Annotated in this window: 109 protein-coding genes, 6 tRNA genes and 1 other annotated feature (1 of these 116 running past the window's edge); of the genes, 78 read left to right on the top strand and 37 right to left on the bottom strand. The window is 42.7% G+C overall.

From position 1 onward, the window contains the following. The 3 genes from ACYQ0H_RS07365 to ACYQ0H_RS07355 all read left to right on the top strand — a co-directional run. On the top strand, positions 1–348 hold the end of the coding sequence (locus ACYQ0H_RS07365; RefSeq protein ID WP_124099954.1) for a response regulator transcription factor. It extends 357 nt beyond the left edge of the window; 348 of the gene's 705 nt are visible here — the last part of the coding sequence; its start codon lies beyond the left edge, outside the window; its stop codon occupies positions 346–348. Beyond that, positions 341–1,762: a HAMP domain-containing sensor histidine kinase gene (locus ACYQ0H_RS07360; protein WP_459812195.1), complete on the top strand. Its 1,422-nt coding sequence runs from the start codon at positions 341–343 to the stop codon at positions 1,760–1,762. The genes ACYQ0H_RS07365 and ACYQ0H_RS07360 overlap by 8 nt, the downstream gene beginning before the upstream one ends. 153 nt (positions 1,763–1,915) lie before the next feature. Next, the gene (locus tag ACYQ0H_RS07355; RefSeq protein ID WP_459812194.1) at positions 1,916–3,244 is read left to right on the top strand and encodes a S1C family serine protease; all 1,329 of its coding nucleotides are present in this window, start codon (positions 1,916–1,918) and stop codon (positions 3,242–3,244) included. A gap of 219 nt (positions 3,245–3,463) precedes the next feature. Here the strand turns inward: ACYQ0H_RS07355 and ACYQ0H_RS07350 are convergent, their stop codons facing one another. The 3 genes from ACYQ0H_RS07350 to ACYQ0H_RS07340 all read right to left on the bottom strand — a co-directional run bounded on the left by ACYQ0H_RS07350 (position 3,464) and on the right by ACYQ0H_RS07340 (position 5,828). Beyond that, positions 3,464–4,297: an RluA family pseudouridine synthase gene (locus ACYQ0H_RS07350; protein ID WP_459812193.1), complete on the bottom strand. Its 834-nt coding sequence runs from the start codon at positions 4,295–4,297 to the stop codon at positions 3,464–3,466. Between the two features lie 21 nt (positions 4,298–4,318). Continuing rightward, positions 4,319–4,993 carry a hypothetical protein gene (locus ACYQ0H_RS07345; protein ID WP_459812192.1) on the bottom strand — a complete coding sequence of 225 codons (675 nt, stop codon included), beginning with the start codon at positions 4,991–4,993 and terminating at the stop codon, positions 4,319–4,321. 205 nt (positions 4,994–5,198) lie between these two features. Beyond that, positions 5,199–5,828: a histidine phosphatase family protein gene (locus ACYQ0H_RS07340; protein ID WP_459812191.1), complete on the bottom strand. Its 630-nt coding sequence runs from the start codon at positions 5,826–5,828 to the stop codon at positions 5,199–5,201. Positions 5,829–5,956: 128 nt separating this feature from the next. Between ACYQ0H_RS07340 and ACYQ0H_RS07335 the strand changes: the two genes are divergently transcribed. From ACYQ0H_RS07335 to ACYQ0H_RS07290, 10 genes are all read left to right on the top strand, one after another. Continuing rightward, entirely contained in the window at positions 5,957–6,610 is a 654-nt protein-coding gene (locus ACYQ0H_RS07335; RefSeq protein WP_459812190.1) for a helix-turn-helix domain-containing protein, read from the top strand. Between the two features lie 89 nt (positions 6,611–6,699). Continuing rightward, complete coding sequence (locus ACYQ0H_RS07330; protein ID WP_459812189.1) at positions 6,700–7,728, top strand: FAD:protein FMN transferase; 1,029 nt, start codon at positions 6,700–6,702, stop codon at positions 7,726–7,728. Beyond that, entirely contained in the window at positions 7,725–9,029 is a 1,305-nt protein-coding gene (rsxC, locus tag ACYQ0H_RS07325; RefSeq protein WP_459812188.1) for an electron transport complex subunit RsxC, read from the top strand. The genes ACYQ0H_RS07330 and rsxC overlap by 4 nt, the downstream gene beginning before the upstream one ends. A 15-nt stretch (positions 9,030–9,044) precedes the next feature. Beyond that, positions 9,045–9,983, top strand: a complete 939-nt coding sequence (locus tag ACYQ0H_RS07320; RefSeq protein ID WP_459812187.1) for an RnfABCDGE type electron transport complex subunit D — start codon at positions 9,045–9,047, stop codon at positions 9,981–9,983. Beyond that, positions 9,980–10,537, top strand: coding sequence for an FMN-binding protein (locus ACYQ0H_RS07315; protein WP_459812186.1), 558 nt, complete (start codon positions 9,980–9,982; stop codon positions 10,535–10,537). Before ACYQ0H_RS07320 ends, ACYQ0H_RS07315 begins: the two co-directional genes overlap by 4 nt. Beyond that, complete coding sequence (gene rsxE / locus ACYQ0H_RS07310) at positions 10,530–11,228, top strand: electron transport complex subunit RsxE (RefSeq protein ID WP_459812185.1); 699 nt, start codon at positions 10,530–10,532, stop codon at positions 11,226–11,228. The genes ACYQ0H_RS07315 and rsxE overlap by 8 nt, the downstream gene beginning before the upstream one ends. Continuing rightward, the gene (locus ACYQ0H_RS07305) at positions 11,225–11,800 is read left to right on the top strand and encodes an electron transport complex protein RnfA (RefSeq protein ID WP_459812184.1); all 576 of its coding nucleotides are present in this window, start codon (positions 11,225–11,227) and stop codon (positions 11,798–11,800) included. Before rsxE ends, ACYQ0H_RS07305 begins: the two co-directional genes overlap by 4 nt. A 1-nt stretch (position 11,801) precedes the next feature. After that, positions 11,802–13,037 (top strand): 2-hydroxyglutaryl-CoA dehydratase, encoded by a 1,236-nt coding sequence (locus ACYQ0H_RS07300; RefSeq protein WP_459812183.1) that lies wholly within the window; start codon positions 11,802–11,804, stop codon positions 13,035–13,037. A 38-nt stretch (positions 13,038–13,075) separates the two neighbouring features. Beyond that, positions 13,076–13,861: an RnfABCDGE type electron transport complex subunit B gene (locus tag ACYQ0H_RS07295; RefSeq protein ID WP_459812182.1), complete on the top strand. Its 786-nt coding sequence runs from the start codon at positions 13,076–13,078 to the stop codon at positions 13,859–13,861. A gap of 190 nt (positions 13,862–14,051) precedes the next feature. Continuing rightward, positions 14,052–14,144: transfer RNA gene (locus ACYQ0H_RS07290), tRNA-Ser, on the top strand. A 496-nt stretch (positions 14,145–14,640) separates the two neighbouring features. Here the strand turns inward: ACYQ0H_RS07290 and ACYQ0H_RS07285 are convergent. After that, positions 14,641–15,561 carry a SufB/SufD family protein gene (locus ACYQ0H_RS07285; RefSeq protein WP_459812181.1) on the bottom strand — a complete coding sequence of 307 codons (921 nt, stop codon included), beginning with the start codon at positions 15,559–15,561 and terminating at the stop codon, positions 14,641–14,643. After that, the gene (locus tag ACYQ0H_RS07280) at positions 15,562–16,296 is read right to left on the bottom strand and encodes an ABC transporter ATP-binding protein (protein WP_459812180.1); all 735 of its coding nucleotides are present in this window, start codon (positions 16,294–16,296) and stop codon (positions 15,562–15,564) included. It lies immediately after the preceding gene. Positions 16,297–16,827: 531 nt separating this feature from the next. Between ACYQ0H_RS07280 and ACYQ0H_RS07275 the strand changes: the two genes are divergently transcribed. After that, positions 16,828–17,835, top strand: a complete 1,008-nt coding sequence (locus ACYQ0H_RS07275; RefSeq protein WP_459812179.1) for a glycoside hydrolase family 130 protein — start codon at positions 16,828–16,830, stop codon at positions 17,833–17,835. Between the two features lie 229 nt (positions 17,836–18,064). On the opposite strand, the gene ACYQ0H_RS07270 is transcribed toward ACYQ0H_RS07275, so the two are convergent. Continuing rightward, a complete protein-coding gene (locus tag ACYQ0H_RS07270) occupies positions 18,065–19,561 on the bottom strand; it encodes an O-antigen ligase family protein (RefSeq protein WP_459812178.1) in 1,497 nt (498 codons plus the stop codon). A 91-nt stretch (positions 19,562–19,652) separates the two neighbouring features. Beyond that, entirely contained in the window at positions 19,653–21,218 is a 1,566-nt protein-coding gene (gene rny / locus ACYQ0H_RS07265) for a ribonuclease Y (RefSeq protein WP_459812177.1), read from the bottom strand. 680 nt (positions 21,219–21,898) lie between these two features. Between rny and ACYQ0H_RS07260 the strand changes: the two genes are divergently transcribed. The 6 genes from ACYQ0H_RS07260 to ACYQ0H_RS07235 all read left to right on the top strand — a co-directional run bounded on the left by ACYQ0H_RS07260 (position 21,899) and on the right by ACYQ0H_RS07235 (position 27,567). After that, on the top strand, positions 21,899–22,219 hold the full coding sequence (locus ACYQ0H_RS07260) for a hypothetical protein (RefSeq protein WP_459812176.1): 321 nt from the start codon (positions 21,899–21,901) through the stop codon (positions 22,217–22,219). A gap of 21 nt (positions 22,220–22,240) precedes the next feature. After that, positions 22,241–23,572, top strand: coding sequence for an esterase/lipase family protein (locus ACYQ0H_RS07255; protein ID WP_459812175.1), 1,332 nt, complete (start codon positions 22,241–22,243; stop codon positions 23,570–23,572). Positions 23,573–23,575: 3 nt separating this feature from the next. Next, complete coding sequence (locus ACYQ0H_RS07250) at positions 23,576–24,364, top strand: class I SAM-dependent methyltransferase (protein ID WP_459812174.1); 789 nt, start codon at positions 23,576–23,578, stop codon at positions 24,362–24,364. A gap of 51 nt (positions 24,365–24,415) precedes the next feature. Continuing rightward, positions 24,416–26,362: a threonine--tRNA ligase gene (thrS, locus tag ACYQ0H_RS07245; RefSeq protein WP_459812173.1), complete on the top strand. Its 1,947-nt coding sequence runs from the start codon at positions 24,416–24,418 to the stop codon at positions 26,360–26,362. Between the two features lie 55 nt (positions 26,363–26,417). Next, positions 26,418–27,029, top strand: coding sequence for a zinc dependent phospholipase C family protein (locus tag ACYQ0H_RS07240; RefSeq protein ID WP_459812172.1), 612 nt, complete (start codon positions 26,418–26,420; stop codon positions 27,027–27,029). Positions 27,030–27,210: 181 nt separating this feature from the next. Further along, positions 27,211–27,567, top strand: a complete 357-nt coding sequence (locus ACYQ0H_RS07235; protein ID WP_459812171.1) for a type II toxin-antitoxin system PemK/MazF family toxin — start codon at positions 27,211–27,213, stop codon at positions 27,565–27,567. A 67-nt stretch (positions 27,568–27,634) separates the two neighbouring features. On the opposite strand, the gene ACYQ0H_RS07230 is transcribed toward ACYQ0H_RS07235, so the two are convergent. From ACYQ0H_RS07230 to gpr, 3 genes are all read right to left on the bottom strand, one after another. Further along, entirely contained in the window at positions 27,635–30,226 is a 2,592-nt protein-coding gene (locus ACYQ0H_RS07230; RefSeq protein ID WP_459812170.1) for a cation-translocating P-type ATPase, read from the bottom strand. Positions 30,227–30,595: 369 nt separating this feature from the next. After that, the gene (locus tag ACYQ0H_RS07225) at positions 30,596–32,032 is read right to left on the bottom strand and encodes an ABC transporter substrate-binding protein (RefSeq protein ID WP_459812169.1); all 1,437 of its coding nucleotides are present in this window, start codon (positions 32,030–32,032) and stop codon (positions 30,596–30,598) included. A gap of 347 nt (positions 32,033–32,379) precedes the next feature. Next, on the bottom strand, positions 32,380–33,249 hold the full coding sequence (gene gpr, locus ACYQ0H_RS07220) for a GPR endopeptidase (protein WP_459812168.1): 870 nt from the start codon (positions 33,247–33,249) through the stop codon (positions 32,380–32,382). 269 nt (positions 33,250–33,518) lie between these two features. Between gpr and rpsT the strand changes: the two genes are divergently transcribed. The 5 genes from rpsT (at position 33,519) to rplL (ending at position 36,833) form a co-directional block, all read left to right on the top strand. Beyond that, positions 33,519–33,773 (top strand): 30S ribosomal protein S20, encoded by a 255-nt coding sequence (rpsT, locus tag ACYQ0H_RS07215; protein ID WP_459812167.1) that lies wholly within the window; start codon positions 33,519–33,521, stop codon positions 33,771–33,773. A 241-nt stretch (positions 33,774–34,014) separates the two neighbouring features. Beyond that, complete coding sequence (locus ACYQ0H_RS07210) at positions 34,015–34,749, top strand: hypothetical protein (protein ID WP_459812166.1); 735 nt, start codon at positions 34,015–34,017, stop codon at positions 34,747–34,749. 123 nt (positions 34,750–34,872) lie between these two features. Further along, on the top strand, positions 34,873–35,640 hold the full coding sequence (locus tag ACYQ0H_RS07205; RefSeq protein ID WP_459812165.1) for a P-loop nucleotide/nucleoside kinase family protein: 768 nt from the start codon (positions 34,873–34,875) through the stop codon (positions 35,638–35,640). Between the two features lie 65 nt (positions 35,641–35,705). After that, positions 35,706–35,837, top strand: a sequence feature (ribosomal protein L10 leader region). Positions 35,838–35,888: 51 nt separating this feature from the next. Further along, the gene (gene rplJ, locus ACYQ0H_RS07200; RefSeq protein ID WP_459812164.1) at positions 35,889–36,398 is read left to right on the top strand and encodes a 50S ribosomal protein L10; all 510 of its coding nucleotides are present in this window, start codon (positions 35,889–35,891) and stop codon (positions 36,396–36,398) included. Between the two features lie 63 nt (positions 36,399–36,461). Continuing rightward, positions 36,462–36,833, top strand: a complete 372-nt coding sequence (rplL, locus tag ACYQ0H_RS07195; RefSeq protein WP_459812163.1) for a 50S ribosomal protein L7/L12 — start codon at positions 36,462–36,464, stop codon at positions 36,831–36,833. A gap of 146 nt (positions 36,834–36,979) precedes the next feature. Here the strand turns inward: rplL and spo0A are convergent, their stop codons facing one another. Continuing rightward, the gene (gene spo0A / locus ACYQ0H_RS07190; protein WP_459812162.1) at positions 36,980–37,762 is read right to left on the bottom strand and encodes a sporulation transcription factor Spo0A; all 783 of its coding nucleotides are present in this window, start codon (positions 37,760–37,762) and stop codon (positions 36,980–36,982) included. 372 nt (positions 37,763–38,134) lie between these two features. Continuing rightward, on the bottom strand, positions 38,135–39,388 hold the full coding sequence (gene spoIVB, locus ACYQ0H_RS07185; RefSeq protein WP_459812161.1) for a SpoIVB peptidase: 1,254 nt from the start codon (positions 39,386–39,388) through the stop codon (positions 38,135–38,137). Positions 39,389–39,663: 275 nt separating this feature from the next. Here spoIVB and ACYQ0H_RS07180 point away from each other — a divergent pair, with 275 nt between their 5' ends. The 3 genes from ACYQ0H_RS07180 (at position 39,664) to ACYQ0H_RS07170 (ending at position 44,109) form a co-directional block, all read left to right on the top strand. Next, positions 39,664–40,290, top strand: a complete 627-nt coding sequence (locus tag ACYQ0H_RS07180; RefSeq protein ID WP_459812160.1) for a hypothetical protein — start codon at positions 39,664–39,666, stop codon at positions 40,288–40,290. Between the two features lie 368 nt (positions 40,291–40,658). Beyond that, positions 40,659–42,080: an MBOAT family O-acyltransferase gene (locus tag ACYQ0H_RS07175; protein ID WP_459812159.1), complete on the top strand. Its 1,422-nt coding sequence runs from the start codon at positions 40,659–40,661 to the stop codon at positions 42,078–42,080. A 16-nt stretch (positions 42,081–42,096) separates the two neighbouring features. Continuing rightward, positions 42,097–44,109, top strand: coding sequence for a DHHW family protein (locus ACYQ0H_RS07170; RefSeq protein WP_459812158.1), 2,013 nt, complete (start codon positions 42,097–42,099; stop codon positions 44,107–44,109). Positions 44,110–44,615: 506 nt separating this feature from the next. On the opposite strand, the gene ACYQ0H_RS07165 is transcribed toward ACYQ0H_RS07170, so the two are convergent. Then, positions 44,616–45,548 (bottom strand): S66 peptidase family protein, encoded by a 933-nt coding sequence (locus ACYQ0H_RS07165; protein ID WP_459812157.1) that lies wholly within the window; start codon positions 45,546–45,548, stop codon positions 44,616–44,618. Between the two features lie 116 nt (positions 45,549–45,664). Then, entirely contained in the window at positions 45,665–46,075 is a 411-nt protein-coding gene (locus ACYQ0H_RS07160; RefSeq protein WP_459812156.1) for a cytidine/deoxycytidylate deaminase family protein, read from the bottom strand. Between the two features lie 356 nt (positions 46,076–46,431). Here ACYQ0H_RS07160 and rbr point away from each other — a divergent pair, with 356 nt between their 5' ends. The 11 genes from rbr to ACYQ0H_RS07105 all read left to right on the top strand — a co-directional run bounded on the left by rbr (position 46,432) and on the right by ACYQ0H_RS07105 (position 58,875). Next, positions 46,432–46,971: a rubrerythrin gene (rbr, locus tag ACYQ0H_RS07155; RefSeq protein WP_459812155.1), complete on the top strand. Its 540-nt coding sequence runs from the start codon at positions 46,432–46,434 to the stop codon at positions 46,969–46,971. Positions 46,972–47,363: 392 nt separating this feature from the next. After that, positions 47,364–47,516, top strand: a complete 153-nt coding sequence (locus ACYQ0H_RS07150) for a hypothetical protein (protein ID WP_459812154.1) — start codon at positions 47,364–47,366, stop codon at positions 47,514–47,516. Between the two features lie 295 nt (positions 47,517–47,811). Further along, entirely contained in the window at positions 47,812–49,845 is a 2,034-nt protein-coding gene (gene recG, locus ACYQ0H_RS07145) for an ATP-dependent DNA helicase RecG (protein WP_459812153.1), read from the top strand. Between the two features lie 34 nt (positions 49,846–49,879). Next, positions 49,880–50,548: a lactate utilization protein gene (locus tag ACYQ0H_RS07140; protein WP_459812213.1), complete on the top strand. Its 669-nt coding sequence runs from the start codon at positions 49,880–49,882 to the stop codon at positions 50,546–50,548. A 186-nt stretch (positions 50,549–50,734) separates the two neighbouring features. Then, positions 50,735–51,298, top strand: a complete 564-nt coding sequence (locus tag ACYQ0H_RS07135) for a hypothetical protein (RefSeq protein ID WP_459812152.1) — start codon at positions 50,735–50,737, stop codon at positions 51,296–51,298. Between the two features lie 235 nt (positions 51,299–51,533). After that, a complete protein-coding gene (locus ACYQ0H_RS07130; protein ID WP_459812151.1) occupies positions 51,534–52,730 on the top strand; it encodes a type II secretion system F family protein in 1,197 nt (398 codons plus the stop codon). A 36-nt stretch (positions 52,731–52,766) separates the two neighbouring features. Continuing rightward, complete coding sequence (pilM, locus tag ACYQ0H_RS07125; RefSeq protein WP_459812150.1) at positions 52,767–54,245, top strand: pilus assembly protein PilM; 1,479 nt, start codon at positions 52,767–52,769, stop codon at positions 54,243–54,245. Next, on the top strand, positions 54,245–54,961 hold the full coding sequence (locus ACYQ0H_RS07120; protein ID WP_459812149.1) for a hypothetical protein: 717 nt from the start codon (positions 54,245–54,247) through the stop codon (positions 54,959–54,961). Before pilM ends, ACYQ0H_RS07120 begins: the two co-directional genes overlap by 1 nt. 128 nt (positions 54,962–55,089) lie before the next feature. After that, positions 55,090–57,498: a hypothetical protein gene (locus ACYQ0H_RS07115; protein WP_459812148.1), complete on the top strand. Its 2,409-nt coding sequence runs from the start codon at positions 55,090–55,092 to the stop codon at positions 57,496–57,498. 12 nt (positions 57,499–57,510) lie between these two features. Next, positions 57,511–58,218, top strand: a complete 708-nt coding sequence (locus ACYQ0H_RS07110; protein ID WP_459812147.1) for a PulJ/GspJ family protein — start codon at positions 57,511–57,513, stop codon at positions 58,216–58,218. A 12-nt stretch (positions 58,219–58,230) separates the two neighbouring features. Beyond that, positions 58,231–58,875, top strand: a complete 645-nt coding sequence (locus ACYQ0H_RS07105) for a pilus assembly FimT family protein (protein WP_459812146.1) — start codon at positions 58,231–58,233, stop codon at positions 58,873–58,875. Positions 58,876–59,020: 145 nt separating this feature from the next. Here ACYQ0H_RS07105 and ACYQ0H_RS07100 read toward each other — a convergent pair whose 3' ends face one another. Beyond that, positions 59,021–59,827 (bottom strand): prepilin peptidase, encoded by an 807-nt coding sequence (locus ACYQ0H_RS07100; RefSeq protein ID WP_459812145.1) that lies wholly within the window; start codon positions 59,825–59,827, stop codon positions 59,021–59,023. A gap of 182 nt (positions 59,828–60,009) precedes the next feature. Between ACYQ0H_RS07100 and ACYQ0H_RS07095 the strand changes: the two genes are divergently transcribed. Further along, on the top strand, positions 60,010–61,689 hold the full coding sequence (locus ACYQ0H_RS07095; protein ID WP_459812144.1) for a GspE/PulE family protein: 1,680 nt from the start codon (positions 60,010–60,012) through the stop codon (positions 61,687–61,689). 161 nt (positions 61,690–61,850) lie between these two features. Then, complete coding sequence (locus tag ACYQ0H_RS07090; RefSeq protein WP_459812143.1) at positions 61,851–62,921, top strand: type IV pilus twitching motility protein PilT; 1,071 nt, start codon at positions 61,851–61,853, stop codon at positions 62,919–62,921. A gap of 151 nt (positions 62,922–63,072) precedes the next feature. Here the strand turns inward: ACYQ0H_RS07090 and ACYQ0H_RS07085 are convergent, their stop codons facing one another. Together ACYQ0H_RS07085 and ACYQ0H_RS07080 are read right to left on the bottom strand one after the other, a co-directional pair. After that, entirely contained in the window at positions 63,073–63,951 is an 879-nt protein-coding gene (locus ACYQ0H_RS07085) for a DMT family transporter (RefSeq protein WP_459812142.1), read from the bottom strand. After that, entirely contained in the window at positions 63,948–64,346 is a 399-nt protein-coding gene (locus tag ACYQ0H_RS07080) for a DUF3783 domain-containing protein (RefSeq protein ID WP_459812141.1), read from the bottom strand. The genes ACYQ0H_RS07085 and ACYQ0H_RS07080 overlap by 4 nt, the downstream gene beginning before the upstream one ends. Positions 64,347–64,666: 320 nt before the next feature. On the opposite strand from ACYQ0H_RS07080, the gene ACYQ0H_RS07075 reads away from it, so the two are divergent. The 14 genes from ACYQ0H_RS07075 to ACYQ0H_RS07010 all read left to right on the top strand — a co-directional run bounded on the left by ACYQ0H_RS07075 (position 64,667) and on the right by ACYQ0H_RS07010 (position 72,562). Beyond that, positions 64,667–65,221, top strand: a complete 555-nt coding sequence (locus tag ACYQ0H_RS07075; RefSeq protein WP_459812140.1) for a VanZ family protein — start codon at positions 64,667–64,669, stop codon at positions 65,219–65,221. A gap of 222 nt (positions 65,222–65,443) precedes the next feature. Beyond that, entirely contained in the window at positions 65,444–65,593 is a 150-nt protein-coding gene (gene rpmG, locus ACYQ0H_RS07070; protein ID WP_002848320.1) for a 50S ribosomal protein L33, read from the top strand. Positions 65,594–65,610: 17 nt separating this feature from the next. Next, positions 65,611–65,871, top strand: coding sequence for a preprotein translocase subunit SecE (gene secE, locus ACYQ0H_RS07065; RefSeq protein ID WP_459812139.1), 261 nt, complete (start codon positions 65,611–65,613; stop codon positions 65,869–65,871). 62 nt (positions 65,872–65,933) lie between these two features. Next, on the top strand, positions 65,934–66,464 hold the full coding sequence (nusG, locus tag ACYQ0H_RS07060; protein ID WP_459812138.1) for a transcription termination/antitermination protein NusG: 531 nt from the start codon (positions 65,934–65,936) through the stop codon (positions 66,462–66,464). A gap of 171 nt (positions 66,465–66,635) precedes the next feature. Next, positions 66,636–67,061, top strand: a complete 426-nt coding sequence (gene rplK, locus ACYQ0H_RS07055) for a 50S ribosomal protein L11 (protein WP_459812137.1) — start codon at positions 66,636–66,638, stop codon at positions 67,059–67,061. A 124-nt stretch (positions 67,062–67,185) separates the two neighbouring features. Beyond that, positions 67,186–67,881 carry a 50S ribosomal protein L1 gene (gene rplA / locus ACYQ0H_RS07050; RefSeq protein WP_459812136.1) on the top strand — a complete coding sequence of 232 codons (696 nt, stop codon included), beginning with the start codon at positions 67,186–67,188 and terminating at the stop codon, positions 67,879–67,881. A gap of 282 nt (positions 67,882–68,163) precedes the next feature. Further along, positions 68,164–69,789 (top strand): biosynthetic-type acetolactate synthase large subunit, encoded by a 1,626-nt coding sequence (gene ilvB / locus ACYQ0H_RS07045; protein ID WP_459812135.1) that lies wholly within the window; start codon positions 68,164–68,166, stop codon positions 69,787–69,789. Between the two features lie 113 nt (positions 69,790–69,902). Then, positions 69,903–70,400, top strand: coding sequence for an acetolactate synthase small subunit (gene ilvN / locus ACYQ0H_RS07040; RefSeq protein WP_459812134.1), 498 nt, complete (start codon positions 69,903–69,905; stop codon positions 70,398–70,400). A gap of 73 nt (positions 70,401–70,473) precedes the next feature. Then, positions 70,474–71,490 carry a ketol-acid reductoisomerase gene (gene ilvC, locus ACYQ0H_RS07035; RefSeq protein WP_459812133.1) on the top strand — a complete coding sequence of 339 codons (1,017 nt, stop codon included), beginning with the start codon at positions 70,474–70,476 and terminating at the stop codon, positions 71,488–71,490. 244 nt (positions 71,491–71,734) lie between these two features. Further along, positions 71,735–71,810 (top strand) — tRNA-Val (locus ACYQ0H_RS07030). A 53-nt stretch (positions 71,811–71,863) separates the two neighbouring features. After that, a tRNA-Asp gene (locus tag ACYQ0H_RS07025) sits at positions 71,864–71,940 on the top strand. Positions 71,941–71,944: 4 nt separating this feature from the next. Beyond that, a tRNA-Phe gene (locus ACYQ0H_RS07020) sits at positions 71,945–72,020 on the top strand. A 39-nt stretch (positions 72,021–72,059) separates the two neighbouring features. Further along, a tRNA-Gly gene (locus tag ACYQ0H_RS07015) sits at positions 72,060–72,135 on the top strand. A gap of 148 nt (positions 72,136–72,283) precedes the next feature. Further along, on the top strand, positions 72,284–72,562 hold the full coding sequence (locus tag ACYQ0H_RS07010) for a hypothetical protein (protein ID WP_459812132.1): 279 nt from the start codon (positions 72,284–72,286) through the stop codon (positions 72,560–72,562). 2 nt (positions 72,563–72,564) lie between these two features. Here the strand turns inward: ACYQ0H_RS07010 and ACYQ0H_RS07005 are convergent, their stop codons facing one another. Then, positions 72,565–75,279, bottom strand: coding sequence for a glycosyl hydrolase family 59 (locus tag ACYQ0H_RS07005; protein WP_459812131.1), 2,715 nt, complete (start codon positions 75,277–75,279; stop codon positions 72,565–72,567). A gap of 295 nt (positions 75,280–75,574) precedes the next feature. Between ACYQ0H_RS07005 and ACYQ0H_RS07000 the strand changes: the two genes are divergently transcribed. From ACYQ0H_RS07000 to ACYQ0H_RS06990, 3 genes are all read left to right on the top strand, one after another. Further along, the gene (locus ACYQ0H_RS07000) at positions 75,575–76,387 is read left to right on the top strand and encodes an AraC family transcriptional regulator (protein WP_459812130.1); all 813 of its coding nucleotides are present in this window, start codon (positions 75,575–75,577) and stop codon (positions 76,385–76,387) included. Between the two features lie 127 nt (positions 76,388–76,514). Further along, positions 76,515–76,591: transfer RNA gene (locus ACYQ0H_RS06995), tRNA-Pro, on the top strand. Positions 76,592–76,959: 368 nt separating this feature from the next. Next, positions 76,960–79,149: an N-acetylmuramoyl-L-alanine amidase family protein gene (locus ACYQ0H_RS06990; RefSeq protein WP_459812129.1), complete on the top strand. Its 2,190-nt coding sequence runs from the start codon at positions 76,960–76,962 to the stop codon at positions 79,147–79,149. Positions 79,150–79,211: 62 nt separating this feature from the next. Here the strand turns inward: ACYQ0H_RS06990 and ACYQ0H_RS06985 are convergent, their stop codons facing one another. Next, positions 79,212–80,525 carry an MATE family efflux transporter gene (locus ACYQ0H_RS06985; protein WP_459812212.1) on the bottom strand — a complete coding sequence of 438 codons (1,314 nt, stop codon included), beginning with the start codon at positions 80,523–80,525 and terminating at the stop codon, positions 79,212–79,214. A gap of 329 nt (positions 80,526–80,854) precedes the next feature. Between ACYQ0H_RS06985 and ACYQ0H_RS06980 the strand changes: the two genes are divergently transcribed. After that, positions 80,855–81,742 carry a tRNA 2-thiocytidine biosynthesis TtcA family protein gene (locus ACYQ0H_RS06980; protein WP_459812128.1) on the top strand — a complete coding sequence of 296 codons (888 nt, stop codon included), beginning with the start codon at positions 80,855–80,857 and terminating at the stop codon, positions 81,740–81,742. Next, on the top strand, positions 81,742–82,440 hold the full coding sequence (locus tag ACYQ0H_RS06975; protein WP_459812127.1) for a tRNA threonylcarbamoyladenosine dehydratase: 699 nt from the start codon (positions 81,742–81,744) through the stop codon (positions 82,438–82,440). Before ACYQ0H_RS06980 ends, ACYQ0H_RS06975 begins: the two co-directional genes overlap by 1 nt. Positions 82,441–82,508: 68 nt before the next feature. Here ACYQ0H_RS06975 and ACYQ0H_RS06970 read toward each other — a convergent pair whose 3' ends face one another. Both ACYQ0H_RS06970 and ACYQ0H_RS06965 read right to left on the bottom strand, forming a co-directional pair. Beyond that, on the bottom strand, positions 82,509–83,030 hold the full coding sequence (locus ACYQ0H_RS06970) for a GNAT family N-acetyltransferase (protein ID WP_459812126.1): 522 nt from the start codon (positions 83,028–83,030) through the stop codon (positions 82,509–82,511). Positions 83,031–83,130: 100 nt separating this feature from the next. Continuing rightward, entirely contained in the window at positions 83,131–84,432 is a 1,302-nt protein-coding gene (locus tag ACYQ0H_RS06965) for a phenylacetate--CoA ligase family protein (RefSeq protein ID WP_459812125.1), read from the bottom strand. A gap of 203 nt (positions 84,433–84,635) precedes the next feature. On the opposite strand from ACYQ0H_RS06965, the gene ACYQ0H_RS06960 reads away from it, so the two are divergent. The 3 genes from ACYQ0H_RS06960 to cysK all read left to right on the top strand — a co-directional run bounded on the left by ACYQ0H_RS06960 (position 84,636) and on the right by cysK (position 87,347). Further along, positions 84,636–85,358 (top strand): hypothetical protein, encoded by a 723-nt coding sequence (locus ACYQ0H_RS06960; protein WP_459812124.1) that lies wholly within the window; start codon positions 84,636–84,638, stop codon positions 85,356–85,358. Positions 85,359–85,429: 71 nt separating this feature from the next. Next, positions 85,430–86,140: an acyl-[acyl-carrier-protein] thioesterase gene (locus ACYQ0H_RS06955; protein WP_459812123.1), complete on the top strand. Its 711-nt coding sequence runs from the start codon at positions 85,430–85,432 to the stop codon at positions 86,138–86,140. A gap of 274 nt (positions 86,141–86,414) precedes the next feature. After that, positions 86,415–87,347: a cysteine synthase A gene (cysK, locus tag ACYQ0H_RS06950; RefSeq protein WP_459812122.1), complete on the top strand. Its 933-nt coding sequence runs from the start codon at positions 86,415–86,417 to the stop codon at positions 87,345–87,347. Between the two features lie 84 nt (positions 87,348–87,431). Here cysK and ACYQ0H_RS06945 read toward each other — a convergent pair whose 3' ends face one another. Then, positions 87,432–88,970: an LTA synthase family protein gene (locus ACYQ0H_RS06945; protein ID WP_459812121.1), complete on the bottom strand. Its 1,539-nt coding sequence runs from the start codon at positions 88,968–88,970 to the stop codon at positions 87,432–87,434. Positions 88,971–89,494: 524 nt separating this feature from the next. Then, positions 89,495–89,974: a type II secretion system protein gene (locus tag ACYQ0H_RS06940; protein WP_459812120.1), complete on the bottom strand. Its 480-nt coding sequence runs from the start codon at positions 89,972–89,974 to the stop codon at positions 89,495–89,497. Positions 89,975–90,629: 655 nt separating this feature from the next. Here ACYQ0H_RS06940 and ACYQ0H_RS06935 point away from each other — a divergent pair. Together ACYQ0H_RS06935 and nrdD are read left to right on the top strand one after the other, a co-directional pair. Next, the gene (locus tag ACYQ0H_RS06935) at positions 90,630–91,994 is read left to right on the top strand and encodes an MATE family efflux transporter (RefSeq protein WP_459812119.1); all 1,365 of its coding nucleotides are present in this window, start codon (positions 90,630–90,632) and stop codon (positions 91,992–91,994) included. A 227-nt stretch (positions 91,995–92,221) separates the two neighbouring features. Next, positions 92,222–92,494, top strand: a complete 273-nt coding sequence (gene nrdD / locus ACYQ0H_RS06930) for an anaerobic ribonucleoside-triphosphate reductase (protein WP_459812118.1) — start codon at positions 92,222–92,224, stop codon at positions 92,492–92,494. 34 nt (positions 92,495–92,528) lie between these two features. Here the strand turns inward: nrdD and rlmH are convergent, their stop codons facing one another. The 4 genes from rlmH to ACYQ0H_RS06910 form a co-directional block, all read right to left on the bottom strand. After that, entirely contained in the window at positions 92,529–93,014 is a 486-nt protein-coding gene (rlmH, locus tag ACYQ0H_RS06925) for a 23S rRNA (pseudouridine(1915)-N(3))-methyltransferase RlmH (RefSeq protein ID WP_459812117.1), read from the bottom strand. Next, a complete protein-coding gene (locus ACYQ0H_RS06920) occupies positions 93,011–93,796 on the bottom strand; it encodes an MBL fold metallo-hydrolase (protein ID WP_459812116.1) in 786 nt (261 codons plus the stop codon). Before ACYQ0H_RS06920 ends, rlmH begins: the two co-directional genes overlap by 4 nt. 48 nt (positions 93,797–93,844) lie before the next feature. Continuing rightward, entirely contained in the window at positions 93,845–94,696 is an 852-nt protein-coding gene (locus ACYQ0H_RS06915) for an HAD family hydrolase (protein ID WP_459812115.1), read from the bottom strand. Between the two features lie 143 nt (positions 94,697–94,839). After that, positions 94,840–96,126: a UDP-N-acetylglucosamine 1-carboxyvinyltransferase gene (locus tag ACYQ0H_RS06910; RefSeq protein WP_459812114.1), complete on the bottom strand. Its 1,287-nt coding sequence runs from the start codon at positions 96,124–96,126 to the stop codon at positions 94,840–94,842. A gap of 486 nt (positions 96,127–96,612) precedes the next feature. Here ACYQ0H_RS06910 and ACYQ0H_RS06905 point away from each other — a divergent pair, with 486 nt between their 5' ends. Beyond that, the gene (locus tag ACYQ0H_RS06905; RefSeq protein ID WP_459812113.1) at positions 96,613–96,963 is read left to right on the top strand and encodes a NusG domain II-containing protein; all 351 of its coding nucleotides are present in this window, start codon (positions 96,613–96,615) and stop codon (positions 96,961–96,963) included. 67 nt (positions 96,964–97,030) lie between these two features. Further along, positions 97,031–97,534 (top strand): Gx transporter family protein, encoded by a 504-nt coding sequence (locus tag ACYQ0H_RS06900; protein WP_459812112.1) that lies wholly within the window; start codon positions 97,031–97,033, stop codon positions 97,532–97,534. A 44-nt stretch (positions 97,535–97,578) separates the two neighbouring features. On the opposite strand, the gene ruvB is transcribed toward ACYQ0H_RS06900, so the two are convergent. The 5 genes from ruvB to rd form a co-directional block, all read right to left on the bottom strand. Continuing rightward, positions 97,579–98,619, bottom strand: a complete 1,041-nt coding sequence (gene ruvB / locus ACYQ0H_RS06895; protein ID WP_459812111.1) for a Holliday junction branch migration DNA helicase RuvB — start codon at positions 98,617–98,619, stop codon at positions 97,579–97,581. Positions 98,620–98,650: 31 nt separating this feature from the next. Continuing rightward, positions 98,651–99,334 carry a hypothetical protein gene (locus ACYQ0H_RS06890; protein ID WP_459812110.1) on the bottom strand — a complete coding sequence of 228 codons (684 nt, stop codon included), beginning with the start codon at positions 99,332–99,334 and terminating at the stop codon, positions 98,651–98,653. 49 nt (positions 99,335–99,383) lie between these two features. Then, positions 99,384–99,977, bottom strand: coding sequence for a Holliday junction branch migration protein RuvA (gene ruvA / locus ACYQ0H_RS06885; RefSeq protein ID WP_459812109.1), 594 nt, complete (start codon positions 99,975–99,977; stop codon positions 99,384–99,386). Between the two features lie 44 nt (positions 99,978–100,021). Then, positions 100,022–100,525 carry a crossover junction endodeoxyribonuclease RuvC gene (gene ruvC, locus ACYQ0H_RS06880; RefSeq protein ID WP_459812108.1) on the bottom strand — a complete coding sequence of 168 codons (504 nt, stop codon included), beginning with the start codon at positions 100,523–100,525 and terminating at the stop codon, positions 100,022–100,024. 127 nt (positions 100,526–100,652) lie between these two features. Further along, entirely contained in the window at positions 100,653–100,811 is a 159-nt protein-coding gene (gene rd, locus ACYQ0H_RS06875) for a rubredoxin (RefSeq protein WP_459812107.1), read from the bottom strand. A 306-nt stretch (positions 100,812–101,117) separates the two neighbouring features. Here rd and nrdR point away from each other — a divergent pair, with 306 nt between their 5' ends. Then, positions 101,118–101,576, top strand: a complete 459-nt coding sequence (gene nrdR / locus ACYQ0H_RS06870; protein WP_459812106.1) for a transcriptional regulator NrdR — start codon at positions 101,118–101,120, stop codon at positions 101,574–101,576. Between the two features lie 100 nt (positions 101,577–101,676). Here the strand turns inward: nrdR and ACYQ0H_RS06865 are convergent, their stop codons facing one another. Beyond that, positions 101,677–102,348, bottom strand: coding sequence for an epoxyqueuosine reductase QueH (locus ACYQ0H_RS06865; protein ID WP_459812105.1), 672 nt, complete (start codon positions 102,346–102,348; stop codon positions 101,677–101,679). A gap of 127 nt (positions 102,349–102,475) precedes the next feature. Between ACYQ0H_RS06865 and spoVAD the strand changes: the two genes are divergently transcribed. Next, a complete protein-coding gene (gene spoVAD / locus ACYQ0H_RS06860) occupies positions 102,476–103,489 on the top strand; it encodes a stage V sporulation protein AD (RefSeq protein WP_459812104.1) in 1,014 nt (337 codons plus the stop codon). An 18-nt stretch (positions 103,490–103,507) separates the two neighbouring features. Further along, positions 103,508–103,864, top strand: coding sequence for a stage V sporulation protein AE (gene spoVAE, locus ACYQ0H_RS06855; RefSeq protein ID WP_459812103.1), 357 nt, complete (start codon positions 103,508–103,510; stop codon positions 103,862–103,864). Between the two features lie 83 nt (positions 103,865–103,947). Here spoVAE and ACYQ0H_RS06850 read toward each other — a convergent pair whose 3' ends face one another. From ACYQ0H_RS06850 to trxA, 3 genes are all read right to left on the bottom strand, one after another. Then, positions 103,948–105,123: a cellulase (glycosyl hydrolase family 5) gene (locus tag ACYQ0H_RS06850; RefSeq protein ID WP_459812102.1), complete on the bottom strand. Its 1,176-nt coding sequence runs from the start codon at positions 105,121–105,123 to the stop codon at positions 103,948–103,950. Between the two features lie 111 nt (positions 105,124–105,234). After that, positions 105,235–106,143 (bottom strand): thioredoxin-disulfide reductase, encoded by a 909-nt coding sequence (trxB, locus tag ACYQ0H_RS06845; RefSeq protein WP_459812101.1) that lies wholly within the window; start codon positions 106,141–106,143, stop codon positions 105,235–105,237. Then, positions 106,140–106,460 (bottom strand): thioredoxin, encoded by a 321-nt coding sequence (gene trxA, locus ACYQ0H_RS06840; RefSeq protein ID WP_459812100.1) that lies wholly within the window; start codon positions 106,458–106,460, stop codon positions 106,140–106,142. Before trxA ends, trxB begins: the two co-directional genes overlap by 4 nt. Before the next feature lie 430 nt (positions 106,461–106,890). On the opposite strand from trxA, the gene ACYQ0H_RS06835 reads away from it, so the two are divergent. Both ACYQ0H_RS06835 and ACYQ0H_RS06830 read left to right on the top strand, forming a co-directional pair. Next, positions 106,891–107,721: a tyrosine-type recombinase/integrase gene (locus ACYQ0H_RS06835; protein WP_459812099.1), complete on the top strand. Its 831-nt coding sequence runs from the start codon at positions 106,891–106,893 to the stop codon at positions 107,719–107,721. A 277-nt stretch (positions 107,722–107,998) separates the two neighbouring features. Next, entirely contained in the window at positions 107,999–108,199 is a 201-nt protein-coding gene (locus tag ACYQ0H_RS06830; RefSeq protein WP_459812098.1) for a hypothetical protein, read from the top strand. 64 nt (positions 108,200–108,263) lie between these two features. Here the strand turns inward: ACYQ0H_RS06830 and ACYQ0H_RS06825 are convergent, their stop codons facing one another. Then, entirely contained in the window at positions 108,264–108,590 is a 327-nt protein-coding gene (locus ACYQ0H_RS06825; RefSeq protein WP_459812097.1) for a hypothetical protein, read from the bottom strand. A 254-nt stretch (positions 108,591–108,844) separates the two neighbouring features. On the opposite strand from ACYQ0H_RS06825, the gene ACYQ0H_RS06820 reads away from it, so the two are divergent. From ACYQ0H_RS06820 to ACYQ0H_RS06795, 6 genes are all read left to right on the top strand, one after another. Then, complete coding sequence (locus tag ACYQ0H_RS06820) at positions 108,845–109,687, top strand: prephenate dehydrogenase (protein WP_459812096.1); 843 nt, start codon at positions 108,845–108,847, stop codon at positions 109,685–109,687. A 226-nt stretch (positions 109,688–109,913) separates the two neighbouring features. Further along, positions 109,914–110,585: a response regulator transcription factor gene (locus ACYQ0H_RS06815; RefSeq protein ID WP_459812095.1), complete on the top strand. Its 672-nt coding sequence runs from the start codon at positions 109,914–109,916 to the stop codon at positions 110,583–110,585. A gap of 52 nt (positions 110,586–110,637) precedes the next feature. Continuing rightward, entirely contained in the window at positions 110,638–111,633 is a 996-nt protein-coding gene (locus tag ACYQ0H_RS06810) for a sensor histidine kinase (RefSeq protein WP_459812094.1), read from the top strand. A gap of 110 nt (positions 111,634–111,743) precedes the next feature. Continuing rightward, positions 111,744–112,511, top strand: a complete 768-nt coding sequence (locus ACYQ0H_RS06805) for an ABC transporter ATP-binding protein (protein WP_459812093.1) — start codon at positions 111,744–111,746, stop codon at positions 112,509–112,511. Then, entirely contained in the window at positions 112,504–114,504 is a 2,001-nt protein-coding gene (locus ACYQ0H_RS06800; protein ID WP_459812092.1) for an ABC transporter permease, read from the top strand. Before ACYQ0H_RS06805 ends, ACYQ0H_RS06800 begins: the two co-directional genes overlap by 8 nt. A 172-nt stretch (positions 114,505–114,676) precedes the next feature. Continuing rightward, on the top strand, positions 114,677–115,201 hold the full coding sequence (locus tag ACYQ0H_RS06795) for an RNA polymerase sigma factor (protein ID WP_459812091.1): 525 nt from the start codon (positions 114,677–114,679) through the stop codon (positions 115,199–115,201). Positions 115,202–115,343: the final 142 nt, after the last annotated feature.

Here is a 115,343-nt window from a genome sequence, read left to right as displayed (position 1 = left end):
AGAGTAGGACAGGCCTCAGGAGAAGCTGAGATCAAGGAAGTAAAGTATGACAAGCTTTCTGTAAATATGACGAGATACGAGCTGAGAGTAGACGGAAAGGTTATAGATACTCCGCCTAAGGAGCTTGAGCTGCTTTTCCATCTTGCTTCAAATCCCAACCGCGTATATACCCGCGATCAGTTACTTGACGAGGTCTGGGGCTTTGAGTATTACGGTGATTCAAGAACTATAGACGTTCATGTAAAAAGACTTCGTGAAAAGCTTGAGGGCGTTTCCGATAAGTGGGCGCTTAAAACCGTATGGGGCGTAGGCTATAAGTTTGAGGCTCTTGAAAACGCACATGAGTAATCGCCGGAGCATTTTTTCTAAATACTTTGTTATCTGTTCAGCAGTAATACTCATAAGCTTTATATGCTTAGGAGCAGTATTACTGCTTGTTTCTTCTCGGTATTTTCTTGAGGAAAAGAAGGATCTGCTGGAGAAAAACGTGCTTTCTCTTGCGGAGGATTCAAAAAGCGTTATGATAGCTTCTCCTTCGGACTGGAAGGAACGGGTAACGGATAAAATAAAGGAATATTCAATGGGCTGCAACGCCGATTTTATTCTTACCGACAAAAACGGCGGAGTGCTTATAAGCTCTAATTATGACGGAACATATGCCGACGTAGAAATACCACAGGCAATGCTTGACAGCTTCGGCTCGGAGGCTAGCTATGTCTACGGAGATTTTGACGGCTCATTTAAAGAGCAGTGTCATATTGTCGGAATATCCTTTGAGGCTAACGGTCCGTCCTATTATCTGCTTGCTGTAAGCACAAAGTCCAATCAGGATTATTATATCTGGAATATTATGGAGATATTCGGGATATCTACGGTTATTGTTATTATAATCGTACTTATAATCGTGTATTTTACTACTATGAAGCTTACAGAGCCGGTAAAGGAGATCGCTGCAGTTTCAAAGGAAATAGGAAAAGGAAACTTTTCGGTCGCACTTCCTACCTATAATGTTCAGGAGTTTGAAGAGCTGAGCAATGCGTTCAATGATATGGCGGCGTCGCTGAAAAACTACGATACAATGAGAAACAGCTTTGTGGCAAACGTTTCACATGAGCTTAGAACGCCTATGACCTCGATCGGGGGCTTTGTAGACGGACTGCTTGACGGAACTATCCCAAAGGAAGAGGAGCGGCATTATCTTAAAATTATTTCCTCAGAGGTTCACCGTCTTACAAGGCTTGTACGTTCAATGCTTAATCTTGCCAAGATAGAGGCAGGGGAGCTTAAGCCTGATATGCAGTATTTTTCGGCGCTTGAACCGATTGTTGATTCCCTCGTTACCTTTGAGAACCGTCTTGAGGAGAAGCATATCGAGATAAAAGGACTGGACGTTGACAGGGTAATGCTGTACGCCGACAGCGATCTTATTCATCAGGTCATGTATAATCTTATTGAAAACGCCATAAAATTTGTAAATGACGGAGGTTATATTGAATTCACGTTTACTCCCGTCGGATATATGACCGTAATTTCAATCAAGAACAGCGGTGAGGGGCTGAGCGAGGAAGAGCTGCCTTTGGTTTTCGACCGCTTTTATAAGACTGATAAATCAAGGGGACTTGACGCAGCAGGAGTAGGCCTGGGACTTAATATTGTCCGTTCAATAATAAAGCTTCACAACGGCAAGATTATGGTAAGAAGCGTTCAGGGCGAATATACGGAATTTGTTTTTACGATTCCCAATAAGCTGATCGACGACTGATACAGCACTTATAAAGTATAGCTTTGCAGGTATATATGCACTGAAAAGGTCTTTCGGCGGCTGTCATTGGAACATTATCCGAAGTAGATATAAAGAAATGGTGCATACAAGAAAAAAAGAACTAATGTATAGAATGTCCCGGGAGGAATTATTTTGAGCTTTTTTGATGATTTGGAAAGCAGTCCGCAGGAAAATATCCGTTCGGAAGCGGCAGAAGCGGAAACTGAGAACGCCGCTGAAGCGCCGAAAACGGAGAATACTGTAAAGCCTGATCAAACGGAGTTTACTTCCGCTGATTTCTGGGACTCAGTTGCGGCAGTACGAAAAAAGCGCAGCAAAAAGCTGTCAGCCGTTGTTATAGTTTTTATGCTGTTTATCGTTATAGTTACGTCTTTTATAATTACAGTAGCCGTAAAGGGCAGAGGCTGGCTTGCAAATATAATTGCAGGGGATCAGCGCATAGAATTTACGCTTCCTATAGCCAAGACCCCTCAGCTTGACGACAAATATTATGAAGAGGACGGAAGATATACTGCTCAGGGAATAGCCGAAGCGGTTTCTCCTTCGGTAGTTTCGATTGAGATATACAAGACAGGAACGTCCTTTGCGGCGGTAGGTCAGGGAAGCGGGATAGTTATGAGCGAGGACGGATATATCCTTACCAACGCTCATGTAGTAGACGGAGCTTCAAAGGGAATAAAGGTCGTGCTGTCGGATAAGACCGAGTATGAGGCAAAGATCATCGGAATGGATACAGCCAGCGATATCGCGGTTATAAAAATACCTGCAAAAGGACTTTCCCCGGCACAGTTCGGAGATTCGGAAAGCGTCAGCGTAGGAGAGGACGTAGTTACTATCGGCTCTCCCGCTGGCTTTTACGGTTCGGTCACAAAGGGTATCGTTTCAGGTTTGGATCGTCAGATAAAAGTAGAGAATTCCTCTATCTCTATGAGCTGTATTCAGATAGACGCTGCAATAAACCCCGGAAATTCGGGCGGCGCACTGCTTAATATGTGGGGGCAGGTTATAGGGATAACCTCTTCTAAGCTGGCTTCAAGCGATTATGACGGAATAGGATTTGCTATTTCTATCAATGCCGCAAAACCTATTATAGAGAATCTTATGGAGTACGGATATGTTCAGAACAGGGTAAGGGTAGGGATAACCTTTTATTCGATAAGCGAAACTACTGCTCAGATGTACGGAACAAAAGCCGGAATATATGTTGTTTCTGTTGACCAGGACTGTGATATAGCAAATACTCAGCTTCAGCCGGACGATATTATTACCGAGTTTGACGAGACCGAAGTTTCGGACAGTGAAACGGTTCAGGCTTTTCTAGCAAAGAAAAAACCCGGCGATACTGTAAAGGCAAAGGTTTACAGACCGTCGGTTTCAGGAAGCGGAGAAGAGTTTGAAATTGAATTCAGGCTTATGGAAGATAAGGGTTCTCTTATTGAAAATACAGACGGCAATGACTAAATCGTATGCTGCTTAAAAAAGCATATAAAAAACCGATGATAGCATCAAATGAACCAATCCACAAAGGTTAGAAAAAGTTTAGAAAAAAATTATGCAAACCGACTAAGTGAAAGCTTAGTCGGTTTTGTTATTCAGCATTGCACCTTTTTCAGCCTGCGATCAACAGGAGATAACCCCTGAAGCCATTTCAAAGTTTCTTTATATCCTTAAAAACTTCCGCTATAAACTAAAGTTATCTGGCAATTTCGATGAAACGGTTATTTTTTCTCCGCTTATTGGGTGTTCAAAGCTTACCGAAGCGCAGTGAAGCGCCTGACGAGTGTAATCCTCCATGCTGCCGCCGTACATATCGTCTCCTGCCAGAGGGCAGCCGATATAGGCAAAGTGAACTCTTATCTGATGAGTTCTCCCAGTTTCAAGACGGATCTCTGCAAGGGAATATTTATCGCTGCGGACGATAATGCGGTAATTGGTAACGGCCCTCTGACCGTCTGGGGATACCTGACGTTTTATTATTGACTCCCGTTCTCTGGCAATCGGTGCGTCTATCCTTCCCTCTTTGGGCGGAAATCCGCAGCATACGGCGTAATATGTCTTTTCAAAGCTTTTTTGCAGCTTTGCCGCACCGTATCGGCTTTTGGCGCAGATTACACAGCCGGAGGTATCGCGGTCAAGTCTGTTTACCGGACGAAAAGCGATACCGGGATAACGAGCGGCAAAAAAGTTTCCCAGTGTATCGCCCTGATGCTTTACGGACGGGTGGACGGGCATAAGCGGCGGTTTGTCAAAAACGACCAGATCACAGTCCTCATAAAGAACGGGAACGTTCAGAGCCGAATTAGGCTCAAGCGTTTTCAAGTCACGCTCGTTCAGTATGATCTCATCTCCGGCTTTTATCCTGTCTATAGTTCTTATCGTTTTGCCGTCACGGGTAATTCCGTTCTCGGTACGTTTAAGCGAAGTAATGAGCCGTCTTGAAATTCCTCGCTTTGAAAGCGCTTCGCCAAGAGTTCTGCCGTCCTCGCAGGAAGCTATAATAATTTTAACTGACATAATTCAATGCGTTCTCCTATTTTAGCGGGACTGACCTTTGCGGTACTTGTTCCAGCGCTGTATCATTGCCGGAAGCTTATCCTGCCAGTAATCTCCCATAAGATCCTCCATGAATACGATATACGAAACCATATAATAAGGAATTACTGCAAATACGGGATAAAATAAAAACAGCAGAGGAAGAAACTTAGCAAACGAGAATACAAAGCTTATATATCTTGAATGCTTCCCCTCCATAAGCTTTACCGACAGGTCGCAGGCGTCAAAAATATTTGCCCTTGGGTTCAGGGTCATTATATAATTTGTAAGGCATAGCGAAATGCAGTAATGAATAAAGACCCCAGCCCAGACAAAAGTAAATCCAAGCGAAAGCATAAAGCAGAACAGTCCCCAGGAGGTAAGCTCGTTGAGCTTGCATACCCAGCCCCAGTAATAGACCTCATATATACCTACGAAAAGTGGAGCTGCTCCGAAAATTTTGAGCATAGCCGTTACAAGAGCGGTAACAAGACCTCTCGGAACGATCTTTTTGAAATTATTCTGTATATACTGCCTTGATTCAACAAAGCTTTTTCCCTGAGTAATTTCGATAAAAAGCCGTCTGGCTATGTAAAGCTCCGGCATTATGAATATAAAGAAGATAGCCGCGCGCAGTCCTAAAAAGAAAAGTCCGAAGCCGTGCGTCATGAAACTCATAGAGTAGTATTCCCTCAGGTCAAAAAAGGAAAGTACAAGAAAAATAAGAATTTCACTGAGCGCGAGAAAGCATACGAAAGCAAGGATAAAAACCGTAAGTGCGATACAGTTGCCCCAGTTTCCCTTCAGACGCTTAAGAGCTTCTGATTTTATTTCCTTATTTGTTATAGCTGCTCACGTCCTTTCGCTAATGCTTTTGTATATTTTAAAATTCGTCGTCCTGAAGAGGAGGATAGCTTCCAAGCAGCTCGAATGCTCCTGAACGCTGCCACATTGAAGCCGTTATAAGGATCTCAAAGCCCTCGCCGAAGCCGCATTTGTATTCGGCAGGCTTTAGCTTCGGAACTCCGAAGCAGCTGAGCATATTCATTATTATTCCGCTGTGAGTAACGACGGCGCAGTTGGTAAGTCCCTCGTACATCATATCTGAAATTATAATATTAAGAGCTTCGTAGCATCGGTTTACCACATCTCTGGCAGATTCACCGTTGGGAGCAGGGTTGTCTAGTCCCCCCTCCAGAAATTTTTTGTATGCTTTATTATTCATAAGCTCTTCGGCGGTCTTGTTTTCAAAATCACCGAAGTTCATTTCCGCAAGAAGCCCCAGATCGGCCGTGTAACGGTTTGGGAAAAGTATATCGGCTGTCTGCCTGCATCTCTTTAAGGGGGAGGTATAAACCTTCTGTACCGACGGATAGAGATTTCTGTCCGCTTTGTCGTATAGATCCGCTATTCCTTCGCGGCTCAGGGGAAGATCGGTAATCCCGATATAACGTCCGTCGGTATTGGCGCTGGTCATTCCGTGGCGGACAAGTGCTAGTCTGTATCCTTTCATTATCCATAACTCCTTACAAAATATAACGATATATAATTTTATATGTATTTATTCGACAAAAAAGCTTTACAAATTTACGAAAATATTGTATACTAAATACCATAAGCAAATTCAAAGGGGGAAATTGTATGAGAACCGCTTATTCAGGTAAAAAGGAATTTATTCAGTCCAGCAGAGAGATAGGGCAGCGGCTTGCTGAAATAAGAAAATCGAAGCATATCAGCCAAACTGAAGCTGCAAAAGCTCTCGGAGTTACTCAAAGCAGCCTTTCTCAGCTTGAAAGCGGCTTCAGAATGTGGTCTGTTCCGGCAGTTATCAAGCTTATAAGATATTACAACGTTCCGTATGAAAACGTATTCGGTAGCTGGAAGGGCGCTGAATCCGAACTATCTCTTACGGCCGACGATGATTTCGAGGCGCCTGTATCTATGCTTGAGCTTCTTTCAAAAGCTTCCGGCTCTGAGGATATATCAATGTCGGTAAAAGCATATATTTATGTATGTATATACAGAATGCTTAGACAGCTGTATGAAGCCAACCCCAGAAATTCCTCGTCGATCTTCAGTGTTGATAATGAGGAGGCAGACAGGATAAGCGGAAAAATACTTACCGAGGAGCCTGCCCGTCTGAATACTTTTATAAAATACAGCAGCCGTATAAACCGTCAGGATATTGAACTGCCGGTCGAATATTCCCAGATGCTCAGGGAGCTGGTCGGAAAATGCGAAAAGCTTATAAAGGCATATATTCCAGAGATCGAGCTTCCTGAACTGAAGCCGTGAGCCGATTTAGATCCAATGTTCTGTATATTGTACTTAAGAATCATTATAGCACAGCTGTTGATTTTTTTCAAGCCTAAGGAGAAAAAGCCATGCATATAACTAAAAGTCACGCGGTATGTGCGGCTGCACTGGCAATGATAGCCGCCGGAGCGGTTTTTTCGGTTTTTGGGGCAGACAAAGCAAAAACGGTTCAGCTTTTTGCAATGGACTGCGTATGTACCGTTTCGGTATCTCCGCAGACTTTGATCTCTGAATGTTCGGAGCAGATAAGGGAGCTTGACGGCTTGCTGTCCGCGTATGATAAAGGCTCGGATATAAGCCGTATCAATAATTCCGATATGCCGGTAAAGGTTTCGGAAAGTACGGAGCGGCTTATAAAACGGGCGGTAAGCCTTAATAAAAGGTATCCTCAGACAGACTGCACTTCAGGCAGGCTTATAGACCTTTGGAACGTTACCGGAGATGATCCGAAAATTCCTGATACAGAGGAAATAGCAGCAGCACTTAAAACAATTGGAAGCGAAAATATGATCATATCGGACGGCGGTATAAAGCTTGAAAACGGTGCAAAGCTTAATTTCGGATCCTGTGCAAAGGGCTTTGCGCTTGATGAGGTAAGAATGCTGCTCGATAATAAAAACGCCGAATATGCTGTCGTTTCCTTCGGATCTTCAAGTCTTTTATACGGAAGAAAGCCGGACGGTACAAATTTCAGCACCGATATAGAAACACCTGACGGTTCAGGAGCAGCGGCGCTTTCGTTTGAAACCGGTCAGTGCTTTATTTCTACCTCGGGGGGCTATGAAAGATTTTTTACCAGGAACGGTAAAAATTATTCTCATATATTCGATCTTAAAACTGGATATCCCGCAGAAAGCGATATAGCGTCGGTTACGGTCATTACCGAAAATGACGGTATGCTTTCGGATTTTTTGTCCACCTGTATTTATATAGAGGGCATCAGCGGACTTGAAAAATATCTTGACAGCGCGGATTTTCAAGTTATAGCTTTAGATAATAAAAACAATATATACTGTTCGGAAGGAATAAGAAACAGTATTGAAATAAAGAATACGGCTTTTCATTTTGCAGATAAACCAGAGGAGGAAAATCAATGAGGTTAAACGGAATAGCTCTTGCCCACAGAAAGGGTACGGAAAACTCCGAAACTATTGCAGTTCCCTGTCCGGAAACCGTCAGGATCGCTATGTCACAGCATATGGGTGCGCCGTGCATGCCCTTAGTCAAGGCGGGCGACGAGGTCAGCGTAGGTCAGAAGATCGGCGACTGTGAGGCTTTTATGACCTGTCCGGTACATTCCAGCGTTTCAGGAAAGGTCACGGCGGTAAGCGATATGATACTTGCCAACGGAAAATCCTGCAAGGTCGTTGAGATCTGCTGTGACGGACTTCAGACCATTTCACAGGAGGTTTCGCCGCCTGAGGTCACCGACAAAAGCAGTCTGGTTCGGGCGGTAAGGGATTCGGGTTGCTGCGGACTTGGAGGAGCAGGCTTTCCTACTCATATTAAGCTGAATTATGACGAAAACAAGACAAGGATAGATTCCCTTGTAATAAACGCGGCGGAATGCGAGCCTTATATAACCAGCGACTACAGGGAGATGATAGAGAACTCCGACGGCGTTATAAGAGGTTTAAAGCGGATAAAGAAGCTGCTGGGGATTGATAACGTATACATAGGTATAGAGGACAACAAGCCTAAAGCCGCCGCACTGTTTGAGGAGAAGCTTGCAGGGGAGGACGGATTTAAGGTGCTCAGGCTCAGAGCCTGCTACCCTCAGGGAGCGGAAAAGGTCATAGCTTTTAATGCGACAGGCAGAATAATAACGGAAGGAACGCTTCCGTCGGATCACGGTATCCTTGTAATGAACGTTTCGACGGTCGGCTTTATAAACAGCTATCTTGAAACGGGAATGCCGCTTGTTGAAAGGCGGATCACCGTAGATGGCGACGCAGTAAAAACTCCATGCAATCTGAAAGCGCCTATAGGCATGAAAATCTCTGATATACTTAAATTTACCGAAACGAATATCGCAGGAATACACAAGCTTATTTCGGGCGGCCCGATGATGGGTATGTGCGTGTACGATCCCGATACTCCGTTGTGTAAGACAAACAATGCTATTCTTGCCTTTAAAAAGCCTACCTCGGTAAAGGGGAGGGAGGCCGATCCTCAGCAGACAAACTGTATACGCTGCGGAAGATGTATAGACGCCTGTCCTTTGGGACTTATGCCTGCGGAGCTTGAAAGGGCTTACGACCGCGGGGACAGGGCGGCGCTTAATAAGCTGAAGATAAATCTTTGCATGAACTGCGGAAGCTGTTCCTACGTCTGCCCCGCCAAAAGAGATCTTGCGGAAAAAAATCAGCTTGCAAAGGGCTTTGCGCTGAGCAAGTAAAGGAGGATATCAATTTTGGAAAAGCTTACAGTCAGTCCGTCACCTCATATACGCAGCTCTATGACTACTTCTAAGGTAATGACTCACGTTATTATCGCTCTTTGTCCCGCACTTATCGCCTCGGCTGTAATATTCGGGGGCAGAGCGCTGACTCTGACGGGATTCTGCATTCTTACCGCTATGGCGTGGGAGCGCCTTTGCAATCTTATAATGAAACGTCCCAACAGTACGGGGGACATTTCGGCTGCCGTTACTGGAATGCTGCTTGCGTTCAATCTGCCGGTCACGCTTCCGTATTGGATGGCGGCAATAGGCACATTTGTTGCTATAGTTATTACAAAGCAGCTTTTCGGAGGACTGGGTCACAATTTTGCAAATCCGGCGATCGTCGGAAGAATAGTGCTTATGCTGTCCTTTCCTGCGGCAATGAGCCAATGGGCGGTTCCGTTTTATAATCCAAGCGACTTGGTTACTCAGCCTACTCCTCTTGTTTCGGGAACTGCGGAATATTCTGATATGTTTCTCGGAACTGTAGGCGGCTGTCTGGGCGAGGTATCGGCATTTGCTCTGCTGCTTGGCGGGTGCTATCTGGCCGCTGTCAAAATAATTACTCCTCATGCGCCTCTTGCATTTATAGGAACGGTTTTCGCTTTTTCTTATCTGACCGGAAGAGACGGAATATATCAGATACTTGCAGGGGGAGTAATGCTGGGAGCGATATTTATGGCTACGGATTATGTTACTACTCCTATAACCGGAAAAGGAAAGATAATTTTCGGGATAGGCTGCGGACTTATTACCTGCGTAATACGCTTCTGGTGCTCCGCTCCCGAGGGAGTTTCCTATTCTATTCTGCTTATGAATATAGTAACTCCGTACATAGATATGTTTACTCGTAAAAAAGCGGTAGGAGGTTTGTACGGAAAGTGCGCAAAGGAGGGCGAGGCTAAATGAAAAACAGCATAATGCCCCCGTTGGTGCTTACGATAATATGCGTTGTGGTTTCGGGTCTGCTGGCGCTTGCTTATAATAAGACCTACGTTGATACGACGGGAGTCATGACCGACGAGCTTCAGGCAGGCTGCGAGGATATTTTCGGAAGCGGCGATTATAAGATAATGCTTGACCCTGACGCTGAGGAGAAAACCCCCGTAACCTTTGATATTGAGGGCGTTGTTTCGGTAATTACCGACAGCAGGGACAAATGTATTGTGGAGATCAAGCAGGACGGCTACTCTAAGGGAGGACTTCATCTTCTCATAGGAATAAATTCCGAGGGTGCAGTAGAGGGGATATACTTTCTTGAAATAGGGGAAACCCCCGGAGTAGGAACTAAGGTCCAGGAAAAGTCATTTCTTGATAAGCTAAAGGGATTCAATACGGATACCGATGAAAATTCAATTGACAACATAACCTCCGCTACATATTCCTCAAAGGGTATGAAGGCGGCGTGCAAAAAAGCTGTTAAGCTTTATTCCGAACATAAGGAGGAGATTTTCGGTGGCTGATAAAAACAGAAGCTCAGGCTGGTACGAGTTTACTAAAGGGCTTATAAAAGAAAATCCTACTCTTGTTACTCTTCTTGGTATGTGCCCTACGCTTGCGGTAACAACTATGGCGGTAAACGGAATAGGAATGGGACTTGCAACGACGTTTGTGCTGGTATGCTCGAATATTGTTATTTCGCTGCTCAAAAACGTAATACCTAAGGCGGTAAGGCTTCCGTCCTTTATAGTAATAATAGCAGGTTTTGTGACCCTAATCAGCTTTATTCTGCAAAGATATGTTCCGTCGCTTTATTCTGCGCTTGGAGTATTTCTGACGCTTATTACCGTAAACTGTATTATTCTCGGAAGAGCCGAGGCGTTTGCTTCAAAGAACAAGGTATTGCCGTCGATACTGGACGGTCTGGGAATGGGACTTGGCTTTACGCTTTCGCTCTTTACAATGGGTTCGATAAGAGAAATACTGGGGGCAGGTTCATGGATGGGCATGAAAATCCCGGTAATAAGCTCCGATCCTATGCTAATATTCATTATGCCGGCGGGAGGCTTTTTCGTATTGGGCTGTATAATCGCACTGGTAAACAAGCTGGCAAACCGCAGACCGCCTAAGGAGATCTCCTGCGAGGGCTGTCCAAGCGCTTCAATATGCGGGGGAAACTGTTCGGAATGCAGTAAGGAGGATGTAAAGGTATGAAGGAACTTATCATAATCGTCCTCAGCGCAGTTTTCGTTAATAACGTCGTACTGTCGCAGTTTATGGGAATATGTCCGTTTCTCGGCGTTTCAAAGCAGCTGAAATCATCTGTGGGAATGGGCGGAGCGGTAATTTTCGTAATGGTCTGTGCAACTGCCTGCACCTATCCTGTATATATGCTGCTTGACAGATTTAAGATAACATATTTAAGAACGGTAGCTTTTATACTTGTTATTGCGCTGTTCGTCCAACTTGTTGAGATCGTACTGAAAAAGGTAATGCCGCCGCTTTACTCGGCTCTGGGAGTATATCTTCCGCTGATAACTACGAACTGCGCAGTTCTGGGAGTTACGGTCGCCAATATCGACAACGGCTACGGCTTTGTTCAGTCTGTATTTAACGCTCTGGGTACGGGAATTGCCTTTTCTCTGGCATTGGTATTGTTTTCGGGTGTAAGAGGAAGGATCGAGCATTCTGATATTCCGGCAACCTTCAAGGGAGTTCCATCGACGCTGATCGCGGCGTCTATAGTATCGCTGAGCTTTATGGGTTTCGGCGGTCTGTTCGGATAATATGAAAACTCAATATGCCGAATTTACGCCGACAATGCGTAAAACTCATACAATTCTTATTCCCTCAATGCTTGATTTTCATTTTCCGCTGATCATAGAAGCGTTTCGTTCAGGCGGATACAAAGCCGAGGCGCTTGAAAGCACTTCTTCACCCCAAATGCTTAACCGCATTATATCGCAAGGACTTGAGTATACAAACAACGATATCTGCTTTCCTGCAAATCTGATCATCGGGCAGTTTATGACCGCCCTGAAAAGCGGCAGATATGATTTGCATAAAACCGCTCTGCTGCTTCCCCAAACGGGAGGAGGCTGCCGAGCATGCAGTTATATTTATCTGCTGAGAAAAGCTTTGAAAAAAGCTGGTTTTGAATGCGTACCGGTAGTTTCGCTGAACGTAAGCGGAGTCGAACATCACAGCGGATTCAGGATTACTCCGATAATGATAATTACCGCCTGTGCGGCTGTTTTCTACGGCGATATGCTTATGCGGCTGTATAATGAGGTTGCTCCTTACGAAGCAAACAAAGGTCAGACGTTTAAGCTTACCGAAAGCTGGAAGAGGAAAATCTCAATACAGCTTTCCGCAAAAAAATGGCTGTCGGTTTCTGATATGAAAATCATTTTTGATAAGATCTGTCTCAGCTTTTCTAAAATTCCCCGCATTCAAAGGAATGTAAAAAAGGTTTGCCTTGCCGGAGAGCTTTATATCAAATACTGTGCGCTTGGCAACGGAGGTCTGGAGGACATTTTAAGACAGCAGAGCTGTGAGCTCCATATGGGCGGTTTTGCACAATATATAATGTATCTTGCAGACTGCAGTACAACAGAAATAAAGCTCTACGGACGGATAACTCCGTCAGGATTATGTGCGCCGCTGCTGATCAAATTCATGGCTTACATACAGAAGCTTATGAACAAAGCTCTGACTGATAACGGCTTTGAACCGATTACGGAATATATAAAGCTTAAAAAGCTCAGCCAATCACGCTGTTACGGAGAAACGATGGGCGACGGATGGCTGATCGAAGCCGAAATTTCCGAGGCTCTCAAAAACGGCTGCACAAGAGCCATAGCGGTAGTGCCTTTCGGCTGCCTTGTAAGCCATTCCTGTGTAAGGGGTAAGATCGGAAAGCTGAGAAAGCAGTATCCGCACGCATTTATTTACACTCTGGATTATGACTCAGGTCTGTCCGAAGTCAACCGAGCAAACCGTATAAAAATGATACTATCCTGAACTTAAAAAATAAAACAGCAACGATAAGGAGGATAAACTTGGAATATATAATACCAATAGCGCTTTTTGCTGTACTGGGCATAATCTCGGGAGTTTTGCTGACCGCCGCTTCAAAGGCCTTTGCAGTTAAAACTGACGAGCGTTTAGAGGCGGCACAGGAGGCTTTGCCTCAGGTAAACTGCGGAGCCTGCGGATTTTCAGGCTGCAACGATTACGCCGACGCAGTAGTAAACAAGGACGCGCCCTGCAATATGTGCAAGCCGGGAGGAGCGGAGTCGGCGGCGAAGCTTGCGGAGATAATGGGAAAATCGGCAGAAGCGGTAGAGCCTGAAACCGCATTTGTCCGCTGCAAGGGTGACTGCAACGCAACTGCTCATAAATACGATTTTGACGGAATCCAGTCCTGCGCCGCCTGCAACAGATTTTACAACGGCTCGAAAACCTGTACAAGCGGCTGTCTTGGCTACGGCGACTGCGTAAGAGTATGCCCTCAGAACGCTATATCTATAGTAAACAGAATAGCTGTTGTTGACTCCTCAAAATGCATTGGCTGCGGTCTGTGCGCAAAGGAATGTCCGAACGATCTAATAGTTGTACGGCCGAGAAAACAGAAGATCGAGGTTGCCTGCTCATCTGCCGATCTGGGAAAGATAACAAGAAAGATATGCAGCGGAGGCTGTATAGGCTGCGGGATATGCGCAAAGAAATGCCCCAAGGGAGCTATTTCAGTGCAGAATAATCATGCGGTAATAGATTATACACTGTGCGTGGGCTGCGGAACCTGCAAGGAAGCCTGCCCTATGAAGGCGATAGTAGAATTGTAAGCAATTTTTGCATTTAAAAATAATATAACGTCTGTTCCTCGTTGTGCTTCGGGGAACAGACAACTTATAGCTTGTTTTTTTGCAAATGGCATCTGAATTGCTTGGCAAAATTGATTTCCTTGTTTTTTTCTTCAAAGGTATTGACAAATTATCTGCGGTATGATATAATCTTAATGTTGTAAAATTATACGGAGAAGTCGCCTAGTCCGGTTTATGGCGCACGACTGGAACTCGTGTAAGGGTTAATAGCTCTTCGAGGGTTCGAATCCCTCCTTCTCCGCCAAATAGTAATAAAACCACGCATTTGCGTGGTTTTATTTTTATATACACGTTTTTTACACGCACTGCTGAAGCAAACAAATTTGTGCAAAATAGGTTGCGGTCAAACAGTTTATTTTGATTGAATGGAGAAAACCGCATGGATTTGCTGACAAATATGAACGCCGTGATCGACTTTGATGTGCTGCACAAAAGGCTTGCTGCTCAAATTTCAATTTTCAGAGAATATCTTCCTAAATTCGGTTAAGAACAGGTCAACGGTCTGGGTCTTGAGGTTTACGGCGGCGAAGATAAAGAGAGATATATAGAATTGTGATATCTTATACGAAAGAAGCAGTAGTCGTATTTCTAATTACTTTAGCAATAAAACACCGCAGCTTTATATCAAAGCTGCGGTGTTTTATCATGTCGGGAATCAAATTTTTATTATAATATATTGTCAAACTGAAATAATATAGCTGTCCATGATTTTGCGGATTATTATCAATTTAAGTCTGCGGCTAGCCTCTTAGGAAGCCCTCGATTATTTTTTCCTCCGCCTGCTGTTCGGTCAGCCCCAGAGTACGCAGCTTTATTATCTGTTCACCGGCGATCTTGCCAATCGCCGCTTCATGAATGAGAGAAGCGTCTATATCTCCAGCAAAAAGTTCGGGAGCGGCGTTTACTCTGCCGTTGTCCGCAAGGATAGCGTCGCATTCGGAGTGTCCTGTACAGCGGCAGTTTCCGCTGATCTTTGAATGGTACTCCTGATATGAATTTCCTCTTGCAACAGAACGGGATACTATATCTACGCCCGAATCATTGCCCTCCAGTTCTACATGAAAATCCGTTTCAGCGGTTTCGTTTCCGTCTGTAAGAATTCTTTCTCTTATTACCAGCTTTGCGCCCTTTTCAAGCTTTGCAGTTGTTTTTCTGACAGTTCTGTCTACTCCGCTCAGCTGAATAGTATCCATTTCAAGATACGAATCCTCACCCTGTATTATGTCAGTGACCGGATCAATTTTCTTGAGTCCTGTGCCGGTTCCTGTTCCGATATGCTTTTCCTTGTAAAGAACTCTGGCGCCTTTTCCCAGGATAAACCTGTGTATTCCGTTGTGACGGGCATCGTGACCGTCGTCGGTATGAACGCCGCAGCCTGCTACAATTATAACGTCCGCTCCCTCGCCTACATAAAAATCATTGTATACAAGGTCGTCTACATCGCCGTGAGTTACACAGGCGGGAATATAAACGGTCTCTCCTTTAGCTTCGGGACTTATATGGATAACAAGTCCCGGACCGTCGGATTTTGAATCTATCTGTATATTTTCAGATGATCGTCTTCCGGCACAGGAGCCGTTTTCCCGTATGTTGTATGCACCGTTGAATTTTCCGCTCCAGTCGGATACTATTCCGAGCAGCTCTTCGGTTGTCTTATCCACTTAAATACCCTCCTCCGTATTTTTTCCCAAGGGACAGCGAACCGCTTTTTCTTCAGAAAACAGCGTGGGAAGTATTTCGCTTTTTTCGCCGACTGTTCTTACATGACCGTCGGCAATTACTGCAATATAGTCAGAAATCTCCAGGATACGTTCCTGGTGTGAAATGATCAACAGCGATTTGTTCTCTGTAAGCTTCAGCTTTTCAAAAGCGTCTATAAGGCTTGAAAAGCTCCATAGGTCTATACCCGCCTCAGGTTCGTCGAATACCAGCACCTTTGCGTCCTTTTTCGCAAGCACAGAGGCGATCTCAATGCGCTTTGCCTCTCCGCCTGAAAGGCTTGCGTCTACTACTCTGTCTATATATTCCCTTGCACATAGCCCTACTTTTCCAAGATAGTCGCAAAGCTCCTTTTCTTCAAGACTGCGCTGAGCGGCAAGCTCCAGCAGATCCCTTACAGTAAGACCCTTAAAGCGTACCGGCTGCTGGAAAGCGAAGCCGATTCCGCTTAGGGAACGTTTTGTCATATCCCAGCTAGTTATATCAATACCGTCTAGAAGGATCTTTCCCGAATCCGGCAGCTCAAGTCCGGCAATAAGCTTTGCAAGAGAAGTTTTTCCTCCTCCGTTTGGTCCGGTAATAACGGTAAGCTTTCCGGACGGTATTACAAGGCTGACGTCTTTAAGGATCTTTTCTCCCCCCGAAAGACTCCAGCTTATATTTTTCAATTCAAGCATCAGCGCTAACCTCCTGCTGACAAATGCCCGCCGACATAAGTCAGATGTTTTATAATTCCTGTTTATTACGCCATAAATTATACTTTACATTCTTTATTATTATACCTCCGAGGTCGCCTTTTGTCAATAGATATAATATACAAAATAAGTAGATTTTTCGATGTAAAAAAATATTAAAGCAATAATGCCCTGCTTAGTATATTATGCTGTACTTAAAGTGTTGGTTAAAATATCATTTGATATAAATATATGAAACTAAATAAATCATATTAAGTTAATATTGCTGTATTGCTTGAAATTGTATTTGTAAAATATATATGAACTTACAGAAGTATACGTTTACATTCACTTTTTAAACGTTTTCACAAAAAATAAAGGCTTGCAAAAAATAAAAAAATATGTTTTAATATATAAGGCGGTCAGAGGAAAGTTTCTGACACCGATAAAAAGATATTTCTTAAAGAAGATATAAAAGTGTTCTTGAGTAATTTCTTGAAAAATGAAAATTTTTATGAAAGGCGGAATTTAATCATGAACGTAAAGATCATTAACGGTCAGTCGATTCCTAATATGCCATGGCAGGACAAGCCGGCAGATTGCAAGGAGGTTATCTGGAGATATTCTGAGAATCCGGTTATTCCAAGAAACCTTATTAAGTGCTCCAACTCTATTTTTAACAGTGCAGTAGTTCCTTTTGAGGGCAAGTTTGCAGGCGTTTTCCGCTGCGACGACAAGGAAAGAAACATGGAGCTTCACGTTGGTTTTTCTGATGACGGTATTAACTGGAAGCTTAACGAGGAAAGGATTCAGTTTGAGCAGGCTGATAAGTCTACTGAAGAGGTAAACCAGTGGGGCTACGGTTACGACCCTAGAGTTTGCTGGATAGAGGACAGATACTGGGTAACCTGGTGCAATGCTTACGGCTGGAAGCCTACTATCGGCGTTGGCTATACGTTTGATTTTAAGACTTTCTATCAGTGCGAGAATGCGTTCCTTCCTTTCAACAGAAACGGCGTTCTTTTCCCGAGAAAGATCAACAATAAATATCTTATGTTCTCAAGACCGTCTGATTCGGGTCATACTCCTTTCGGCGATATGTACATATCGCAGTCGCCTGATATGAAGTACTGGGGCGAGCACAGACACGTTATGGGACCTCTGAGAGGCTGGGAGTCTAAGAAGATAGGCGCAGGCCCTATTCCGATAGAAACCTCCGAGGGTTGGCTCTGCTTCTATCACGGAGTTCTTGAGTCATGCAACGGCTTTGTATACAGCTTCTCCGCTTGTATTCTCGACATTGACGAGCCTTGGAAGGTCAAGTATCGCTGCGCTGAGTATCTTATCAGCCCTCAGGAGCTTTATGAGTGCGTAGGCGACGTACCTAACGTAACCTTCCCGTGTGCTACTCTCTGCGATAAGGATACCGGAAGAATTGCAATTTACTACGGCTGTGCAGATACCGTTGTAGGTCTTGCATTCACAACTGTTGACGATGTAGTTGATTACGTTAAGTCACATTCTTCAATGAGCGATTGCTGAGCTATCAGATAAATAAGTTTATCCCCTGCTGTCAGGTTCGGTACTTTTGCCGCTTGACAGCAGGGGATCTTTTTGTCCGACGAATACGGCATGGCGTTATTTGACCAGCCGTAGACGGAGTATACCTGTAAAGGCTCAGACTATCTCAGTATTCAGCATAAATTATCTGAGCCGGTAAAAATAAAGCAAAAGCCTTGCTGTTTATTTATTCAGCAGGGCTTTTATAATTTTACTTTTGCTTTGTATTTTTCACTTTCCCCTTAGCCGTATAGCTCCAGATAAGTCCGATACACAGCCAAAAGAAAGGAGTGCTTGAAACAGAGCTGATATTGAAGAACGCCTGTATAATATATGCGATAACTGCGCAGGTTACAGCGGCGCTTACCCAGTTGTTTTTCTGCCGTATAAACCCTGTTACTGCTTCAAAGGCTTTTTTCAAGGTTATCAGCAGAATAAAAACATAAATAATAAGACAAAAGATACCGCGCTGAGCCGCAGTGTCAATATATTCGTTATATGAGCGGTCGATAACAGCACCGAGACTGTACATTGTTCCCCAGTTATCAGGTCCTGTTCCGAGAACAGGGTGATTCTGAACAACATACATTCCGTCGTCCCAAAGGTATGAGTAGATCCATGACGAGGTATCCTCCCTTGCTCCTGCTGAGATAGAAAGCCTGTCGTAGCAGTCGGTAAATATTATCTGCTCATCTTTAAAGCTGCTCAGACCCGAGCCGAATATTATCCCCAACGAAAGCGCAGCTATCAGAATACCGCTTAAAGCAGGCAGTGCAGACGGCTTTTCCTCCGCTTTTATTTTTCTTATTATGCCTATCAGGGCTGCGGCAGCCGCTGCGGCACAGATTCCTATAACCGCAGGAAGAACTCTTGTAAATGCGGCGCATACCGACATTACTGCGGCTGATACAAGGTACAGGATACGTCTTGGTACAGATCTGTCAAAAGCGGCTCCCGAAACGGCTGCGGCAAAGGCAACGGTAAGCAGCGCGGCAAGAGCGAAAGGCGTAGCGGCCAGACCTGTTGCGATATATCCTTCCGTATGTATCAAATTATTAATAACTATTTCTCCTTCGCCGACGGCAGTACCGAAGTCCTTGAACAAATATTGAAAATAATTAGGTATTTTGCTTCCGACGGACGGAATGCTCTGCAATATTCCGATCACTCCGTTTACTGCTCCTATACCTACCAGAAGGTCAGATATTCTGAGTCTCCAGTTATCCCCGGTAACTGTCATAGCCATTGAGAAAAATCCCAGATAGCCCAGAATTGAAAGCAGACCCTCCGATCTGTCTAAATATCCGTAAAATGCGTACATTATGCTGTCGGCACAAAGGGTCGAGATCACGCTGACTGTAATAAATCCTGCGAACCAGAGCAGAGCCTTGTTGTTTTTTATTATTACCTCCTGCTTGATATGACCTACAAGAAAAATCAGAAAGCCGATAAGTCCTGCGGCAATAAAAAGAGTCGATACAAGAAAAACAAGCTTCTCACTTAAATAATGAGTTACCTCAAAGCCGGTTTCAGTGCTGACATAATCTACAATATTCTTTGTAAGATAATATGGAATTGCGGCAAGGGCAACGACAAGCATTGCGATCATACAGTAAATACCGCACAGCTTTTTTGTTCCCTGTTCGGTCATATTCAATATAAAATCAGATTTTTCCGTTGATCCGAACAGATGCTTTTTCTCTCCCAAAGTAATACCTCCCTTTTAAACTAAAAATCGGCGGACAACTTTTTTGCCCGCCGAATGAAGGCAGCTGCGTTAAAGCGGCTTTGCCTTAAAATTATTTTGCGTATTCAACCGCTCTGCTTTCACGGATAAGATTAACCTTGATCTGTCCCGGATAATCCATCTCGTCTTCGATTCTCTTTGCGATCTCCCTTGCGACAAGAACCATTTTTTCATCATTGATCTTTTCAGGCTTGATCATTATTCTTACCTCTCGTCCGGCCTGCATAGCATATGATCTTTCAACGCCGTCATAAGAAGTGCATATTTCTTCAAGCTTCTGAAGACGCTTGATATAATTTTCATAATTCTCGCTTCTTGCTCCCGGTCTTGCAGCTGAAATAGCGTCAGCCGCCTGTACAAGAGCCGCTACAACGGTATGAGTTTCAACGTCGCCGTGATGAGCCTCGATAGCGTGGATAACGTCGGCGTTTTCCTTGTACTTCTTGCAGACGTCAACGCCTATCTGAACGTGAGAGCCTTCGATTTCATAGCTGAGAGCCTTGCCTATATCGTGCAGAAGTCCTGCGCGCCTTGCAAGGTTTGCGTCTACTCCAAGCTCCGAAGCCATCATTCCCGCAAGGTGTGAAACCTCAATGGAATGGTCAAGAACGTTTTGTCTGTAGCTTGTCCTGAATCTTAAACGTCCGATAAGCTTAACAAGCTCGTGATTGAGATTATGAACGTTGCATTCGAGAACTGCACGTTCGCCCTCCTGCTTTATCTTGTACTCGACCTCTCGCCTTGCCTTGTCAACCATTTCCTCAATACGCGTCGGATGGATCCTTCCGTCCTGAATAAGCTTTTCAAGAGCGATCCTAGCAACTTCGCGTCTTACCTGATCAAAGCAGGAAAGTGTAATAGCTTCGGGAGTATCGTCGATAATAAGATCTACTCCTGTAAGGGTCTCTATAGTTCTGATATTTCTTCCCTCTCGTCCGATGATCCTGCCCTTCATTTCGTCGTTGGGCAGCGGAACAACTGAAACTGCGGTTTCTGAAACCTGATCAGCCGCACATCTGGCAATAGCAAGAGAAATATACTGCCTTGCCTTTGCGTCGCAGTCGTCTTTGATCTGTGTTTCAAAGTTTGAAACCTTGACCGCCTTTTCATGAACAAGCTCGTTTTCAAGATTGCTGAGCAGGTATTCCTTAGCCTGTTCCTTAGTAAATTCAGAGATCTTTTCAAGCATATCCAGCTGAGAATTTTTTATTCTGTCAGCCTCCGCCATCTTTTCATCGGCGGATTTCAGCTTGTTCTGGAGCGTTTCTTCCTTTTTTTCAAGATTGTCAAGCTTACGGTCGATAGTTTCTTCCTTCTGGTTGATCCTGCGCTCCTGTCTTGAAACCTCGATGCGCCGTTCCTTCAGTTCCTTCTCGGTTTCCTGCCTGGACTTATGTATTTCGTCCTTCGCTTCGACCAGAGCTTCCTTTTTCATAGTTTCCGCTGTTTTCTTAGCGTCCTCAACGATCCTTTCAGCTTCTTTTTCAGCGGAACCCATTGCAGCTTCTGCGGTTTTCTGTCTGTATTTAATGCCCTGTTTAAAGCTTATAAATCCGCTTACAGCCGCACCGGCGACGAGAGCAACCACAATCAGCAAAACTGCGATTTCTATACTCATGTATAGCTTTCCTCCTCCTCGATTATTTTGGCGCTGCATAAAAAGAACATTACAGCAAAACGTTCATCTGTAATGTACCGTTCTTAAAATGCAATGCCAATTCAATATAAAATTGTAAAGTTACAAATCAGCATATTAATTTTATAATAAATGTTGAAAACGATTAAGTCTTTTTGAAGCTTGCCGACGTTTATACGAAGGCAGGCTAAACCTGTCAGAATTCTCACCATATATAAAAACATAATGCATAATATTATTGTATAATAATTTTCCCGGATTGTCAAGGTATTTTTTATACAATTATACAAAAAAGCAGACTGTTTAATAAAAAGTCCTTGACAAAAGGGGAAAACAGTGATAAACTATTACACATGAAATAATACCATTATATTTGAAAGCTGAGATAAGGAAGCTTTAATATCGTATCGGAGCTGTTCAGAGAGCGCTGCCGCCGGCTGAAAGCAGCGTGAGTTCCGTGATTTAAAGATACCGCCTTTGAGCGCGCCTAATAAGCGACGGACAGTTCCCGTTACAGAACTTACGCTTAGCCGATTTCGCTGAGCGGACAGAGGTGCGGAGTTTTTTCGCATGAATCAGGGTGGAACCACGATAAATGTATCGTCCCGTAAAGAGCATTGCTGTGCTTTTTGCGGGATTTTTTATTTAAAAAGGGTGTATATATGAGAAAAGTATTGGGAGCATTTTGCTATCTGGCTGTACTTGCAGCTGACGGAGCTGCGGCGTATTATTCGTATCTTGCATATACTCAGAAAATTTCATATCAGCAGGGCTTTCTGACTTTTATGCCGATTTTTATAGTTACCTACTGGTTCAGCACATTTTTCGGGCAGCTGTCAAGCGGCAGGGATAAAAACGGCAGATCATATATAAATAAAACTCTCAGACGTATCCTGACGGATATTCTGTCGCTGCTGAGCGTTGCGCTGTTATGCTTCTGGGTCTATATTTTTATATCAAGGTCGCTGTATAGATCGTTTTAGTTTTTAACGGGGGAGATAGAAATGGAAATATTGATGACGGTATTTCAGTCGCTGCTGATGACTGCGGCGGTAAATTCGGCGGCGGCGCTGAAGCTGCTTAATGCCGGAACTGCGCTTACTGTAATATATTGTATTGCCGCTTCGCTATGGTATATAAAGTTCAGTATTGCGCCGACTTTTAAAAAGCAGCCGGCAAAACGCATAAAAACGCTTAAAAACGGCATAAGGCTGCTGAAGGTCTTTCTTGTATCGGTAACCGCAAGCGCCGCTTTTCTGATTTATCTTATATGTTTTTCGGATCTGAGCGCTTCCGATATAATTTTAAATACGGTTATTGCCGCCGTAGCTGAATTCATTCTGTTCTGGAACGGAACGGCGAGGCTTTATCTTACGTCGGTTCAGCTGGGCATAAAATGGCGAGTGATAGGCGCTGTCTGCGGAATGATACCTGTGCTTAATATTGCAGTGCTTATAAAAACAATCAGTATAGCTTCCGCTGAATGCCGTTTTGAGAGGGAAAAGCTGGAGCTTGACAGTATAAGGGCGGAAAGCGCCGTATGCAGCACAAAATATCCTTTGCTGCTTGTACATGGGGTTTTCTTTCGGGATTTCAGATTTTTCAGCTACTGGGGAAGAATACCCGCCGCATTGAAGAGAAACGGGGCAGAGATATATTACGGAAATCAGCAGTCTGCGGCTTCCGTTGAAAACAGTGCGAAGGAGCTTGCACAGCGTATAGAGAGTATCGTAAAGGAAACAGGATGCGGCAAGGTAAATATAATCGCTCATTCAAAGGGCGGACTTGACGCTCGCTATGCACTGAGCTGTCTTGGCGCAGATAAATATACGGCAAGTCTTACTACTGTAAATACGCCGCACAGGGGCTGTCAGTTTGCGGATTATATTTTAGGCAAGGTTTCGGATCAGGTCTGTCAGTCGGTTGCTGACAAATATAATTCGGCTCTGAAATTAGCGGGAGATGAAGCTCCGGATTTTATTGCGGCGGTCACAGACCTTACGGCTTCACGCTGCTCGGAGCTTAACGAAAAATGTCCCGACGCCGAGGGGGTATATTATCAGAGTATAGGCTCAAAGTCGGAAAATGCGAGAGGAGGGAAGTTTCCCCTTAATCTTTCCTATCATCTTGTAAAATACTTTGACGGCGAGAACGACGGACTGGTATCTGTGGATTCGATGAAGTGGGGTGACAGCTTTACAATGCTTTCTCCTAAGGGGAAAAGGGGCATTACCCACGGTGACGTTATAGATCTTAATAGGGAGAATATAAAGGGTTTTGATGTCAGGGAGTTTTACATAGGCTTGGCGGCGGAGCTTAAAAGGAAAGGATTCTGAGCTATGACAGCAAATGCTTCAATAGACGGAGGGAAAGCGTTCGATTGGGGACGCACCTCGGAGGATTATGCAAAATACCGTGACATATATCCCCAGGAGCTTTACGATAAGGTGCTTTCGTGGGAACTTTGCACAAACGGTCAGAAGGTCCTTGACCTTGGAACAGGAACTGGGGTTATTCCCAGGAATATGTATAAGTACGGGGCAAGGTTTACCGCTGCCGATATTTCCGAAAATCAGATCGGGTATGCAAAGCGTCTTGCTGCAGAAAACAATATGAATATAGATTTTTTAATCACTCCGTCTGAGGAAATTGACTTTCCCGAAAACAGCTTTGATGTCGTCACTGCATTTACCTGTTTTTTCTACTTTGATCACAAAAGGCTTGTTCCAAAGCTTCTGAAAATGCTGAAGCCTGAGGGCGCTTTGCTGATAGGATATATGAGCTGGCTTCCTTTTGAGGACGAAATAGCAGGTAAAAGCGAGGCTATTATCCTTAAATACAACCCCTGCTGGACAGGAGCAGGAGAAACAAGGCGTCCCGTTTTTATCCCTGAGATCTATTCAGAAAGCTTTGAAACTGTCTGTGAAGAGGTAATAGATCTGGAGATCCCCTTTACGAGAGAAAGCTGGAACGGAAGAATGAAAGCGTGCCGCGGAGTGGGAGCGTCGCTTTCGGAAGCCGAGATACGATCTTTTGAAAAGGAACACCTTGAAATGCTGGGCAATTATCCGGAAAGCTTTAAAATAAAGCACTATGCGGCATTAACCTTATTAAGACTCGGGAAATAAACTATAATTAAGAGCATTACGGTAAATAATAATTTATATGGAGGAATAAAAATGATAAAACTGAAGCTTAAGGACGGATCGTTCCGTGAGGTCGGGCAGGCAATGCCGGCATCGGAGATAATCAAGGACATTGGAATGGGACTTTACAAGGCTGCCTGTTGTGTAAAGCTTGACGGTCAGGTCTGCGACATGAGAACCGTCGTTGACCGCGACTGCGAATTTGAAGTTATGACCTTTGATTCAAAGGCGGGAAAGGAAACCTTCTGGCATACGGCTTCTCACCTTATGGCTCAGGCTGTAAAGAATCTTTATCCCGAGGCTAAGCTTGCGAGAGGACCTGCAACCGAAACGGGTTTTTATTACGATTTTGAGGTTTCAAAGCCTTTCGCTCCCGCTGACCTGGAGAAAATACAGGCTGAAATGAAAAAGCTTGCCAAGGAAGGCTATGCTCTGGAGCGCTTCGAGCTGCCTGTAGATGAGGCTCTTGCACTTATGGAGCAAAAGGACGAGCATTACAAAATAGAGCTTATTCATAAGCACGACGATAAGGGCGAGAAGCTGTCCTTCTATAAGCAGGGGGATTTTGTTGATCTCTGCGCCGGCCCTCATCTTATGAGCGTTGCGCCTATAAAGGCTGTAAAGCTGCTTTCATGTACAGGAGCTTACTGGGGAAAGGCTGAGGACGGCAGACAGCTTTCACGTATTTACGGAACTGCTTTTCCTAAGGCTTCTATGCTGGACGAATTTCTGAAGCAGCAGGAGGAAGCGAAGCTGAGGGATCACAATAAGATAGGCAGAGAGCTTGAATATTTCACGACTGTGGACTATATCGGTCAGGGACTGCCTATTCTTCTGCCTAAGGGCGCAAGAGTTATTCAGCTTTTGCAGAGATGGGTAGAGGATACAGAGCAGGCTAAAGGCTGCCTGCTTACAAAAACTCCGTATTTCGCTAAGCGTGAGCTTTATAAGATCTCAGGACACTGGGATCATTATCTTGACGGAATGTTCGTATTGGGGGACCCTGCCGACGATGAAAAGGAATGCTTTGCGCTTCGTCCTATGACATGTCCGTTCCAGTATCAGGTATTCCTAAACAGACAGCGCTCCTACCGTGATCTTCCTATGCGCCTGACGGAAACTTCGACACTGTTCAGAAACGAGGACAGCGGTGAAATGCACGGTCTTATCAGAGTTCGCCAGTTTACGATCTCGGAGGGTCATTATATACTCCGCCCCGATCAGCTCGAGGAAGAGTTCAAGGGCTGTCTTGAGCTTGCGAAATATATGCTTGATACCGTAGGACTGCTGGAGGACTGTACGTTCAGATTTTCTCAGTGGGATCCTGCAAATCCGAGCAATAAGTACGAGGGTACGGCGGAGCAGTGGAATCACGCTCAGGACGCAATGAAAAAGATACTTGACGATATAGGCCTTGATTATGAGATAGGAATTGACGAAGCGGCGTTTTACGGCCCTAAGCTTGATATTCAGTATAAGAACGTATTCGGCAAGGAGGATACTATCGTAACTATTCAGATAGATATGCTGCTGGCTGAAAAGTTCGGAATGTATTATGTTGACAAGGATGGTCAGAAGAAGCTGCCGTATATTATTCACAGGACCTCGCTGGGCTGCTATGAGAGAACTCTTGCTTATATGCTTGAGCATTTTGCAGGAGTGCTTCCGCTATGGCTTGCTCCTGAGCAGGCAAGGCTCATGCCTATCGGAGAAGAGCATATCGAATATGCACAGAAGCTTGCTGATAAAATGACCGAAATGGGCATGAGGGTAACGGTTGACAAGCGCAGTGAAAATATAGGTCCTAAGATCAAATCGGCACGACTCGAAAGAATACCGTATATGATCATAATAGGAGATAAGGAGGTCGAAAGCGGAACAGTTTCGGTTCGTTCGCGTAAGGAGGGCGAGCTTGGAGCAATATCCTGCGGCGATCTGCTTGAAAAACTTAACCTTGAAATTTCGTCAAAGGCTAAATAATATAATTTCGGGAACTGCGCTGCGGTTCCCGATTTCTTGTAAAGGAGGAACAGCTATGCCGTCTGTCTGTGTTCATCTTATGACTGCCTGTATATTAAAGGACAGGCTTAACATAATTAACGAAAGCGATTTTTATCTCGGCTCAATAGCTCCAGATGCTGTTAATCTTAACGGTTTTGCAGAGGAAAGGGTGCGCTATGCCGCTCATCTGAGAAGCAGGGATTATAACGTATGGAAGCAAAATATAGAGAATTATTATAATAGCATATCGGATCGCCGCAGTGATTTCCTCAAGGGCTTTTTTCTGCATTTGTATACTGATATCGCGTGGGACGAAATTATACAGCCTGGATTATTTGATCATCTTGTAGCGTCGGGGTATTCTGACAGCGAGCTTAACGGTCAGAAGTGGAAAGAGCTTAGCAGGTTTGATTTACAGCTGCGCTCCGATGTGCGGTTCAAGCAGATCATGAAAAAGCTTCCGAAGGCGCAATGCAGGGCGGTATCTTCGATAAGCAAAGCTCAGCTTGATAATTTCCGCACACTGACAGTAAACGCAAACGAAAGTGATAAGCAAGGTGAAGCTCCGCATTACCTCGGCTTTAAGGCGGTTGCGGATACAGCCGAACTTGCTTATAAATATATCAAAGACCTGTACGATTTATAATTTGGAAAGTAACTGTTCTGAACAAAAACGCATAATATAGAAAAGGTGAAAACCGTTCTCCCCTGACTGCAGTAAAATACTGCAATAAAATTTTGCATGAAATGATTAAAAGCAGAAAACAGGGCAAAAATAATACCGAAGGGTAAAAGCCCTGAAAATATTAAGGAACGGAGTGTTTAAGGTGACAGTTCACAGGGGTGAAATTTATTATGCCGATTTAAGTCCGGTAGTCGGTTCCGAGCAGGGCGGGTTAAGACCGGTGCTTATAGTACAGAACGATGTCGGAAACAAGCACTCGCCGACAGTTATAGCCGCAGCGATTACTAGCCAGCGGGAAAAGGCGAAGCTTCCGACACATATAGAGGTAGGCGGCGGGCAGTGCGGCCTTGCGAAAGATTCTATCGTTCTGCTTGAACAGATTCGTACATTGGACAAAAAACGCCTTAAAGAACGAATGGGCGAGCTTGACACCAATTCTATGACAGCAGTTAATTCAGCGCTTTCAATTTCTTTCGGACTTAATAATAATATGAGATAAAAATATCCGCCGCTGATTTATTTTCAGCGGCGGACATTTTATATAATTTTAACCTGAATTGCAGAAATCACTTCTTTACTTTAAAAAACAATGCTTTTATGATCTGAATTACTATCATAGAGCCGAAGCTAAGAGCGTATGTTGCCGCAAGCAGTCCTCCGGAAAGCTTAACAACCTTAAAAAGCCCTGAAAGCGCCGGTATAAGAAGTACGCAGTTTATAAGCAGCATTCCGGCAATAAATGCAAGGATACCGAAAGAGTTATTGAACATTTTTCCGGTAAACAGGACAGGTTCGTCTGATTTACAGCTGAAGCCGTGGAAAAGCCTTGACATACACAGAGTTGCAAACGCCATTGTACTGGCCGCTGCTGCACCCATATAGTGGTTTCCAAGCAGAAAAGCGGCGATGGTTGCAATGCTTATAACCAATCCTGAATAGCCGATCCTCAGCATAAAAGGCTTTGTAAGAATTGTTTCTCCTGCACGTCTTGGTTTTTGCTTCATAACAGCTTCGGTATGAGGCTCAAGACCTAAGGCGATAGCCGGAAGCGAGTCGGTCAGCAGGTTTATAAACAGCAGGTGAATAGCAGCAAAAGGAACAGGAAGAGCGCCCAGCGAACAGAACAGAACGGTTATTATTCCTGCAAGGTTTCCGGAGAGCAGGAAAAGTATAGCCTTTTTGATATTCTCGTATATATTTCTGCCGTTCTTTACAGCTTTTATAATTGTTGCAAAGTTATCGTCTGCAAGTACCATTGAGGCGGCGTCCTTTGAAACCTCTGTTCCTGTAATTCCCATTGCTACGCCTACGTCGGCCTGCTTCAATGCGGGAGCGTCGTTTACTCCGTCGCCGGTCATTGCGACTATCTTGTCGTTGCTCTGCCATGCTTTTACGATACGGATCTTATGCTCCGGAGTAACTCTTGCATAAACGGATTTATCCCTTACAAAGCTGATAAGCTCTTCGTCTGAATATCCGTCAAGAGCCGAGCCTTCAACAGCCTCTGAGAAATCATTAAGGATCCCTATTTCCTTTGCGATAGCCGACGCAGTTACGATATGATCTCCCGTGATCATAACAGGTTTTATACCTGCCGTTTTACATTCGGCGACAGCCTGCTTTGACTCTGCTCTCGGCGGATCCATCATAGCAATAAGACCTATGAAATCAAGTCCGTATTCGTCCTCTGTGGTTATTTCAGAAACATTGTATTTCTTTGAAGCAAAGCAGAGTATCCTTAGACCCTGAGCGGAAAGTTCGGATACCTGAGCCTTTATCTGCTCCTTTTCCTCATGCGTACAGTTCATTCTGTCAACAAGAACATCTGCCGCACCTTTAGTAAACATTATATTTTCTCCGTTTACATCATTGAGCGTAGACATCAGCTTTCTGTCGGAATCAAAGGGTATTTCGCTTATTCTGGGATAATCGGCTCTGATCTTGGAATAGCTCAGCTTTTTTGAAGCGGCAAAGTTGATAAGTGCAGTTTCGGTCGGGTCACCTATCTCAACGCCGTCCTTGCACTGTGAATCGTTGCAGAGTACAGACGCAACAATAAGATTTCTTTCGCCTGCGGTTTCGGGGTCGCTGTCCTCAGAGGAGATAATATGCCCGTCAACTACGATTTTTCTTACAGTCATTTTGTTCTGAGTAAGAGTTCCTGTTTTATCGGAGCAGATTATTGATACCGAGCCTAAGCCCTCAACAGCCTGAAGCTTTCTTATAATAGCGTTTTCTTTCGACATCTTCTGAGTGCCGAAGGAAAGAACTATAGTTACAATAGAGCTTAAAGCCTCCGGTATTGCCGCAACGGCAAGAGCGATTGCGAACATAAGTGAATTCATTATTTCATCGGAACTGATCCTATCAGCTTGAAACAGACTAAGTCCGAAAACCAATGCGCAGATTATAAGGATCGCAATAGAAAGCTTCTTTCCGAACGAATCAAGTGAGTTCTGAAGCGGCGTCTTTCTCTCCTCGGCGTTCTGGATAAGCGAAGCGATCTTTCCTACCTCGGTATTCATTCCTATATCGGTAACAATATATTTACCGCGTCCGTAGGTAACGAAGCTGCCGGAGAAAACCATGTTTACACGGTCGCCCAGAGGACATTCCTTATTTATATTTTCAACGCTTTTATCTATATTAAGACTTTCGCCTGTCAGAGCGCTTTCATTTACCTGAACCGAAGCGCATTCTATAAGACGGCCGTCGGCAGGGATCTGATCTCCGGCTTCTATCAGTACGACATCTCCGGCGGTAACTTCCTCGGAAGGAACTACTACGGCTTCTCCGTTTCTGAGTACCTTGGCGTTGGGGGAAGACAGCTTTTTCAGATTGCTGAGGGATTTTTCAGCTTTAAGCGTCTGAACAGTTCCCAGTATAGCGTTCATGGTAATAACCACAAGAATAACTATCGTACTTTCGGCGTCGCCCATACAGGCGGAAATGATAGCTGCTATTATAAGTATTATTACCAGAAAGTCCTTGAACTGTTCCAGAAATATTATTAGTGTGCTTTTCTTTTTGCCCTCGGTTATTTGATTCTTTCCGTACTTTTCCGTGTTTTTTTCTGCCTGCCGGGAGGTAAGACCGTTTTCGGAGGATCCGAATTCAGAATAAAGTTCTTCCGGTGTCTGGCGATAGCGTTCGCTCATTTACAACATTCCTTTCAATAATATCCGCAGATTATATTTTTCCCGTTAAAATGACTGCTAGTCGCAGACGGAAAAATATTATGCTCAGGTCCTGACAGTTTTTCACATAAAAAAGCGAGACGTTTATTGGAAAAACTGCGCAGCGCAATTATTTCAATAAAAGTCTCGCCGTTTAGATATGCAGCGGGTCGGTAAAACGACCGTATTGACGCAAACATAAACAGAATTTTCTATTAAATAAGAAATTCCGCCAGCTACTCTCTTTTACACTATTATTATATAGTAAGGATCTGATTTTGTCAATAGTTTTTTTATCGGAAGGTAAAAAAGAAAGCCTCAGTCTGAGCTGAGGCTTTCTGCGGGTATCTATTAGTTTATAGGAGTTGAGGAAATATTTTTATTAGCGTCTTTAATTACATATTCAACAGCCTTTTCCCACTCTGTACGGCAGGCAGTCCAGGTCGTTTCGTTTCCTCCTGAGATCATAGTAGCCTGTGAAACAGTCATCATATATGTTGAAAGCTCGTCTGAAACGCCGTCCTGAAGATCAAATACAGGAGTTTCGGCAGCCATCTTATACAGTGTTTCACGCATTTCGATCATTTCATCAGTCCACTTATACTCGTTTTTGAGAGTATCAGTCGTGATCTGCTTGATGTCCTCAGCCTGGTTCGTAACCTGCTCGCAGTCGAGAAATGCTGCTACGCCTTCAGGATTCTTAGCTCCTGTACAGATACTGTAGCCGTGAACTTTGGCTGAAATATAAGTTTTATCGGAATCCGGATCCTTCGGCATAGGAACGAACATTACTTCGCCGGCTTCAATATCGCCGAAAGGCTTGCAGGACTCGGGAGGACACTCGATAGCGTAAAGTCCGATAGGAATGAAGAGCGTCAGGTAAGAGCCGAGACCTTCTCCGTTAGCTCCGTCGCCTCTTGGTTTCCAGTTGTTTTCAGCACAGGGGAATACAACTCCGTTTTTCTGAAGGTTATACATTCTTTCCTGAACCTTTTCGATAGCCGGATCGGACATATTCTGAACAAGCTGTCCGTCTTTCAGTCCGATCATTGGAACGCCGCTTGTTTCGGAAAGCGCCTTGTTGTACCAGTAGCCGTCCAGCGCATACTTATCCTGATCTGCGTCCGTAAAGTCAGTACACATTTCAGTAAATACGTCCCAATCCCATTTTCCCTGAGCAAACAGCTCGGCAGGATCATCGTAACCGTTCTCATTGATCGTAGTTCTGTTATATACGCAGGCATATGTAGGCATAGCTTCAATAGCAGCAATATAATGCTTGCCGTTGAACATAAACGAGTCGCAGACGCTCTTAGATCCTGCCCAAAGTTCGGAATTAAGGTCTACATAATCGTCTATAGGCTGGAACATAGCTTTAATAGCGCCCTTAGGGAAAGTATCCATATCGTCGGCAGGGAAGAAGTCGGGTGATTCATTTGCCATTACGGCAGCAGCCAGATCGGTATAACGGTTTTCCCAGGTAGTCCGCTTATAATTGATCTTACCGCCGTATTTGGTTTCAAAAAGCTGGATGGCAGGCGACTTTACCTTTCCTTCGGTAGGGTTGATGTCGTAGTGTGCCATCCATGTAATAGTTTTATTTGATAATTCCTTGTCGGGAAGTTCGCCGGCATGAGCGTCAACTATCTGCTTCTGGTCATTATTAAGGTCTTTTCCCGGAGCAACAGAACTTCCGTTTGAAGAATTGTCCTTATCGCCGCAGGAAGCCATACCTGCCGCCATAGTCAGCGCAAGCGTCGCAGCCATTATTTTCTTTGCCAATTTCATTAAAAAAATACCTCCTTAAAATTCGGACTCATTTGTCCTGCACAAAAACTATGCATATAGGCATAGATCTTTCGTCTATTTTTATAATAACAAAACAATTATTGTTAGTCAATCAGCAACTTGCAATATAAATGTTTTAGGTTTTTGTGGATTTTGACAAATTCGTGATAGAAATTTGAATGATTACGTTTTCAGAAAACGTTTTCGGTGAGTTTCGGCTCTTAATTCATAAATAATTTACAATAGAAAATACAAGCTTTTTTAAACTGCGGCGGTTTTTTTCATGCCGAAAATGAGTATAAAAAAGACAGGCTGTTTATTCAGCAGCCTGTCTGTACGTTCGATATTTACATTATCAGGGACTGTATTTCCTCAAAGGTAAGAGTAGGGTGAAGCACCTTATTTATAGCTGCAGCTATCATTGCCGAGGTTCTTATTATAAGGTTATCTATTGTTTTCGGGGTTACGATCATTCCCTGAAATTCTTCTGGAAGCGGATTTATTGAGGCTGTATGGGCTATAGTAGTCATATCGGTAACTGTAGGAACTCCTACAGCTACGCAGGGTATTCCCAAAGTTTCCTCCGAAAGCTCCTTCCTGGCGTTTTCAACTCCGCTTCCGGGAGAGATTCCGGTATTGCACAGCTGTACGGTAGTTCCCAGATGGCTGAGGTCTGAACAGGCAAGAGCGTCTATAACTATAACAAGCTGTGGCAGTATCTCATTGCATATCGCTTTTACCGCAGCCGAGGATTCGACGCCTGTCTGAGCCATTACTCCTGTAGTAAGCACCGCTACGTCTGAAAGCTCGGAGGTGTCAAGATCCTTGGCAAGTCTTTTTATATGTCTTGTCGCAAATATCTTTTCAGCAACGCTCGGACCGAGGCTGTCGGGAGTTATTGCCCTGTTGCCCAGGCCTACTACCAGTACCCGCTCCGGGATATTACAAAGTCTTTTTATCTCGTCTGCTATGCATTTTACTCTTCCGTCGAAAAAATCACTGTAGGAGGAAAAGTGTCCGTCGGCGCTTTCTACGGTTATATATCTGCCCTCAGGCTTTTTTAAAAGGTGTGCTGCCTTTTCGCTTTCTACAGTAATTTCTGTTACTTCAAGCTTGATATTTTTATAGCTCCGCCTCAGCTGTGATACGCCCTCAAGCTGAGTCTGGAGCGATACCTGCTGTGCGGATTCAAGAGCTAAGTCTGTGCGTATTGACATAATATTTCCTGCCTTTCCGTTAAATATGATAATAAAATAAAGCGAATTTCTGCGCCGGATCTTTATAGACGGCTTTATTTCTGCAAAATGCACAATAATCAGTGATTAAAACAGCAAAAATTTTTGTTAAAAGCACTTGCATTTCCAATTTCTTTGTGATATAATAATCTACAAGACTTGTTTAAATGACTGCTGCATTTCCTCTCAGTCGTGCAGTTAGTTTATCCAAATAAGTGCAAAATTATTCAATGAATGAGGGAGGTGCCGATATGCCGAATATCAAATCCGCTAAAAAAAGAGTTAAGGTTATTGAAGCAAAAACTTTGAGAAACAAGGCAGTTAAGTCTGATCTTAAAACAGCTCTGAAGAAAGCTGACGCAGCAGTTGCCGAGAACGCTGACAACAAGGCAGAGGTTGTAAAGACCGCTATCAAGAAGGTTGATATGGCTTGCTCAAAGGGAATTCTGCATAAGAATAAAGCAGCAAGAAAGAAATCTCAGCTTGCAAAATCGCTTAACGCTTAATATCTGGAATACGGAGCCGCATTGTGCGGCTCTTTTTTATTTATAATATTTTCGTTTGTTTTTCGTTTTCAGACTAAGTTTTTCCTAAAATCAAGTGGAACAAAAAGTATATTGCTTAAATATTTTATACAAAAATAAGACCTTTTATATTGACATTTCTATATAAATGTGATATACTTAGCAGGAAATATGGAAAAATTGTTTACTAAAAACACGAAACTGTTTCAAAGAGGTAATGATCATGGCTGAAATGACTGAACTTGAGAAAATTGATCAGGCAGAAACCTATTTCGCGCGTTACTATGAATTTGAGGACGCAATTCGGATCAACAAAGAAAATATAGAATACCTTAAAACTTATATTCATGATAATACATATGTTGAAAAAACCTTTAATCTCAAATCAAAAAGGATCATATCGGTGGCTTTGTGCCTTGCTGCCGGAGCGGCTGTGTTCGGGATACTGACTGCGGTTCTCGGTACTGGTATGCTTATGATTTCTGCTGTCGGCGGAGCGTCGGCATTTATTCTTCTTGCCGTTTTCGGCGTCTGCCTTCAGCATTTCAGGCTTACTGAAGCTAAAAAGCGTCAGGCTGAGGTAAACGAGGGAATAGGAGAGCAGTTGGAAATATTAAAAAACAGAGATTCACAGCTTATACGTCAGAAGGAGGACTATTATAAAGGACTTGAAAAGCGGATAAGCTTTATGCCGCTTGAATATATGAAAAATATAGGTCAGATAAGGTCTTATATTGAAAGCGGCGAAGCGCTGACCTGTGAGGAAGCTGCGGATCGCTTTGAAAGAAATATGCTTTTACAGGAAATGTCAAGCCTTACGATGCAATCCGAGGAAGTTGATGAACCGTCGATAGATACCGAAGCCGCTAAGGAGCGTCTTGGCGATCCGCTTGAACTTATCAGGAAAAATAAAAAACGAAAAAAGAAGGAAAACACAGGAAGAAAGAAATCGGCTTGATCCGTGTACAATAATAAAGCGGCGCATATAATCGCTGCTTTTATTTTTTTAAGTATTAAATTTTTATAATTAAGGAATAATACCTGTGTTTTTATTTTTATGAAAGGGAGGCATAAAGCTGTTATGAAAAGACTTATTCTGGTAACATCTCCTCCCGCCAGCGGAAAAACCTATGTTTCCAAAAAGCTGGCGGAAAATCTCAGGCATATAGTTTATCTCGATAAGGATACGCTTATTCCGCTGTCAAGAAAAATATTTGAGGCAGCGTGTGAGGAATACGACAGAAGCTCTGATTTTTTTGAAAAATATGTCCGCAATGCCGAGTATGAAGCAATTTTGGCGCTGGCCTTCGAGGCGTTGGAGTATGAAAGCTTAGTGCTTATAAATGCGCCGTTTACAAGGGAAATAAGAGATCCTGTGTATATGAAAGACCTTGCGGAGGAGCTTAGGAAAAAGAATATCCGACTGACGGTTATCTGGGTAGAAACCGATATAGAGGTCTGCCGCCGGAGAATGATAAAACGCAATTCCGACCGCGATACCTGGAAGCTTGCAAACTGGGACGAATATATAAAAACCCAGGACTTTTCGCGTCCCGTTTACCTTGACAACCCTGAGCTTGAGGACGACTTTATTTTATTCAGAAATTCAAATGAAAACGAGTTCTTAAGCTCGATGAAGAAAACGCTTAATATTCTTGAAGACGAAAAAGGCTGCCCGTTTGATTTAATGAGAGAAGATATAAGCAGACGGCAGGAGGAACTGATCGCAAGGCTGGGCGATTTGAAAGCCGCCGGCAAAGAAAAAACCGCTGCGTTCAAACAGCTGCTGGCAGAGAAAATAACCAACTCTCAGATACTATCAATGATGGACGCTTACGATCGGAAGTAGAATTTACGAAATGTTAATATATTTTTTTCTGAAACTATTGACAGTTTGTATTTAGTCTGATATAATTATTTTTGCATTCGTATCTAAAGACAGTCGGCAGCTGAAAAGCAGAAGTCCGGCCGAGGAGGAATAGCAAATAAATATTTTGCTTGTATATTCCTTTTGTCTTTTGGCGGAAGGAATTTTTCTTTTTAGTGCGCTGCGAATCAAAAGCCGTTCCTGCGGCTTTGCAAAGAGGTGAAATTATTATGCCAAGTGAAAAGGTTCTGCGCGTAAAGCAGGAAAAGGTTGAAAAGCTGACTGAGCTTCTGAAGAATTCCACAGCCGGCGTACTCGTTGACTATAAGGGTATTACGGTTGAGGAGGACACTAAGCTGCGTAAGGAAATGCGCGAGGCAGGCGTAGATTACTTTGTTGAAAAGAACACTATGCTTCGTTTTGCTATGGAAAAAGCAGGTCTTAACGGTCTTACAAACGTACTTGAGGGTACTACCGCTATTGCTCTTTCAAATGATGATCAGACTGCTCCGGCAAGAATTCTCGGTAAATTCTCCGAGGCTTGCAACGGTCAGAAATTTAACCTGAAGGCTGGATTTATCGGTGAAGAAATTTACGATGAGGCAGGAGTTAAGGCTCTGTCAAAGATCCCGTCGAGAGAGGTGCTGCTTGCACAGCTCGTTGGTTCACTCCAGGGTCCTATTCAGAAGCTTGCCGCTACGTTGCAGGCTGTTGTGGACAAGGAGAACGGCGCCGCTTAATTTGTGCGGCGTAAGCTGAGGGGTTATCCCCGGAAATTTTAAATTTAAAAGGAGATTATTATCATGGCTTCAGAGAAGATTATGAAATTCGTAGAAGATATCAAGACACTTTCCGTTCTCGAGCTTGCTGAGCTTGTAGACGCTATTCAGGAAGAGTTCGGCGTAACTGCTGCAGTTGCTGCTGCTCCTGCTGCAGGCGGTGCAGGCGCTGCTGCTGAGGAGAAGACTGAGTTCGACGTAGTTCTCGCTTCCTTCGGTGACGCTAAGATGGCTGTAATCAAGGCTGTTAAGGAGATCACAGGTCTTGGTCTTAAAGAGTCCAAGGAGTTGGTTGAAGGCGCTCCTAAGGCTGTTAAGGAAGGCGTTTCCAAGGCTGACGCTGAGGAGATCAAGGCTAAGCTTGAGGATGCAGGCGCAACTGTTGAGCTTAAGTAATTTAGCTTAAAATACTTAAGGGACGGATCAACCGTCCCTTTTTTATTTGCAGAATTAAAATTAATATAAACCGGCAAGCAGCCGGCAGCTGTACCTACAGAAGCTCTGTAAAGGCAGCTGCCGGCTGCTTTTTTCTTTTATCTGCTCTACGCAGGCATTGTGGTCTTGTATTTAAGACATATTTTATCGGTAATAAGAGCGATAAATTCTGAGTTTGTAGGCTTGCCCTTTCCGGTATTGACAGTATAGCCGAAAAAGCTGTTGAGCGTATCTATATCTCCTCTGTCCCATGCTATCTCTATTGCGTGTCTGATCGCGCGTTCAACTCTTGAGGGAGTGGTGCTGAATTTTTTAGCAACAGCGGGATATAATAGCTTTGTAACGCTCTCAAGCATTTCCTTGTCATTAACTGACTGAATAATTGCCTCTCTCAGATAATGGTATCCTTTAATATGAGCAGGTACGCCTATCTGGTGAATAATATCGGTAACTATTATCTCAAGGTTAGGGTTAGCTTTGTTTTTGGAAAAGCTCATGTCGGAGGTTATGTCGGTGTCAATATCCAGCATTGCTTTTATGCGTTCCCCGAGAATCTTGACGTCAAACGGCTTCAGCATAAAATACGCAGCTCCTGCCGCCATGACCTGCTGTTCGATAAACGAATTTTCGTAAGCGCTTGTAACGATAAACAGCGGTTTTTTATAGGACGAAGCCTGAAGCTTTTTAATAAGCTCGATAGCGTCAAGGTTAGGCATTACCGCTTCGATGATAACAACATCCGGAACTTCATTTTTGATCGCGTCAAAAATAGTAAGTCCGTCCTTTGGGCGGGTTATTACAAAGAAGCCCATAGCTCTGAGAGCTGAAGCGCAGCTTACGCCGTATTGTGCCGAATCGTCACCGATAAGAATTTTAATTTTGTTTGTCATAATTATTTCCTCCGTAAATTTAATTGTCAGATTTAAGCCTCGGTCATTGCATTGCTGTAAAACTAAAATCGTCGACTATTTTGTAAATACAGAATATTCAATGCTGTTATTTAGAAACTTTTCAAGAAACTATCAGCTGAGTTATTTCTTCACTAGACTTATTTTAACACAGGTAAATTTAAAAATCAATACTTTTTTAGAAAAAACGTCAATTTTTTATCGACTGATTTGTGCATATATAACATAAAAATAGCATAAAATATAACAAACACTTATTATTCTTGATTATAAGACACACTATTGTATGAAACGACAAAATTCTAATTGCAAAAGATGAGCAAATTACGCTGATTTCACGCAAATATGCAGCTGTCAGCCTGCCATTCCAAGTTCGGGGTCGACGCATTTGGTTGACTGACGGTACATTGAGTCGGCAAATATACCGTAACCCTGCTGAGGATCGTCAATAAAAACATGAGTTACTGCTCCTACAAGCCGTCCGTCCTGAATAATAGGACTGCCGCTCATTCCCTGAAGAATGCCTCCGGTCGTTTCAAGCAGCTTCGGATCGGTTATCTTTACTATAAGGTCATGCTCAGCGTCGCTGCTTAGGTCTGCTTTTTCAATATTTATCTTGTATTCCTTTGGTTTTCCGTTATCTATCGTTGTGTAAATTACCGCTTCTCCGGTATGGACTTCCTGACGAAAGCCAAGCTCTATAGGCTTGCTGCTGCTGGGAGGAGAATTAAGTGTTCCGAAAACTCCCGATTCATTATTGAAATCTATATTTCCTACAGACGCAGATGAAGAAAATTCGCCCAGAAGCTGTCCGGGATCACCCTTTACGCTTTTGTTAAAGCCTGTGATCCTGACCTCTCCGACAGAACCTTGAGAAAGAGGAAGAGGAAGCTTAGTATCGGCATCGCAGATAGGATGTCCCAAGCCTCCGAAAGCTCCGGTAGAAGGATCGTAGAAGGTGAGAGTTCCTATTCCTGCCGAGGAATCCCTTACCCACATTCCCGCCTTGTATGAGCCGTCGTGGTATACAGGAGTCAGTGTAGCGGTTTTTTCATTATCACCACTTCTGTATTCAACGGTACATGGCTTTCCCTTGGAGCCGGAAATAATATCGCTGATGCTTTTGTTTGTTGTTACGCCTACTCCGTTGACTGAAATTATTACATCGCCTTTTTTTATCCCGCATTCGGAAGCAGGGCAGCAGCCTTCAAACCTTTCCAGGTCAATTACCATAACGCCTTCGGTAACAAGCTTTATTCCGAACGGCTGTCCGCAGGGAACAAGCTTCGGTCTTGAAATCTGTCCCGTCTGAACATCCTTTATCGGAACTGTACCGAAAAGCATTAAGGTGCTGTCCTCAAGTTTGGATAAAGAAGCCTCCCGATCGTGAGTGTTCATCGCTGTATTGCCCTCCAATGCTTCGACTGCCTGAAGCGTCTGCTCAGACGGTCTGGAAGAAATTGAAAAAACAGAATTTACCGTCAGCTGATTTCCGTCAGATACATAGTAAAAATCAGGAAGAGTATAGGAGTAAAAGCCTACAAGTCCCATGATCCCGATCGTTACTATACCTATCGCCGCCGCCGCTCCCTTAAAAAATCTACCCATCTTAACCAGTCCTTTCTTTTTTCAAATGCCGCATTATTTATTGCTTGTACAAATTTATTGTTGACTGCGTCCGGTTTTTAATTCAGACCGCAAAGCAAGTATATTTTTCTTTGGAAGAACTGAAAAAAGTTTCTTTGGTATTTATTTATTAGAGTAAAAGGCAGACGCACTTGATATTTTTGCTTATGTGTGGTACAATAATAAAGCTGTAATAAAAAATATTATCAGTATTATCAGCCGCAATTTATATTTTAATACATATACAGAGGTGTATTATGTCAAAAAAGGACAGACTGAAAGCGCAAAGCCAAAAACAGCTTAATTTAAAAAGAGAGCTTGAATCAAAGGAGCTTGACGAACGCTGTGAAGCAGCGCAGAAACCGAGCAAAGCTGCCGAAAAACTTAGAAAAAGGGCGAAAAGGGCGGATAACGCCGTAACGCTTATACTAAAGCTTTTAATGCTTGTTCCCTTCGGATATTCCGCGTTTTTTTACGGAGGAGTAACTGTCGTCGGTATAGTAATGGGCGAGCTATACGATATTCCTAAAAGGATCGGAGTCTATATGGGCGTTGGTATTATACTGTGTGCCGCCGCGCTGTTTTTTGCTTTTTTCAGCAAATACGCAGTGCAGTTTGCGCTGTGCCTTGCCGGAACATTAAGCTTTCTTCACGGAGGAAGATATATAATAGGCAATATTACCAGAAAGCTTGAAAACTCATATGTTGCTGACGAGGCGCTTAAAACGTTGGATAAGCAGTATATGCTGCACTACTACCCCATTCTTGCTATGCTTGCAGTTTCCGCTGCACTCTTTATAGTTTATATTGTAATAAAGGCGAAGAGGAAGAAGAAGGAAAAAGAAGAAAAAGACAACGCTCCGGTAAGAAGCATCGTTGACTGAAGCAATTGAAAAAAGATAACGGACGGACACAGACATTCCATGCAAAAGCAGCTTGTCAGGGCTGTTTTATAATGCAGGGGAGGCGGCTGTTTACGTCCGTTTTGTTTATTTAATGCATTTAAAAGATCGGTTTTTCGCGATACTGATTTTGAACGGTCGGCACGGTATTGCTGAAATATGGCAAAAATCACTGAAAATAAGACGGTAAAACTGTGTAAATTTATGGACTGATTTCTATTGACGGCGGGCTTTAAGAATGATATAATAAATAATATATCGGAATTCAGCGAAATATGGCAAATTTAAGCGGCTGCTCTGCTTATCTGTGCTGAGTTTCGGAATGCAATAAATTTGTTAGGAGCGTCGGCGTGGTTTTTGCGGATTTGTTTTTTATCTATTTCTTTCTGCCGCTGTGTCTTATCTGTTACTTTCTTACAAGAAAAACGCAGATAAGAAACTGTGTGCTTATAGCGTTTTCCCTTGTATTTTATGCTTGGGGAGAACCGGTCTGGGTCTGTATGCTAATAGGGTATTCTCTGCTCAATTACCTTACAGGACTGATCATTGAAAAGTTCAGGGGCAAGCCAGGTTCAAAGGCGGCTCTTGCCTTTTCTCTTATGGTTGATATCGGAGTTCTCGGAGTGTTCAAATACAGCGGATTTATCGCCGAGAATATAAACGCTCTTCTGGGAACGGCAATTAAAATTCCGGAAATTGCGCTTCCGATCGGAATTTCCTTCTATACCTTTCAGACGATCTCGTATTCGCTTGACTGCTATTGGGGAAAGGTTGAAGCTCAGAAAAGCTTTGCAAAATTTCTTTTGTACGTTTCAATGTTCCCTCAGCTTGTAGCCGGCCCTATAGTAAGATATTCGACTATCGCTCAGGAGATCGACAGCAGGAAAACGACCGCCAAGGATCTGTCAGACGGCTTCAGCAGGATCATTCTCGGTATCGGAAAAAAGGTGATTATCGCCAATAATCTCAACAGCGTAGTAACGGCTTGCTTCGGTACGTCTGATAACGGCTATGAGGCTGTAAAGACACTTTCGGTTTTCGGAACATGGTACGGAGCGGTTCTTGTTGCGCTCTGGTATTATTTTGACTTTTCCGGCTATTCTGATATTGCTATAGGACTGGGCAGAATTTTCGGTTTTCATTTTGATGAAAACTTTAAATATCCGTTTATCTGCAAAAGTATTACCGAGTTCTGGCAAAGATGGCATATATCCCTTGGCTCATTTTTCCGTGATTATCTTTTGTATGTTCCTATATTCGGCAGAAGAAGAAAATACGGTGGGCTGTTCCTGGTATGGTTCTGTACCGGTCTGTGGCACGGAGCAAGCTGGAATTTTATCTTCTGGGGTCTTTATTACGGACTTTTTATCTGTATTGAAATGTGGATAGGAAAAAAGCGTATGAAAAAATGGCCTGCTGCGGTAAGTCATATATACAGCAAGCTTGTAATAGCCGTAGGCTTCGGAATATTCTACTTTGAGGATCTTGGTTCACTGGGAACATTCTTCAAGGCTCTTGTCGGCGCAAACGGAAATAAGCTTACCGACGCGGTTACGAATAATCTGTTTATCAATAATATTTTTATCTTTGCGGCGGCAATTATACTTTCCTGTCCGGTTATCCCGAAGCTAAAGGAGCTGGCTGAGAGCAGGGCGGGAGCTTACTATGCGTTTAGGACCGCAGGACTGTTTTGCAATCTGGCGGTGCTTATCGCTGGAAGTCTGCTGCTTCTTAATAATACCAATAATCCGTTCCTGTATTTTAGATTTTAAGCGGGGAGTATAATAAATGGAAAACGATAAGGAAATTGATATGAAGCGTGATAGCTCCGATTTCGGCGTTCCCGATATGAGCGGACTGGAGCAGGCTTATAACGAAAGCCTTGAAAGACTGGGTCTTACCGAAAAAAATGCGCCTGCTGAAAAGAACGGCAGACAGGAAAAAGTTTCGGATGATGTTTATGAGAAGATGCTGGAAGAGGTCGCAAAGCGTCGTAAAGTCAATAAAAGCATCTGGACTGATGAACCTGTGATCCCTGTAAGGAAAAGTATCTGGCTTGACGATGAAAAGCCGGATGAAAATACCTCCGCTGTCGAAAACGGCTCTGATAAATCTGAACTGCTCAAGCCTATAACGGCTGTAGAGCCTAAAACTCAGCCTTTTAAGAATAATTTCGTGCTGAAAATACCAAAGGAATATTATGAAGAATACGGAGTTCCCAAGGCTCCCGTTCAGATACTGCCCGATGATGAAAATCCCGGGAGGGCCTCCGGAGGCAGGACAGTTATTGCTTTAGCTGAAAAAAGCGGCTTTAAGCAAACGGTGGAGCTTTCTGTAAACGGAAACTGTACCGAGGAAAATACACTGCGCAACAGCAGCGAGCAGCAGGAGAGAAAAAGCTCCCGTATATCGGCAGATGAAAAAGAGTATTCCGGGAAATTAGAGCAGGGATTTAATATGATCAATTCGGTTCTCTGTATTCTGGTTATTTTCGGTGTAGGAGCTTCTCTTATCTTTATGCACAGGGAAAGCGGCTTTATCAATTCAGAAAACCGTAATCTTGCAAAATTTCCTCAATTCAGCCTTTCTTCATATCTGAGCGGAGAATATACCGAAGGAATAACCGAATATTATACCGATACGATACCGAACCGTGAAAAGCTGAAAAAATTCAGCAGCGTTTTTTCGGATCTTCTGGGTATACATATAAACGACGTCAAGATAAAGGGCGGAGTTTCTGCTGTTGAAAAGGAAAAGCTTGACGAGGATAAAAAGGCTGCTACAACAACTGTGACCGCATTTACCGGAAGCGTAACTACTAAGGAAACCTCAAAGACTACAACAACGGTCTCAAAGAAGAAAACCACCACAACTAAAAAGAAAGAAGAAAAGCCCAAGCTTGACGACGGAGCATGGGCAGGAAATGTTATAGTTGCAGGTTCAGGCGAAAATGTACGGGCGATGAGTGCTTTCTACGGAATATTTGAGAACGGAGAGAAATACGCAAAGGCAGTAAACGCATATAAAGAAGCTCTGGGAAGCGGAGTTAACGTTTATAATATGAGCATACCGCTTTCGTCGGCATTCTATATGCCTGACAATTTAAAGAACTCGTTCTCGGATCAGAAAGACTGTATAGAAAATATAGGCTTGAATCTCAGCGGAATTATCGACTGCAACGTTTACAGTGCGCTTGAAAAACATACCAATGAGTATATCTATTCGAGGACGGATCATCACTGGCAGCCGAGAGGAGCTTATTATGCGGCTCAGGTATTTGCTCAGAAAGCGGGGGTCGATTTCCCGGCGTTAAGCACCTATGAAAAATGCGAGATAGAGGACTTTGTAGGTACGATGTACGCATACAGTGATTATGACGAGGAGCTAAATAAAAATCCAGACACGTTTATTTACTACAAGCCGGATAACGATTATACGGTAAAGTATTATGATACGGCTTTTGAAAACGGCTATGAGGGTTCGCTGTTCTTTGATTACGCCAGCGGAGTCAACTGCTATTCGGCAATACTCAACCGCGACGAACAGATAACCGAGATCACTACTGACTGCGAGAACGGAAGAACGCTTGTGATAATGAAGGACAGTTACGGAAACGCTCTGGTTCCGTTCCTTACTCACAGCTTTTCAAAGATATATGTATGCGATTTCAGATATATGGATATAAATGCAAAGGATTTTATGGAGAATGTCGGCGCAACGGACGTACTGTTTTCAATTTCGCTGTCAGCCTGCTATACTCCTACTCATGTTGAAGCGCTGGAAGGCGATCTTACTAAGTAATAAAAAATAAACTGCCGAAGCTTAACGTGACATAGGCGGACAAAAGTTTGTCCGTTTCCTGTCCGACAGTTAAGTTCCGGCAGTTTTTTATATGAACATCAGTGATGAATTTGAATATTTTAAGGCTCGGAGGGCGGTGATTTTCCGAAAAACATAAAATGTTCCACGTGGAACATATGTATGGATATTGTATGGCTTATAAACGGTTTGTACAGGGCGAAAATATAGTGAACACATAATTTCTTTTAAATGTACAAATTATTAAATTGCCCTGCGGAAACAATCGGGCAATAAAAGGACACCGCTGAAAAAGCACTGTTTGCAGAGCATAGGAGGGGTGTAAGCGGCAGGCTTGTACGAAGGACTGAGATCGCAGCATATCCGAGTCGCTGAAACGGTATTATCGGAAAGTAAATAACCAATCGGCTCAGCGGAAAAATAATTCAATGATCAAGGAGTTGCTGAGACAATAGTGTCTCGGAGATCGGGAAATGCCCTGTTTTTTATCAATGGTTATATATCTTTATTCTTATATCGTCGGTATTTACGGTCATTTTTACAGTTCCGCCGATAGGAAATGTTATCATAGGAGATACATGACCGAAATCTATGCCGAACACCACGGGTATATTCGCACTGATCTTGTCTTTGAGTAATTTTTTGATAACAGACACATCAAGCTTACAGCTCTCCTCAAATCTGCCGAATACGATACCTTTAATGGTTTCGGCCTCACAAATCTGAAGTAACGACTGCAAATTGCGGTCGAACTCATAGACAAAATAATCACCCATAATATTATCGTCTTCAATAAATAAAACCTTATCCTTAATGCTTGGCATATACTGAGTCCCCTGCAAAAGGTTCAGCGTACATAAGTTACCGCCTATAATTTCTCCCTCACAAACACCTTTTTGAATTATGCTGTAATTATCTGCGTTTTTTGAGGGTTCGATCAGGATAGGTTCACTGTTCATAACGCACCTAAAGAACATATCTTTAGTATATTCAGCCTCGGTCTCAAACCCAAAGGTGCCGAAGTTCGGACCGTGATAAGTAACCAAACCTGTTTTTGCGTATATTGCATTTAATAACGCGGTAATATCAGAAAAACCGCATAGAATTTTAGGATTGCTCTGAATTATGTTATAGTTTAAATGCTTTAATAGCTGATTTACATTAAAGCCACCGCTACAGGCAATTATCATTTTTACATTGTTATCAAGAAAAGCTTCGTGCAAGTCATTTACTCTTGACATAATATCAGAAGAATTAAACTCGTTCATTTCTCTGCTATGCTTTGAAAACGTGATCTTAAATCCTTGTGAAGTCAGGCAGGTTAATGCCCTGTCAAAAATATCCTCACGCACTCTTGAAAGACTTCCGGAGGGGGCTGTAACTCGTATTTCATCTCCGTATTTCAGTTTTTCTGCAATCATTTGATCCTCCGTTATCAGGTTCATTAACTCAGGAATTATTGTTATATACTGAATATAAAATTAAATTATAAGCAGTAAAGGCGAGGTTAGCCGGAACGGGGGTGTGTAAGATGAGGTCAGCATACAACAGGCTGCCACGCAAAAGGCAGCAAATCTTTCGCACTAACCTTAATTAAATTGCCGTTTTCGTCATTTAAAATTACCTTAATGTCGGGACAGTATTCAAAAAGCATTTGTCGGCAATTACCGCAGGGAGGAATAACGCAATTGAGATGTTTCTCATGAACGGCGACAATTGTATCAAATTCTTTTTCTCCGTTTGATATTGCAATACCGATGGTAATATACTCTGCACAAGAGCCGTGAATGCCGTCACAGTTTACGCCTTTGTATATATTTCCGTTCTTGCACAAAACAGCACAGCCGACAGTATGATCATATACGCCATCGTTAAAATTATTCCCTAAAACTTCCAATCCTGATGCTATGAGTTTCATATCCTTTTCAGTAACAGGGTATCGTTCCACATTAAAACCTCTTCTATGGTATATTTGTTTTATTGTATCACGCCTGCAAATAGAAGTCAACACTGAAGGAGCGTTTTTCATTGAAAAAATAACATTCGGCATCCGTATCGGAAAGTAATACAGCATAGCTAAATATAACATTAAAAAGAAAAAGGGGAGAAGAAAAGTTGTTTATGGTTTAATAGTAAAAAACAAATAATAAAAAGCGGCTTTATTGTATACAATTGTATATTTAAGTCAAACAAATTAATCAATATCAATAAAATTTATTTCGGTTCTAATAAAATAATGTTGACATTTAACAAAAACTTTGGTATACTATATTTATAGAAATTTTAATAAAAGGAGAGATCACTATGGCTGAATTAAAGGGAACAAGAACTGAACAGAATCTTATGACTGCGTTCGCCGGCGAATCACAGGCGAGAAATAAGTATACATATTATGCAAGCAAGGCTAAAAAGGACGGCTATCAGCAGATCGGCGCGCTTTTTGAGGAAACTGCAAACAATGAAAAGGAACATGCTAAAATATGGTTCAAGCTTCTGCATGACGGAATCCCGTCAACTGCGGAGAATCTTCTTGACGCTGCCGAGGGTGAAAACTACGAGTGGACAGATATGTACGCTGAGTTTGCTCGGGTAGCAAAGGAAGAGGGATTCGACCATATAGCCTATCTTTTCGAGAAAGTTGGGGATATCGAAAAGACCCATGAGGAGCGGTTCAGGAAGCTGCTCAAAAATGTTGAGGGAGATCTGGTATTCTCCAAGGACGGAGATCGGATCTGGGAGTGCAGGAACTGCGGACATATAGTAGTAGGCAGGAAAGCTCCGGATGTTTGCCCGGTATGCAATCACCCGCAGTCTTATTTTCAGGTAAAGGCTGAAAACTATTAATTTTGCTTTTTAAATTTTCTCCTGAAGGCGGAGCCGGTAATTTTCCGGTTCCGCCTTTTTATTGCCTAAGCTTTATAATAAAGTTTACTGTCATGGTTTATACTTTTTTATTTTTACAGAAAACAATACGTCAATTATACACAAGATAAGTTAGCTTAGGATAACTTAAATATGTGCAGTTATACAGATTTTAAATAATTACACACAACGCTATTGACTTTTCAGCTGGAATATGTATAATAATTATTAGGGTTAGCCAAAGCTAACCTGCACAGAATCATGCGGCTTTCATAAAATAATATTAGGTATCCGGCACGCCGCAGCATAACGTAAAATCGGTATGCTCAAAAGTTTCCAAGGAGGTATGCTCCTGCGGGAGCATTATTTGAATTATGATATTTGCGCTGCTGCTCTGCATTTTTACTATAGCTTCAGTAACGGCAGTTAAGCTTACAGCGGTAAAAATGTACTATAAGCTTACTGAGAAAAACTGCCGGCGCGTAAAAACCTGTGACAATGCGTCGGAAAGTGACAATACGCTCTGAACAGGTTCGGGAGCCTGAGGGGATGATTCGGTATAACTTACCGATGCTTTTAGAGCTGCCTCAGGCTCTTCCGAATCAAATTAACATATCCTTCTCAATACGAAAAGCCCTTCGGTCTGACTAGCCGGAGGGTTTTTTGTACATTTCAGAGGGCGGAGTATACGGACCTCAACTAAAGTTCAAGTAAAAAAATAAAAATCGATTTCCGTGGGAAGCGGAAATTATCGCTTGAAGTTTTAATAAAATTATGCTATTATTTATTATAGTATAATATAGCAGCAAAGGGGGGACGGCTGTGCTGGCTGAGCTTGAAAAGCCGATAACGTATCTTAAAGGCGTAGGACCAAAAAGGGCTGAGCTGTATCAGAAGCTGGGGATCGGCTCTGTTTATGAGCTTCTGAACCATTTTCCCAGAGATTATACAGACTATACTTCGGCACAGGAGATACGAAGCTGTCCTATCAACGAGATATGTACTGTCAGGGGCAGGATAGTAAAAAAGCTTCCTCCTGCACTGATCAGAAAGGGTCTTGCGGTCTATAAGGCGGTATTTACCGACTCAACGGCAGATCTGACGATCATAATATACAACAGCGAGTTTATGTTCGACAAGCTTTCAGTCGGAGAAGAATATATCCTACACGGCAGGATAACGGGAAACATGATAAGGAAAGAAATGAACTCGCCTATGTTTATTTCTGCTGAAAGCGAGGATAAGATAATTCCTGTTTACCATCTTACAGACGGACTTTCACAGCAGATACTGAGACAGAATATACACAGCGCTCTCTTATCCTTTGACAGGGCGATCTACGAGCCGCTTCCTCCTGAGATAATGAGAGAGAACAGCTTGTGTTCACTTGAATTTGCTTATCGGAATATACATTTTCCAAAGGATATCCATTCAATGAATATTGCAAAGCGGCGTCTTGTATTCGACGAACTGCTTTCGCTTCAGCTTGGTATGCATATGCTGAAAATGAAAAACCGCAGGCGTACAGGCTGTGTAATGCGTCCTGTTTCAATGGAGCGGTTTTACAATGCGCTTCCATTTGAGCTTACCGCAGGTCAGAGGTCGGCGGCGGAGGACTGCGCCGCGGATATGTGCAAAGAATATCCTATGAACAGGCTTATACAGGGCGACGTAGGTTCGGGAAAAACTGCGGCGGCGGCTGGAGCAGCATATTTTGCGGCTGAGAACGGATATCAGACTGCGCTTATGGCTCCTACCGAGATATTGTGCGCTCAGCATTATGATACGCTTAGCGGGTTTCTTTCACCGCTGGGTATAAAGATATGCCTGCTTACAGGCTCGCTTCCTGCAAAGCGTAAGAGGGAGATAAAGGAAGGGATAGAATCGGGTGAATATCAGATAGTTATCGGAACTCATGCGCTTGTTCAGCAGTCGACGGCGTTTCAGAATCTGGGACTTGTCATAACTGACGAGCAGCACAGATTCGGAGTAGAACAGCGGGCAATGCTGGCGGCTAAGGGAGAAAATCCACACCGTCTTGTAATGTCGGCTACTCCTATTCCTAGAACTCTTGCGCTGATGATCTACGGGGATCTTGACCTCTCGGTACTGAAAGAGCTTCCAAAGGGCAGACAGCCTGTTGAAACCTACGCGGTTACGGGAAAGCTTCGGGGACGTGCGTTCGGATTTGTAAAAGATCGGCTTGACGAGGGCAGGCAGGGATATATAGTTTGTCCTGCGGTAGATGAGAGCGAGCTTGATATACAGAACGTCAAAGGCTATGCAAAAAAGCTTGCAGAAGAGGATTTCAGAAATTACAGGGTAGGTCTTATTCACGGTAAGCTTTCCTCCGAAGAAAAGGAATCAGTAATGAGGCGGTTCAAGGACGGAGAGATCGACCTGCTTGTTTCGACTACTGTAGTCGAGGTTGGAGTAGATGTTCCCAATGCCGCAGTTATGGTCGTTGAAAATTCCGACAGATTCGGTCTTTCGCAGCTTCATCAGCTGAGAGGACGTGTCGGCAGGGGAAAATATAAATCTTACTGTATACTTATTACCGATAACGTTACTGAGGAAAGCAGAAAAAGGCTGAGGATACTTGCTAAGAACTCCGACGGTTTCAGAATATCAGAGGAGGATCTAAAGCTTAGAGGTCCGGGGGATTTTTTCGGCAGCAGGCAGCACGGGCTTCCGAAGCTTAAAATTGCGGATATGGCGGAGGATACGGATATTCTGCTGCTCGCTCAGAAAACGGCGAAGCGTCTTGAGGAAATCGACCCGAAGCTTGAAATGCCTGAGCATAAGGGAATACGGGAAGCGGCTGAGAGGCTTTTTGAACAAAAGAACGGCAGCTGAAAATAATAATTTTATTGAAAGGATATGTTTATATATGGACGCAAATATGAAAGCTGTAATAAGCGGGAGAATTGAACGAACTGCGGAAAACCTGCGCAGGAACAATATGGAGGTCTATATTGCCGAAAACAGCTCGGAAGCGGTAAGGATAATCGAAGGCCTTCTGAAAGAGGGAGAAACCATATCCTGCGGCGGCTCGGCAACTCTTGCGGAAAGCGGAGTTACAGAGCTTATGAGAAGCGGAAAATACAACTTTATTGACCGTTCAAAAGCTGAAAGCAGGGAGGAAACGGAGGAGCTTTACCGAAAGGCGTTTTTTGCTGATACCTATCTTACATCTGCGAACGCAGTCACGGAAAACGGAGAGCTTTATAACGTTGACGGCAATTCAAACCGTGTTGCGGCTATCTGCTACGGCCCGGAGTCGGTAATATTTATAGTAGGGATAAATAAGATAGTCAGGGATCTGGACGAGGCGGTAAAGAGAGTTAAAACCTGTGCCGCACCTGCTAACTGTATACGGCTCGGCTGCGATACGCCATGCTCAAAAACCGGAGAATGCATATCCCTGAAAAAGGGCGGAGATATGCCGTCCGGCTGCGCTTCGGAGGGAAGAGTATGCTGCAATTATCTCGTATCTTCATGGCAGAGGAAGAAAAACCGCTTTAAAGTTATAATAGTAAAGGAAGTTCTGGGATATTGACGCAGGTAAGCGGATCTCAAAAGGCTGATCGGATCAATATGATGACAAATCAGACAAATCGGTAAAAAGCTGTGTTAAAAAACAAAAAACCATTGTATTTATTAAATAGATATGGTATAATAAAAGTGTTGAAATTTGTGCAATTGCAATAATTAAGGTTCTTGTCACGAATAATGGAGGTATATAATGGATTCGCTGAAATTTCTGCTTTATACGCTGGCACGGATAGGTCTGCTGTTGGCTTCCTTGGCGCTTGCTCTTGTATTCGGAAAAATTTTCTTTCCTATAATTGCGTCGCTTGTACCAGAATCGATGAATAATTTAAATAATTTTTTCCTGAGCCCCGTCAGCGGTTCCGTTGTTGCGTGGCTTACCATGCTGGTTTTACTGGCAGTACTGTTCTTTGACGACGGCAGACGTCATGCCGCCTATGAGTCGTGGAGCAGTATAAACGTAAGCATTGCGCTGATACTGATGTTTATGGTTTATTTTATACCTGTTATTTTCAGAGATTCTTTCAGCGCTGAGGGGAAGGGCAGGCTGTTTTACGAATTTTATTATTTCCCCTGCAAATGGCTGAACGGACTTCAGGGGATCGATCTGACGCTCAGCGCCGCACTTGGCATAGGTTTGATCCTTATTGCCTGTTTGCTCATGTATATTCTTTCGTATAGGCTTTATGTCAGAAAGCACCCGGTCATATTGCGTCGGTCGGAGTCATTGCAGACTGATCCAGACGGTGCAGAGTAAAGCGTATCCTTTGGATTTTTGTTTATTTGACACAAGCTATTAATATTTGTTTTACTGTATTTGGTTAGTTTCAATAAAAAACGTCCTTGTATTTTGTCAATTAAATTATAAAAAATATTCATTTTTTCCTTGATTATTATGAGGAAAAATGTTATAATGATAAAAATGCGTTTTGTGTTGGTTTCGTGATAAAAAACATCGTTACGCATTTACACAGTGGAGGTGTAACCGAAAAATGAAAAATTTTACCTATGTTGCTAAAGATACCGCAGGAAAGACCATGAAAGGTACGATAGAAGCGGAAAATGCGCAGGAGGTACTTGACAAGATACACGAGCAGGGCTGGTTCTGTGTAAGCTACAGCGAAGCGCTGGGAGGCTCGAAGAAGAGCGTGTATAAGTTTAAAACCAAAGCTCTTGCCTTTTCCTGCCGTCAGCTGGCGGCAATGATGTCTTCCGGTCTTACGATCGTTAAAGCTCTGGATATTCTATATAGGGAAGAGGAAAACAAGGGAGCAAAGGAAACCTGGCTCGGCGTTTATGAGGACGTTAACAAGGGCTCTACCTTTACCGAGGCTCTGGAGGCGAGAAAGGGAAGCTTTCCTGATTTCTTCATAAGCATGGTCGATGCAGGCGAATCCGCAGGAAACCTTGATATAACGATGCAGCGTCTGAGCGACTACTATGCTAACAGCAACAAGCTGAACAATAAAGTAAAAAGCGCAATGACGTATCCTATTATTTTGGGTCTGCTGTGTATAGTAATGGTTATCGGAATGTTTACGCTTATCCTTCCTCAGTTTGCCGGAATGATGGGCGAGGATAATATGAATGCGCTCCAGAAAGGAATGTTCGCATTCAGCGACTTTATCAAGGCGAGATGGTACATACTTATAGCTGCTGTTGTAGTAATAATTATCGGTTGGATATACGCTTTGAAGGTTGAATCGGTAAGGCTTTGGTTTGACAGGATAAAGATCAAAATGCCGGCGGTTGGCCCGCTTATGGTCAAGATATATGAAGGAAGATTTGCCAGAACTCTTTCATCCCTTTATTCAAGCGGTATCTCAATGGTCGAATGCCTTGAGCGTTCGTCAAAGATACTCGGAAATACATATGTAGATAAGCTGTTTATTCAGGTCGTTGACGAGGTAAAGCAGGGCGCACCGCTTTCGCAGTCGCTTTCAAGAACTGAAATATTTGAGGGTATGTTCTGCTCGATAATTTATGTCGGCGAGGAATCCGGCGCTCTTGACGATATTCTTGAGAAAACAGCGGATTATTATGAAGAAGAAGCCGACGCAGCTGTTGAAAGACTTGTTGGTCTTATGGAGCCGCTTATGATAATTATCATGGGTCTTGCCATCGGTCTGTGCCTGGTAGCTATATTCCCGATGCTTTACGGCGGAATGGAAGGAATAGAAAACGCTTAAATATTGTATATAAATTTTAAATGAGGTGAAGGATAAATGCTGTCATTTGACATATCTGATAGGCAAATAAATATCGTAATGGGCGATAACTCCGCTAATAAGATCAGAATTGAAAAATCTCTGACTGTAGACGTTCCGGAGGATATGATCATGAACGGAGAGGTAATAAATCTTTCCGGTCTGGCTGAGCTGCTTACAACGAATCTCAAGGCTGATCTGATGGATGATAAGGACGCGATCGTTACGTTTTCTTCCAGCAACATCGTTTTTAAGGAGCTTGTAGTTCCTAAAGCTAAGGGAAACGAATTTCTGACCATGGTACAGAATCATATGAGTCAGGAAATGGGCATAACCGACGAGTATTCGATTTCATATACTATAGTAGGAGAAGCGGGGGAGGAAAATCCAGGTGCACTTAAGGTTCTTGCCACCGCCTGTCCAAGTTCTATAGTTGAGGCGTTCAGAAAGCTGTTCAACATTATGGGACTGAATCTTAAATCTGTTAACATAAGCTGTAACTCTATTTCAAGAATAGTACTTGCAGATAAGTCGAATATTGAAAAAATGCCGCTGCTGGTATGTCAGCTTGACAATAACTTTCTCGGACTTACCTTGTTTGAAAACGGACAGATGGCATTTGCAAGGTATGTTCCTATCTCTCCTGAGGATTATGAGTCGGAGGATTACCTTATCGAAGCGCTAAATGAAAATATTTTCAGAATGGAGCAGTTCAATAAGGCGAGAGGCGGCCCGGGACTTGACAACGTTATACTTTACGGACAGATAGACGATTACATAAAGCTTGTAGACGCGCTGGACGGACTGGATATAAAGGCGTCGATATTGGGAGTTCCGGCTCAGATAACCGGTTATGAAAACTTTGAGTTTACTGTATTTGCAAACGCTATCGGAGCGCTCTATAAAAGAAACAAGCAGACGGAGCGTATAAATCTTCTTGAGGTCGACTCGTCGACCGGTAAATCAAGCGCAGGACTTAATTCGCTGCTTATAACAGCGGGAGTTGTCGTATGCGCTTCGGCAATAGCTATCGCTGCGATCTCTTTGTTTATCAATATGAGAGAGAGCAATATACAAGACGACATTGCTGCTGCGGAAAAGAGCATTGCGGAATGCGATGATATAATCAATGAAAATTTGCAGTATCATGTTTTTCTTGATGTAGCTGCAAACTATAAGACAAAGGTTGAAAACGCCAAAAATAATCTTTCAACTCTTCCTGTGCTTAAAAAGCAAGTTTTTGACCAGATCGATTCGGTTACAGGTTCAAACATTGAATACGAGGGCTTTACCTACGACGAAACTCAGGGTCTTGTAACGATCACAAACGTTAAGCTGACAAAACAGCTTGACGCTCCTAGCTTTGTAAAAGCAATAAAGAATCTTAATTATTTTGTCGACGTTCAGTTTAGCGGATATACCGGAACGGGCGAGGGTGACGATCCGGTAATTATCACATCGCTTCAGCTTTATATGAAAGGACAGGGTGAGGAATAATGAAACTTACATATCGTGACAAGGTTCTTTTAACGTCGCTATTGGTCGTTTTAGTATGGGTCGCAGGAATCATGCTGTTTATAAAGCCGGCGTTCGAGGATATGAACAGTGCAAGCAAGACATATGCTGATAAAAATACTGAATATCAAAAGAAAAAAGAGCAGGTAGAGAAAGAAGCTGATCTTAAGCAGAAAGCAACAGAAGCATTCGGCGAGGTTTCCAAGCTGGCCAGCAATTTCTATGATACTCTTTCGACCGACGAGGTATGTGAAATTGTAGATACCTTGCTTGACAAGGACAATATCGAGAACGACAGTCTGACTATATCTGCATACTCAACGGTAGTACTTGACAAATTCGGCTATACAAGTACGGTAGTAAAGACTGATTTTGACGAAACGATAGAAAGCGCCAATCCCGGTTCAGCTTCGGATTCGTCTTCTGCCGCTCCAGCCAATACCGAGGTTGAGACTGCCGCAACTGTTCCAAACTATACTGTATCGTTTGGATATAAATGCAGATTTGAAGATTTGAAGGCTTTTCTTGATAAGCTTACGACCAACAATGAGAAGAGTCTTGTCGTTACGAACTGCACTATAACAAATGTAAACGAAGATGTGATCGAGGGAAATATGACGATGAATCTTATGATGCTTCCAAGGCTTCCGGATTTTACATTAGAGGCAGCAGACGATTCGTCATCAGCGGCTGAATAAGAAATTAATACATTTTTTGGCAGGCAGACGGCTGAAAACGCCCCTGCCGAAAAGTGTTATATATTAATTAAAAGTTTTATTATAGTCAATCGGACGTAATTATTTAATTTGACTGAAAGGTGGTTATTATGAAGAGGAGGATAAAGAAGAACCAGAAGGGTTCGGTTCTGCTTACAGTAATATGCTTTACGACGGTGTGTATGCTATTAGCCAGTACAGCGCTGTCGCTGGCGAATTATTCTTCAAAGGTATCCAATAACAATATCCGCAGCACTCAGGCGGAGATCACCGCGCAGAATTATTTGCAGGAGTATATAAACAGCTTTGCCGGCAATTATGATGATCTTGCAAGTCTTGCCGGTACGAGCGAATCATCTCCTTCGATTGTTAATGTAAGTATGCAGGATTCAGCCGGCAATACTATATCTGACGCCGGAACCTGTCAAATAAAGATTTATAAGAGCGGCAGCGGAGTTGTTGTAAAGTCAGAGGCTACTTATGCGGGGGAAACTGAGGTTGCCAGTGCGTTTTTTGAGGTAAATAGTACATCAACGAGTTTAACGCCAACATCTATTCTTACTAGTGATGGAATTAATACTAATAATGTTGCTACTCCAATGAATGGGGATATTCATATTGAGAATTCAGATATGAGTAAAGTTACAACATTTTCTCAAGATGCAACATTTTATAGTAATATATATATACAAAATAATGTTAAAATCACAAATAATTGTCACTTTAACGATACTATAAAGAAGAAGGCATTAACGTTGTCTTCAAAGGGTTATATTTATTTCCCTGAGAATAGTTCAGGAACAGATTTTAAAACGAATATAGGAAAAACCGACAATTCAGGAAATAATTCTTTTGCTGGAGCGGCATATCCGTCACCATCTGGTTTGTCCAATACTGATGGTTTTATTAACACTGACAAGAAAATTATTCTTGGAAAGGCTAATATAGGTGAATCAGGAAAACCGATAGACATTTATTCGTATGGCGCATATATAGGGGCTGTGCCGAAAACCTTATTGACATCTAATGACAATAAGGCTGATTATGATGATATTGATGGAGTTTTTAATGAAGTTGGAACGATAAATGATGGATTGTCGTTTTATGGTAATCTTTATTGCTATACTGGTGCTGCTTCGGGAAGTTATCAAAATGGAAGTCTGGTTTTAAACAAAAATAATACGACTACAATTAACGGCGATGTTTATGTTGAAGGAAACATATATTTGGTAAATGGGACTTTAAAAATTACTGGTAATCTTTATTGTGGTGGTAAAGTGTATGATGATGAAGGAAAAGAAGTAACTACTGAATGTGATCAATTAACCGATGCTTCGGGAGATAACATTAAAACTAATAATATAAAAAATGCTAGCGTTATTGGAAATTCAACTAGAAATAAAAAACCATCTACAGATTATGATCCTGTATCCGGAACAACAAAAACTCAAGCATCCGTTTATGCGGCTGCAACAACAAATGATATGTTCCTTAATTCTAAGGGGTTAAAAAGAGTTACTGATGCTTCGGGTATTCTAACTACAGAAAGTGATACGAAGGTTCCTGCTTCTAAAGAATTATCTACGCTGTATCTTAGTGCCTACAACTCATGGAATGACAATCCATCTAATAGCAGCGATGATTATGACTGGGCAAAAGGAATTTATCTTGACGAAGATTGCACAGTAAGTCTTTATTCGGCGATTCTGGATTGTAAATCCGATCCAGACCCAAATCAGTGGCACAACAAATGGCAGACTGACTATAGAAATAATTTTAAATATAATCTGGGCGATAATTCCATATTGTATGTTGAGGATAATTATAAGTACAATTATAATAAAATTAAAGAATTGGAAATTGGGCAAATGGTTTTCCAAAATTCAAAACTTACTATAGAAATTAAAGTTACAAATAGTGATATTGTATTTCTTATTCCTTCTGGAACAACTTTAAATCAAAATGAAGGGTACGAAACATTTAAGATTGATACATCGGAGTGTTCAGGAGATTATTTTTGTTATTTTATGATTTATAATCCTGATATTAATGACACTGACGGATATTATTATGGTGTTAATTATTTAAATGCAAAATCACTTGGTACAGTAACAAAAGAACCCGAATTAAATTTTGGCTCAAAAATAAAAATAACAGAAATAAAGAAGAATCCAGATGGTACTAAATATGAAGTTGTGGATAATTATGTTGCTGGAACATCTGAAGAGAATAGAGTATTTATTTTGTTACCAGATGAGTCAAAATGCACAATAAACGGTAATGGCGGTAAAATAAATGCAATAATTTATGGAATGAAATCCGATATTAAAATTACTGGAAGTTTAACTCAACTTTATGGACAGATTTATAGTCGTACTGTTGATGGACCTCAAGATAATAAAAATGCATTAGTTAATGATGTTCCATATGCCCATAACTCAATTTTTGATTTTATAGCTTATAAGAATTCTTCTAGCACAACCGTAAAACTCGAATACTTCACCAAATACAAAAGCTAAGGAGGGATTTTTATGAAAAAGATCAAGAAGCTCTCCAAAGGAATGACCCTTGTAGAGGTCATAGTTTCAATGACAATATTCGCGCTGGCGGCGGCTTGCATAATGTCGGTCGTCGGCGCCGCGATGAAAATGTCAAACCGCAGCAGAAGACGCGATCTGGAAACCGCGCAGCAGGCTAATGCAATTGGAAAAAAGTCAGATCAGGAAACGGCTGTAATTGGTTCTGAGAAAGATTATACCATTACTTTTACTCCTGTAGGCGGAGGATCTATCAAAACCGTTAATGATATTTCGTTGTATGCCGCCGACGCGGCTCAGTTCGGAGCAGATTTTGGTTTTCAGATAAAAACGTTCACGTCAGGTACAATAAATAGCATATCAACAGACAATTCTAAAGAAGATGAATATAAATTAAATATTGAAAACAACTCATCGGAAAATATAACTGCATATGTTGAGATAACTGACGGATATATTTACGAAGGAAGTACCACAGATGGATATAAACACTCGTCGAAAAGCTATGTAAGAACGGTACAGGCTAACAAGTCTGCTGATTTTGGTTATTATAATTCGTTGTTTAATGCTGGAGCTATAACGATTAGGTTTGTTACAGATTCCGGCACAACTTACGGAGCATATATACTAGATAAAAGCAGCTTTGATCCTTCCAGGAAAACAACCTACAAATATGATGGTACCGTAATGGATGTGTCGTAGGAGGAAAAACACATGAATAAAAATCAAAAAGGTTTTACTCTTGTCGAACTTATTGTGGTAATGGCGCTGATGGCGATCATAATGGGTGCGGTAATGGCAATAATGTCACCGACGGCGAAATTTCATAATAAGGTTGAAAACACCACAAATCAGGAAGCTGTTTGTATTGCTGTGGGTGACGCAATAGCCAATGAGATTCAGTATGCGAGAAAGGTTGCGGTATACTATAACGATACCAACCCTGGTGCTCCGCCGAGTAGTGACTACACTAAGCTTATTACAATAGACAATACTTCAAGAAGCGGCAGCAAAAAAGGAGCGCCGGGAGTTGTTACTAAAAGTGATGCTGACGGAACAAATTCTTCGGTAATAATGGGTGAACCTTTTTATGGAGAGGACGCTTATGGCATTACTATAGGCGAATACAGTTCTGATTCGGGAAAATGCTTTTTGATGCTGGATTTTGAAGGCTGTCCTATGAAATATGAAGGGGGAGCATATGTAAAGAATACAGATGTAATTTATAATTATAGTAAGTCTATTACATTTACCAATATTAATAATTCATCTATGCTTAAAAACACAACTGCTTCTTTAACGGTGAATATCCGCACTGACAACAGTAAAATTTATATTTATTACGAGCCTATTTCATAATAATTCCAAGCAGACTCATATGGGTCTGCTTGCTGAAAAAATCCCCTTAACAGAACACATAAAATTCTATTAAGAGGATTTTTTGAGCAAAACAAACCGCCCTCGTAAAGAGAGCGGAATTTTGTGGCTTTTTTGTCTTCGCGCGCTACGCCAGAAGCTCGTTAAGCCCCGTAAGGGTCATGTACCATTGCGCAAGCTTGTCGCCGTAAAGCGCCGAAACAGCGATTCCAAGCGAAAGCCACGGGCCGAATGCAAAGACCGAGCTTTCGGTTTTGTACTTGATTATAAGTCCTGCTATTGAGCCGCTTATCAGTCCGATGAAAAGCGCGGCTAAAATGTTCTGTACGCCGAGGAAAAGACCTCCCGCCGCCATAAGATATACGTCGCCAAGGCCCATAGCTCTGCCCTTCGAGGCGAGAACTATCAGCAGCAGTGGTACGCTTACCGCAAAGAACCCGATTATATGGGATCTCAGCGTTGTACTCATAATTTCATGGCAGAATATGTAGTTTCCTATCGCAAGCAATCCGATAAATATTACAACATAAGTGGAGATCAGCTGAGTGTCCCAGTCCATGAAGAAAACAACTATCAGCGCCGAGAAAAGCAGAGCGGTAAAGATAAATCTTAAGGGATTTATAAGCACGTCGAAACGCCATGCAATGAAAAGCCAGCATAGGGCGTTGAGAAGCTCGACGATGGTGTATCTGGGCGAAATTTTCGCTCCGCAGCTGCGGCATTTGCCTTTCAGTATACACCAGCTGATAATGGGGACCAGATCGCGCCTTTTTATAGGTTCTCCGCAGCTCATGCAATGAGAGTTTCTTCTGATAAGCGATTCTTCCTTCGGGAGCCTGTAAATACAGACATTTAGAAAACTGCCGACTGCCGCTCCGAACAGGAAAACGAATATGTAAATTACCGAAACGTAGATATAATACTGCGTGTCCAAGGGCTTGCCCTCCTTTAATATTTTGTATTTTTATTTTAACATAATAAACCGTCAATTACAAGTGGCATAAAATATATTTTTGTGCTTATTTTTATTAATAACTATGATTTTTATAGCGTTGTCTATCCGCAGAGCGGCAATGCGTCAATATTTCTTTTCTGCGGGGAATGGAGTTATATTGTATGAGAAACGGACCGATAGGACAATATCTTGTTGAAAGGAACCTGATTACCGAAGAACAGCTTCAGCAGGCGCTTGCAAAGCAGAAGGAAACAAAGGGCAAGCTGTTCGGAGACGTTGTAATAGAAATGGGGCTGGTTTCTGATATTCAGTTTACCCAGTGCCTTGCCGAAAGATTGAACGTTCCTTTCGTGGATCTTGACAATACTCAGCTTATGCCCGATATTGTAAAGAAAATACCGGAGGCTGTGGCAAGAAAGTATAACGTAATAGCTGTAAATAAGATAGGAAAGCGTATTACTGTTGCGACAAACGACCCGGTCAACTTTTACATATTCGAGGATATACGTGCGATAACCGGCTGTAACGTTACTTCGGTTTTGTCTACAAAAGCCGCAATAAACAGGGCTATCGGAAAAATGTATTCCGAGGGACAGGTAAACTCAGTTGTTGACGAGGCTACCAAGCAGAAGGAAGAAGAGCTTAACCTTGACGACCTGAAGGATATTTCCGAGGACAGAATAGAAAATGCACCTATCGTTAAGCTGGCAACTGCGATAGTTGAGAATGCTTTCCGTCAGGACGCTACCGATATACATATTGAGCCTTTCAAGGATTTTACTAAGGTAAGAATAAGAGTAAACGGTGACCTTGTTGAGCTTATGACGATCTCAAGCGCTCTTCATGTTTCGCTTATTACACGTTTTAAAATACTCAGCGGTATGAATATTGCCGAGAAAAGGATCCCTCAGGACGGACGTATGTCGCAGTTCGTTGATGGAACTACGCTTGACCTGCGTGTATCTAATCTTCCTATGGTATACGGCGAAAAGGTAGTTATCCGTATTCTTGCGACAGGTAATATGTCCCTGAGAAAGATAACCGATCTGGGTATGACTGATTATAACTATGAGCGTTTTGCTTCCTGTCTTAAAGTTCCGCAGGGCGTTGTACTGGTAACCGGGCCTACCGGTTCAGGTAAATCAACTACGCTATATGCGGCGCTTGGAGAGATCGCAAAGCCTAATCTTAACGTTATTACCGTTGAGGACCCTGTTGAAAAGAAGATAGAAGGAGTTAACCAGTGTCAGATAAACGAAAAGGCCGGAATGACCTTTGACGCGGCGCTGCGTTCTATTCTCCGTCAGGACCCTGATATTATAATGGTAGGAGAAATGCGTGATGCGGAAACTGCAGAAATAGCCATAAGAGCGGCTATTACCGGACACCTTGTGCTGTCTACGCTTCATACCAACGATGCGGCTTCTACCGTTACCCGTCTTGTCGATATGGGAGTAGAGGCGTATATGGTTGCGACCTCTCTAATAGGTATCGTTGCTCAGCGTCTTACAAAAGTACTTTGTCCTCACTGCAAAAAACCAAGAATGTCAACTCAGGCTGATAACGAGCTTATGGAAATAGACCATTCTATTCAGATATATGAACGCGGAGGCTGTCCTAAATGCAATAATACAGGGTATAAGGGAAGAACGGCTATTCATGAGATACTGCTTTCAACCCCCGAAATGGCTTCGCTTATTACCTCGGGAGCAAAGGCTGACGCAATAGAGGAGCTTGCTAGAAAACAGGGCTGCCTGCTGCTTCGCGACAATGTTTCAAAGCTGGTCCAGGAGGGAAAGACCTCTATAGACGAGCTTATAAGAGTAACCTACGCTGTCTGAGAAATGTAAATGTCACATTATCAGCTGCTTGAGGCTGTAAAAATACGGACGGGGAGTGCGGAAGCTGCGGCTGCGGACTTGCTTTGCTGTATAAATGGCGCTTTCAAATGATAAGTGCGCCGTAAGATAACTAATAAATACTTTCAGGAGGTTAATTTTATATGTCAGTTGATATTAACAAAATACTGGATGAGTCTAGGGCTTTGGGGTGCTCCGACCTTCATTTTACCGTAGGAATCCCGCCGATAGTAAGGCAGGGAGGAAATCTCAGAAAGCTGTCGTCATACCCCGATATGACGGAAATAGATATTCTCAAGATATGCGAGGATATGTGTACGGATAAGCAGCGGCAGTCTATTAAGGATCATATTGATACCGACTTTACCTTCGTTTCGTCAAGAGGCTTCCGCCACCGTGTCAACGTATACCGTCAAAGGGGAAATACGGCTATTGCTATCCGTTTGCTGAGAAACGATATTCCTACGCTGACAGATCTTAATCTTCCTCCTGTGCTTGCGGAATTTGCTATGCGTCCGAGAGGGCTGGTGCTTGTAACAGGCCCTACCGGTTCAGGTAAGTCAACTACTCTTGCGGCTATGATCGACCATGTAAATATACATAAATCGGCGCATATAATCACAGTTGAAGACCCTATAGAGTATATGCATGCGCATAAGAGATGTATGGTAAACCAGAGAGAGATCGGCCCGGACGTTCCCAGCTTTTCAATGGCGCTTCGTGCCGCACTCCGTGAGGACCCTGATATTATCCTTGTAGGAGAAATGCGTGACTTTGAAACTATTGAAGCAGCAGTTACTGCCGCTGAAACAGGACACCTTGTTATGAGTACACTTCATACTACCGACGCCGCTTCAACTATCGACCGTATCATAGACGTTTTCCCGGCTCATCAGCAGCATCAGATAAGAACTCAGCTTGCCTCTGTTCTGGTAGGAATATGTACCCAGACTCTCTGCCGTACCTTTGACGGAACGAGCCGTGTGGCTTGCTGTGAGATACTTAACGCTACCGATAATATCAAGGCGATGATCCGTGACGATAAGGTACACCTTATCAACTCGGCAATGCAGACAGGTAAGAACGTCGGAATGCAGACTCTTGACCAGGAGCTTGCAAAGCTTGTCCGTGACAAGAAAATCTCCATGGAAGTTGCTATTGAAAAGTGCCTGAACGTAGGAGAGCTTAAGAGATTTATCGCTGCCGCAAGGTAAAAGCGGCAGCTGTACGATACAGTGATTTGCACATTACTTATATAAAAGAAACGGGCGAACCCAGTCTGCTTCTGCGGGAACAGCGATACTGCGTTGTTCCGGCCGAGTCAAACTGAGCCGCCCGTTTTTACTTTTGAATCATCAGCTGTTTTCAGCTTTCTGTTTTCCGCAGGTTGTTATACCAGAAGTTAACAACAGCCATAAGAATTATTACCGCATACCCTGCAAAACTCCATTTATCCGGAATATCGCCGAAGAAAATAAAACCGAGAATAGTTGTAAATATAAGCTGGGAGTAGTCGTAAACCGAGATCTCCTTTGCAGGAGCGTAGGTGTAGGCGGCTGTTATTGCGAACTGTCCTCCTGCCGCCGCAGCTCCCGCACCCAGCAGGCATAGAAGCTGGGTCACGGACATCGGGTGAAAATCCATAAGCATGAATGGCAGGCAGAAAAGACAGGAGAATGCGGAAAAATACGCGACGATATACGCTCCTTTTTCGCCGTGCTGACCTAAATATCTTACGCAGGTATACGCAAGTCCGGCGCCCATTCCTCCCAGAAATCCAAGCAGCGCAGGTAAAAACTCCACATTTGAAAAGCTGGGCTTTATTATGAACAGGCTTCCGATAAAGGCGCATAGTACGGTAAATCCCTGAAATGCGGTAAGGCGTTCTTTAAGAAAAATAAATGAGAATATTATAACAAAAAACGGCGACATTTTATTGAGCATTGAAGCGTCGGAAAGTATCATATTGTCTATAGCGTAAAAGTTGAAAAGCATTCCGATAGTTCCTGCCAGCGCCCGTATAAATATTATCGGACGGTTTTTGGTATTCTGTATCCTGAAAGGGATCCTTTCTTTTTTCAGTATCGCCAGAGCAAAGAAAAATGCTATAAAATTTCTGAAAAAGGTTTTCTGAAAAGTAGGTAGATCGCCGGACATTCTTACGAAAGCGAACATAAACGCAAAGCAGAAGGCGGATATTATAATATAGATTATCCCAAGATATTTTTTTCCGTTGCTTGTCAATTTACAGTGCCTCCGTTCAGGGCTTTATGTTCTCTTTCAAGCTCTTTTATCAAAGCGCACAAAGTCCATGACTGGTTTGAAGGAGTGCAGACCGCTTTAAGCGCTACGCTTATATTTTCTCTTCTCATGGCTTTTACAAGGCTGTCAAGACGGCGGCGGTCGATACCGCTGAATATTACGCATTCTTCGGACGGCGGAGCTTCGCAGACCTTGTTAAGTGATCTGAAGCCGGGGAAACCGCATAAAAAGCCGATCTGCTCCTGAGCCTGCGAAAGCGTAAGAGAACGGTGTTCGATCCCTTCACTCAGGCAAAGCGCTTCAAGTCCCGCCTGTTTTTCCTCTGTAAGATTAAGGCTAAGCACTAAAGGCTTTGCCGAAACAATTCTGGATCTCATTTTATCATTCCTTTATTTGTGATTACTTTTAGTATTATACTACTTTTAAGAGGTTTATGCAACCTTGTTTCATTAAATCCCATGGAAATCTGATTTCTATATTTACTGTTTGAACAAATTTTGTTACTGCTTGCCGGACGAATGAGTTTGTATCGTCTTTGTCTTAGCGTACGGCAAGTAAAAGACAGAAAAATAAATTGATTTTCATGATTCGATAAATATTAAATATGTCCGGCTCTTCTGTTGACAAAAAGGAAAAAAATGTGTATAATTAATTTCAGTTGGAAGAAAAATACGTCCGATATGAAAAGGGAAACAAAATGATATTATTGCAGGTTTTAAAAAGACGTATGCCGTTATGGTCGGCGGCGGACGCCGTTTTCTTTGCGGCAGGGGCGGTCTTTCTGCTGATTTTGTTCAGACGGCTGAAGTTCAGGCGATTTCAGTACGCTGCTGGAGCGGCGCTTTATATCTGGACGTTCAATGTTCTGGTAACTACTCTTCTGATGAGGGAGCAGGCGGAGGACTATAGGTATGACCTAAGAATATTTTATCAGCTGAAAGTCGGATTTACAGACGGGAACTCCTATGTCTTATGCGAGCTTGCGTTGAATTTTCTTATGCTTGTTCCTGTAGGACTTCTGCTTCCTCTGCTGCTTAAGACACGGAAGAGGTTTATTATTTCAGCCTTGTGCGGAGCAGGTTTGTCTGTTTTTATAGAGCTTACTCAGCTGTTCCTGCGTCTGGGAGAGTTTCAGCTTGACGATCTTGCAGCTAATTCTCTGGGGGCATTTGCAGGCTCTGTCTTATCATGCTGTATATATATCAGAATCAATCGCAGGGAAAATTTACAGAAAGTTAATAAAACGGCTTGACAAGCAAACTTTAATATGATATAATAATTGTACCTCTTTATGAGGTCTATTTTTTTGCGTATTTAAAGCGTTACAGACGCCGAGGATACGGCTTAAAACATAAGTTACCTCATAGCTGTGCAGACTCGTAGGTTTTTTACATCTGCGTATATGCGCTTGAGGGAGGCAGACGCATTCTGCCCGTTCTTGCAGAATGCAAATTTCGTCAGGAGGTGCCGAAAAATGAGAGTTAAGATCACGCTCGCTTGTACTGAATGCAAGCAGAGAAACTACAACACGAAGAAGAACAAGAAGAATGACCCTGACAGACTTGAGATGAATAAGTACTGCAAGTTCTGTAAGAAGCACACTCTTCACAAAGAGACCAAGTAAGTCGGGAGGGCTTTATTATGGCTAAAAAAGAGGCTGACTCCAAGACTGCAAAGTCAAAGGCGTCCGCTAAGTCGGAAAAGACTAAAAAAGGCGGCGTTAAGAAGTATTTCAGGGATCTGAAATCAGAACTTAAAAAGGTCGTATGGCCAAGCAGGAAGCAGGTTATAAACAATACGGGAATAGTTCTTTCCGTGATGGTGGTTATGGCTTTATTTCTGTTCGGTATCGACACCGGACTGGGCGCTGCGATCAAGGCTCTGCTGAATTTAGGGTCTTAACAAACGGGCGGTTCGGTAAATGCACGGTTTTTACAGCTTGCAATATTACGGAGGTTTAGATCATGTCTGAAGAAGCAAAGTGGTATGTTGTCCACACATATTCCGGTTATGAGAACAAGGTTAAACAGAATATTGAGAAAGTTGTGGAAAACCGAAAGCTTCAGGAGCTCATTCCGGAGGTAAAGATCCCGACGGAGCTTGTTTCCGAGGTAAAGGATAACAAGGAGGTCGAAGCTGAAAGAAAGCTTTTCCCCAGCTACGTTCTTGTAAAAATGGTTATGAACGACGATTCATGGTACATTGTAAGAAACACAAGGGGAGTTACGGGATTTGTCGGTCCCGCGTCAAAGCCTGTTCCTCTTACTGACAAAGAGGTTGCCGCTCTCGGAGTAGAAGCCGAGAGGAAAAAGACCGTTGAGGTCAACTATAAGATCGGAGATCTTGTGGTAGTTACCGGCGGTTCGTTTGAGGGCTTTACCGGAACTGTTCAGAATATTGATATAGAGTCGCAGACTGTTGACGTTATAGTATCTATGTTCGGAAGAGAAACTCCTGTAAACCTGCCTATATCTCAGATCAAGTCCGAGGATTAAGGCAAGGACGGATAAGGCTCCGTCTTTAAAATTCATACGTTTATAAGAAGCGAAAGTTGATATACAAGACATTCCGCTGGAATCAATGCGGTTTGTCTGTTGACATCTTGCTTCAAAAAGTGGGAGAGCGTTCCGGCGCTCGCCTTACCACAAATTATGGAGGTGCGAAAGATGGCACAAAAGGTAGTAGGCTATATTAAGCTGCAGATTCCGGCAGGAAAGGCGACTCCTGCACCACCGGTAGGTCCTGCACTGGGACAGCACGGTGTTAACATCATGGCATTCACAAAGGATTTCAATGAGAGAACAAAGAACGATATCGGTCTTATCATTCCTGTTGTAATCACTGTATATGCCGACAGATCGTTTACGTTTATTACTAAGACTCCTCCGGCGGCTGTTCTTATCAAGAAGGCCTGCAAGATTGAGTCGGGTTCAGGTACGCCTAACAAGACAAAGGTTGCTACGATCACAAAGGAGCAGGTACAGAAAATCGCCGAGCAGAAAATGCCCGACCTGAATGCTGCAAGTATTGAGTCTGCGATGAGCATGATCGCAGGTACCTGCCGTTCAATGGGTATCGTTGTAGAGGACTGATAATCTGTAACCTGATCGTAAACCGTATATAAGTAAGTTTACGGCAAAATGGTGGGAGGAATTTTCCGCTAGCCGATATGCTATATGGGTATCGGTATTACCACTTATAAGGAGGAAATAATTAATGAAACACGGCAAAAAGTATGCTGACAGCGCAAAGGCTGTTGACAAGGCTAAGCTTTATGACGCTCCTGAAGCTCTTGATCTGGCAGCTAAGGGTGCAAAGGCTAAATTTGATGAAACGATCGAAGCTCATATCCGTCTGGGCGTTGACTCCCGTCACGCTGACCAGCAGGTAAGAGGAGCTGTAGTGCTTCCTAACGGAACAGGTAAGTCTATCAAGGTATGCGTATTCTGTAAGGAAGATAAATATGAGGCAGCTAAGGCTGCAGGCGCTGAGTATGTCGGCGGTATGGATCTTGTAGAGAAGATCACAAAGGAAAACTGGATGGATTTTGACGTTGTAGTTGCTTCGCCTGATATGATGGGCGTTGTAGGACGTCTTGGTAAGATCCTCGGACCCCGCGGACTTATGCCTAACCCTAAGGCGGGTACTGTAACTCCTGACGTTGCTAAGGCTGTAACAGACGCTAAGGCTGGTAAGATCGAGTACCGTCTTGACAAGACAAATATTATCCACTGTCCTATCGGCAAGGCTTCTTTCGGAGCTGAAAAGCTTGAGGAAAACTTCAATACCCTTATGGACGCTGTTGTAAAGGCTAAGCCGGCAGCTGCAAAGGGTCAGTATCTCAAGAGCGTTGTTGTCGCTTCGACAATGGGCGTTGGTATCAAGATCAATACTTCCAAGTACGGAAGCTGAGTTCAGCAGTAACGCTGCGTTAGCGCGGTATTATTCTGAATTTCGGAATAGTTTTATCAAGATATTTAATTAGACCGGAAAAGGCGGAAAGGCTTTTTCCGGTTTTAATTTATTAATAGAAATGCTTTTAGGATACTGATAACTATGATCAATGAGCAGATTCTTGACTTAATGTGAAAGACTGCTCAAACCCTATTGACTTTAAAGGGGTTTTGTGGTATAATTAATTAATTTCAGACGTATTAAGCGTCTGAGAAAATTTTATTACGGAGGCGATCTTTTATGAAGATGAAAGCTGCTCAGGCAATGGTTGAATGTTTAAAGGCGGAGAATATAAAGGTCGTCTATGGCTATCCGGGTGCGGCTATATGCCCGTTTTACGACGCACTGCTGGACGCAGAGGACGACATAAAACACGTTCTCGTCCGTCATGAGGCTAACGGAGGTCACGCCGCTAACGGCTTTGCAAGAATTTCAGGCAGACCTGCGGTTTGTATCGCTACATCCGGGCCGGGAGCTACGAATCTTATTACTGCGATAGCTACCGCTTATGCCGATTCTATACCGATCGTATGTATTACCGGACAGGTCAATACAGATCAGATAGGCAGCGATGTTTTTCAGGAAGCGGATATTACCGGAGCGGCTGAACCGTTCGTTAAGCACAGCTATCTGCTGAAAAATGCCGACGATCTGCCTCAGGTTTTTAAGGAAGCCTTTTATATTGCCGGTACGGGACGTCCAGGACCTGTGCTTATAGATGTTCCAATGGACGTTCAGAAGGCTGAAATTGATTTTGAGTATCCCGAAAGTGTGGATATAAGGAGCTATAAGCCTACGACCAAGGGCAATTATCTACAGATAAAAAGGGTTCTGTCTGCGCTGAAGGAAGCTGAGAAGCCGCTTATCTGTATCGGCGGAGGAATATTTGCTTCTCATGCGCAGGAAGAAATTACAAGGCTTGCGGAGGTATTACAGATTCCTGTAATTACTACGATGATGGGAATATCGGTATTCTCCGATGATAACCCGCTGTTTTTCGGTATGCTTGGTATGCACGGTGTAAAATCGGCTAACACTGCGGTTAACGAGTGCGACGTATTGTTTCTTGTTGGGGCAAGGGTCGGTGACAGGGCGGTAAAAACTCCTCTGGCGCTTGCTAAGACTACAAAGATATTACATATAGATATCGACCCGGCTGAGATTGGAAAGAATATAAACGCAGATTATCCCCTTGTAGGCGACGCTAAGGCGGTGCTTTCGCAAATGCTGGATATGGCTGAGCCTATGGAGCATAACGCATGGCTGGAGCGGCTTGCTTCACTGAAAAAGCCTAGAAATTTTGAGAAACCCTGTAAGGAAACAGTCAATCCGAGAGAGTTTATGGCGAAGCTTTCAGCGAAAATGCCTGGCGAAACCGTTGTTGTCGCAGATGTCGGTCAGAATCAGATCTGGACGGCTACCGGCTACCATATCAAAGAGGGCGGAAGGTTTCTTACTTCAGGCGGTATGGGAACTATGGGCTACTCGGTTCCGGCTGCTATCGGAGCGAAAATGGCAGATCCCGACAGACCTGTTATGGCTGTATGCGGCGACGGAGCTTTCCAGATGGAATTTATGGAGCTTGCTACTGCAGTTCAGCACGGAGTGAAGGTCAAGCTTGTAGTAATGTCAAACAACCGGCTTGGAATGGTAAGAGAGTTGCAGACAAACGGATATAAAGGAAGAGAAACGGCGGTATTTCTGGACGGCTCTCCGGACTTTATAAAATTGGCGGAAGCCTATGGAATACAGGCTTTGAGGGTCACCGATGAAAGCTCTGAAGACGAAGCGATAAGGCTTTTAAGCGAAACGGATAAGCTTTGTCTTGTCGAGGTTAGGGTTGACGAAAATGCAGCTACGCTCTGATCATCCTGCATTTTGATGTATCTTTAATTTTAGATGCAGGAAAAATTAAAAATAAATTAATAATAAAGTGATATACTTATAAATTGCGGAAGATAAGTGGAGGGTATAAGGATATGAAGCATACAATATCTGTTTTAGTGGAAAATCACAGCGGAGTGCTTTCAAGGATTTCAGGCTTGTTTTCAAGGAGAGGTTTTAATATTGAAAGTCTGGCTGTAGGGCCTACTCAGGATCCTGCAATTTCCCGTATAACTATCATTGCCGACGGAAACGAGCATACTGTCGAGCAGATCGAAAAGCAGTTAAACAAGCTTATTGAGGTAATAAAGGTCAAGACCCTTTCAAAAGACGAATGCCTTGCAAGAGAGCTTATGATAGTTAAGATTGCCTGTACCGCGGAAAAGCGCAGTGAAATTATGACTATCGCTGAAATAACAGGGGCTAAGGTAATGGATATTGCCCTGACGACAATGACGCTTGAGCTTTGTGATACATATGCTCACCTTAAGCGGTTTGAGGAAATAATCGCTCCATATAATATACTTGAAATGGTAAGAACGGGAACGATAGCGATCCAGAAGGGTGCGGAGGTTATCGCCGCAAAGAAATAATTTCGATTATATAGCCGGAGGGCTACATAAAATATATTAGGTATTACATATTTAAATACTGGAGGAATTAACAATGGCAAAGATTTTTTATCAGCAGGACTGCGACCTTAACCTTTTAAAGGGTAAAACAGTAGCAATAATCGGTTACGGATCACAGGGACACGCTCATGCTCTTAACCTCAAGGACAGCGGAGTAGACGTAGTCGTAGGTCTTTACGAGGGTTCAAAGTCATGGAAAAAGGCTGAGGAGCAGGGACTTAAGGTTATGACTACCGCCGACGCTGCAAAGGCTGCCGACGTTATTATGATCCTTATTCCTGACGAGAAGCAGGCTGCGCTTTATAAGAGCGAGATAGCTCCTTATCTTACTGAGGGCAAGACGATCGCTTTTGCTCACGGCTTCAATATTCATTTCGGCTGTATCGTTCCGCCTAAGGACGTTAACGTTATAATGATTGCTCCTAAGGGACCGGGTCATACGGTTCGTTCTGAGTATCAGGCAGGCAAGGGTGTGCCTTGTCTTATTGCTGTTGAGCAGGACGCTACAGGCAACGCTCAGGATATCGGTCTTGCATATGCGGCAGGTATCGGCGGCGCAAGAGCAGGCGTTCTGGAAACGACATTCAGAACTGAAACTGAGACTGACCTCTTCGGTGAGCAGGCTGTTCTCTGCGGCGGAGTATGCGCTCTTATGCAGGCAGGCTTTGAAACTCTTGTTGAAGCCGGCTACGATCCGAGAAACGCTTACTTTGAGTGCATTCACGAGATGAAGCTTATTGTTGACCTTATTTATCAGTCAGGTTTTGCAGGAATGAGATATTCTATTTCCAATACTGCTGAGTACGGCGATTATATTACAGGTCCTAAGATCATTACAGAGGATACAAAGAAGGCTATGAAGAAGGTTCTTTCCGATATTCAGGACGGTACTTTTGCTAAGGACTTCCTCCTTGATATGTCTGATGCCGGTTCTCAGGTTCACTTCAAGGCAATGAGAAAGCTTGCTTCCGAGCATCCTTCCGAAAAGGTCGGCGCTGAGATAAGAAAGCTTTACAGCTGGAGCGACGAGGATAAGCTTATTAATAACTAGCTCATATATGAGATGTGACTGCTGTAAAAGTACGGCAGTCACATTTTTTATTTAGCATTCCAGGTCTAGATATTCAATTATAATTGTGTAATTTTCCTAAAGACCCACCGTTTGCTTTAAGAAAAATAGCTTGAAATGACGAAAATGATTTTTTAGTGAAAAAAAGTGAAAAAGGACTTGACAAATAAGCAGAAATAGCGTATAATAATTTATGTTGTGAAACGTGAGTTTTCAATCAATGTGCGGGAGCATAGCTCAGCTGGGAGAGCATCTGCCTTACAAGCAGAGGGTCACAGGTTCGAGCCCTGTTGTTCCCACCAAAACAAGCAGAAAATGTTGAAGCCTTTGACTTCAACATTTTTAATCTGCTTATGGCCTGATAGTTCAGTTGGTTAGAACGCTAGCCTGTCACGCTAGAGGTCGTGGGTTCGAGCCCCATTCAGGTCGCCATTTTGCCTCTGTAGCTCAGTAGGTAGAGCAGGGGACTGAAAATCCCCGTGTCGATGGTTCGATTCCGTCCGGAGGCACCAAAAAAATTGTCAGGTCTGTGTAGTTTTCAGTCCTGCAATGCGGATTTAGCTCATCTGGTAGAGCGCCACCTTGCCAAGGTGGAGGTAGCGAGTTCGAGCCTCGTAATCCGCTCCATATATAGTTAATGTCCGCTACCCTAATGGGCAGCGGACATTTTTTTGTTACTAAATTTAGGCGTAAATGATTTCAGCTTGACAGTAACGGACAGCTATGGTATAATAATGGTGAATTGATACTATTTTGACAGAAAGGGCAGGACATCATGGGAAAGAAGTTGGACGGTGAAGTAAAAATAGAGATCCAGGGCTTTGACAGACCTGATTCCTGGAATACCTGCAGGTATATTGTTTATTCCTGCCGCGGAAATAATACTGTCGCTTTGCGTACCGATAAACTTATGTCAGCTCTGGCGTTTATTAAAAAGAATTCTGACAGAAAGCATCACTACAAGCTGTACGACCGAATAATAAATTCGTTCAGCATGAGTGAAATACTTCGCGCAGCTCAGGAGGACGAGAAAAGCGGACAAACGCACCGATAAGATCAGCTTTTCTTATCGGTTTTTTTCTTTTTTCGTATAATTGCGGCTGCCGCTGTTCCGACACCAATTACCGCCGCTGCTCCTGCTGCAGCTGTAATCGCTTTGAAACGTGAGCCTTTTACGTTTCCTTCCGATCCGGAGGCTGATTTTTCATTGGCGATCTCTTCGGCGGTGTGCATAGTCTTTATCTCATACTCGTCCGATATTTCAGCGGAGTCAAGCCAAAGCTCTCCGCTCAAAACGGTAAGCTTAACGGTATGTTCTCCTCTTTCAAGTCCTGACAGATGGTAAATGCATCGTCTGCTTCCGCCATTGACTTTGTAATTATCCGCCTGAACTGCTCCATCAGCTTCTATCTTTATGATAGCTCCTTTTTTTCCCGGCGAGCCGGTAAATGAGAAGCCCTTGCCGCAGAACCTAAGAGTTACTTCAGCTCCATCAGAGCCTGTTGAAACCGTTCTTTTATAATTGGAAAAACCCGCCATGGTGTTATGCTCCCAGCCGTCAGAATATTCAAATTCGTCGTCTGTGTTGTCAAGCCTTATTATGTAAGGGTCTGAATTGTCTGCCGGCTCAGCTTTTACGTTATCAAACATATTATTGTTGTAGCTGCTGTAAAGAGCCGCTCTTCCTCCGGCACACAAAGCCCGCCTGCTGTTGTCTGCGGCGTTGTATTCGCACAGCTGTTCACCGTTTGCATAGGCTTTTACAGTATTCTCAACAGCCTCGATCTTTATTCGAGTCCATTGGTCAGAAGCAAAGTTTTCTATTCTTCCGGAAGCAAGCGCTTCTTTGTCCTTTCCCTGATAAAGCTCCCAGCTGCCGTTTTCAAACAGCTTTATCCAGTATCCGCTGAATAGCTCGGAAGCAAGGTTGTAGCGCAGTCCTGCCCCGACAAAGTTGTCCTCGGGTTTATCTGAAGGTGAAAATCTCACATCTGCCGATACGCTGTAGTTGAACCAGGCGTCGTCACCGAAGTTGGTTACTGCCGCGGGAAAGCTTCCGTTCCATTCAAACGCTCTTATCTCCTTGTTTATCTTTTGTACCAGTATGTTGTTTCCGTCAATGTTCTCAACCTCAAACGCTCCGGCTTCATCTGTAGTATAACGGGGGGCAAAGCCTCTTGAGGACAGGTAATTTTCCGGATAGCCATTGTATTCAAAGTCGTCGCTGTAGGGAAGGCTGAGTATTTTTCTTTCCCCCTCCGAGGGAGCGGCGTAGTCCTTCTCTTCGGCTTTAAGGGTAGAAACAGTTATCATAGAGTAAGGCTTTACCGTAATGGAATATACATATCCGCCGTTGCCTTTTTCAGGAATGATCGTATTGACTTTCTTATAGTAGTTCTCGTCGTATCTGCCGCCGTTGGGTCCTCTGGTTTCCCAGACATCAACGCTTTCCCCCGCCTTATCAAGGTTTGATACCTCGAAGCTGTAGGAGATTGGTTCGGAGGTGGTATTAGTAATAACACAGCTGTAATCTCCCGAAGACATATCTGCCGCAGTCATATAGCTGTAAACTGCATTCTGGATACAGTGACCGTCGCCGCCTTTTTCGCCGTCCCCTGCACAGGCTCCGTCGATAAATGCCCAGCCTTTTTTGAAGAACTGAGAGAAATGAAGAGCCATGTAAAAGCCGTTGTCCAGCTGATAATATCCGCTCCACGGTTCGTTTGCGGTAATAAGCTGTTTATGGCTGTAGGTTGCCCCGTCGTAATAGGAGGAGATAACCGGCTGAAGTTCGTGAAGCGTCATTCCTCCGCCCGGATACATTGTTATGATACGGTTGGCTATATCGAGAATTCCGTTAAGATCGCCGAGTCCCGAGCCGTTTCCGTCATATTTATAAGTACCCTTGGAATAGCTCATAGGCGAGCTTGCTTCTGAAAACCAGATCTCCTTGCCGTATTTGTTCATAAGCTTCATTGTATTTTTATCAGACCAGCTGGAATAATGACTGCCTATAACGTCAACGGAATTCATAAGTTCCTCGTCATAAAGCATTTCCTCCGAGATCCTCCAGCTTGTTACCTCGTCTGCCGCAACTATCTTTATTTTTGAAAAGTCGTAGGGGCAGTCCTTTTCAGCCTTAAGATGAGAGGAAAGATATTTTATCCATTCAATATCAAGACCCTTTTCATTCTGGTTTGCGCTGACATATTCAAATTCAAGACCGTAGGTTTCGTAAGCGGCACAGAGGGTCTCCTTATACCATTTGTATCTTGCGGCATTGACATCATCAGAGGTGGATACCCATCTCGGCTCGCTCCACCAAAGCATATCCAGAGTAAGCTCAGGGTTTATTTTTTTAGCGTCCGCCGCAAGCTGATAACCTGCCCCTCTGGTAACGTCGGCTTTTTCGTCTTCGTATCTCATTACCGACGGTTCGGTTCCTGAGGAGGAATTTATATCCGCCCCCATTTCAAGCTTCAGATGAGTAAGACCTATCCCGTCCTTTCCGAACATATAATTCAGAAGCTCCTCATAGCGTTCAGGCTGCTCTGCTTTGTAGTCAAGCAAAAGCCTTGAGGTATTGTTTGCGCTTACCATTCCAAGTCCTCTGTAAAGCTTGTTTTCCTCGTTGGCGGCTTTACTGCCGTCGATTTTTACCATCATAGTTTTACCCTCCGCATAGGTTGTTTCCGTCGGGAATGCTGCGGCAGTACCGACAGTCAGAGCTGCCGCTGCACAGACAGACAGAATTTTTTTGACTGAGATCATAAGATCACTTCCTGATATTTTCTTATAGTATACTTATATTGTACTAAAAGAAAACCGAGCCGTCAATCATAAATCTTTAGCATATTCCAGCTATTTGAACATTTGCATTGTATATCTGCCCTAGGAAAGGACAATAAAAATTTGCTAATCTGACGAATCAGAACTTAAATTAATATTTGTTCAGATATATAAACAAAACTGTTATTGTAATTTAGTCTTACGGCAGTTGAATTTAACAAACAGGCGTGCTATAATTAGCTTATAATAATTTGAGATGAAAATAGGAGGTAGCTTTATGCCGTCAACTATATATCCTGTCATAGGCAGGGAAAAATGCCTGCCGTTTTATCTGTCGGGTATAGGAATAAGCGACCCGGAATATCATGTAGTTCGTGAAAGCGGTCTGGTTTCTCATCAGTTTATGTTTACTAAATGCGGCTGCGGCAGATTTCTGGCGGAGGATGCGGAGCTTTTGCTTGAACCGGGTAGCCTTATGTATCTGCCGCCGCAGCTTCCTCACGAATATTTTCCGGAAGGCGGGAAATGGGAGACTCATTGGCTGGTGTTCAGAGGTCAATATGCTTTACCGCTTATGGAGCAGATGGGTTTTACGGGGGCAATGGCGGAAAAGGCAGCAGACCCCGAAAAGCTGGAGCATATCTTCTCGGTTCTTCTGACTGCCGCTTCAGATTCGGTATACGGCGGCGAAAAATGCTCGGAGCTGGTATACGAATATATTATTGAAGCGAGAAAGCAGTTTTTTGAGGAAGCCGCTTATCTGGGTGCAGGCAGCGTAATAGAAAGATCGATCGAGTATATTGACGCCAACTTTTCAGGTGATATAACTCTGGAGCAGCTTGCCGACCTTGCAGGAATTTCACAGCAGCATTATTGCAGGGTATTCAGGAAATGCGTAGGTATGAGGCCGATGGAATATATTTCTCAGAAGCGTATTGCAAAGGCTAAGACGCTGCTTACCGAAAGCGTAATGGCTATAGGCGATATAGCCCGTGCGGTAGGATATTCCGGTCTTACATATTTCGGTATGGTTTTCAGAAAATACGAAGGTATCTCTCCTGCCGCATTCAGAAAAAGAGGGTATCATTAAGGGATAGTGTGTGATTTGATCAGCTGTTCGCCAAGTCTGATATGTTATATTTAAATTAATTTTTAATTTGAAGCAAAAACACTTGACACAAAGATAAATTAGTGATAAAATATTATACAGAGTTTTTCGAGGTGTAGCTCAGTTTGGTAGAGCACTACGTTCGGGACGTAGGGGCCGTGGGTTCAAGTCCCGTCACCTCGACCATATTACATAGAAACCACGCAAATGCGTGGTTTTGTTTTTTAATACACGTTTTTCGCACGACTTTAATTTCTTGTTTACCGTATCTGAACCGTATGCTGCTATATTTATCTGCTATGCATCTCCCGGACTGTCAGTATGCACAAGATATTTTTAACTGCTCAGACGTCTGTATCTGTGAATGTCAGTGATCGCCATATTATTTTTATCACAGCGTTTTCACATTGTTTTCGTTTGACAGACGAGATGTACTATGGTATAATTTAATGTGAATACAGATGTGCTTTAGGATATTTTAATTACGGAAGGCAGGTGCAGGTCTGCGCTGCGGAGCGGTCGCTCCGGATCTTTACGGCGCGGGCATTTGATATATGAGTACCGTAACCGGCGGAAAGCTTTACAGCGGTGAAAAAATTTCGGATAAAAGCAGGAAACAGATAATAGCGGCTGCTGCGACCTGTACTATAGTAATGGGCGCGGCATTCGGCGGGTATCTTTATTACGGCGCAAATTATGCCCCCGGCTGGCATACCGCCGATAAGGGTACATATTATATAATCAGCGGCGAGGAAGGCCGGGCAACCGGAATGCAGCTTATAAGCAATTCTACATATCTATTCGACGAAAACGGCTATATGCTTACCGGCTGGCAGGAGTTTGAGGGTGAAAGATATTATTTTGACAAGTCGGGAGTTATGGTAAAAGGACGCGTTACTATAGACGGAGAGGAATATTACTTTGCCGATGAATCGGGAATATTCAGAACAGGATTATGTAATCTTAACGGTATTGAATATTATTTCAACGATCATGGCTTTCCTGACTCTGGTTTCAATAAGATAAACGGCGGAGATTATTATTACGACGCCGAAGGAAAGAAGATAACAGGCTGGGCGGAGATAAGCGGAATTCAGTATTATTTTAAAAATTCTGGAGAAATGGCGATCGGTTTTCTTGAAATAAACGGAGCGGCTTATTATTTTGCTCCCGACGGTCATATGGTAACCGGCTGGCAGGATATAAGCGGAAAACGATATTACTTCGGAGATAACGGCGTAATGTTCAAGGGGTGGAAAAAAGACGGAAGCGACTATATGCATGCCGACGAGGACACCGGCGCTTTCAGCGTAGGATTTACTCAGATAGGTGATAAGACCTATTACTTTGACAGCGAATTAAAAATGGTAAAAAAATGGCAGACTATAGGAAAGAAGCGGTATCATTTTTCTGATGACGGAGTAATGGATACAGGCTGGTTCAAGGATAACGGCAGCAAGTATCATTTTGGCAAGAACGGGGCGGCTGATACAGGCTTTGTAAAAATAAAGGATCATTATTACTATTTTGATAAAAAGGGCAAACTGCTATCAGGCTGGCAGGAGATAAATAAAAAGACCTATTATTTCGGTCAGGACGGAGTAGTCGAATCCGGCTTTATGGACTGGGACGGCGAAACCTATTACTTTGATCCGATCGGGCATAATGCGGCCGAGGGCTGGATAAAAATATATAAATACGGCGCTGAGGAAAAGAAGAAAATAATTCAGTTTAAGAACGACTCGAAGCTTTTTGACAAGGAGCTAAAAGCTCAGACGGATAAAAAAGCCAAGCTTTCCGAGAAGGAAACAAAGCGGCTTGAAGAAATAAAGGAGCAGTACGGCGAGGATACTTATGACGCCTTTATGCTCGAAGCATATAAAAAGATAGGAAAAGAGCTTTTTTATCAGCTTTATTTCGATGAGTATAATCATATGGTTACAGGCTGGCATGAGATAAAAGGTTATAAGTTTTATTTCGATATGGAAACGGGAATTAAAGCCACGGGCTGGAAAACTATTGATAAAAAGCGTTATTATTTTGGACTTTGCGGTGCAGCGGCTACAGGTACAGTAACTATCGACGGAGAGGAATACACGTTCTCAGAAGACGGAGCGCTTGCCGACGGACTGGTCGAAACAGAGGACGGTCTGCGTTTTGCCAAGAAGAAAACAGATGAAGAAGACGAGCTTTGGGTAAAGGAAGATTTCAAGTCCTCCGGAGGATACGTTTATTATTTTGACCATGAAGGCTATGCGGTAAAAGGCTGGCATGAGATCGAAGGAAAGCGTTATTATTTCAATGATGAATACCGCCTTGAAAACGGAATTTTTACCGAGAACGGAGCGGTGTACTATATGAGCAAAAACGGAATGGTAACGGACAAGTGGGTAAATACTGAAGAGGGAACGTATTATTTCGGCGGCGACGGAAAGGCAGCTTCCGGCTGGACTACAATAGACGATATAGATTTTTATTTCAGCGGCGACGGTAAGCTGCAGAGCGGCTGGACAGATATTGGCGGAAAAAGATACTTTCTTGAAAACGGTGTAATGCTTAGAGGTCCTGTTTATATAGACGGCGTTTATTACGTTATAGGCGAGAACGGGTATCTGAAAAGCGGCTGGATAAAGTGGAATTCACAGCATTATTACTGCCGTGATGACGGAACGCCGTATACTGATACAGAAAAGACTATCGACGGAAAGAAATATACTTTCGATTCAAGCGGAGCAAGACAGTAAAATAACTAAAAAAACGGGAGGCCCTGAGATACAGGACTTCCCGTTAGCTGTTTGTTTTCACATTATTTGTCCGTTTCGGCACGGGCAAGTATCTTTTTAAAGCTTAAAGCGAATAAGACCCCACAGGTAAGAGCGGCTGCAATATCTGAGATCGGTTCAGCATAGTAAACCCCCATTACTCCGAAAAATCTTGGCAGGATAAGAGCCAGCGGTATAAGCAGTATGACCTTTCTGAGCATAGCTATAAAGAGAGATATTTTTGCCTGTCCCAGCGCCATAAAGGTATTCTGGCAGGCGAGCTGAAGACCGAAGATAAGCATTCCTGCAACAAATACCGGAAGTATACCTGCGGTAAGCTCTATCAGCTCCGAGCTGTTCGTAAAAAGCTCGGCAAATATCCGTGGGAACAGGATCGCTGTAAGCGCCATAAGCGAGGAATAGCAGAACATAAGCGCAGCCAGTCTGCGGAACGTCAGCCTTACCCTGTCAGTCTTTCCGGCTCCGTAATTATAGCTTATTATAGGACAAACACCCTGGGCAAAGCCGGTTATAGGGATAGTCATTATCTGCATAACGCTCTGCATTATTGTAAGCGAACCGACGTAAAGGTCTCCGCCGTATCTTTTGAGTCCGCTGTTCATTACTATAGATATAAGACTTTCAGTCGATTGCATTACAAACGGTGATATTCCCAGAGCCGCCACGGATTTTACTATAGCTGCACAGGGCTTCAGGAATTTCCTGTTTATCTTCAGTGAAGCTTTTTTTGAGGTCAAGAATTTTATTACCCAAACTGCGCTGAATGCCTGTGAGATTATTGTTGCTGCCGCCGCTCCGCGTACTCCCATATCAAAAACGAAAATAAAGAGAGGGTCAAGAGCGATGTTCAGAACAGCTCCTATAAGCACGGATAGCATTGCAATATTAGAACGTCCCTGAGCGGTTATAAATGTGTTAAGTCCGACTGTTATCTGAACGAATACAGTTCCCAGCAGGTATATCGACAGATAATCATCGGCATACGGAAATGTAGAGTCGCTTGCACCTATCATATATAAAAACGGGCGCTTAATCAGCATAAACAGAATTGAAAGAACTACTGAGAGAATAATAAGGACCGTAAAACCGTTGGAAAGTATTCTTTCAGCTTTTTCGCGATCTCCCTTTCCGAGAGAAATTGCCGCAAGCGGAGGTCCTCCCCCGCCTATAAACATAGAAAATGCGGAAATAATTATGATTATCGGCATTGCAAGTCCTACTCCGGTAAGGGCGGTCGCTCCGACTTCTTTGATATGTCCGATATAAATTCTGTCTACTATATTGTAGAGAAGATTTATTACCTGAGCGACAAGAGTAGGTATTCCCATTGAAAACATCAGCCGCCATATGCTGTCAGTACCGAGTCTTTCATCGGCGGCATAATTATTTTTCTGCACAGTAAAACCTCCAGTTAATATTATAAAATGCAATATAAAATGCCGCTTTGCATAAAAGCATACGGCATTTAATTTATTATATTATATCATACTTTTATTGCTTTTTCAACCGAGGAATATAATAATTTATAAACAATACTTTAAGACTTGTATATATTTAGTACGGGTCAAGCCGGGGCGTCTAAATATATTTTGCCGCTGCGCCATTGACGTAAGCGTTATTTCATAGTATAATTATCAGGAAAGTTTATTGTTTAGGAGTGCGTAAAATGGCAAGGACCCTTGAGCCTTATCAGCTTATAGAGAGAAGTATTATAAAAAAATACCGCAAGGATATATGGAACAAGTTTGTAATGGGAATAAAGGAATATAAAATGATAAATGAGGGGGACAGGATCGCCGTCTGTATTTCAGGCGGAAAGGATTCAATGCTTATGGCAAAGTGCCTCCAGCATTTGCAGAAGTATTCCGATACTCATTTTGAGCTGGAGTTTCTTGTAATGAATCCCGGCTATAACGAGGCCAACAGACAGAAGATAATCGACAACGCAAGGCTTATGAATATTCCTATACATATGTTTGAAACCCGTATATTTAATATAGTAGCCGGAGTAAACAGCAATCCCTGCTATCTCTGCGCCAGAATGAGAAGAGGACATCTATATAAAAACGCTCAGGATCTCGGCTGCAATAAGATCGCTTTGGGACATCATTTTGATGACGTTATCGAAACGATACTTATGGGAATGATCTACGGCGGACAGGTTCAGACTATGATGCCTAAGCTTCATTCAAAAAATTTCAAAGGAATGGAGCTGATACGCCCTCTTTATATGGTCAGGGAAAAGCATATAAAGGACTGGGCAAGGTACAACGGCCTTGAGTTTATACAATGCGCCTGCCGTTTTACAGAGGAATATTCAAAGCTGGAAAACAAGGGCGAGCTTTCAAAGCGTCAGGAAATAAAGGCTCTTATCGCAAGACTTGCGCAGGACAACGAGTTTATTGAGACCAATATTTTTAAGAGTGTTTACAACGTTAATCTTCGGACGGTAATAGAATATGAATATAAGGGAAAGCGTTATAACTTCCTTGATACTTATGACGATCATGACCCGAATAAGGAGCATAGTGAAAACTGCGGGGAGGAAGAATAATGGAAACTCAGCTTTCAAGACTTGAGCTTATATACGGAAGCGAAAAGGTAGCATCGCTTGCAGACAAAAGAGTGGCGGTATTCGGAGCAGGCGGAGTTGGCGGTTATATAATCGAAGCGCTTGCCCGAAGCGGTATAGGAGCGATAGATATTATCGACAGCGATACGGTAGCGCTGTCTAATCTCAACCGTCAAATAATCGCGGTACAGGATACTGTGGGAATGTTGAAAACCGAAGCTGCAAAAATGCGTGTAATGTCAATTGATCCTGATTGCAGAGTAATCGGGATACCGAGGTTTTATGCGCCTGACAACGCTGACAGCTTTGATTTGAAGAGCTATGACTATATTGCCGACGCTATAGATTTTGTGCCGGGAAAGATCTCCCTCGCGGTAAGATGTCAGCAGCTGGGAGTTCCTATAATAAGCGCTATGGGAGCGGGCAACAAGATCCACCCTGAAATGCTTGAAGTTGCGGATATTTATCAGACCTCAGTCTGTCCTCTTGCCAGAGTTATGCGCAGGGAGCTGAAAAAGCGGGGAGTAAAGAAGCTTAAGGTAGTTTATTCCCGTGAGGAAATAAAAAGACCCCCGCATTGCGAGGGTGAAAAGCTGCTCCCGGGAAGCACGGCTTTTGTGCCTTCCTGCGCCGGACTTATTATGGCTTCTGTAATAGTAAACGAGCTGTGCGGCGAATAATTAATGTGAGCAAAGTGCAGCTTACGGAGCGGAGCATATCCGCTCTTTTTTATTGTCTGCTGTTTGTTTTAGGCTTCGTCCCCGTTTATGACGGAAAATACGATGTGAGGCATATCAATTCCCATATAATGCTTGATAAAAATACTTCGGGGAAGCATTCCGTTTCTTATAGCAACTCTCTGAGAGGGCAGATTGTTGGTTCTTATAATAGAACATACCTCCCGAGCGTCAAGCTTTTTAAAGGCGTATTCCTTGCAGGCTTTTGCCGATTCATAGGCGAAGCCTTTATGCCAGAAGCGTCTGTTGAAAAGATAGCCTATCTCCATAACCTCTCTTCCGCCTGCGTCCTGCATTGTTATTCCGCACTGACCTATAAGCTTTCCCGTTTCCTTCAGTATCGCCGCCCAAAGCCCGAAGCCGTATTTTTCATAGCGTTCAAGCTGGCGGTTTATCCAGCTGTGTACTTCGCTGTCCGAAAATGCGTGTTCGTAGGCGTACATTGTTTCTTTGTCCTGTAAGATCTCGGATATTTCGATGTAATCGTCCATGGTCATTTCACGAAGCGCAAGTCGGCTTGTTTCTAAAATCATATTTCCTCCTATAGCAGCAGTAAATGATCAGATAATTTTTTAGTATAAGCTCGGACAATAAATCAGCAGGAGCGGATATTATCGCCCCTGCAATTAAGAATTATTTGTTTCTCAGATCAAGAATGCGCTGAGCCTTGCCCTGAAATCTCTGTAAGGTTTTATGTCCGACAATAGTGATCTTAGTGTCTATGCCCAAAACGGTTTTCATTCCGTGGCGTATATCCTTGTGAAGCTGTTCAAGCTGAGGGAAGTTATCAAGGATAGGACTGCACTTGTCCGAAAGCTCTACCTTTACTTCAAGATGGTCGGCGCAGTTTTCCCTTGTAAGCACCAGCTGATAGTGTGGAGCTATCTGCTCAAAGCCCATAAGCACGCTTTCTATCTGGGACGGGAATACGTTGACTCCTCTTATCTTCAGCATATCGTCCGAACGTCCTCTGGGCTTAGCCATTCTTGCAAAGGTCCTGCCGCATTTGCAGGTATCATAATTTATCTGGGTAATGTCCTTTGTTCTGTAGCGGAGCATTGGTATACCCTCTTTTGTAAGAGTTGTAATAACAAGCTCGCCCTCCGAGCCCCTGGGAAGGACCTCCCCCGTCTGAGGATTTATTACTTCAGCATAGAAGTGATCCTCGTTTATGTGCATTCCGTCACGCTCTATACATTCGCCGGAAACTCCCGGTCCCATAAGCTCGCTCATTCCGTAGTTGTCGGTAGCGAATACATTAAGCGTCTTTTCGATCTGTTCTCTCATTTCAGGAGTGCAGCCCTCCGAGCCGAACAGTCCCAGCTTAAGGTGTATATTGTCAATAACCCCCATTTCCCTTGCCTTTTCTCCTATGTACTGTGCGTAAGACGGAGTAGATACAAGGGTATTTGTACCGAAATCCTGCATCAGCATGATCTGCTTCTCGGTATTTCCGCTGGAGGTCGGAACTACTGCTGCTCCGATTTTTTCAAGACCGTAATGCAGTCCGAGCGCTCCGGTAAAAAGTCCGTAGCCGAACGCTATCTGAACTATAGTTTCGTCGCTTGCGCCTACTGCGGTCACTAAACGTGCAACGCAGTCTCCCCACATATCAAGATCGTTTGCGGTATAGCCTACGACCGTAGGTTTTCCTGTCGTGCCTGAGGAGGCGTGTATTCTTGATATTTTCTTTATCGGAACGGCAAAAAGTCCGAACGGATAAGTATCGCGCATATCCGCTTTTGTGGTATAGGGAATATACTGAATATCCGACAGCGTCTTTATTTTATCGGCGGATACGCCGGCTTCGGTTAGGCGCTTATTATAGAACGGAACATTATCCATACAGTATTTTACAAGTCTTTTAAGCCGCTCCAGCTGAAGCTTTTCGATTTCAGCTCGGGGCATAGTTTCAATATCCTTTTGAAAAAACATAACTAAATCTCCTTTAAAGTATTAAAGCATAATTTATATTATACTACATAATACAAAATATTTCAAGGGCTTTTGATAAAATTATATACAAATTTGGCTACTTGATTTTATGCAGTTTTAAGAGTATAATTAATTGGAAAAGTGTTTAAGTCTAAGCATAATGCTTTTTGTTTATTTCCGACATTGTATATGGGAGGCATAATATGCAGGTATGGGAGCTTGATACGGATAACAATAAAGCGGGAAGCAGGCAGCTTAATCATATGCTTGCCACTGTATGGGGTACTGTGGCGGTGATTATGTTATTGACATTGATATTGACACTGATAATTGTATCCCTTGATTTGAATTTAAGTAAATCGGCCGTCGGCTGGACAATAACTGCCGTTATGGTGGCAGCGGTGGTTTTTGTGACCTGGGTAGTGCATTTACAGACGGCTAAAAATCATATTATTGATTATAAGTTTGTTTCAGATCTGGACGGCAGGCTGTGGATAACGGATTACAAGCTTCGAGGCTTCCGTAAGCTTTATTCGCAGATGCGCAGGAGCGGCAATGAGCAGATCAATTTTCTATCAAAAGCGGCGGCTCTTTTGACGGGGGAAATAGGTGGGGTCGGAATAATGCCGGATTATATAAAAGATGTAGAAGTTATCAATTATTTTGAAGCACATAGATCTATACGGGTAATGGCTGATTATTTTCCCGTTTACTTTTACTGCTATTACATTATCGAAAAGGAACAGGTGCCTGCCATTGCATGGAGGATCGATAAAATATTGAAGGTCAGGGAAAAAGGCAGCAGCGTAAAAATAAAGTTCAGAAGCTATGGAAAAACAAGAACTATTTGGTACAGTACAAATATAGCTAATTATCATCAGCTATATGATCTGCTTATCGGATTTAATGATTGCAGGAAAACTTGACTGTTTAAAATATTATAAAACAAAAGGGAGGCGGGCTTATGTCTGAATATTCAGGCTGTAAGCGGTAATTTATGTTTGAAATGGAAAGAACGGTATATTGCAGCAATATAGGAGAAGACGGAAAAATCAGAAACAGCGCCCTTATTGATATTCTTCAGGACTGCAGTAATTTTCATCTTGAGTCACATCCTGTAATGGCGCCGTTTTTCAAAGCGGAAAATTGTATAATGTTCCTGATCTACAGGCAGATAGATATTGAGCGGCTTCCGATTTACGGGGAAAAGCTTAAAATAAATACATGGACCTATGAGCTTAAAAGAATGTACGGTTACCGAAATACAATAATTTACGGAGAAAACGGGGAAACGCTTGTCAGAAGTATTGCCGCAGGCGCTTTTATGGATAATGAAACGCAGCGTCCCAGAAAGGTACCGCAGGAGCTTATAGACAGAGTAAAGGTTTATCCGAGAACCGATATGGAATATCTGCCGCGGAAGATAAAACTTCCTGAATCCGAGCCGCAGATCTTTGAGCCTGTGAATATTATGAAATGTCACATAGATATGAACCGTCATGTAAATAATGCAAGATATGCGGATATAGCAGACGAATATCTTGCGGAAAACGCAGAAGCACGCCGTATCAGAATTGAATATAAAATGCCGCTGAAGCGTTCTGATACGGCTATCCCCAAGGTTTATACAAAGGATAATATTACTGCTGTCGAGCTGTCAGATACAGACGGCAGGTCTTACTGTATCGTTGAATATACGTTAAAATAAAATGTTCCACGTGGAACATTTGTGCAAGCAGGCTTTGCTTTTAGAGAAACTTACAGAATCGGCGCTATCATTAGGTAATTATTTGTGCATAATTGACAAATACATATTAATCCTATTGACAAAGTAGGAATTATGATGTATAGTAAAAACATACACTATTGCGGCTGTACTCAAGGCTTTGTAAAGAACGGATCAGTCTTTTATTATTGAAAGCGGCTGAGATGTTTAGGCAGCAGAAGCTTGCCGCAGTTAAATTTTGAAAGGGATGATTTTTGTGTCTAAAATTTATAAGAATGTTTCCGAGCTGATAGGAAGAACGCCTTTGGTTGAGGTATCAAGGCTCAGTGAAAAGCTGGGACTGGAAAAGCCGCTGCTTGCGAAGCTGGAGTATTTCAATCCGGCGGGAAGCGTTAAGGACAGGGTAGCCAAGTCAATGATAGAGGATGCGGAAGCAAAAGGATTACTCAAAAAGGGTTCAGCCATTATTGAGCCGACCTCGGGGAATACGGGTATTGGTCTTGCGGCGGTAGGGATCTCAAAGGGTTACAGGGTAATTCTTACAATGCCGGAAACTATGAGCGTTGAAAGGAGAAATCTGCTGAAGGCTTACGGGGCGCAGATAGTGCTTACAGAGGGTGCAAAGGGCATGAAGGGCGCTATTGCAAAGGCTGAGGAGCTTAGGGCTGAAATAGAAGGCTCGGTTATTCTGGGGCAGTTTGTAAATCCGGCTAACCCTAAGGTACACATTGAAACCACGGGCCCTGAGATATGGGAGGACACCGAGGGAAAGATAGATATTTTTGTTGCGGGAGTAGGAACAGGAGGAACTGTAACGGGAGTAGGGCAGTATCTTAAATCTAAAAATCCAAATATAAAAACAGTTGCAGTCGAGCCGGAAAATTCTCCGGTACTTTCGGAGGGCAGGGGTGGCCCACATAAGATCCAAGGGATCGGAGCGGGCTTTGTTCCTGAGGTACTTGATACTGGGATATATGATGAGGTCATAAGGGTATCGGACGAGGACGCTTTAAGGACGGGAAATCTTATGGCGAAAACGGAGGGTATTCTTGTCGGGATCTCGTCCGGAGCTGCGCTTTATGCGGCGGCGGAGCTTGCAGGGCGTCCGGAAAACAAGGGAAAGACAATAGTTGCCCTGCTTCCGGATACGGGAGAGAGATATTTATCTACAGCTTTATTTGCGGAATAATATGTTGTTTAGGGACGGTTTTATGCCGTCCTTTTTTATTTTTTGTGTAAAATAAAAATGGGCAGGTTTAATCCTGCCCAAAAACTAATTATTATAATAATCAGTAAATAAAATTTTGTTGTTTATGTCAATAATTTCAATAATCTTATCATTCATTTCTTTGATTTCTTCATTAGTTATATTGTCAGTATATTGATCAATTATATTTCCTTTGCTGTAATACGCTTTATTGCTAATCCAAGATAAATCAGGAAAATACGCATATCCATCATACTCTTCGTCAAAAATGTCATGACCTAAATATTTATAATCGGTATCTAAATCAAACAAATTACAGATTGTAGGAAGAACATCACTTGTATTACATACCTTTTCAACTTTTTTTGATTGAAATCCTTTGGCATAAATAAAAAACGGAGTATTATTAATTCTTGAATCAGTTTGTGCGAGTTTGGTGTTATTACAACCGTATGCTTGATGGTCTGTTATAAAAATAATTACTGTATTATCCAACTGATTTTCTTGGTCAAGTTTATCAACCAAATTACCTACCATATCGTCAGTTATACTTGCTTTTAATCTAAAAATATTCAAGTTTTCATCTATTGATTCATCGTTTAATTCCGGGTGACGTTTCAGTGCTTCAAGGTATATTTTGTCGTTTAACCCGTAAGGTACATGAGCGCTATATGTAATTAAATAACTAAAAAATGGCAATTCATTATTATTTATAAAATCGCTCCACAATTTTTGATTTTTTAATAGGTAATCATCAAAAGTTATAGCTGTTTCATCATTGGTATAATTCATAAATGAATTATATTTTTCAAAACCCAAAGTTATATGATTTTTACCTCTGTTGTAAAAATACTCATCGTTATAATGAAAAGATTCTGCATTATAACCTAGCCGTTTAAAAAGATTAGCAAGTGAATAAGGAAAATGGTTTTCGGAGAAATAAGTAGCGGCATTTGTTCCAGATGGTTGATATAGTCCTGTATTTATACAAAACTCCGTACCAAAGGTCGTTGCCCCGCCCATTCTTGAAGTATAAAAATTAGAAAAGTCAATACTTTCCTTTCTTAATTTACTAATATTCGGACAGACCTGATTATTAACAACTCGGTAGTCCATGCTCTCCATTTGTACAACGATTAAATTTTTACCTTTGAAAATTCCTGTCATAGAATTAGCGTCATGATTAGATCTTTGATTAAGATAAGCTGTTATTTCGTTTATTTGCTCCTGAGAATCGTCAGTTATATTACTTTTTAGGGTAAGATATATATCGCGAAAAAACACATGATAAATACCTGAAGATTTATAGGCTTGTTCTACATCTGATAATGTATCGTAAGTATAATATTTAAAATTACTGTTGTCAATATCTTTATTAGCAGCTAATTCATCTTTAAATGTACCAATAGAAATTGAAGATAAAACAATAATAAGAAATAATACTGGCAAAGTAGCTATATACAGTTTTCCTTCTAACTTAGGAGTTACTTTAGCATAAATAATAATACATACAATTGATAATAGCAACACAAGTATCATCAATGTAATTTTTATCCACCCAAAATTTTGAAAAACTACTTCTTTGAATTGAAGACCTTCACCCATTACGGAAATTATGCTAAGCCTAAACATTGAACCGGTAGTAATATAAACACAATATTGAGCTATAGCATATACATAAAAAAAGCAATAAATCAAACTATATATTATGACAGATACCTTTTTTGGAAAAAATATCATAAGTGCTGCAATAATAAGAATAAATGAAACAGAGTTATGCTGACATGAATAAAATATTAAAGTGTTGATTTTTGAAATAAAGTCCTCACCATTTATAAGTGTATTTAGTGTCTTTGAGTAATATATCAAAAACATCATACTGCCAATGAGAAATAGTGGTATTACTAGCATTAAATAGCCAAAAAAATATTTGAAATAGTCCCCAAGATTAATAGTCCGTGTATAATTATCAAACCTGCTATTTAAATTGTTAAATTTATTTTTTATAGTATGTATTTGTTTCATAGAAATACCAAACCATGGTTGCCTCCCTAAATTTAAAATATAAAGAGAGCCAAATTTACTGACTCTCTTTATACTATCATCTTATAATATGCAATAATATGAGATTACTTATAGGTACCGAATTTTACTCCTTCAGATTCATCAACATCATCAAATGGATTAGGATATTGACCTATAATGTAGTTTGTACCGTCCTTTGTAGCACCGGTATTTGCTGTCCACTGAGCAAATAAAGCATCACTTGTGCCGTTAATTGTCGTACTGCCTACAAAAGCAATACCAGAAGATTCACCATTTTCAGAAAGAGCTTTATATACTTCGTGAATAACCTTGTCTGAAGAAGAATCAGTACTACAAGCAAAAACATCTGCAGGTAAAGTTACTGTTTTGCCCATTGAAAGCTGATCAGCTTTGTAAGTTGAAACTGAAGTATAAACCAACTTTGCATTTGAATTAGCGGTCTTAAGTCTGGACTTCTTAACGTAACCCATCATTGAAGGTACGAGGATAGCTGCCAAAACGCCGATAATGGCAATTACCACGATAAGTTCAACCAGAGTAAAACCTTTCTGTGACTTTTTCATAGAAAAATCCCTCCATAATATAAATTTGATTTTATTAAAAGCTCTGAGAATTTTCGTCCTCATGCCGCTTTCCCTTTTTACTCGGTATCTTTGTTTAAGAATTAAAAGTACCGAATAAGACAGATAACGAAATATTTATGTAGTCTTGTAGTCTTTTCTAACCTGTCTTAACTATATTTACATTATACTCACTTCATGCACATTTGTCAATAGTTTTTCTGAATCTTTATTCAAGTTTGGTGATTATGACTAAAAAAAGCTTGCGTTTAAGTTAAAATCACCAATTGTTCAGGAATTATTTTCTTTGGGAAACTGTTATTTCAAATAATATACCGCGCCTTTTATTACCTTTTAATTATATCTTAAAACAATTCGATTGTCAATAATACTAGCGTATTTTTGTTATATATGATGAAATAATATGGAATATTGTAGTATAAAATAGCAGGCCGCACAATTCGTTTTAATTATATAACTTTTTAATATTTGACTTTTATCAAACTAGTGGAAAATCGCAAAGCTCCTGTTTAAATTTATCAGTTCTTTCATGCTATATTCATTAAAAAAAGGTCGTTTTATGTTATAATTAAAAGGTTAGAAAATTGATTTAATGATGTGTCCTTAAAGGGTAAGGACGGAAAGGCGTGATAATTTAATGAGCGGACAGGCTGTCAATGAGAATAAAATGGGTATTCAGCCTATAAATAAGCTGATACTTTCAATGTCGCTGCCTATAATGGTTTCAATGCTTATTCAGGCGTTGTATAACATAGTAGACAGTATTTTTGTGTCAAAAATAAGCGAGAATGCATTTACTGCGGTATCTCTGGCGTTTCCGGTCCAGAATCTTATGATAGCGGTCGCTGCCGGAACTGGTGTCGGAATAAACGCCCTGCTTTCAAAATCCCTCGGTGAGAAGAATTTGGATGACGCCAACAAAACGGCTCACAACGGAATTTTTCTTACAGTAATTCACTGTCTGATCTTTGTCGTTTTCGGACTTTTCTTTACAAGAATCTTTTTTGAAGCTCAGTCGAATAACAGCGAGATAGTTGAATACGGAGTAGAGTATCTTACGATTTGCCTTGTCGCAGGCTTCGGTATCTTTTTTGAGATAACCTTCGAGCGTCTGCTTCAGTCGACAGGCCGCACTATGTATACAATGTTTACTCAAGGTGCGGGAGCGATAATCAATATTATTCTGGATCCCTGCCTTATATTCGGCTTAGGTCCTTTTCCGAAAATGGGAATTGCGGGTGCGGCTGCTGCTACTGTAATAGGGCAGATCGCTGCTATGGCAATGGGACTTGTGTTCAATATAAAATTCAATAAAGAGATAAACATGAGTATGAAGGGCTTCCGTCCCTGCGGAAGGATAATCAGAAAGATATACTCGGTCGGTATACCTTCAATTATTATGCAGTCGATAACCTCGGTAATGACCTTCGGTATGAACAGGATACTGGGCGGCTTTGCAGATACTGCTCAGGCGGTGCTGGGAGCGTATTTCAAGCTTCAGAGCTTTGTGTTTATGCCGGTATTCGGACTTAACAACGGAATGGTTCCGGTGCTTTCATACAATTTCGGTGCAAGAAATAAAAAGCGAATGACCGATTCGATAAAAATATCCATAGTCTACGCAATGATCCTTATGGTGATCGGCTTTGCGCTTATGCAGCTTATACCGGGGGTTTTGCTGGGTATGTTCGACGCTTCGGAAACAATGATGTCGATGGGCGTAACTGCGCTGAGAATTATAAGCATAAGCTTTCTGTTTGCCGGCTTCTGCATTATTATCAGTTCGTCGCTTCAGGCGCTTGGCCACGGTGTATTTTCAATGTTCATATCCATAACCCGTCAGCTTGTGGTACTTCTCCCGGCAGCGTATCTGCTTTCCAAGCTGGGCAATGTTGACTATGTTTGGTGGGCGTTCCCGATCGCAGAGATCGCCTCTGTTGTCTGCTCCGTATTGTTTATGAGAAATATTTACAATAAAGTCATAAAGCCTATAGGAGAATAGTACTTTTATTAATGACAGCGCCCTGTCCAAGCGGTTGGGGCGCTGTTTATTGTTTTCAGGCTTAACCAAATGTGAAATGTATACAAAAAAGCAATGCTTAAAATGACAAACACGCTATTGACAAACACAATATATAGTGGTATAATACTAATTACAGCACAACAAGTGTGAAATTGATTTGCAAAAGTAAAGTTAAATTAATTAGAGGATTAAGAGAGGTAAGGAAAATGGTTGACGTAAAAGTAACGAACGGAGAGCTTTCACAGGCTGAAATAAACGCTTATATCACAAGGGCGCATGAGCTTTACCCGGAAAAGACTATTGAGGGGATCGAGCTTAATGTTGACGGAGATTTTGTTGATATACAGTACCGTTTCGCTGATGTTCCTTTCCAGAGAATACGCAGGATCACAGGCTATCTGGTAGGTACGGTAGACCGCTTCAACAACGCTAAGCGCAGCGAGGTTGAGGACAGGGTAAAACACGGGATTTCACAGTAAAAATTCAAGGGAACGGAATTGCTCCGTTCCCTTTTTATTTATGATATTTTGTGTGAGCTTCGATCTGAAAGGCTCTGTAGACCTGTTCCAGCAGCATGATCCTTGCCAACTGGTGAGGAAAGGTCATTTCAGACATTGAAAGCTTTAAATGTGCTTTTTTCTTTATTTCGTCGCTTATTCCGAATGATGAGCCGATAATGAAATTTACCGTTGAATAGCCGTCCGTTCCGCAGCGGCACAGTCTTTCCGAAAGCTCTGTGCTTGAAAGCTGGCCGCCCTCAATGCACATTGCAATATTATAAGAGGATTTTCTGTCCGTATAGGCGCTTATAGCTTTAGCTTCTGCTGATAAAGCCGCAGTTATTTCCTTTTCGGACGGGTTATCGGAAAGTCTTGCTTCCGCAAGCTCGGCTATTTCAAGCTGACAGAACGATTTTAGACGCTTTGAATATTCTTCAGCTGCATCGCGCCAGTAATTTTCCTTGAGCTTTCCGACTGTAACGATATTTATTTTTATCAAAACGCCACCGCCATTCCGTTTCCGTCCGGAGCGGCTATATCCAGAAGATAATCACGGTTTCTTCTGAACTCGTCAAGAAAGCCTACGGCGGAGTTTTCTGCAATAAACGCCGTATTATTTTCTTGGCTCAAATGCCCCAGAACAAAGCGGCAGGTTCCTCCCTTTATCAGCTTTTTCAGCTGTCTGGAGCAGTCTGAATTGGAAAGGTGACCGTGAGAGGAGGCTATCCTCTGCTTTAGTATGTAGGGATATGAGCCGTTTCTCAGCATTTTTTCATCATAGTTGGATTCGAGCAGTACCATATCTGCGCCTGTAAGATTTTCATCCACCTCAGGAGTTATCTCTCCGAGGTCGGTACAAGTCACTATTACCTTCCCGTCGGGGCAGACTATCCTGTAGCCGCAGCTTGCAGGAGTATCATGAGGAGTTTCAAAGCTGTTTATACAGAAGCCTCCTACCTCTATTTCCCTTCCGTCTACCGAATACATAGCTGCGTCCGGCGCTACCTTATCCGAGGCGGCAAGGATCTCAAGGTTTACCGTCTGGGCGTAAACGGGAATATTATATTTCTTTGTAAGGATCTTCAGTCCGAATATATGGTCGGAATGAGTATGGGTAATAAAGATACCCTGAACAGCTTCGGGGGAAATTCCGTTGTTCTCCAGAGCGCAAACAAGTCGCTTGCACGAAACGCCTGCGTCGATAAGTATTCCTGAATTTTCGTTTCCTATGTATGACGAGTTTCCCTTACTGGAGGAAAACAACGGGTAAAATCTTGCCATAAAGCGTTGTCCGAATCTGACTGTATCGGACGTCCTCCGTTTCCTTGATTATTTATCGGTACAGACCGCAGCCGACCTGCTGTATATATACTGTGCTACTGAATTTTCGGTATTTGCTCCGATTATTTCGTCCGCCCTTGCTCTGACCTGGGAAACAGCGTTTTTAACGGCTATCGACTTATCCGCTTCTTCAAACATTGGCAGGTCGTTAAGATTATCTCCGAAGCAGACGATTCTTTCGGGCATTATAAGCTTTCTCAGATACTGAACCGCTTTTCTTTTAGATGCCTCGGCGGAGAAGATCTCAATGTACCATATCTCCTTTGAATAATGATCGCTGTAGAAGGAAATTTCTATATCGTCGATCTCTGAAACTCTTTTATAAAGCGGAGCAAGCCTTTCATACGGAGCTATTACGGTAAAATAAATTATATTCTTACCGTCTAAAGAAAGAAAATCTTCTGTTTGAGTAAAGGATTTATAGTATTTTACACGGCGTTCATTATAAAAATCCAACATTACCTGTCCCGAAAGCCGTTCATAGTAGGTGTGCATTGAATTTTTCTCAATGGTATACATAAAGGCGTCCGCTGCGCACTCTCTTAGGGCGGAGATAATTTTCTTAACTGTATCTGTACCGAGAACAGCCTTGAAAATATATTCCTCGGCGTTAAAATCGTATATAAGCACTCCGTTCATCAGTATTATGGGAATTTTCAGTGTAAGTCCTTTAAGTATAACTCTGGCAGAGGCAAGAGTTCTGGCGGTAGCGGCTGTAAACATTGTTCCGTTCTCCGTGGCGCAGTTCAGAAGTTGTCTGCTTTTTTCGCTCAGCTCTGCGCTGTCGTTAAGCAGAGTACCGTCAAGATCGGAAATATACAGAGTTTTTTTATTACTCATATTTGTTACCGTATTCCTGTTAAGGAATTTGACCTCCTTAATATGATTTCGACTTTTCGCAGTCTTAGTTTATTACAGTAAAACAGGACGCCGAGGAGATCTGCCGACCAAAATTCCCCCGAACATCCCGAATGATTTTTATATCAGCCGCTCATCTGAGAAGCGTTTATTTCAGTAACATGAACGCGTTTTATATCTGCACCCAGTTGCATAAGCTTTTCGTCTATGCACTCGTAGCCTCTTTCGATAAAGTGGATATTTTCAATTTCAGTAGTGCCCTTTGCGGCAAGTCCTGCGATTATCATAGCTGCTCCTGCTCTGAGGTCGGTAGCGACAACGGGAGCGCCTTTTAGCTCGCCTGTACCCTGAATAACAGCTACGGTTCCGTCTACGGAGATATCTGCGCCCATTCTTCTAAGCTCTGAAACATACCTGAATCGGTTGTCAAAAATATCGTCGGTAACTATGCTTGTACCATCGGCAAGAGTGAGAAGCGTAGAGAACTGAGGCTGCATATCTGTAGGAAACCCGGGGTGAGGCATTGTTTTAAGCGAGGTTTTCATCAGTGGACCGTCTATAAATACCCTGACGCTTTCGTCGTTCTCAACAACGGAAACTCCTACCTTTCTGAGCTTTGCGGTAATTGATTCAAGGTGCTTGGGAATAATATTCTTTATAAGAACATCGCCTCTCGTAGCGGCGGCAGCTACCATATAAGTTCCGGCTTCGATCTGGTCGGGAATGATACCATAGGTGATCCCCTTGAGATGATCGACGCCTCTTACCTTGATAACGTCTGTTCCGGCGCCTCTTATATCTGCGCCCATCGAGTTTAGGAAGTTGGCAAGGTCTACTATATGCGGTTCCTTGGCGGCGTTTTCGATAATAGTCAGACCCTTTGCCTTTACAGAAGCCATTATAGCATTTATCGTTCCGCCTACTGTGTTGAAATCAAAGTATATCTGCGAGCCGATCAGCCGGTCAGCTATGCAGTGAACTTCTCCGTTTTCGATATCATCGGTCGCTCCAAGACATCTGAAAGCCTTCAGATGCTGGTCGATAGGTCTGTCGCCAAGATCGCAGCCGCCCGGCATAGCGACGTAGGCTTCATGAAAACGACCGAGAAGCGTTCCCAGAAAATATGTGGACGCTCTCATTGAACGAGCCAGCTCATAGGGAACTCTTGGGATCTTTATTCCTCTTGTATCAAAGGAAACGGTGTTTTTGTTGATAAGTCTGATGTCCGCTCCCATAGATTTAAGTATTTTCATACAGATAGTAATATCGCTTATTTCGGGAACGTTTTCAAGCACACACGGCTCGTCGCATAAAATCGTTGCGGCTACCAGTGCTACAGCAGCATTTTTTGCTCCGCTTATATTGACCTCTCCGTGCAGGGGGATACCGCCGTTTATAACAAACTTATCCAAAGTTGTACACACTCCTTAATTTTACGGATGTTTTACTGTAAAACACCCGTATATTATAGCACAGAAATCAGGAAAATAAAAGCATAAATAAAAAAATTCTCTGAAATGATTTAAAATCACTAACATTATATAGAAAAATAAGTACAAAATCACAGCTATTTTTCTGTGCAAGAAAAATATTTATAGACAAACAGTAATAATACTGAAAAATTCTTTGGTAAAAACATTAATACTTCTAATAGTTTACCACAAACGTTTAAAAAAATCAATAGTAAACGGAATAAAATTCGCAGTTTTCGATAATTTTCTTTGATTTTTATTATGTTTGTAATCAAAAAGTAATTGATACGGTGAGTTTAATTGGACAGTTGTTACCTAGCGGCAATCAATGTAAGCGCTTTGTAACTATTTGAGTACAATTTTTTTCACACTTGACCTTTTTGGCGGTGTGTGATATACTCGGAAATAGCGGAGGGAAGTGCTTGAATGGATAAAAGGAACATAATATGGGGGTCTGTTTTTGCTGTTTTGATACTTATATGCGCAGGATTTCTGCTAATTAGAAACGGACGGAAAGGCGAGCTGTACGCCGAGATCTATTCCGAAGGAGCGCTTGTTAAAGAAATAGATGATATTTCAGGGCAGGACCTTGAAAAGTTTACTGTAAAGACAGATAACGGTTATAACACAGTATGCTGGCAGAATAACGAGATATGGATATCTGACGCAGACTGCGCAAATCACGACTGTATCAATTACGGCAGGCTTTCGCACGAAGGTTCGATAATTTGCGCTCCTCACAGATTGGCGGTCACAGTTAAGGAGAAGCAAGGCTGAGCCTTTTCGGATAGTATCCGTAAAAATTGAAGGGAGTACATATTTCACGCGGGAATATGGAAATAAAATGAGATCGAGAAAAATTGCACTGACCGGAGTGCTTGCGGGATTGGCTCTTGCGGTTTTTACTATCGAAGCACAGCTTCCTCCTATCTGGATACCGGGAGTCAAGCTTGGGCTTTCAAACGTTGTTACGCTTATAGCAATGCTGATGATCTCAAGGAGATCGGCAGGGGCTGTACAGCTTATAAGAATAGTTCTGGGAGCAGTTTTCTGCGGAACTGCCGCATCTTTTATGTTCTCTCTTTTCGGAGGAGCGGCGGCATTTGCGGTAATGGCGCTTACTGTGAATATTATGGACAGACGGCAGATATGGGCGGTATCGGTACTGGGCGCTGCTGCTCACAGTCTTGGGCAGCTTGCTGCAGCGTACATACTTATAGAAAATACTGCGGTGATTTCACTTCTGCCTGCTTTGCTGATATGCTCGGTAATAACGGGTGCGCTTACGGGCGCTGTTGCTCAAAGGCTGTGGTTTTCGCCGCTTAGGGACAGGCTAGTTCAGAAATAAACGCCGAAGAGTAAGCTTACTGCGCTTCCTTCGGCGTTTGATATTTACAGTGTCGTTTGCCCGTCTTTGAGTATTCCCAGATGATCATAAGCAAGCTGAGTTGCGCAGCGGCCTCTGGGAGTTCTTGAAATAAAACCAAGCTGCATGAGATACGGCTCGCAGACGTCTTCAAGGGTAACGGCTTCTTCTCCTATTGCAGAAGCCAGAGTATCAAGACCTACCGGACCTCCGCCGTAACCTTTAATTATCATACTTAGCATTCTCCGGTCAAGATTATCAAGACCCAGTCTGTCTACCTCCATGCGGTCAAGAGCTATCTTAGCAATATCCTTAGTTACCTTTCCGTTTCCCATAACCTCCGCAAAGTCCCGTACCCTTTTCAGAAAGCGGTTGGCTATTCTCGGAGTTCCTCTGGAGCGTGAAGCAAGCTCCAGAGCTCCTTCCCTGTCGCAGGGAACGCCGAGTATCACAGCGGAGCGCATTATTATTTCGCACAGCTGTTCAGGACTGTAAAGCTCCAGACGTTCAATAACTCCGAACCTGTCCCTGAGCGGGGAGGTAAGCTGCCCTGCTCTGGTAGTCGCTCCTACAAGAGTAAACTTATTCAGTTCTATTCGTATAGATCTGGCCGCAGGGCCTTTTCCCATAATAATATCAAGAGCGTAATCCTCAAGAGCCGGATAGAGAACTTCTTCTACCTGTCTTGAAAGTCTGTGTATCTCGTCGATAAAAAGCACATCGCCTTTTTCCAGATTGGTAAGTATAGCTGCAAGATCTCCCGGCTTTTCTATAGCAGGGCCTGAAGTCGTTCGTATATTTACGCCCATTTCGTGAGCGATTATGGTTGAAAGAGTGGTTTTTCCAAGCCCCGGAGGTCCGTACAGAAGTATATGGTCAAGACTGTCGCCGCGTTTTTTTGCCGCCTGAATATAGACCGAAAGGTTCTCCTTTACCTTTTCCTGACCTATATATTCAGCAAGGGTCTTCGGACGGAGATTTATCTCAAAATCGTCGGTAGTATCGGCTTCGGTCTGCTTCGTAGCGACTATTCTGTTTTCTATATCAAAATCGCCTTTTTCAATCATTTCAATGTCCTTTCCTGAGGCTCTGACCGTTTTACGGCTCGATGTCCTGTTTGGTTTCGTTCAGACCGAACTGAGTCAGGGTTATATCTATTGTATCTGTATCCGCAAAAACCGGAGTATACTGGGCGAGAACGGCTCCGTTGCCTTCGTCGTAAAAGGAAACAGCGGCTGAAAGATCCTTCCAGTTTATGATCATAAGATAGCTTCCCTCAAATCCCTTGGGAGCGGGAAACGCTTTGCTGGAACTGAGTGCAGAGCCTGCGGCTGCCTCGTAAACTCCCGTCTGTGAATTTAACAGACCTCCCAGAGAGGCGGTGATTTTTTTAGTCAGTGCGGCATAGGCTTCGTCGGAAAACGAATCTCCGGAGTATCCCGCCGTCTGCATATAGCTGTTCACCTGGTTTTCAGACAGTGCGTAGACGGTCAGCTTGTCAGGCTCAGAAAGCTCTGCCTCTGCAACCGACGTATAAAATTCGGCAATATCCTCATCTGAAAGGCCAAGCTCTTCCGCAGAAATCTCTTTTGCTGTGGTCTGTGTCAGGGAGGTAAGCTCATAGGCACATGAACGCATAAAATCTTCGGGGATTATTTTTTCCGAGCCTGACGCTTTAGACGAGTTTACGCTGTCCTTATCCGAGCTTCCGTCCTTTTTATCGCAGGCGGAGAAAGAAAGCGCCATAACAGCCGCCGCTGCAAGTATAAGTAGTTTTTTCATTGCTTTACCGTATGCTCCCTTACGGAGCATTATCCTTTCATAATTGAATTCAAAACCTTGCCAGTCCTATCAGAGCCTTTTTGATAAGCTCCTCGACGGGCAGCTGTGGGTCAAGCTGAGCGATTGCTCCTGCCGCCTCTGCCGCAGAATATCCGAGCACCTCCAGCGCCGTTATCGCCTCTCCTATATTTCCGCCTGCCATAGGTACAGCTGCGGAAGCCTGTCCTCTGACAGAGATAGTTTCGCCGGCTACCTTGTCCTTGAGTTCAAGGCATATGCGCTCGGCGGTCTTTTTGCCTATTCCCTTTACCTGAGTAAAGGATCTTGAATCGGAGGTTGCGACAGAAAGCGCAAACTGCTGAGGGTTCATTGCCGACAGTATGGCAAGTCCTGCCTTAGGGCCTACTCCGGATACTGAAATAAGCAGTCTGAAAGCTCTCAGTTCTTCCTTGTCCGCAAAGCCGAAAAGCTCTACGGCGTCATCTCTTACGCTCATATATGTAAGCAAAGTGACTTTTTCTTCGCCGGCTATCTTTTGCAGCGTAGAAAGGGTCGTTTTACAGGCGTAGCCTACTCCGCCGCATTCCACCACGGCAAGCTCCGCTTCGGTATGTATAAGTTTTCCGCTCAGTGAATATATCATTTTTATAGCCCCATTTGATATGGGTTTCCTCGCTTTCAGATATTTTATTTAAGTCCTGCCTTGTCCATGATCCTCCTGCTGTTTACCGAAAGACCGTGCGTAATGGCGATAGCTACGGCGTCGGCAGTGTCGTCGGGCTTTGGGACTGATTTCAGATGAAGCATTGTTCTTGTCATTTCCTGCACTTGTTTTTTCTCCGCTCTGCCGTATCCTACTATTGAGCATTTGACCTGAAGAGGAGTATACTCATATATGGGTATACTTTTTTGTATTGCAGGAAGAAGCGTAACTCCTCTTGCCTGAGCAACGTCGATAGCGGTTTTTTCATTTGAGTTGAAAAATAGCTTTTCTATGCCAAGCTCGTCCGGAGAGTATGTATCTATTATCTCACACATATCGTCGTATATGGTTTTCAGACGTTTATTGAAGGGCATATCCGCGCCTGTCGTTATAGCTCCGAAGCCTGCAACGGAAAATACTCCTCCGCTGTAATCCAGCACTCCGTAGCCGACTATTGCATACCCCGGGTCGATTCCGAGAATACGCAAAAATATCCCCTCCTATCCGATAATTTCTTCTATAAATATTATAGCATATATTCAAAGAAAAATCAAGTACGAATGTTCACATATAAAGCAAAAAAGCCGCTCCGCAGAAACGGAAACGGCTTTAGGGTTATTCTTCCGGTGAAAACTGATCCTTGCCTACTCCGCAGAGGGGGCATACATAATCCTCGGGAACGTCCTCCCATTTGGTTCCGGGAGCAACTCCGCTGTCGGGATCTCCGGCTTCTGGGTCGTAGATATAACCGCAGATTTCGCATACATACTTCATAGCTTACCTCCTGAAAATATTTTTTTACAGCTTTGGACTATAACTATATTATATCACGATCTGTAAAAATTACAAGAAGATTTTCTGATTTGTTATGTAAAATATACAAATAAGCTGAAAAGTACATTTTATTGTACACAACTAATGAAATTTTCAAAAAAAAGTCTTGCATTTATATACAACTTGTGGTATAATAAATAAAAAAGAAGCGCTATATCTGAGATTCTGAATTAATGTACTGATCAGGAAAGGGAGGCGAGCCCGTGTCCGCTGCTGAAAGGCAGAGATACGGCATGGGAGGTTTATATGAGATGTCCGTTTTGCAATTATGAAGATACAAAGGTTATTGATTCCCGTCCCAGCGAGGGCAAAAAAAGGCGCAGGCGCGAATGTACCAACTGCGGCAGAAGGTTTACTACTTATGAGGTAGTTGAAAAGCCGCTGCTTATGGTTTACAAAAGAGACGGAAGCTTTGAGCCTTTTGACAGAATGAAGCTTCTTAAAGGACTCCAGAGCGCAATAAAAAAGCGCCCTGTCAGCGTAGACGATATAAACGCCCTTGTGGACGATATAGAAAATACCTATGCTAACGCCATGCAGACCGAAACTACTACCAGCGAGATCGGCGATAAAGTGCTTCAGGAGCTGAAAAAGCTGGATCATGTGGCGTATGTGCGGTTTGCGTCGGTTTACAAGGATTTTAATGACGTAGATTCCTTTATTCAGATAATATCCGAGCTTTCTGACGAAAACGATCAAAAGTAAACCGCGTAAATAACAGCCTGTTAATAAAACGGGCGGACACAGCTGACCCTATTCTTACGCAGCACAATGCTGTTTTTGAATAGGCGGTTTTGTCCGTCCGTTATTTTTTATATTGAGCGTTGAGCTGGGTATTGTTTTCAGTTCTGCGCTGCCGATCGCGCTTTGAAAAGACGCAGCCGCAGTAATCCTGACGGTAAAGTCCGTACTGTGACGACAGTTCTATAGAACGCTTGTAGCCGTTTTTCTTTTTAAAATCCGAGGGAAGGCTTTTTACGCTGTATATTTCTGACAGCTCAGAAGCGGTTTCATTTAGTTTTTGAGCGTTTTTGTACGGCGATATAGAAAGGGTAGTTGTGAAATAATCAAAGCCTTTTTCCGCTGCCAGACGTGCGGCGCTTTCAAGCCTCAGACGGTAGCAAATAAAGCAGCGCTCTCCGCCCTCCTCAGCTTCTTCAAGACCTTTTACCGCATTGAGAAATTCTTCCGGACGGTAGCTTCCTTCTATAAAGCTTATTTTATTTTCAGCCGGAAATTCGGAAATAAACCGCTTCTGCTCCTCGACCCGCTTTCTGTATTCTTCTTCAGGATAAATATTCGGATTATAATAATAAACAGTGATACTGAAAAATTCAGATAGATATTCCAGAGTATATGACGAGCAGGGCGCACAGCAGCTGTGAAGCAGCAATGACGGCGTTTCTCCGCCTTTTTCAAACTTTGAGATCAGATCGTCAAGCTGTTTCTGATAATTTATTTTAACCGTATTTGACATATTTATACTACCTTTCGATAAAGCTGCATTTATTGTAGCACATCTTTCAATAAAAATCAAACTTTACGAATAAATTTATTAAGCCTGCGCAAAATAATTCCAAAGAAATTTAAACGGAGGGATCAGCTTGAGCAGAGCTACTAAAATTCTTAAAAATACCCCAAGCGTAATATCTTCCGCTGCTATCGGCGGAAAGATGGAAAGCCAGGGGCCTTTAAGCGATTATTTTGACAAGATAAACGAGGATCCGTATATGTCGGCAGACACTTTTGAAAAGGGAGAAAGCCAGCTTCAGAAGCAGGCGGTGATTCATGCCGTTCAGAAAGCGCGGCTGTCCTATGATGATATAGACGTTATGTTTGGAGGCGATCTGCTCAATCAGTGCGTAGGAACGACTTACGGGATCAGGGATTTTGAAATACCCTTTCTTGGAATTTACGGAGCCTGTTCCACAATGGCGGAGGGACTGCTTATGTCCTCGGTTTTCGTTGACGGAGGCTATGCAGATAAAGCGCTTGCAGTTACCTCCTCTCATTTCTGTACTGCGGAAAGACAGTACAGGTTTCCCCTTAATTACGGAGGACAGCGTACTCCGACTTCCCAGTATACCGCGACTGCCGGGGGAGCGCTGGTGGTGTCCGGGAAAGAGAATCCTCCCTATGTCAGAGCCTGTACAGTAGGAAAAATCGTGGATCTGGGAGTATCAGACGCAAATAATATGGGGGCGGCAATGGCTCCTGCGGCATTTGAAACAATAAATCAGTTTTTTAAGGATACGGGTAAAAAGCCCTCTGATTTCGACGCTATCGTAACGGGAGATCTCGGCAAGGTAGGAAGTCGTATCCTCTGCGAGCTGTTTGAAAGGGAAAATATAAATATCCGTGATAATCACAAGGACTGCGGACTTATGCTGTATTCCTTTGAGAACCAGGACGTTCATGCCGGTGCAAGCGGCTGCGGCTGTGCAGGAAGCGTTCTCTGCGGATATTTCCTGCCTAAGCTGAGAAGCGGAGCGATCAGGAATATTTTATTTACGGCAACGGGTGCGCTTATGTCGCCGACAGTTAATCAGCAGGGCGAATCTATACCCTCCATCGCTCATTCGGTTTGGCTCTCTCATGAGAGCGGAGAAGATCAATAAGGAAGGAAGTCATAAGCAATGGAATATTTATGGGCATTTTTAATAGGCGGACTTTTCTGCGCCGTCGGACAGATATTGATAGATTATACAAAGCTTACTCCAGCCAGGATACTTGTAGCGTATGTTGTCGGCGGAGTAATTTTGGGAGCGCTGGGTCTTTACAAGCCGATAATAGATAAGGCCGGCGGAGGAGCTACCGTTCCTCTTACAGGCTTCGGTTATCTGCTTGCGGACGGTGTAAGGAAAGCGGTTGACGAAAACGGTTTTCTCGGAATTTTTACCGGAGGACTTACTGCGGCAGCGGCGGGAATATGCGCGGCTATAGTATTCGGATTTATTACGGCACTGTTTTCAAGAAGTACGCCGAAAAGCTGACAAGGAATATAAATAAAGGACGGCAGTAAAAGTTCTGCCGTCCTTTTGTAATGTGTAGCTTTAATTACTGTAAATAAGAAAAATTATTTGTTATTTCCCAGCGGGTAGATCTTGTCGGGTATCATCTCAAGCATTGCCTTTGAAGCTTCCTGAGTAAGGTTGTAGCAGTACCATTCTCCGTTTTCCTGCGGTTCCATCCATACCATTACGCCGTTCCAGCCCTTTTCGTAGGCGGTCTTGTATTTTTCAGTAAGAGTCAGCTTGCATTGTTTTTCGTCATCGTTGGAGGTTTCGCCTACAACGCAGGGCTTTGATGCAGCCAGACCGAATTCTTCGGGAGTAACGGTAAACGGGAAGCCGTACCATTGTCTTTGCCACATATAATAATGAGTACTGTAGAAATCCAGATAAGCCTTATCGTTTCCGGTAAGCTCCTTCAGATATTCATCGGATACCTTATTGCCGTCATACTTATCAGAGTTATATTTTATTATTCCTATCCCTACTGTAACCAGCGTATCGCATTTTTCATGTATTACAGCGGCGCATTTTCCGAAAAAGTAGGAAAGATTATCCCAAGGTATATTGCCGCATTCCTCGTTTTCATATACCCAGTCAGGCTCATTCATAATATCAATTGAGAAAAGGTATTCGTTATCGCCGTATCTTTTGCAAAATTCGCCCACATATTTCTCTGCAAATTCATCACAGGTCTCCTTATTGCTTACAAGCGCCCGCCACTTATCTCCGCTTCCGTTGTCGCCGCCCTTGAAGTGGTCAAAGGAAAGCAGTGTAGCCATAACGTAGACCTTGTGCTTTTTGGCGATCTCAAATAGTTTATCTAGGTTTTCCCAGTGAACCGCTTTTATTTCCTTAATGCCGCCTGTTGTTTTAAGGCGTACGATATTTTCGCCCTGACAATTTACCCATATCCTAGTGCAGTTTATACCGTCCTCGGCAAGCTGTGCAAATGTTTTATCCCAGAACGCTTCGTCCATATCTCCGCCGAAATCGTTCCATTTTTGCCACGGGGTATTGACTCCGTTTATCCACAGCTCTTTACCGTCAACCATGAATTTCGTTCCGTCGACGGTAACTCTTGCTGACGGTTCGTCGGACTTTTTGTCCTCTGATTTTCCGCAGCCGGCGGCAGTACAGGTCATTACCGCAGCCATAGCAAAGGAAAACAGGCGCTTGAGTATTCTTTTGTTCATATTTACGCTTACAGACGTTGGCTCTGCAAGCTTCCTCCGTTTCATATGTATTTTTATTCGGTTTAGCTATTTAACATAATAGCATAAATAGTCTATAAAATCAATAGTCTGCGCATAAAAAAAGCTGCGCTCAGTTTATTTGAACGCAGCTTTGCATCAGCTGTTCAGATATTTTTCCGCCGATGAAACGGCAGCTGCTCCGTCAGCGGCGGCAGTTACGATCTGTCTGAGCGGCTTTGTGCGTATATCTCCTGCGGCGAATAGTCCCGGCAGAGAGGTCTCGCAGTTTTCCCTTGCAATAATAAAACCCTGCTTGTCCAGCTCAGCAAGTCCTTTCAAAAGCTCCGACTGAGGCGAAATTCCGATTGCTATAAAAACACCGTCGGTATTGATAAAAGAAGACGAACCGTTTTGATCCAAGCGTATGCCGGATACTTTATTATCTCCGGTTACCTCCGTTATTGTACTGTTAAAAACAAGCTGAATATTAGGGGCTTCATTGATCCTGATCTGAAGCGCTCTTCCTGCTCTCAGCTTGTCACGCCTGTGAACCAGATATACCTGACGGGCAATTTTTGATAGATAAAGCGCTTCCTCGGCGGCGGTATTTCCTCCGCCGACTACGGTAACTGTCTTATTCTTGAAAAATGCTCCGTCGCATACCGCACAGTAGCTTACTCCGCTGCCTGCAAGCCGCTGCTCGCCCTCGGCGCCGAGCTTTTTTCTGACTGCTCCGCAGGCGGCGATAACTGTTTTCGCACTGTAGGTTTCTTTATCGCATTTTACAGAAAAGATCCCGTTTTCCTTGCGTATTTCCAGTACATTGTCCTGAATAAAACTGGTATTGCAGGCTTCGGCGTGTTCTCTCAGCTTTATTGACAGTTCGCTTCCTGTGGTGCTTATAAAGCCGGGATAATTATCTATCTCGGAGGTATTTATTATCTGTCCGCCGCTCAATGCCGATTTTTCAATAACGCAAAAATCCAGCATTGCCCTCGAAGCATAAATAGCCGATGTCAGTCCGGCTGCTCCCGCTCCGATTATTATTATTTCTTTTATTTTCATCTTTCTGCATTTTTAAAAATTTCGAGGATCTCTTCTTTTGAAATAAGTCCAACGGATTTTTGAACAGGCTGTCCGTTTTTAAATATCATAAAAGTAGGTATGCTCATAACTCCGTATTTTTCCGCCAGTTCGTTCTGACTGTCGATATCTATTTTTACAGCCTTTGCTTTTTCGGACAGTTCGGCTGCGGCTTCTTCAAATATCGGAGAGAACATTTTGCAGGGGCCGCACCACGCCGCCCAGAAATCAGCAAGGACCGGAACTGAGCTTTCAAGCACCTCTTTATTAAAATTATCCTTTGTAACATTTATTATCATAGCTTATTAACGCTCCTTTTATATAAATTTTTCTTTTCTTTATATTTTATTTTCCCCTGTTTTTGCTTTTATATTCGGATAATTTAAAGGATACTGCGTTTAATAGCTATAAATACTTTTTGCCTAAAATATGTCGAAAAATGTCGGAAATAAAATACATTTATTGTAAAAATGCACAAATTATAATGAGGCATTTAGACATATTTATAGAAATTAAGACATATATCTGAATTTTACAACAAAAATTATTGCTTTTGAAAATAATCTATTGTATAATTATAACATTGAAATCAAAAACAAGAAGTTATTATAAATACAGGCTCATTATTATTCTGAGTTTAACAGGTGAAGTAACGATTTTAAGAATGTCAGCTTTGTAGATACTGAACTTCTCGGAAATTTAGAATAAGAAATCAGAGGAGTTTTTGTTGTGCAGATAAACAGCTTTGAAGACAATAGCAAGCCGTATTCTGAATATCTTGTACGGCGTCAGCTTGGGGAAAGAACAATTGCCAAGTATTTAAGAGATGTTAAACAATTCTATGATTTTGCGGACGGCGGAAAGATCGATTTTAATTTGGTTTTACAATATAAAGACTATCTTTCGGCAGTTTACAAAAGCGGAACTGTAAATTCATATCTTATCTCTCTTAACCTTTATATGCAGTGGTGCGGCAGGAGCGATCTGAGAATGGCTCTTATAAAATGCCAGAAAATTTATTACAGTCCATCTGAGCTTTCGCGTGAGGAGTATGTAAAAATGCTTGAATGCGCTTTAGCTCACGGAGAGGAAAAATGGTATCTTATTATGAGATGTCTGGGAAGCATGGGAATACGAGTCGGAGAGCTGAAGTTTATTACAGTGCAAAGTTTGGAAAGCGGCTGTACGGAAATTTATCATAAAGCGAAGCTGCGTCATGTGCTTATACCTGAAAAGCTGCGATGTTCTTTAGAGGAATACTGCGTCAAAACAGGGATTTGCAGCGGAGAGATATTTATGAACAAGAAGCGTACCGCTCCGACTGACAGTTCTGTAGTCTGGCGGAATCTTAAGCGGATCGCAGGGTATTCGGGAATTGAAGTATCGAAGGTTTATCCTCATAATTTCAGGCATATGTTTGCAAGAGAATATATGAAAACCTTTAATAATCTTGTGGAACTTGCAGATATTCTGGGTCACAGCTCAATAGAAACTACCAGAATATATACAAAAGCTTCAAAGGAAACCCAGAGGAGAAGATTGGAAAGCCTTGATCTGTAAAATGCAAGATAATACAACATTAAATTGCGTTTGTCAACCCCTTTTTGCAGATAAAATCAGATAAATTGTCAATATACCCGTCAAGGCTGTGAGATGATCCGGCTTTTACGGGTATATTTCTGGGTTTTCAATACAAAAATGCAATATAATGTTGTATAATGTGACTATGGTCTAACAGCTCTGATAAGTAAGGTGGACTTATCAGAACGCATTATAATTATATAAGCAGAGCGCATTGAACGCTGCGCAAGATTAATAACAGAGGAGGAAGATAATAATGCATGATCCTGGGAAAGGTTGTACAGTCATAAACCTTATTTTTCAAGAGGAGATCAAGCTAAGCTTCGGAAAAATAACAGGGATAAGCTTATCAGGTTCAGAGATAAATAAGCACGGCTCTGAAAAGTCATGGGATACCGGCAGCGTACTTAAAAAGCTTATGCGGATAATATCCCTTTTTAAATTTGCAGAAAAATAAGCATATAAAAAGACTGCCTATGCTGCTTTCATACAGGGGCAGTCTTTACGGTACTGTAAAGTATTCAGAGATCCTGAAGATCGGCGTCGGGAATATCGTTTTCAAGATTATCTCTTGCAAGATCGTTGTCGATAACGGCGTATACTTCGGATATAGGCTTATCTATCTCACCTGTGATCACATCGTAATTTGCGGCATTTCCTTTGGAAAACGGCTGAGTATGAAAGACCTTCAGAGAGGGAGGCTCTGTACCGGCAATAATAGGGTTGGCGCGGATTTTTCCGTGCTTTGCTTTTCCTTGGATCTCCGGTACCTCGGGAGGTCTTTTCTTAGGTGGTATATCGGTTATTTCAGGACGCTTCATTCCTTGCTTTGACATATCGTTCACCATGCTTCTCCGGTCGGAAGCATATCTCCTTTCACTGTATTTTTTCTGTTTAATATGGAATTATAATAAAGCTGATTTTAAGCTTTATGGTTTGTAAATAGTTTGCCCTTGCATGTTCGGCTATATTCCGGCAATAAAAGGAAGCCTTATGTAAAAACTGCGATAAAATAATTTTTATCAGCGCCTTGACAAACTTAGAACATAATGATATAATTTAATAGATAAAAGCACAAAAGCATTAAAGCGGAGGCGTTTCTATGAAGATCGGAATAGTTGGACTCGGACTTATCGGAGGTTCGCTTGCGAAAGCGATAAAGAAAAATACAGACTATATCTGTTTCGGGATCGATATAAACAAAACTACTGTAGCCGCGGCGCTGTCGCAGGAGGCTATTGACGGTGAAATTTCCGTTGACGGATTGGACAGGTGCGACGTAGCCGTAATATGCCTGTATCCTCAGCAGACTATAGATTTTATAAGGGAGAACAAAAAACGTTTCAAAAAGGGCGGAATAGTTATAGATACCTGCGGCGTAAAGGGAGAGATAGTGACTGCTTCAGAAAAGCTTCTTGCTGATGAGGGAGTTCGTTTTCTCGGCTGTCATCCTATGGCGGGACGGGAATTTTCGGGTTTTGCGTATTCTGTGGACAATCTTTTTGAAAAGGCAAGCTTTATTATGACGCCTACCGACAATACGCCTATGTCTGCGGTAAAGGAAATCTCAAAGCTTGCATATAATATTGGCTTTGCAAAATGCGTTGTAGCGTCCCCTGATGAGCATGACGAGGTAATAGCTTTTACATCGCAGCTTGCTCATATCGTATCGAGCGCCTATGTCAAAAGTCCCAGCCTTATGAAGCAGGCTGGTTTTTCGGCAGGCAGCTTCAAGGATCTTACACGGGTAGCAAAGCTTAACGAGGATATGTGGACTACGCTTTTTATGATGAACAAAAAACCTCTGGTCAGTGAAATATCACATATAATAAAGTGCCTTGAGGACTACCGAAGCGCTATAGAAAACGAGGATCACGATAGGCTTCACAGCCTGCTTAAAGAGGGCAGGGAGCTTAAAGAGATAAGCAATGCAGCTCAAAGGTAAGATCGATTGGATAGCTTTGAAATAGGGTTTATCGGCAATTCGGACGGACGCAGAATTTCTTTTTGTTAAAACAGCGCGGCGGTGCAGTTTGACTTGGAGAGGTCTGAGTTTGTCCGATTTTTTATGGGGTTACCGAAGCACAGCTTATTTTTTGTTTTACTGCGCTTGTAATACGGCTCAGGGTATGTTAAACTGTATAAAAGAGCTTAGCAGGAGGTTTACGCTTATGTATAGGATATTTCTTGTAGAGGACGATCCGGCAATGGCAGCGGCAGTTGAGAAGCAGCTGAAGCAGTGGGGTTTCGAGGTGAAGCGAGCGGAGAATTTTCAGAACATTACAGCCGATTTTGCTGCCTGTGATCCTCATCTTGTACTGATGGATATTATGCTTCCGTTTTTTAACGGCTATCACTGGTGTACGGAGATAAGGAAAATTTCAAATGTTCCGGTTGTATTTATTTCCTCGGCTTCTGATAATATGAATATAGTAATGGCTATGAATATGGGAGGGGACGACTTTATAGCCAAGCCTTTTGATATAAATGTGCTTATAGCAAAGTTACAGGCGGTTCTGAGAAGAACCTATGTTGTTGCCGGAAAAATTCCTGTTTATGAGCATAAGGGCGCGGTTCTGAATCTTAACGACGCAACTCTGTTTTACGGCGGAAATAAGATAGAGCTTACCCGTAATGATTTCAGAATAATGCAGACGCTTATGGAAAACAGGGGCAAGGTCGTAAGCCGTGATACTCTTATGATAAGGCTGTGGGAAAACGATTCGTATGTTGAGGAAAATACTCTTACCGTAAATATTACAAGGCTGAGAAGAAAGCTGGAAGCGGCGGGGCTGAAGGATTTTATAAAGACTAAGGCGGGCAGCGGATATATAATTGAATGAATATATGCTTATTATTTGCAGAAATGCCCTGAGAGGAGGACGGACTGAAAATATGAACACATTAAAAATACTGATAAAATATCTTGGCGAGCATATTGCCGTTACAGCTTCTTTTATAGTATTTGCGGCGGTTTTTGCAGGAGTGCTTTCGCTTTATGAGCTTGAAGCCGAGGCGGTGATCTACGCTTCCGGACTTTGCTTGACAATCGGTTCTATAGTTTTTACAGTATGCTTTATAAGGCATATGCGCAGGCACAAAGAGCTTGAAATTATAAGAAAAAATGCCGTTCTTCTTGCAGACAGCCTGCCGGAAAGCAGATCTCTTATCGAGAGCGACTATAGGGAAATAATAAGCTCAGTTATGCTTTCCTGCAACGAGAGGCTTACCGAGCTGGAAACAAAGCGAGCAGAGAGCGTTGATTTTTATACCGCTTGGATACATCAGATAAAAACTCCTATAGCCGTTATGAGAATGATATTGCAGCAGGAGGATAAGCCGGAAAACAAGGAGCTTTTATCTCAGCTGTTCAGGATAGAGCAGTACGCTGAAATGGTTTTATGCTATTTGCGCCTTGACAGCTCATCCAATGACCTTGTGCTGAAAACCTATAGGCTGGACGATATAATAAAGCAGGCTGTAAGAAAATACGCAGCGCAGTTTATCGGAAAGAAAATAAGGCTTGAATACAGCGGTACACAAGCCGTGGCGCTTACAGACGAAAAATGGCTGGGATTTATAATAGAACAGGTTCTTTCAAATGCAGTTAAGTATACCGATAAGGGAAAAGTAACGGTTTCGGTAGAGAATAATATTCTGTGTATTTCGGATACCGGAATAGGTATTGCACCGGAGGACCTTCCGAGAATATTTGAAAAGGGCTATACGGGTTATAACGGAAGGGCGGATAAAAAAGCCACAGGACTGGGACTGTATCTTTGCAGGAAGGCGGCGGAAAAGCTGAATCACAGGATCTATGCCGAATCAGAGATCGGAACGGGTACGAGGGTTTACATTGACATGAACAGGAGCAGACTTGAAATTGAATAGACCTTACAAAAATGTAAGACAGACAGGCTGAAATGTAAGACGGATAGATTTTAATATTATGCGGTACAAGTTATAATTAAGCTGTAATAAAAAAATAGGAGGCAGCTAAAATGTCAATACTTGAGGTAAGAAGCCTTAAAAAAATTTATACCACACGTTTCGGCGGCAATCAGGTCACCGCTCTTTCAGACGTTTCCTTTTCTGCGGAGGAGGGAGAATATGTAGCGATAATGGGCGAGTCCGGCTCGGGAAAAACTACCCTGCTGAATATTCTTGCGGCGCTTGATAAACCCACGTCGGGTGAGGTAATACTTGACGGGATAAATCTTACGTCAGTCAGCGACCGTGAAATATCGGCGTTTAGAAGAGATAACCTTGGCTTTGTTTTTCAGGATTTCAATCTTCTGGACAACTTTACCTTGCAGGATAATATCTTTCTGCCGCTGGTGCTTGCGGGAGAGAAGTATGCTCAGATGAAAATACGGCTTTCGCCTATTGCCGAAAAGCTTAGGATCACAGAGCTTCTGAACAAGTTTCCCTATGAGGTTTCGGGAGGTCAGAAGCAGCGAGCCGCCGTTGCGAGGGCGCTTATTACCTATCCGAAGCTGGTGCTTGCTGACGAGCCTACCGGCGCTTTGGATTCCCGTGCGTCTGACGGACTTCTGAAGCTGTTCGGAGAAATAAACGCCGACGGTCAGACGATACTTATGGTTACTCATTCCGTAAAGGCTGCAAGCCATGCGGGAAGAGTTTTGTTTATTAAGGACGGACAGGTTTTCCACCAGCTTTACAGAGGAGCCTGTTCAAACGAGGATATGTATCAGAAGATCTCGGATACTCTTACGGTTATCTCAACGGGCGGTGAGCGTGATGAATAAGCTGTTTTATCCGAAGCTGGCGGCGGGCAACATAAAAAAGAATGGAAAAACTTATATCCCCTATATTTTTACAAGTATATTAACCGTCGCTATGTTTTATATAATCCGTTCTCTTTCGCTCAATGAAGGAATAAGCAGTCTTGTAGGTGCAGATTCCATTGCGGTTACCCTTTCTCTCGGAAGCTGGATAGTCGGCATATTTGCAGTTGTTTTTCTGTTCTATACAAACAGCTTTCTGATGAAGCAGAGAAAAAAGGAGCTTGGACTTTACAGTATCCTTGGTATGGAAAAGAAGCATATCGCAAAGGTTATCGGACTGGAAACCGTGTATATCGTTATTATAAGCTTTGCGCTGGGACTTGGACTTGGAATACTGCTCGATAAGGCAATGTATCTTATTATACTTAGAATAATGGACGCAGACGCAGCTCTGGGTTTTTATGTTTCTAAGCGCGCGGCATTGTCTGCGGTCGCACTGTTTTCTGCGATATTCCTGCTTATTTACCTTAATTCGCTTAGGCAGATCCATTTCTCCAAGCCGATAGAGCTGCTAAGAAGCCGCAGCTGCGGAGAAAAAGAGCCGAAAGCAAAATGGATAATAGCATTGCTGGGCTTAGCCTGTCTGGGAGGGGGTTATTATCTTTCGGTCACAACACAGAACCCGGTTTCTGCAATTATGCTGTTCTTTCTGGCGGTAGTGCTTGTTATTATCGGAACATATCTTGTATTTACAGCCGGAAGCATTGTATTCCTAAAGCTTCTGAGGAAGAACAAAAGGTACTATTATAAAACGAGGCACTTTATAAGCGTTTCGGGAATGATCTACAGAATGAAGCAGAATGCGGTGGGTCTTGCCAATATATGTATTCTGTCAACTATGGTTCTTGTAATGATCTCCTCCACAGTTTCAATGCAGATAGGAATGGAGGACATAATAAATCACCGTTATCCGTTCGATATAATGATATATACAAATGCAGACGAAAATAACAGAACGGAAGATACAGCGATCAAGGAGATAGACAAAAGCGGATTGACGATCAAAAAGCAGATCTCATATAGATATGTAAATTTCAGCGCCCTGAGAAACGGCAGCGTTTTTGAGGTAAGAGAGGTCGATGAGAGCGATCTTGAAGATTTCAATAATCTAAACAGCCTGTTTATTATTCCTCTGGCCGATTATAATGAGCTTACCGGAAGCGAAAAGACGCTGGAGGACGACGAAGTATTTGTTTATTCAAACAGCCGGGATAAATACGAAGAAAAAACTCTTACGGTATTTGACAGTACATTCAGGGTAAAGTCATTGATAAGCGATTTTCCGGGAGATGGAATAATGTCGGCTTACATAACCAGCAGTCATTTTGTAATAGTAAAGGATATGGATATCGTCACGGATATATTTGAAAAGCAGAAAAGCATATACAAGGACAATGCGTCTGAAATTAAGCTTTGTATCGGCGCTGACGTCAGCGGAAACGAAGCTGAGCAGACGGAGCTGGTTGATAATATAAGTAACGCCTTGTCAGATTATAATTCCGGGGAAATAAGCTACAGCTATATGGTAGACGGAAAAGCGGGTTCGGAGAAAAGCTTCAGCGCAGTATACGGAGGTTTGCTTTTCCTCGGAATATTTTTAGGCTCGCTGTTTACAATGGCTACTATACTTATTATATACTATAAACAGATCTCTGAGGGCTATGAGGACAAGGAGCGATTTGAAATAATGCAGAAGGTAGGAATGACTGGAGCGGAGGTGAAGCAGGCTATCCATTCTCAGATACTGACGGTATTTTTCCTTCCTCTTATTACTGCTGGAATACACGTTGTTTTTGCTTTCCCAATAATTTCAAAGATACTGTTTCTTCTTAATTTGTATAATACAAGGCTGTATATTGTATGTACCGCAGGCTGCTTTGCAGTATTTGCGCTTATGTATGCATTAATATATTCATTGACGGCTAAGGTATATTATAAAATAGTAAGCAGATAATTTTAGAAATCCAAGCGGATCCGCTTTAAATAAAGCGGGTCCGTTTTTTACTCAGATGCGTAAATAAAGGGATTATCAAAGCTTTTGCTTGACATAGACCGAGGCTTGTGGTAAAATATTAATTGTGTCAGATATTGAAGGTCATATGTAATAATATAAGCAGGAGGAAAAAATGCTGGGATCATACCTTGTCCTGATTGACAGAGAAGATGATAAAAGAGCGTTTGAGTTTTTATATGAAGAAAACTGCGGAAAGATGTTTACGATCGCCTACAATATCTGCAAAAGTGAAGTGCTTGCTGAGGACGCTGTTGCAGACGCCTTTCTTGGTGTAGCAAAAACGTTTTCCAAGTTCAGCAGTCTTGATGAGGAGGATAAAATTCCTTATCTTATTAGAGCGGTCAAAAATTCAGCTCTGAATGTTGTAAGGAGAGAAAAAAACACCAAATATAATACTCCTATTGAAAGTCTTATGTCTGAGGAAGAACCTTCGGTTGACTTTTTTGAGCAGGCGGATCTGAATGAACTTATAAGAGCGGTAAAGACACTTGACGAGAGATATAAATCAGCACTGACCTATAAGATATACTATAATATGTCTATAGACGAGATATCTGACGTAATGGGTGTTTCAAGGCGAACGGTATCATATTACCTAAAAAAAGCTCGTGAAGAAATTGAGCAGAAAATCACCTAACAAAGATAGTTTTGTTGAATAATCAGGAATTTTTCTGACAACAATGTAGTTAAAGGTTATATAATTGCACAAATTTATTGATTTATTTTGTTTAATCTATCGAATCTGAGATTTTCCCCTTGACAAACGGGGAAAAAGGTGA

It is taken from the genome of Hominimerdicola intestinalis (assembly GCF_054655215.1).
The sequence above is the reverse complement of the archived record's forward strand: the minus strand, read 5'-3'. Positions and strand labels throughout refer to the sequence as shown.

Bases quoted from the DNA above. Each gene is read 5' to 3' on its own strand.
- ACYQ0H_RS07360 (WP_459812195.1), top strand. From the start codon at position 341: ATGAGTAATCGCCGGAGCATTTTTTCTAAATACTTTGTTATCTGTTCA.
- ACYQ0H_RS07350 (WP_459812193.1), bottom strand. From the start codon at position 4,297: ATGTCAGTTAAAATTATTATAGCTTCCTGCGAGGACGGCAGAACTCTT.
- ACYQ0H_RS07345 (WP_459812192.1), bottom strand. From the start codon at position 4,993: ATGAGTTTCATGACGCACGGCTTCGGACTTTTCTTTTTAGGACTGCGC.
- ACYQ0H_RS07340 (WP_459812191.1), bottom strand. From the start codon at position 5,828: ATGAAAGGATACAGACTAGCACTTGTCCGCCACGGAATGACCAGCGCC.
- ACYQ0H_RS07335 (WP_459812190.1), top strand. From the start codon at position 5,957: ATGAGAACCGCTTATTCAGGTAAAAAGGAATTTATTCAGTCCAGCAGA.
- ACYQ0H_RS07330 (WP_459812189.1), top strand. From the start codon at position 6,700: ATGCATATAACTAAAAGTCACGCGGTATGTGCGGCTGCACTGGCAATG.
- rsxC (WP_459812188.1), top strand. From the start codon at position 7,725: ATGAGGTTAAACGGAATAGCTCTTGCCCACAGAAAGGGTACGGAAAAC.
- ACYQ0H_RS07315 (WP_459812186.1), top strand. From the start codon at position 9,980: ATGAAAAACAGCATAATGCCCCCGTTGGTGCTTACGATAATATGCGTT.
- ACYQ0H_RS07305 (WP_459812184.1), top strand. From the start codon at position 11,225: ATGAAGGAACTTATCATAATCGTCCTCAGCGCAGTTTTCGTTAATAAC.
- ACYQ0H_RS07300 (WP_459812183.1), top strand. From the start codon at position 11,802: ATGAAAACTCAATATGCCGAATTTACGCCGACAATGCGTAAAACTCAT.
- ACYQ0H_RS07280 (WP_459812180.1), bottom strand. From the start codon at position 16,296: ATGCTTGAATTGAAAAATATAAGCTGGAGTCTTTCGGGGGGAGAAAAG.
- ACYQ0H_RS07275 (WP_459812179.1), top strand. From the start codon at position 16,828: ATGAACGTAAAGATCATTAACGGTCAGTCGATTCCTAATATGCCATGG.
- rny (WP_459812177.1), bottom strand. From the start codon at position 21,218: ATGAGTATAGAAATCGCAGTTTTGCTGATTGTGGTTGCTCTCGTCGCC.
- ACYQ0H_RS07260 (WP_459812176.1), top strand. From the start codon at position 21,899: ATGAGAAAAGTATTGGGAGCATTTTGCTATCTGGCTGTACTTGCAGCT.
- ACYQ0H_RS07255 (WP_459812175.1), top strand. From the start codon at position 22,241: ATGGAAATATTGATGACGGTATTTCAGTCGCTGCTGATGACTGCGGCG.
- ACYQ0H_RS07250 (WP_459812174.1), top strand. From the start codon at position 23,576: ATGACAGCAAATGCTTCAATAGACGGAGGGAAAGCGTTCGATTGGGGA.
- thrS (WP_459812173.1), top strand. From the start codon at position 24,416: ATGATAAAACTGAAGCTTAAGGACGGATCGTTCCGTGAGGTCGGGCAG.
- ACYQ0H_RS07240 (WP_459812172.1), top strand. From the start codon at position 26,418: ATGCCGTCTGTCTGTGTTCATCTTATGACTGCCTGTATATTAAAGGAC.
- ACYQ0H_RS07230 (WP_459812170.1), bottom strand. From the start codon at position 30,226: ATGAGCGAACGCTATCGCCAGACACCGGAAGAACTTTATTCTGAATTC.
- ACYQ0H_RS07225 (WP_459812169.1), bottom strand. From the start codon at position 32,032: ATGAAATTGGCAAAGAAAATAATGGCTGCGACGCTTGCGCTGACTATG.
- gpr (WP_459812168.1), bottom strand. From the start codon at position 33,249: ATGTCAATACGCACAGACTTAGCTCTTGAATCCGCACAGCAGGTATCG.
- rpsT (WP_459812167.1), top strand. From the start codon at position 33,519: ATGCCGAATATCAAATCCGCTAAAAAAAGAGTTAAGGTTATTGAAGCA.
- ACYQ0H_RS07210 (WP_459812166.1), top strand. From the start codon at position 34,015: ATGGCTGAAATGACTGAACTTGAGAAAATTGATCAGGCAGAAACCTAT.
- ACYQ0H_RS07205 (WP_459812165.1), top strand. From the start codon at position 34,873: ATGAAAAGACTTATTCTGGTAACATCTCCTCCCGCCAGCGGAAAAACC.
- rplJ (WP_459812164.1), top strand. From the start codon at position 35,889: ATGCCAAGTGAAAAGGTTCTGCGCGTAAAGCAGGAAAAGGTTGAAAAG.
- rplL (WP_459812163.1), top strand. From the start codon at position 36,462: ATGGCTTCAGAGAAGATTATGAAATTCGTAGAAGATATCAAGACACTT.
- spo0A (WP_459812162.1), bottom strand. From the start codon at position 37,762: ATGACAAACAAAATTAAAATTCTTATCGGTGACGATTCGGCACAATAC.
- spoIVB (WP_459812161.1), bottom strand. From the start codon at position 39,388: ATGGGTAGATTTTTTAAGGGAGCGGCGGCGGCGATAGGTATAGTAACG.
- ACYQ0H_RS07180 (WP_459812160.1), top strand. From the start codon at position 39,664: ATGTCAAAAAAGGACAGACTGAAAGCGCAAAGCCAAAAACAGCTTAAT.
- ACYQ0H_RS07170 (WP_459812158.1), top strand. From the start codon at position 42,097: ATGGAAAACGATAAGGAAATTGATATGAAGCGTGATAGCTCCGATTTC.
- ACYQ0H_RS07165 (WP_459812157.1), bottom strand. From the start codon at position 45,548: ATGATTGCAGAAAAACTGAAATACGGAGATGAAATACGAGTTACAGCC.
- rbr (WP_459812155.1), top strand. From the start codon at position 46,432: ATGGCTGAATTAAAGGGAACAAGAACTGAACAGAATCTTATGACTGCG.
- ACYQ0H_RS07150 (WP_459812154.1), top strand. From the start codon at position 47,364: ATGATATTTGCGCTGCTGCTCTGCATTTTTACTATAGCTTCAGTAACG.
- ACYQ0H_RS07140 (WP_459812213.1), top strand. From the start codon at position 49,880: ATGGACGCAAATATGAAAGCTGTAATAAGCGGGAGAATTGAACGAACT.
- ACYQ0H_RS07135 (WP_459812152.1), top strand. From the start codon at position 50,735: ATGGATTCGCTGAAATTTCTGCTTTATACGCTGGCACGGATAGGTCTG.
- ACYQ0H_RS07130 (WP_459812151.1), top strand. From the start codon at position 51,534: ATGAAAAATTTTACCTATGTTGCTAAAGATACCGCAGGAAAGACCATG.
- pilM (WP_459812150.1), top strand. From the start codon at position 52,767: ATGCTGTCATTTGACATATCTGATAGGCAAATAAATATCGTAATGGGC.
- ACYQ0H_RS07120 (WP_459812149.1), top strand. From the start codon at position 54,245: ATGAAACTTACATATCGTGACAAGGTTCTTTTAACGTCGCTATTGGTC.
- ACYQ0H_RS07115 (WP_459812148.1), top strand. From the start codon at position 55,090: ATGAAGAGGAGGATAAAGAAGAACCAGAAGGGTTCGGTTCTGCTTACA.
- ACYQ0H_RS07110 (WP_459812147.1), top strand. From the start codon at position 57,511: ATGAAAAAGATCAAGAAGCTCTCCAAAGGAATGACCCTTGTAGAGGTC.
- ACYQ0H_RS07105 (WP_459812146.1), top strand. From the start codon at position 58,231: ATGAATAAAAATCAAAAAGGTTTTACTCTTGTCGAACTTATTGTGGTA.
- ACYQ0H_RS07095 (WP_459812144.1), top strand. From the start codon at position 60,010: ATGAGAAACGGACCGATAGGACAATATCTTGTTGAAAGGAACCTGATT.
- ACYQ0H_RS07090 (WP_459812143.1), top strand. From the start codon at position 61,851: ATGTCAGTTGATATTAACAAAATACTGGATGAGTCTAGGGCTTTGGGG.
- ACYQ0H_RS07080 (WP_459812141.1), bottom strand. From the start codon at position 64,346: ATGAGATCCAGAATTGTTTCGGCAAAGCCTTTAGTGCTTAGCCTTAAT.
- ACYQ0H_RS07075 (WP_459812140.1), top strand. From the start codon at position 64,667: ATGATATTATTGCAGGTTTTAAAAAGACGTATGCCGTTATGGTCGGCG.
- rpmG (WP_002848320.1), top strand. From the start codon at position 65,444: ATGAGAGTTAAGATCACGCTCGCTTGTACTGAATGCAAGCAGAGAAAC.
- secE (WP_459812139.1), top strand. From the start codon at position 65,611: ATGGCTAAAAAAGAGGCTGACTCCAAGACTGCAAAGTCAAAGGCGTCC.
- nusG (WP_459812138.1), top strand. From the start codon at position 65,934: ATGTCTGAAGAAGCAAAGTGGTATGTTGTCCACACATATTCCGGTTAT.
- rplK (WP_459812137.1), top strand. From the start codon at position 66,636: ATGGCACAAAAGGTAGTAGGCTATATTAAGCTGCAGATTCCGGCAGGA.
- rplA (WP_459812136.1), top strand. From the start codon at position 67,186: ATGAAACACGGCAAAAAGTATGCTGACAGCGCAAAGGCTGTTGACAAG.
- ilvB (WP_459812135.1), top strand. From the start codon at position 68,164: ATGAAGATGAAAGCTGCTCAGGCAATGGTTGAATGTTTAAAGGCGGAG.
- ilvN (WP_459812134.1), top strand. From the start codon at position 69,903: ATGAAGCATACAATATCTGTTTTAGTGGAAAATCACAGCGGAGTGCTT.
- ilvC (WP_459812133.1), top strand. From the start codon at position 70,474: ATGGCAAAGATTTTTTATCAGCAGGACTGCGACCTTAACCTTTTAAAG.
- ACYQ0H_RS07010 (WP_459812132.1), top strand. From the start codon at position 72,284: ATGGGAAAGAAGTTGGACGGTGAAGTAAAAATAGAGATCCAGGGCTTT.
- ACYQ0H_RS07005 (WP_459812131.1), bottom strand. From the start codon at position 75,279: ATGATCTCAGTCAAAAAAATTCTGTCTGTCTGTGCAGCGGCAGCTCTG.
- ACYQ0H_RS07000 (WP_459812130.1), top strand. From the start codon at position 75,575: ATGCCGTCAACTATATATCCTGTCATAGGCAGGGAAAAATGCCTGCCG.
- ACYQ0H_RS06990 (WP_459812129.1), top strand. From the start codon at position 76,960: ATGAGTACCGTAACCGGCGGAAAGCTTTACAGCGGTGAAAAAATTTCG.
- ACYQ0H_RS06985 (WP_459812212.1), bottom strand. From the start codon at position 80,525: ATGTTTTCAATGGGAATACCTACTCTTGTCGCTCAGGTAATAAATCTT.
- ACYQ0H_RS06980 (WP_459812128.1), top strand. From the start codon at position 80,855: ATGGCAAGGACCCTTGAGCCTTATCAGCTTATAGAGAGAAGTATTATA.
- ACYQ0H_RS06975 (WP_459812127.1), top strand. From the start codon at position 81,742: ATGGAAACTCAGCTTTCAAGACTTGAGCTTATATACGGAAGCGAAAAG.
- ACYQ0H_RS06970 (WP_459812126.1), bottom strand. From the start codon at position 83,030: ATGATTTTAGAAACAAGCCGACTTGCGCTTCGTGAAATGACCATGGAC.
- ACYQ0H_RS06965 (WP_459812125.1), bottom strand. From the start codon at position 84,432: ATGTTTTTTCAAAAGGATATTGAAACTATGCCCCGAGCTGAAATCGAA.
- ACYQ0H_RS06960 (WP_459812124.1), top strand. From the start codon at position 84,636: ATGCAGGTATGGGAGCTTGATACGGATAACAATAAAGCGGGAAGCAGG.
- ACYQ0H_RS06955 (WP_459812123.1), top strand. From the start codon at position 85,430: ATGTTTGAAATGGAAAGAACGGTATATTGCAGCAATATAGGAGAAGAC.
- ACYQ0H_RS06945 (WP_459812121.1), bottom strand. From the start codon at position 88,970: ATGGGTGAAGGTCTTCAATTCAAAGAAGTAGTTTTTCAAAATTTTGGG.
- ACYQ0H_RS06940 (WP_459812120.1), bottom strand. From the start codon at position 89,974: ATGAAAAAGTCACAGAAAGGTTTTACTCTGGTTGAACTTATCGTGGTA.
- ACYQ0H_RS06935 (WP_459812119.1), top strand. From the start codon at position 90,630: ATGAGCGGACAGGCTGTCAATGAGAATAAAATGGGTATTCAGCCTATA.
- nrdD (WP_459812118.1), top strand. From the start codon at position 92,222: ATGGTTGACGTAAAAGTAACGAACGGAGAGCTTTCACAGGCTGAAATA.
- ACYQ0H_RS06920 (WP_459812116.1), bottom strand. From the start codon at position 93,796: ATGGCAAGATTTTACCCGTTGTTTTCCTCCAGTAAGGGAAACTCGTCA.
- ACYQ0H_RS06915 (WP_459812115.1), bottom strand. From the start codon at position 94,696: ATGAGTAATAAAAAAACTCTGTATATTTCCGATCTTGACGGTACTCTG.
- ACYQ0H_RS06905 (WP_459812113.1), top strand. From the start codon at position 96,613: ATGGATAAAAGGAACATAATATGGGGGTCTGTTTTTGCTGTTTTGATA.
- ACYQ0H_RS06900 (WP_459812112.1), top strand. From the start codon at position 97,031: ATGAGATCGAGAAAAATTGCACTGACCGGAGTGCTTGCGGGATTGGCT.
- ruvB (WP_459812111.1), bottom strand. From the start codon at position 98,619: ATGATTGAAAAAGGCGATTTTGATATAGAAAACAGAATAGTCGCTACG.
- ACYQ0H_RS06890 (WP_459812110.1), bottom strand. From the start codon at position 99,334: ATGAAAAAACTACTTATACTTGCAGCGGCGGCTGTTATGGCGCTTTCT.
- ruvA (WP_459812109.1), bottom strand. From the start codon at position 99,977: ATGATATATTCACTGAGCGGAAAACTTATACATACCGAAGCGGAGCTT.
- rd (WP_459812107.1), bottom strand. From the start codon at position 100,811: ATGAAGTATGTATGCGAAATCTGCGGTTATATCTACGACCCAGAAGCC.
- nrdR (WP_459812106.1), top strand. From the start codon at position 101,118: ATGAGATGTCCGTTTTGCAATTATGAAGATACAAAGGTTATTGATTCC.
- ACYQ0H_RS06865 (WP_459812105.1), bottom strand. From the start codon at position 102,348: ATGTCAAATACGGTTAAAATAAATTATCAGAAACAGCTTGACGATCTG.
- spoVAE (WP_459812103.1), top strand. From the start codon at position 103,508: ATGGAATATTTATGGGCATTTTTAATAGGCGGACTTTTCTGCGCCGTC.
- ACYQ0H_RS06850 (WP_459812102.1), bottom strand. From the start codon at position 105,123: ATGAAACGGAGGAAGCTTGCAGAGCCAACGTCTGTAAGCGTAAATATG.
- trxB (WP_459812101.1), bottom strand. From the start codon at position 106,143: ATGAAAATAAAAGAAATAATAATAATCGGAGCGGGAGCAGCCGGACTG.
- trxA (WP_459812100.1), bottom strand. From the start codon at position 106,460: ATGATAATAAATGTTACAAAGGATAATTTTAATAAAGAGGTGCTTGAA.
- ACYQ0H_RS06830 (WP_459812098.1), top strand. From the start codon at position 107,999: ATGCATGATCCTGGGAAAGGTTGTACAGTCATAAACCTTATTTTTCAA.
- ACYQ0H_RS06825 (WP_459812097.1), bottom strand. From the start codon at position 108,590: ATGGTGAACGATATGTCAAAGCAAGGAATGAAGCGTCCTGAAATAACC.
- ACYQ0H_RS06820 (WP_459812096.1), top strand. From the start codon at position 108,845: ATGAAGATCGGAATAGTTGGACTCGGACTTATCGGAGGTTCGCTTGCG.
- ACYQ0H_RS06815 (WP_459812095.1), top strand. From the start codon at position 109,914: ATGTATAGGATATTTCTTGTAGAGGACGATCCGGCAATGGCAGCGGCA.
- ACYQ0H_RS06810 (WP_459812094.1), top strand. From the start codon at position 110,638: ATGAACACATTAAAAATACTGATAAAATATCTTGGCGAGCATATTGCC.
- ACYQ0H_RS06805 (WP_459812093.1), top strand. From the start codon at position 111,744: ATGTCAATACTTGAGGTAAGAAGCCTTAAAAAAATTTATACCACACGT.
- ACYQ0H_RS06800 (WP_459812092.1), top strand. From the start codon at position 112,504: ATGAATAAGCTGTTTTATCCGAAGCTGGCGGCGGGCAACATAAAAAAG.
- ACYQ0H_RS06795 (WP_459812091.1), top strand. From the start codon at position 114,677: ATGCTGGGATCATACCTTGTCCTGATTGACAGAGAAGATGATAAAAGA.